This window comes from Agrococcus sp. AC640b (assembly GCF_979255995.1).
Map to the genome: position 1 here is coordinate 1 of NZ_CEEDMM010000004.1, position 96,472 is coordinate 96,472.

Sequence of the window (96,472 nt, forward strand, 5' to 3'; positions counted from 1 at the left end):
CACGGGGATGACGCCCCACCCGTACGAGACGACGGCGCTGAGCTCGCGGATGGCCTCGGCCTCGGGCTCTGGCACGCTGACGAAGTGGAACGGCGCCGGACCGCGCCACTCGAACACGTCGCCCTCGATCGTCACGTCCACGCCGACCTCCTCGTCACGCGGCATCCTCGCACGCGCGGCCGACGCGGCTCGCTCAGTCGGCGAGCGCCGCCTCGATGCCCTCCTCGATGTCCTCGACCCGCTGCAGGTCGAGCATCTGGCCGTCGATGTAGATCGTCGGCGTGCTCTGCACGCCGAGCGCGACACCCGCGTCGTAGTCGAGCTGCACGCGGTCGCCCGTCGCCTCATCGACGATCGCGGCGTCGTACGCGTCCATGTCGAGCCCCAGGTCCTCTGCGAACGTGCGGAACGTCGCGGCGGCGTCCTCGGTGCCCGCCCAGTCGGTGTGGGTGTCGAAGAGCCGCTGGTACATGGCCTCGAACTGCCCCTGCTCGGCGGCAGCCTCGGCTGCGAGCGCTGCCGGGAACGCGTTCTGGTGCGATGCGAGCGGGAAGTAGCGCACCGCGAAGGTCACCTCGCCGTCGTACTGCTCGCGCAGCTCCTCCATCGTCGGGTACACGAGGGAGCACGAGGGGCACTCGAAGTCGAGGAACTCGACGACGACGGGCGCGCCCTCCCCCGCGTCGGAGAGGATGTGCGTCGTGTCGTCGAGCGTGTCCGCGGCGGTGATCTCGCCCTGATCGGTCGGCGCGGCGGCCTGCTCCCACGGTCGCGTCGCGAACAGCACCGCCGCGACCACGATCACGAGGGCTGCGGCGACGATGCCGAGGATGTTCCAGGTCTTTGCGGTCATGCGGCGGCCTCTGCGGTCGTCGGGGCACGGGACCAGCCGAGCCTACGGTCCGCTCCTATGGGACGTCGATGCCCGCCCAGCCATCCATCCACAGGCTCGATCGACGTGTCGGCGCCGGCTCGTAGGGTCGAGGCATGCACGGCATCGTCCCTCCGTTCCTGCTCGAGCGTCTCGGCGAGCATCCGAGCGCCACCGTCGCGCGCTGCGCGCAGCGGACCCTCACGCTCGACGAGGCGGTGCGAGCGTCGCGGCGTTCGGCGCGCGCCGGCGCCCCCGCGTCCGAGGCCCGATCCCTCGTGGCCGACGCCGATCCGGCACCGCGACGCACGATCGCCGACGCGCAGCGCACCATGCGGCTGCCAGGCACGACCGTGCGCAACGAGGGCGATGCGGCCACGGGCGACGTCGCCGTCGACGAGGCGTACGACGGGCTCGGCATCACCTGGACGCTGCTGCACGAGGCCTTCGGGCGTGACTCGCTCGACGGCGCCGGCATGCCGCTGCTCGCGACGGTGCACTACGGCGAGGCGTACGACAACGCGTTCTGGAACGGCGAGCGCATGGTGTTCGGCGACGGCGACGGCGAGGTGTTCCTCGGGTTCACCGGGGCCGTCGACGTCATCGGCCACGAGCTCGCGCACGGGCTCGTGCAGGCCACGACCGATCTGGTCTACCAGGGCCAGTCCGGCGCGCTCAACGAGTCGGTCGCCGACGTCGTCGGCTCGCTCGCGAAGCAGCACGCGCTCGGCCAGCGTGCCGACGAGGCCGACTGGCTGGTGGGCGCAGGCCTGTTCGCACCCGGCGTCGACGGCGTCGCGCTGCGGTCGCTGCGGGCGCCTGGCACCGCGTACGACGACGACGTGCTCGGCAAGGATCCGCAGCCGGCGACCATGGCCGACTACGTCGACACCACGAGCGACAACGGCGGCGTGCACATCAACTCCGGCATCCCGAATCACGCCTTCTACCTCGCGGCGACCGCGATCGGAGGGCGGGCCTGGGAGGGTGCGGGGCTCGTGTGGCTCGACGTGCTCACGAACGGCTCGATCGGCGTGCGCGCCGACTTCGCCGAGTTCGCCGCCGCCACGATGGCCGCCGCCGAGTCGCGCTTCGGCGCCGACTCGGCCGAGCGCGCCGCGATCGTCGATGCGTGGGACGCGGTGGGCGTCACGCGCGAGGGATCCGCGACGGCGCCCGCTGCCGACGGCGCGCCCGGCACGGTGCGCGTCGAGCGCTCCGGCGGCATGCTGGGGCGCGAGCGCATCGGCGTGCTGCCCGAGTCGGCGCTGCCGAGCCGCGACCAGCGCGCCCTCGAGTCGCTCATCGACTCCGGCGAGCTCGCCGGCCTGGCAGCCGACGACGACGATCGCCTCCGCGACGCCTACGTCTGGCGCGTGCGGGTCGAGACGCGCATCGACGTCACGGTCGTCGAGCCGGCGCTGCCCGACGAGGTGCTCGTGCTGCTGCACCGCATCCTCGAGCTCGGCGAGCGCCGCTGACCGCGGCCGACGTCGGCGTCGCGGAGGTCAGACGACGGCGGCGAGGGCCTCGATGACCGAGCGGATCGCCGGCACCCGGTCGGCGCCGGGGCGGTGGCGGATGCTGAGCGCACGCCCGGATCCGTCGGCGAGCGGCTTGGCGACGACGTCGGCACGCTGATGCGCTGCGACGCCCATTGCGGGCAGCAGCGCCACGGCGCCCGTGCAGGCGACGAACGACTGGGCGGCGACGAGGTCGTCGGTGGAGTGCTGGATGTCGGGCGAGAAGCCCGCTCGGGCCGCGAGCGCCTCGAGATGCGTGCGGCAGCGCGGGCAGCCGGCGACCCAACGATCCCCCGCGAGGTCGGCGAGCGCGATCGACTCCGCATCGGCGAGCGCATGCCCCTCCGGGACGACGACGAGGCTCGGGTCGTCGCCGAGGGCGACGCGATCGAGCCCCACCTGATCGGTCGTCTCGGCGTACTCGAACACGACGGCGAGATCGACGTCGTTCGCCGAGACGGCCTCGAGCGCCTCTGGCGGCTCGGCCTCCACGACGCGCACCTGCACCTGCGGCGCGTCGCGCAGCAGGCGCGCGATGGCGCGCGGCACGAGATCGGCCATCGCCGAGGGGAAGGCGGCGAGGGTCACGGTGCCGCCGCCTGCGACGAGCTCGGCGAGCTCGGCCTCCGCCTGCCGCAACGAGGCCTCGATCGCGTCGGCGCGTGCGAGCAGCCGCTGGCCGGCCTCGGTGAGCGTGACGCCCGTCGGGCCACGCAGCAGCAGTGCCGTGCCGAGCTCCCCCTCGAGCGTTCGCAGATGCTGGCTCACCGCGGGCTGCGTCCATCCGAGCGTGCGCGCGCCACCCGAGACGGACCCCGCGCGTGCGACGGCGCGGAAGATGAGCACGCGGCGGGGGTCGATGTCCATGCCATAACCATACGTGATGGATGACCCAGGAGAGAGAAGGCTAGCCACTGGCTAGGTGGGCCTGGTGCGATGGAGGCATGGAGACCATCGGCCTCATCGGCGGCATGAGCTGGCACTCGACGCTCGACTACTACCGTGCCATCAACGAACGCGTCGCGGAAGCGCTCGGCGGGCATCACGGCGCGCGCATCCTGCTCTCGAGCGTCGACTTCGCCGACGTGCGCGACCAGCAGGTCCGCGAGGACTGGGACGTCGCGGGTGCCTTCCTGGCCACCGAGGCCCGCCGTCTGGAGGCCGCGGGCGCCGACCGCATCGCGATCTGCACGAACCTCATGCACAAGGTCGCGCCGGCGGTCGAGGCCGCGATCGAGGTGCCGCTGCTGCACATCGGCGACGCGGTCGCGACGAGCGCGCAGCGGCTCGGAGCCCGTCGCGTCGGCGTGCTCGGCACCGACTGGGTCATGCGCGAGCCGTTCTACCGCGACCGCCTCGCGCTGCACGGCATCGAGACGAGCGTGCCCGGTGCGCGCGAGCGGGGCGTGATCGACGGCATCATCTGGAGCGAGCTCACCCGCGGCGTCGTGCGCGACGCGTCACGCGAGGCCTACCTCGCGATCGCGGCGAGCCTCGTCGACGACGGGGCCGAGGCGATCGTGCTCGCGTGCACCGAGATCCAGCTCCTCGTGGGCCCTGACGACCTCGACGTGCCCGTCGTCGACTCGATGGCCGCGCACGCGCAGGCCCTCGCGGAGGCGGCGCTGCACGCCGTCGCAGCGTGAGGGCGAGCCTCGCATCCCGCACCCCGTGCGGACGCGTCCCTGCGTGTCGCTGGGCGCCGCGCCTAGAGTGACGGCATGAGCGACACCGTCGAGATCGTCGACGCCCAGGACCGGGGCCGATTCGAGCTGCACGTCGACGGCACGCTCGCGAGCTTCGTCGACTACGCCGACCGCGACGGCACGCGCTCGTTCCCCCACACCCAGACGTATCCCGAGTTCGGCAGTCGCGGCTACGGCACGCTCGTGGTGCGCGCCGCGCTCGACGAGGCCGTCGCCGCCGGACGCACCGTCGTGCCGTCGTGCCCGTTCGTCCGCGCCATCGTGCAGCAGCACCCGCAGGAGTACGGCGCGCTGCTGGACTGAGACGCCGTCCGTCACGCACGCAGCACGCCCTCGCGCAGCACGGGCCTGCCGCCGCCCTCGAGGCGCTCGGCCATCGCGCGTCGCAGCGCCGAGTCGCGCGGGAGCGTGGATGCCTGCGGTGCAGGCGGTCGCATGCCGAACACGAACCACAGCACGTCCTCGGTGCCGTCGGCGTCGCTGGCCGTCGCCGCCCACCGCGCCGCGAACGCTGCCAGGCGCGACCCCGGCAGCGCGTCGACGAGCCACGGGTCGAGCATCCACGACCGGCAGTGCACGATCGCGGTCGCACGTTCGGGGAACGCCGCCTCGCCCACGGCGGCCGAAGCCGCGAGCGTCGCGTCGACGTCGGACGGCGCGAGCGCGGCGCCGGAGGGGATGTGCAGCGACCGCACCCAGCCGAGCCGCCGGTGGCGGACGTGCGCGACCTGCAGCGCGCCGTGCTGCAGCAGCGCCCCCGACCACACCATCGCCAGCCAGTCCTCCGTGTCGAGCCCCGGCCGCCCCGTGGCGGCGCGGTGCACGCGCAGCTGCCGACCGAGGTCGCCGACGCCCGACGCCGCCGTGCGCGCATCGAGGCCGCGGCCGCGCAGCCACGCAGCGACGTCGGCGGCCGTCGCGACGAGCGCCAGCGTCGCGAGGGTGCCTGCGGGAGCATCCGGGTCGTCGTCGAGCGACGCGAACGGCGACGCAGGCTGCTCGTCGGTGCCACCGATGCCGGCCAGCAGTCGCGTCGCGGCTGCCGCGACGCGCGCTGCTGCGTCGTCGTCGGCCTCGAGCCTGACGATCGCACGCTCGATCTCCTCGCGATCGTCGGGATCGAGCCCGAGCGCGTCGAGCGGTGCCGCCGCGAGCCGTCGCCGCAGCGTCGTCGCGTCCAGCGGCGTCGCTCCGGCCGTCACGACTCGTCGAACCCGCGTTCGACGAGCCCGGCGATCGCCTCGACCGCCTCGCGCGCCTGGGCACCCGACGCGGCGATCGTCACGGTGTCGCCACGGTCGAGCCCGAGCGCGAGCACGCGCAGCATGCTGCGGGCATCCACGCCGTTCACACGTACCTGGGCGTCGAACGTCGCGGCGAGCTGCACGAGATCCGCGGCAGGGCGTGCATGGAGGCCGGAGGCGTTCACGAGCGACAGCGTGCGCGTCGGGCCATCGCCGACCCCCTCGTCTGGCGCATCGGCCGCCGCGACGTCGCCACGCGCGGACTCGGCGGCCGCGAGCACCGCGTCGAGCGGATCGCCCGACTGCGCGGCGACCGCGGCGGCCACGGCGCCCTCGACGATCGGGGCGTCGGCGATCCGCACGCCCGCACGAGCGTCGGCCTCGAGCAGGTCGAGCGCCGTCTCGGCCGTGAGCACCGCGGAGCCCAGGTCGCACAGCACGACGACGCCGTCGCCCGCGTCCGCCTCGGCGAGACCGGCGACCACGAGGTCGAAGCTCGTGCCGATGCCGCCGTCGTCGGTGCCGCCTGCCGCGACGATCGCGACGTCCGCCGCCATCTGCCCCGCGAGCTCGACCACCCCCTCGGCGATGCGCGCCGAGTGCGACACGACGAGGATGCCGACGCTCACGCGTCCGCCGCCGCGCGCAGGATGAGCGCAGTCGACTCGCTGCCGGGGTCGCGATGCCCGATGGCCCGCTCGCCGAGGTACGACGCGCGCCCCTTCCTCGCCACGAGCGGCTCCGTCGCGACGGCGCCGGCCTCGGCGGCATCCGCTGCGGCTGCGAGCGCGGAGGTCGCGTCGCCGGCAGCCGCCGCCGCGTCGACAGCGGGGGTCCATGCATCGACCATCGTCTTGTCGCCGACGGAGGCCTTGCCACGGGTGACGATGCCGTCGCGCGCAGCCCGCAGCACGTCGACGAGCACGTCGTCGAGGGTCGTGGCGTCGCCAGCCGCCAACGACGCCTTGAGGAACGCGGTGCCGAACAGCGGCCCGCTCGCCCCGCCGACCGTGGAGATGAGGGTCGTCGCGACGAGCTTGAGGATCGCGCCCGGCGTCGCGTCGGCGTCGAGATCGGCGAGCCGCGCGCGCACGGCCGTGAAGCCGCGGTCGAGGTTCTCGCCGTGGTCGCCGTCGCCGATGTCGCGATCGAGGTGCGTGAGCTCGGCCTTGCGCTCGGCGATGCGGTCGGCGACGAGCCCGATCCACCTGCGCGTCCAGTCGGCGTCGAGCGTCATCAGCGACCCCAGCGCAGCGCGGGCGTCTGCACCGGCGCGTCCCACAGCTCGGTGAGCGCGTCGTCGAGGCGCAGCACCGAGATCGACGCGCCCTGCATCTCGAGGCTCGTCACGTAGCTGCCCACGAGCGTGCGCGACACCGTGATGCCCTTCGACGCCAGCACCTCGGCGGCGCGACGGAACACGACGTACAGCTCGATGAGGGGCGTGCCGCCCATGCCGTTCACGAACAGCAGGGCACGATCGCCGGACGCGAACGGCAGGTCCTCGAGGATCGGCTCGAGCAGACGGTCGACGATCGCGTCGGCGGGCTCGAGCGCGATGCGCTCGCGACCGGGCTCGCCGTGGATGCCGATGCCGATCTCGATCTCGTCTGGGCCGAGCTCGAACGACGCCTCCCCCGCGTGCGGCACCGTGCACGGTGCGAGCGCCATGCCCATCGTGCGCACCTGCGCGTTGACCGTGCGTGCGACGGCGGCGACCTCCGCGAGCGAGTCGCCGCGCTCGGCGGCCGCACCCGCGATCTTCTCCACGAGCAGCGTGCCGGCGACGCCACGCCGACCGGCCGTGTAGAGCGAGTCCTTGACGGCGACATCGTCGTCGACGATCACCGACTCGATCTCGATGCCCTCGGCGAGCGCGAGCTCGGCGGCGGTCTCGAAGTTCAGCACGTCGCCGGTGTAGTTCTTCACGATGTGCAGCACGCCCTTGCCTGCGTCGACCGCCTTCGTCGCCGCGAGGATCGGATCGGGCGTCGGCGAGGTGAACACGGGGCCAGGCACGGCCGCGTCGAGCATGCCGTGGCCGACGAAGCCGCCGTGCAGCGGCTCGTGGCCGGAGCCGCCGCCCGACACGAGCGCGACCTTGCCGGCGACGGGTGCGTCGCCGCGGACGATGACGTACGGCGGGTCCTGGATCACGCGGAGCTCGGGGTGCGCGGCGGCGATGCCTGCGACCGCCTCCTCCACGACCTTCGACGGATCGTTGATGAGCTTCTTCATGGTCTCCCACTTCGATCGGGGGTGCGACGTCGCTGCCAACCTACGCCCCGGCGCTCCGGTGCGGCAGGGCGCCGGGCGACGTGCCGTCACCCGTGCCGCGATGCACGACGTGTCGGGGCTGTCGGCGTCCATTGCCCAGGCATAGGCTGACGCTGCCCCTCGTGGAGGAGGGGCCGGGCGCAGCCCGTCTGATGCGGAGAGCAGGGTCGAAGTTGGACAATCTCGGTTTGGTGTTCCTGTCGGAGACCGTGGGGACGGCGCTGCTGCTCCTCCTCGGCACCGGCGTCGTCGCGAACGTCGTCCTGGCGAAGACCAAGGGCTTCGGGGGCGGCTTCCTCATGATCAACTTCGGCTGGGGCCTCGCGGTGTTCGCGGGCGTGCTCGTCTCCGGCTACTCCGGCGCGCAGCTCAACCCCGCCGTCACCGTCGGGCTCATCGCGAACGGCGTCGTGCAGGGCGACGAGGTCCCGTGGGCCGCATACGCGATCTCGCTCGTCGGCCAGCTGGTGGGCGCCTTCATCGGCGCCGTGCTCGCCTGGCTCGCCTACAAGCAGCACTTCGACGCCGAGGAGGACCCTGCAGCGAAGCTCGGCACCTTCGCGACCGGCCCCGGCATCCGCTCGTACGGCTGGAACCTCGTCACCGAGATCATCGCGACGTTCGTGCTCGTGTTCGTCATCCTGTCGTTCGGCCTCAACGGAGCCGACGAGGCGCTCACGGGTCCGCTCAGCGCGCTCGCGGTCGCCTTCACGGTCGTCGCGATCGGCGCGTCGCTCGGTGGTCCGACCGGCTACGCCATCAACCCCGCCCGCGACCTCGGCCCCCGAATCGCGCACGCCGTCCTGCCCATCGCGGGCAAGGGCGACAGCGACTGGGCCTACGCGTGGGTGCCGGTCGTCGGCCCGCTCATCGGTGGTGCGCTCGCAGGCGCGCTGGCGCCGGTGCTGCTGGCCAGCGGCCTCGCCTGAGCGTCACGGCGCCCACCTCGACCCGTGCGATGGAGGGGGGTCGTCCCCCTCCGTCGACACCCCATGGGCCGCGCACAGCGGCCTCCCCTAGCCTCTGACCACCACCCACCACGAAGGAGTGACAATGGCTGACGACTACGTCATCGCGATCGATCAGGGCACGACCTCGACGCGCGCCATCCTGTTCGACCACGCCGGGAGCATCGTCTCCACCGGCCAGCTCGAGCACGAGCAGATCTTCCCCCAGGCCGGATGGGTCGAGCACGACCCGAAGGAGATCTGGAACAACACGCGCGAGGTGATCGGTCAGGCGCTGTCGAAGGCCAACGTCACCCGCCACAACGTGAAGGCCATCGGCATCACGAACCAGCGCGAGACCGCGGTGGTGTGGAACAAGACCACGGGCGAGCCCGTCTACAACGCGATCGTCTGGCAGGACACCCGCACGCAGAAGATCGTCGACCGTCTCGCAGACGGCGACGTCGAGCGCTACAAGGCCAAGGTCGGACTGCCGCTGGCGACGTACTTCTCCGGCACGAAGATCGTCTGGATCCTCGAGAACGTCGAGGGTGCTCGCGAGGCCGCCGAGGCCGGCGACCTGCTGTTCGGCACCACCGACTCGTGGGTGCTGTGGAACCTGACCGGCGGCGTCGACGGCGGCGTGCACGCCACCGACGTCACGAACGCGTCGCGCACGCTGTTCATGGACCTCGAGACGCTCTCGTGGGACGAGTCGATCCTCGCCGACTTCGGCGTGCCCGCCTCGATGCTCCCGGAGATCAAGTCGTCGTCCGGCGAGTTCGGCATCGCGAGCGACGCGAGCCTCCTGCGCGAGACGCCCATCACGGGCATCCTCGGCGACCAGCAGGCGGCGACCTTCGGCCAGGCGGCGTTCGACAAGGGCGAGGCGAAGAACACCTACGGCACGGGCAACTTCCTCATCTTCAACACCGGCGAGGAGATCGTCCACTCGAAGAACGGGCTGCTCACCACCGTCGGCTACAAGATCGGCGACGAGCCCACGCACTACGCGCTCGAGGGGTCGATCGCCGTGACGGGATCGCTCATCCAGTGGCTGCGCGACAACCTGGGCCTCATCGCCGACGCACCGAGCGTCGAGACGCTGGCGAAGACCGTCGAGGACAACGGCGGCGCGTACTTCGTGCCCGCCTTCTCGGGTCTGTTCGCGCCGTACTGGCGTCCGGATGCGCGCGGTGCGCTCGTGGGCCTCACCCGCTACGTGAACAAGGGCCACATCGCCCGCGCAGCGCTCGAGGCCACGGCGTTCCAGACGACGGAGGTCGTCGACGCGGTCAACGCCGACTCGGGCGTCGACCTCACCGAGCTCAAGGTCGACGGAGGCATGATCGCGAACGACACGCTCATGCAGTTCCAGGCCGACCTGCTGCAGGTGCCGGTCATCCGTCCCGTGGTCGCCGAGACCACGGCGCTGGGCGCCGCCTACGCAGCGGGTCTCGCGGTCGGGTTCTGGGGCAGCCTCGACGAGCTGCGCGAGAACTGGCAGGAGGACTCCCGGTGGGAGCCCAACCTCGACCAGGCCGAGCGCGACCGCACCTACCGCAACTGGAAGAAGGCCGTGCAGAAGACCCTCGACTGGGTCGACGACGACGTGCGCTGATCGCGCGATCGCATCGCACGCGAAGGGGGCCGGCATCGCCGGCCCCCTTCGTGCGTCACGACCAGGTCGGGTCGAGCAGCCAGATGGCGATCGTCGTGATGGCGACCCAGCAGATCGTGAGCTTCGCGTAGGCGACGGCGAGCAGCGCCGTCGCGAACCAGTCCTCGTCGGGGTCGAGTCGGGACTCGGGGGTCGGCTGCTTCGCCAGATGCAGGAGCACGATGGCGACCGGGTCGAGCATGCACGCGGTGAGGATGCCCGCGAATCGGATGCGCTCGCGCTCGCTGCGCACCGGCACCGACGCGTCCGGCGCCTCCATCGGCAGGAGCACGCGCGCCCAGCCGTCGATCCACCAGGCGAAGATGACGAGCGCGACGGCGACGCCGACGATCACGAGGCTCGCGATCGCATCGTCGTCGACGGTGAACAGCGCCGCCTGGCCGCCGTCTGCGCCTTCGAAGCGCTCGCGCACGAGCGGCAGCACCCTGCCGAAGAACGCGAGCCCCGCGAGGCATCCGCCCATGAGCGCCGTCAGGATCGTCACCGGATGGCGCATGCGCAGCAGCAGCATGACCGCGACCCACGTGATGAATCCCGCGAACTCGACGGCCGAGATCGCCCCGATGCGCTGCCTGCCGAAGACGTCGGTCGAGACCATGAGCACGCCGGCGACGGCGACCACCGCGTGCAGCGAGAGCGCCCATCCGGCGAGCAGGCGCGCGTCGCGCGAGGCAGGGGCGAGCAGCACGACCACGGCCATGAGCGCGATGCCGAGCAGCCGCAGCGACAGCAGCGCCTCGAAGGCGGGCGGCTGCTCGAGCAGCAGGGTGATGCCGTAGGCGACGAGCACGGCACCGGCGGTGAGGGTCGTGACGATGAGCGAGCGCGTGCCGTGGTCGCCCCATCGCACCGGCACCCGGCGCCACGGCTCGACGGTGTCGCGCGACCCGAGCCGCGCGTCGACGGTGCGGTCCTCGAGCAGCGTCGCCATCGGGCCGGCGCCGAGCGCCTGCTCGGCGACGCGCCGCTCCACCTCAGTCTCCCGTCGTGCGCGACGCCGCGACGCGCCAGCGCTCGAGCGTCGCTACGGCAGCGCCGGAGTCGATGGCGCTCGCGGCCACCACGAGCGTCTCGCGCAGGCGGTCGCGCAGCGGCCGGTCGCTCTGCCGCGGATCGCCGTGCACGCGCCACGCGGCGAGCGCCGCAGCCGCGTTCAGCAGCACGATGTCGCGCACGGGCCCCTGCTCCCCCGCGACGGTCCGCCGCACCGTCTCGGCGTTCGCGACGGCGTCGCCACCCACGAGATCCGACATCGACGCGAGCGTGATGCCCAGCTCGCGAGGGTCGACGTCGTGCTCGACGACGTCGCCGCGCACGACCTCCCACAGCTCCGAGTGACCGGTGGTGGTGAGCTCGTCGAGGCCGTCCTCGCCGCGGAAGACGAACGCGGTGCCGCCGCGGGTGGCGAACACGCCGACGAAGTTCTGGATGCGCGAGCGATCCGCGACGCCGCACGCGGTCACCTCGGGACGCGCCGGGTGCACGAGCGGGCCGAGCTGGTTGAAGACCGTCGACACGCCGAGGGCCGCACGCACGGGTCCGGCGTGTCGGAATCCGGGGTGGAATCGCATGGCCCACGCGAACGAGATGCCCGCCTCGTCGAGGATCGCCCGCACCGTCGCGGGATCCTCGTCCTCGGGGATGACGCCGAGCTCGGTGAGCACGTCCGACGCGCCCGAGAGCGACGACACCGCGCGATTGCCGTGCTTGAGCACCGGCACGCCGGCCGCGGCGCACACGATGCTCGCCATCGTCGAGACGTTGACGGTGCCGTGCCGGTCGCCGCCGGTCCCCACGATGTCGAGCACGAGCGACGAGCCCGGCAGCGCGACGGCGTGCTCGAGGATCGCGTCGCGGAAGCCGACGAGCTCGTCGACCGACTCGCGCTTCGCGCGCAGCGCCGCGAGGAACGCGCCGAGCTGCGCGGGCTCCGCTCCCCCGGACACGACCTCGCCCATGGCCCACGCCGCCTGTCCGATCGTGAGATCCTCAGGGGTCAGCAGCGTCTCGAGCACGCCGGGCCAGGACTTGGGCTCCATGGGCACAGCCTATCGACGCCACGCCTCGCAACCGCTGCCGAGAGTACGCTCCGAATCGCCTAGGATGGACCTGTGACCAGCACCTCCCTCTCCCACCCTGGGGCGACGCAGCTCGTGCGTCGGCCCAACACCGTCGCGGTCGGGACCATCGTGTGGCTGGGCAGCGAGGTCATGTTCTTCGCCGGCCTGTTCGCGATCTACTTCACGCTCCGCTCGACGACCGGCGACATGTTCGCGACCGAGTCCTCGCTGCTGAACGTGCCCTTCGCGACGGTCAACACGACGATCCTCGTGCTCTCCTCGGTGACCTGCCAGTTCGGCGTGTTCGCCGCCGAGCGTCTGCAGAAGGGCCGCACGGGCTCGCTGTGGAACGTGAAGGCCTGGGGCATGGTCGAGTGGTTCTTCCTCACCTACGCCATGGGCGCGGTGTTCATCATCCTGCAGGTGTTCGAGTACGCCGTGCTGGTGCATGAGAACGTCACGCTGGCGACGAGCGCATACGGCTCCGCCTTCTACATCACGACCGGCTTCCACGGCCTGCACGTCACGGGTGGCCTCATCGCCTTCCTGTTCGTGATCGGGCGCGCATACGCGGTGAAGCACTTCGGTCACAAGGAGGCGACCACCGCCATCGTCGTGTCGTACTACTGGCACTTCGTCGACGTGGTCTGGATCGCTCTGTACCTCATCATCTACTGGCTCCGCTAGAAGGGCGCTTCTCTTGGCACACCGCAGCAAGAAGGCCGGCAGGCGACACCCGCTCGCGAGCCTCGGCCTCCTCGTGCTCGGCCTCGTCGCAGCAGGCGGCGTCTCGACGGTCGTCGGGCAGGTCGCATCGGCAGACGCATCGTCGCAGCAGGCGACGCAGCTCACGGTCGACGACGGCGAGCAGCTCTTCCAGGCGAACTGCGCCTCATGCCACGGCGTCAACGCCGAGGGCACGTCCGAGGGCCCGACCCTCATCGGCGTCGGCGCAGCATCGGTCGACTTCCAGGTCATGACCGGCCGCATGCCGCTCGCGTTCTCCGGTCCGCAGGGCGAGGCGCGCGCGCCGCAGTTCTCGCAGGAGCAGTCCGACGCGATGGGCGAGTACATCGCCGAGCTCGCGCCCGGTCCCGACGTGCCCACCGAGGAGATGCTCGACACGGCGGACGCCGACGTCGCAGCCGGTGGCGAGATCTTCCGCATCAACTGCGCGATGTGCCACAACGTGGCCGGCGCAGGCGGCGCGCTCACGGAGGGCAAGTTCGCCCCCGACCTGCACGACATCGACGCCGCGCACATCTACGAGGCCATGCTCACGGGCCCGCAGAACATGCCGGTGTTCAACGACGACAACATCTCTCCCGAGGAGAAGGCAGACATCATCGCCTACCTCCACTTCCTCGACGAGAACCCGAGCGTCGGCGGCTTCGACCTGGGCTCGCTCGGCCCCGTGTCCGAGGGTCTGTTCATCTGGATCTTCGGTCTCGGCGGCATCGTGGCGATCACGGTCTGGCTGACGGCGAAGCCCAACTGATGACGGAGGACCAGAAGATGCAGGAGGTCGAGGTCGACCGCGAGGCCGCGCTCCAGCGCGCCAGCGAGTTCGAGAACCCCGGTCTGCCCCCGCACAGGAAGCGTCAGACCGATCTGCACCCGGAGAAGGAGAAGCGCGCAGAGCGCGTCGTCTTCGCCTGGTTCGTCCTGTCGGCCCTGGGCTCGATCCTCGCGGTCGTGGCGTACATCGTCGTGCCGATCACGCCGGGCGATCTCGAGACCACGAGGTTCAACAACCTCTTCCTGGGCCTCGGCATCGCGCTGGCGCTGCTGGCCATCGGCATCGGTGCCGTGCACTGGTCGAAGCAGCTCATGAGCGACGAGGAGCACGTCGAGCTCCGCCACGGCACGCGCGGCACCGAGAAGACGCGCGCGAAGGCCGTCGAGGTCTTCACGCTCGGCGACCAGGAGTCCGGCTTCTCGCGTCGCTCGCTCATCCGCAACTCGCTCATCGGCGCCATCGCCGTCGTGCCGCTGCCCGCGGTCGTGCTGTTCCGCGACCTCGCTCCTGCCGACCAGGTGCCCACCGACGTCTTCGCGCACACGATGTGGGAGGCCGGCACGCGCCTGTGCCTCGACCCCACCGGCACGCCCATCCGGGCAGAGGACGTCTCATACGGCTCCGCCTTCCACGTCATGCCGGAGGGCATCGACGAGGCGGAGCACCCGCTGGACGAGAAGGCGCTCGCAGCCGTGCTGCTCATGCGCCTCCCCGCCGATCAGCTCAACGAGCACCCGGACCGCGCAGGCTGGTCGTACGACGGCATCGTCGCGTACTCCAAGATCTGCACGCACGTCGGATGCCCCGTCGCGCTGTACGAGCAGCAGACGCATCACCTGCTGTGCCCCTGCCACCAGTCCACCTTCGATGTGAAGAATCACTGCAAGGTCATCTTCGGCCCGGCCAAGCGCCCCCTGCCGCAGCTGCCCATCGAGGTCGACGCCGATGGCTACCTCGTCGCCAAGAGCGACTTCACGGAGCCCGTGGGCCCCTCGTACTTCGAGCGTCTCCATGACGTCAACGAGGACGAGTACGTCCACGTCGCCGGTACCACCGAGGACCGCGCATGACCACCACCGAAGCACCGCAGGCACCGCAGTCGGCCCAGTCGCCGCAGCAGCGGCGCACCGTCACCTCCTGGGCGGCGAACTACCTCGACGAGCGCACGAGCATCTCGGGGGTCACGGCCTACCTCGGCCGCAAGATCTTCCCCGACCACTGGTCGTTCATGCTCGGCGAGGTCGCCCTCTACTCGTTCGTCGTGATCCTGCTCTCGGGCACGTTCCTGACGTTCTTCTTCGATCCGTCGATGGGGCACACGACGTACGAGGGCTCGTACGTGCCCCTCAAGGGCATCGAGATGTCGATCGCCTACGCGTCGTCGCTCGACATCTCGTTCGACATCCGCGGCGGCCTCCTCATGCGCCAGGTCCACCACTGGGCTGCGCTGCTGTTCGTCGCGTCCATCGGCCTGCACATGCTGCGCGTGTTCTTCACGGGCGCGTTCCGCAAGCCGCGCGAGCTGAACTGGGTCATCGGCTTCCTGCTCTTCATCCTCGCGATGGCAGAGGGCTTCACGGGCTACTCGCTCCCCGACGACCTGCTCTCGGGCAACGGCCTCGCGATCATCAACGGCATGATCAAGGGCATCCCGCTCGTGGGCGGCTGGATCTCGTACCTGCTGTTCGGCGGCATGTTCCCGGGCGTCGTCGTGATCCCCAGGCTCTTCGTGCTGCACATCATGCTGCTGCCCGCGTTGCTCATCGTGCTGCTCGGCCTGCACATGGTGCTGCTCGTGCTCAACAAGCACACGCAGTTCTCGGGCCCCGGCAAGACGAACGACAACGTCGTGGGCGTGCCGATCATGCCCGTGTTCGCTGCGAAGGCAGGCGGCTTCTTCTTCCTCGTCTTCGGCGTCATCATGGCGATCGCGGCGACGTTCACGATCAACCCGATCTGGAACTACGGCCCCTACGACCCATCCCCCGTCTCGGCAGGCACCCAGCCCGACTGGTACATCGGCTTCGCCGACGGTGCGCTGCGCCTCATGCCCGGCTGGGAGTCGGAGCTGTTCGGGTTGACGTTCTCGTGGAACGTGCTCATCCCGATGGCGGTGCTCGGCCTGTTCATCGTGCTCGTGATGTTCTATCCGTTCATCGAGGCGTGGGTCACGCAGGACACGCGTGAGCACCACCTGCTCGACCGTCCGCGCAACGCTCCCACGCGTACCGCGATCGGTGCCGCAGGCGTCGTCTTCTACGCCGTGCTGTGGGCGGGTGCCTCGTCGGACCTCATCGCCACGCACTTCCGGCTCAACGTGTTCCAGGTGACGTGGGTGCTGCAGGCGCTCCTGATCCTCGGACCGGTCATCGCGTTCTGGACCACGAAGCGCGTCGCGCTCGGCCTGCAGAAGAAGGATCGCGAGATCCTGCTGCACGGCTTCGAGTCCGGCCGCATCGTGCGACGCCCCGGCGGCGAGTACGTCGAGGTGCACCAGAGCCTCGACGAGTACGAGTCGTGGAAGCTCAAGGCGTTCGAGTCGCCGGAGCCCGCCAAGGTGCGGCCCGACGCTCGCGGACGCATCACGACCGGCACGCATGTGCGCGCGGCCATCTCGCGCTGGTTCTTCGAGGACCGCATCGAGCCGGTCACGAAGGGCGAGCTCGAGCGCTCGTCGCACCACTGATCCGCATGCTGGGCTTCGGGCTCCACACCTTCGGCGACGTCCTGGGTGCGGAGCCCGACGCGCATCCGCGCACCATCCGCGAGGTCGTCGCCGAGGGCGTGCTCGCCGACGCGAGCGGCGTCGACTTCCTCGGCCTCGGCGAGCACCACCGCGGCGACTTCTCGCTCACGGCACCCGAGGTCGTGCTCGGCGCCCTCGCGAGCGTCACGCAGCGCATCCGCCTCGGCACGGCCGTCACGGTGCTCTCGTCTGCCGACCCCGTGCGCGTGTTCGAGCAGTTCGCCACGATCGACGCCCTCTCGAACGGACGCGCGGAGCTCATCGTCGGTCGCGGGTCGTTCGTGGAGTCGTTCCCGCTGTTCGGCTTCCGCCTCGAGGACTACGAGACGCTCTTCGAGGAGCGGCTCGACCTGCTCGCCGCGCTCGTGGCCGAGCAGCCCGTGACGTGGAGCGGCACCCTGCGCTCGTCGCTGACGGAGCAGGAGGTGTGGCCACGCTCCCAGGCGTCCGTCACGGGCTCCCGCGTGCCCGTGTGGGTCGGCGTCGGAGGCACGCCGCAGTCGGTCGTGCGGGCTGCGCGGCACGGCTTCGACCTCATGCTCGCCGTCATCGGCGGCAGCCCGAGGGCATTCGCACCGTTCTCGGGGCTCTACCGCGAGGCGATGGCACGATTCGGGCACGACGGCGGTCGCGTGGGTCTGCACTCCCCCGGTCTCGTCGCCGAGAGCGACGCGGAGGCGCGTGCGCTGCTGCGTCCGCACTGGATCGTGCAGCGCAACCGCATCGGGGCCGAGCGGGGCTGGGGTCCTGCGACGACGCGCGAGTTCGACGACGCCGCGAGCGACGACGGCGCGCTGTTCGTCGGCTCGCCGGAGACGGTCGCGGCGAAGATCGTGCGTGCCGTGCGCGATCTGGGCCTCGACCGATTCGACCTGAAGTACGCCTCCGGCACCCCGCACGATGCGAACCTGCGCACGATCGAGCTGTTCGGCACCGAGGTCATCCCCCGCGTGCGAGCCGCGCTCGACGCCGGCTGAGGCCTCGAGCGACGATCCCTATGCGGGGAGCGTGGCGCCGCAGTCGCGGCAGCGATCCGCAGCCGGGACGACCATGAAGCACGAGGTGCACGTGACCTCCTTCATGGCAGGGCTCGGCGTCGCCCGCGGTGCCCGCACCGCGCTGCGATCGCGTGCTGGCCTCCGCTCGCGCGTCGCAGGCCGTGCGACGGTGCGCGGCGTGCGCTGCGGCTGACCGCCGTCTGCTGGCAGCGTCGCACCGAACGCGCGGTAGCACTCGAGGCGATCCTGCGCCGCCTGCTGCTCGCGGGCCTGCACGGAGCCACCCGGCGCCGCGCCGACGTGGTCGCCGACCGACAGGTCGGCCTGCACGCACAGCGACGCCAGGCGCGGCTCGGTGCGTGCCTCGGCGTCCGCGGCGACGCGTCCCAGCACGGTCCCCATCCACTCGGCCGCCGGCTGGCGTGTGGTGATGCCCGTGTCGGCCTGGATGCGACGGCTCAGGTCGTCCTGGGTGATCCACGCCCCGTACTCCTGCGCGGTCTCGAGCAGCGCGGCGCGAGCCGCCGGCCACCACTGCCTGATCGCGTCGGCCTGCGAGACGTACTTGCCGTTGGCGAGGTCGGGCATGCGGGGGTTCCTCCTGGGTTGTGCTCCATCCGCCAGGCTACGTCACGAAGGGCGCCCTCGCGCTCCGGCCAGTCGCACGCTCCGGTCAGTCGCGCGCTCCAGCCAGTCGCACGCTCCGGTCAGTCGCGGGCGCCTGCGAAGGGCTCCAGCGCATCGCGCAGCGCGGCGAGCGAGGCGGCATCCATGCCCGTGGCCGCCATGACCTGCTCCGGCACGCGCAGCGCCTGCGTGCGCAACGCGACGCCGGCCTCGGTGAGCCCGATGTCGAGGACGCGCTCGTCGACGACGCTGCGCACACGGCTCACGAGCCCCTGCGCCTCGAGTCTGCGCACGAGCGGCGACAGCGTCGCGGGCTCGAGCGCGACCGCGGTCGCGAGGTCGCGCAGCGAGCGAGGCGCGCGCTCCCAGAGGGCGAGCAGCACGAGGTACTGCGGATGGGTGAGGCCGAGGGGCTCGAGGATCGGCCGGTAGATGCCGACGACGTTCCGCGCTGCCGTCACGATCGCGAAGCACACCTGCTCGTCGAGGCGCAGGAGGTCGTCGGATGCGGTCATGCGCCCATGCTAGCCGAATGATGAGTACACTGATGATCATGGCACGAAGGGAACCGCTCGGCGCACGCATCCGCGCAGCGGGCGGACTCTACCGGTGGGCGAACGCGAACCTCATCCGAGTCGCAGGGCCGCCGCAGCTCGGCCCCTGGGGCGAGCAGCGCGAAGGCGTCGCGACCGCGCGCGGCTGCCCGGAGTGCGGTGCCGCCTGGGATGCGCACGACGTCGACCGCTCGCTCGGTCGCTCGGTGCTGCACTGCCCAGCACCCTGATGCACAGCGCCCGCCGCTGCTAGCGTCGATCGGGTGCTCGGACCCCGCGACCGCCTGCCGGCCATCCCCCAGCGCATCCTCGTCGCCGGGCTCTCCGGCTCGGGCAAGACGTCGCTCGCGCGTCGGCTCGCAGCGATCCTCGCCATCGAGCACACCGAGATCGACGCACTGCATCACGGCGCCGGCTGGCAGCCGCGCCCCGAGTTCCTCGACGACGTCGACGCGCTCGTCGCACGCGCATCGTGGATCGCGGAGTGGCAGTACGGCTCGGCGCGCGAGCGCCTCGCCGACGGTGCCGACGCGCTCGTCTGGCTCGACATGCCGTACGCGGTGTCGATGACGCGGCTCGTCGTCCGCACGCTCCGCAGACGCCTCCGCAAGGAGGTGCTGTGGAACGGCAACGTCGAGCCGCCGCTGGCGACGTTCGTCACCGACCGCGACCACGTGGTGCGCTACGCATGGCGAGGTCGCGCGAAGTACCGCACCATCGTCCCCGAGCTCGAGCGGACCCATCCGCACCTCACGGTCGTGCGCCTGCGCTCGCAGGCCGACGTCGAACGCTGGCTCGCCGGCCTCCCCAGGCACGACGACCCGCCCCGCGCACGCACGCGCGACGCCTGACCCCTGCGACGAGCGGATGCGCCCGCAGACGACGAAGCCCCGGCCGTCGCCGGCCGGGGCATCGCGTGCAGCGCGTCAGCGCGCGAAGTTGCCGCGGTAGTACTCGAAGACCCAGCCGACGAGCATGATGACGACGAGCGCGGCACCGATCGGCAGCAGGAAGACCGAGATCGCAAGGCCCATGAACGTGAGCGCGAGCGACGCCGCGAGGAAGATCGGCCACCACGACCACGGCGAGAAGTGCCCGATCTCGGGGTCGCCGTCGTCGATGAGCGCCGACGCGTCGTCCTCGGGCAGCTGTCCGCCCGACGTGCGGTGCACCAGGCCCATGTACGCGGCGATGAACGCCGCGAGGATGGCGCACAGGCCCATACCCACGGAGCCGACCCACTCGACCTCGCCCGCGTACTCCAGCATGTGCCAGATCGTGTAGCCGGTTGCGCAGATGAGGAAGAAGACCGCGAGGATCCAGAGGATCGCGATGTTGGCGCGCATCGGCTACTTCACCTTGCCTTCGGAGATGTCGAGCACGGGGCGCTCGGGAGCGTCCTTGAACGGGCCGACGCCCACCTGCGGGCCCACCTCGGGGTGGTGCAGGTCGAATGCGGGCGACTCGCTGCGGATGCGCGGGATCGACGTGAAGTTGTGTCGCGGCGGCGGGCAGCTCGTGGCCCACTCGAGCGAGCGACCGGAGCCCCACGGGTCGTCGACCGTGACCTTCTCGCCGTGCCTCGCCGTGATGTACACGTTCCACAGGAACGGCACCATCGAGAACGCCAGGATGAACGCGCCCACCGTCGAGAGCTGGTTCATCCAGGTGAACCCGTCCTCCGGCAGGTAGCTGTAGTAGCGACGCGGCATGCCCACGACGCCCAGCCAGTGCTGCACGAGGAACGTCATGTGGAAGCCGATGAAGAGGAACCAGAAGTGCACGTGGCCGAGACGCTCGTTGAGCATCTTTCCCGTCCACTTCGGCCACCAGAAGTAGAAGCCGGCGAACATCGCGAACACGACCGTGCCGAAGACGACGTAGTGGAAGTGCGCGACGACGAAGTAGCCGTCGGAGAGGTGGAAGTCGAGCGGCGGCGACGCGAGGATGACGCCGGTGAGGCCACCGAAGACGAACGTCACGAGGAAGCCGAGCGACCACACCATGGGCGTGTCCCACGTGATCGATCCGCGCCACATCGTGCCGATCCAGTTGAAGATCTTCACGCCCGTCGGCACGGCGATGAGCATCGTCATCAACGCGAACCATGGCAGCAGCACCGAGCCCGTGACGTACATGTGGTGCGCCCACACCGCCACCGACAGGGCAGCGATCGCGATCGTCGCGTAGACGAGCGTCTTGTACCCGAAGATCGGCTTGCGCGAGAAGACCGGCAGGACCTCGGAGATGATGCCGAAGAACGGCAGCGCGATGATGTACACCTCTGGGTGCCCGAAGAACCAGAACAGGTGCTGCCACAGCAGCACGCCGCCGTTCGATGGGTCGTAGATGTGCGCGCCGAAGAGTCGATCGGCGCTCATGCCGAAGAACGCCGCCGCGAGCACCGGGAAGGCGATGATCACGAGGATCGACGTGATGAGCACGTTCCACGTGAAGATCGGCATGCGGAACATCGTCATGCCGGGCGCGCGCATCGTCATGATCGTCGTGATGAAGTTCACGCCACCGAGGATCGTGCCGAAGCCCGACAACGCCAATCCAAGGAACCAGAGATTCGCTCCGACGCCTGGCGAGAAGGTCTCGTCGCTCAATGGTGCATAGGCCGTCCAGCCGAACGACGCGGCGCCCTGCGGCGTGAGGAAGCCGGCGACCGCCATGAGCGAGCCGAACGAGTACAGCCAGTACGCGAAGGCGTTGAGACGCGGGAAGGCGACGTCGGGCGAGCCGATCTGGATCGGCATGAGCACGTTGGCGAAGCCCGCGAACAGCGGCGTCGCGAACATGAGCAGCATGATCGTGCCGTGCATCGTGAAGAGCTGGTTGTACTGCTCCTTCGTGGGCACGATCTCGAGGCCGGGCTCGAAGAGCTGCGCACGGATGAGGAGCGCCATCACGCCGCCGACGGCGAAGTAGATGAACGACGTGATCAGGTACATGTACCCGATGGTCTTGGCGTCGGTAGAGGTGATCCACTTCACCAGGACGTTGCCCTTGCGCTCGAAGCCCTCGGAGCCGGTGCGCTGCTCCTGTGCGGTCGCGGTGGCCATCACTCGCCTTCCTGATCGGCCGGAGCCTCTGGGGTGCCGTCGGACTCGTCGCTGCCCTGGTTGGCGGGGTTCGTCACCGGGTTCAGTCCATCGCCGAACTGCTCGATCTCGTCGCCGGTGAGCACGTTGCCCTCGGTCTCGAGGCTCTCGAGGTACGCGTCGTACTCGGCCTGCGAGACCACCTCGACCTGGAAGAGCATGAGGGAGTGGTACTCGCCGCAGAGCTCGGCGCACTTGCCCGTGAACACGCCCTCGACGTCGCCGGTCTCGAAGTAGAACGCATTGGTCACGCCCGGGAGCGTGTCCTTCTTGTAGAGGAAGTCGACGATCCAGAACGAGTGCGCGACGTCGCGCGACTCGAGCTCGATCTCGACGGTGGAGTTCACCGGCAGGTAGAGCGTCGGCAGCTCCTCGGTGTCGACGCCGCCGCCCTCGATCTCCTGGCCCTGGATGCCCTGGAAGTACACCGACTGCGCGTCGGTCTGGTCGTAGACGAAGTCCCACGCCCAGCGCTTCGCGTAGACGGTGATCGAGACGTCGGGGTCGTCGATCGGCTCCTCGATCGCCGCCTGGTCACGCGCCGTGAAGGCGAAGAAGCCCACGACGAGGATGACGGGGACGACCGTGAAGAAGACCTCGATCGGCATGTTGTAGCGCAGCTGCACCGGGAAGCCCGTCTGGCCCTTTCGGCGACGGTAGGCGATGCCCGCCCACAGCATGAGCCCCCACGTGATGACGCCCACCGCGAGGAGGACGATCCACGACGTCACCCACAGGCCGACGATGCGGTCGACGTGGTTCGTGACACCGGGCGTGGAGGGGAGCCAGCCCTGGAGCTGCTCCTGGGTGCATCCCGCCAGAGCGAGCGTCAGCACGCCGATCATGGGGATCGCGAGCCACCGAGACGTGCGACGAGTGCGCAAGAGTGCTTCCTTACGTATGCCTGCTGTGCGGTCCAATCCTAGTACGCGCCCAGCAGACGCTGAGGACCAGCCGATGGGTGTTGCGCGGAGCCACCTGCAGATGCATGCCCTGGGCCGGGCGTGTCGGACGGCGCTGGCACGACGAAAGGGCCCCGGCGCTGTCGCACCGGGGCCGTTCGTCGATCGTGCTGCCTAGTGGAAGCTGTCGCCGCATGCGCAGGAGCCCTGCGCGTTGGGGTTGTCGAGCGTGAAGCCCTGCTTCTGGATCGAGTCCTCGAAGTCGATGGTCGCGCCATCGAGGTACGGCACGCTCATGCGGTCGACGATGACCTCGACGCCGTCGTAGTCGCGGACGGCGTCGCCGTCGAGGTACCGCTCGTCGAAGTAGAGCTGGTAGATGAGGCCAGAGCAGCCGCCCGGCTGCACGGCGACGCGCAGGCGCAGGTCGGTGCGGCCCTCCTGATCGAGGAGGCGGCGGACCTTGTCGGCTGCGGCGTCGGTGAGCGCGACGCCGTGCTCGTCCTCGGTCGCCTGCTCGGCTGCGGTGGTGGTGTCGGTCATGATGCTCCCCTCGACGAAGGTCAACGCGTCGCGTCGCTCGGTCATTCCGCCGCCACGATCATCGCACCGGGCGGGCGTTCGCGCGAGCGAGCAGCGCCGCCTCGGCGAGGATCGCCTTGCGCAGCACGCCCAGGTGCTGCGACTCGTTCGGGCTGTGCGCCATCGTCTCCGGGTCCTCGACGCCCGTCACGAGGATCTGCGCGTTCGGGAACTGCGCCACGAGCTGGGCGATGAACGGGATCGAGCCGCCGATGCCCTGCAGCACCGGCTCGGCACCCCACGCATCCGCCATCGCACCCTGCGCCTCGCCCGCGGCCCAGCCGTCGACGTCGACGAGCACCGGCTCGCCGAGGTCGACGTCGGAGATGTCGAGATGCGCCCCGAACGCCGCGTGCGACTCGAGGTGCGTGCGCAGCGCGTCGAACGCCGACTGCGCGCTCTGACCGGGCGCGATGCGGGCCGAGACGCGCACGGCCACCTCGGGCAGCAGCGTGTTCGACGCATCGGCGACGCTCGGCGCGTCGATGCCCGTGACGGTGATGGACGGCTGGAACCAGCTGCGCGAGAGCAGGCTGCCCGCGCCGAGCAGCCGCACGCCCTCGAGGAGCGCCGCCTCCTCGCGCAGCTGCGCCTCGTCGCGCTCGGGCGTGGGCGCATCATGGCTCGTGAGCCCCTCGACCGCGACGGAGCCGTCTGCCGCCCACAGCGTGTCGAGGGTGCGGATGGCCGCGAGCATCGCGTCGGGCACCGCACCGCCGTACATGCCCGAGTGGCTCGCGTGCTCGAGCGTGCGCACCGCGAGCCGGAACGTGACGTTGCCGCGCAGCGCGACGGTGAGCGAGGGCACGTCGGTCGACCAGTTGTCGCTGTCGGCGACGACGATGACGTCGGCGGCGAGCGTGTCGGCGTGCGTCTGTAGGAAGCGGCCGAACGAGCGGGAGCCGAACTCCTCCTCGCCCTCGACGAACAGCACGAGCCCGAGGTCGGGGTCGGGGTGCGTCTCGGCGAACGCCCGCAGCGCTGCGACGTGCGTCATGACGCCCGCCTTGTCGTCGGAGGCGCCGCGACCGTACAGCCGCTCCCCCACCTCGGTCGGCTCGAACGGCGGCGTGCGCCACAGCGCCTCGTCGCCCCACGGCTGCACGTCGTGGTGCGCGTAGAGCAGCACGGTCGGCGCACCACCGCGCGCCTCGCGCCTGGCGAGCACCGCCGGCTGCCCCTGACGGCCCTGCTCGTCGTCGACCTGCTCGATCGCGACGTCGTCGAAGAGCCCCGTGCCTGCGACGAGCTCGCGCACGGCCTCGGCGCTCGCGCGCACGTGGGCCCTGTCGTACGCGGCCCAGGAGACGCTCGGGATGCGCACGAGGTCCTTGAGGTCGCCGACGGCGCGGTCGAATCCGCCGTCGACGGCGCGACGGAGCTGGTCGAGATCTGCGGAGGTCATGCTCCCGATCCTACGGACGGCGTGCGACGGTAGACTGGAGCCTCACGAATCGACGCAAGGAACGCAGTGGCCCTCTTCTCGAAGCCCAAGGACGTCATCGCGCAGCCCGAGGTCGTCAAGCCTGGCGGCAAGGGCGTCGCCACCCCGAAGCGCAGCCAGCAGGTGGCGCGCAACGCGCGCCCGCTCGTGCCCACCGACCGCAAGGCGGCCAAGCGCGAGTCGCGCGAGCAGATGGCCGCGAAGCGCGAGGAGCAGCGACTCGGGTTCGAGCGAGGCGACGAGCGCTACCTGCCGGTGCGCGACCGCGGCCCCGTGCGCAAGTTCGTCCGCGACTACGTCGACGCGCGCCTCAACGTCGCGATGCTCATGATCCCAGCGATGATCGTCGTCATCGTCCTCACGTTCTTCGACAGCATGGACGTGCGCCTCATCGCCAACGTCGTGCTGTGGGCGTTCATCGCCGTCGCGGTGCTCGACTGCGTGCTGCTCGGCTTCCTGCTGCGCCGCCGCATCACGGCGAAGTTCGGCCCCGGCAACACCAAGGGCATCACGTGGTACGCCTCGATGCGTGCAGCGCAGCTGCCCTTCATGCGCATGCCGAAGCCGCAGACGAAGCTGTTCCGCTTCCCCGAGTGACGCCCCGGGCGTCCGGCCGCAGCCTGCGGCGCGGATGCGCCCGTGCCCGGCTCAGGCGGTCGCGACGACCCTGCCACCCGCGATGACCATGCGCCGCTCGGGCAGCCGCACGAGCGCGTCCATCGCATGCTCGGCGTCGACGAGCACGACGTCGGCGCGTGCGCCGACGACGAGGTCGTGCACGTCGCGCCCCACCGCCCATGCGCCGTCGCTCGTCGCGAGCCGCACGACCTGCTCGAGGTCCTCGTCGCGCACGAGGCTCGACGCACGGGCGTACTGCCTGGCGATGCCGAGCGTGTCGCCGTCGCCGTAGGGGCTCCACAGGTCGCGGATGCCGTCGGTGCCCAGGCCGAGCCGCACGCCCGCGTCGGCGAGCTCGCGCATCGGCAGCTGCGGCAGCCGCAGCGGGGCAACGCTCGTCATGCCCACGCCCGCCTCGCCCATCCGCTGCAGCAGCGCCGCGCGCCGATCGGGCGGGAGCTGCGCGATGGCGAAGCCGTGCGCGATGACGACGCGACCGTGCAGTCCCAGCCGGTCGACCCGGTCGAGCACGAGCTCGATCTGGAACGCGCCGAGCTCGGCGGGGTCGTGGAGGTGGATGTCGACGCCGACGCCCGTCTCGGCGGCGATGCCGAGGATCGCGTCGACCTGGCCGACCGGGTCGCGGTCGATGGAGGCGGGGTCGAGCCCGCCCACGTGCACGGCGCCGGCGTCGACGGCGTCGCGCAGCAGCCGCTCGACGCCGGGCCTGCGCAGCACGCCATCCTGCGGGAAGGCGACGATCTGCACCTCGAGCGCCCCGCCGTACGCGGCGGCCGCCTCCTGCACAGCCTCGATGCCCGCGAGGCCGATCCCGAGGTCGACGTCGACGTGCGTGCGGATCGCCGTCGTGCCGTGGCGCACGAGCTCGCGCAGCACGGCGGCGGTGATCGACGTCGACGGGATGCCGAGCTCGCCGCGCCTGGCTCGCTCGTGGCGGATGCGGCCGTCGGTGCCGCCCTCTCCCCCGTACGACTGCCACGGCAGGCCCCACCACGACTTGTCGACGTGCGCGTGCGCGTTGACGATGCCCGGCAGGGCGCACAGGCCCTCGCCGTCGACGACGATGCCCTCGTGCCTCGGCGCCTGCCCGTGCGGATGGATCGCGGCGATCGTCGTGCCCTCGACGTCGAGGTCGACGGCGTCGCCGCCCCACGGGCGCACGTTCGCGAGCCTCGTGATCGGCGTCGTCTCGATGGCATCCATGCGCTCGCTCCTCGCTCGTGTCGATGCGGCCGGCGGACCCAGGGGTCGGCGCCGACCGCGCGACGAGTCTAGGAGCGACCCGGCGAGCGACGAGCGCGTCGAGCGCCCTGCGCGTCGGCGGCGCGCACGTCAAGGGGATGGGGCGCGACCCGACGCGGCACCTAGCGTCGGAGCATGGCAATCCTGCGCTCGTCCGCCCGCTCCCGTCGCGTCGCCGTCGTCGCAGGAGGCTCCCGCGGCCTCGGCCTGCTCGTGGCGCTCGACCTGGCCCGCCGCGGCTGGAGCGTGTCGGTGTCCGCGCGCGGCGAGGAGGGCGTCGAGCACGCGCTGCGCAGGCTCGAGCGCGCCTCGCGCGGTCGAGCCGCCATGCACGGCGGCGTCGCCGACGTGGCCGACGCCGCATCCGTGGAGGCGTGGATCGCCGCGGTCGAGCGCGACCTCGGACCCGTCGATGCCGCGTTCGCCGTCGCCGGCGTCATCGACGTCGGCCCCGCCGAGACGATGCGCGTCGAGGACTTCGACCTCGCGATCGACGTGATGCTGCGCGGCCCCATCCACCTCGCATGGGCGGTGCTGCCCGGCATGCGCAGCCGCAGGCGCGGACGCATCGGCGTCGTCACGAGCATCGGCGGCAGCGTCGCCGTGCCGCACCTGCTGCCCTACACCGCTGCGAAGGCGGGGGCGATCGGCTTCACGGAGGGCCTCGCCGCCGAGCTCGCGGGCACGGGGCTGACGGCCACGACGATCGTGCCAGGGCTCATGCGCACCGGCTCGCACGAGGTCGCGCGCTTCCGTGGCCAGCCGTCGCACGAGGCGGCATGGTTCGGGGCGGGCGCGTCCGTGCCGATCGTGTCGACGTCGGCCGAGCGTGCGGCGAGGCAGATGGTCGACGGCGTGCTCGCGGGCCGCACGCACGTGCGGCTGCCGTGGTGGACGCACGTCGCGATGCGCGTCCACGGCCTCGCGCCGTCGACGACGGTGCGCGTCGCGGGCCTCGTCGGCAGGCTGCTGCCCGGCGCGGGACGCGATCCCTCGGGCCCCGTCGAGGGCCGCCTCGTGCAGCGCTCCCCCATCGTCGCCGCCATCACGACGCTCGGCTCGCGCGCCGCGAGCCGCCTGGGCACGCGCGTCGGACGCTGAGCCGCGCGACCCCGCGGATCACGCCGGGCGCAGCTCGGGCTTCAGCACCACCTTGACGCAGCCGTCCTCCTTGCGCTGGAACGTGCGATAGGCGCCCGGCGCCTCCTCGAGCGGCAGGCGATGCGTCGCGAGCTGCTCGAGCCCGAGCACGTCGCCCTCCTCCTCGACGATCGGCAGCAGCGCGTCGACCCACCTGCGCACGTCGCACTGCCCCATCCGCACCGCGATGCCCTTGTCGAACATGACGCGCAACGGCATCGGGTCGGCGGCTCCGCCGTACACGCCCGAGATCGACAGCGTGCCGCCTCGGCGGACGGCGTCGATCGCCGTCATGAGCGCGGCGAGGCGGTCGATGCCGCCGTGCTCGATCGCGCTCTGCGCCACGGGCTTCGGCAGCCTGCTGGCGAGGCTGATGGCCGCAGAGGCGACGGGGTTGCCGTGCGCCTCCATGCCGACCGCCTCGACGACCGCGTCGGGACCGCGGCCGTCGCTCGCGTCGCGCATCGCCTGCACGGCGTCGTCGACGTCGACCGCCTGCGCACCCCACTCCTCGGCGAGCGCGCGCCGCTCCGGCTGCGGGTCGGAGCCGACGACGCGGATGCCGCGGCGCACCGCGAGGCGCACGACGAGCTGGCCGACGGGGCCGAGGCCGACGACGCCGAGCGTGCCGCCGTCTGGCACGTCGGCGTACTCGAGCGCCTGGTAGGCGGTGGGCAGGATGTCCGACAGGTACAGGTAGCGCTCGTCGGGGTGCTCGGAGCCGACGACGATGGGGCCGACGTCGGCGAACGGGACGCGCAGGCGCTCCGCCTGGCCGCCGGGCACCGCGCCGTACATCGAGGTGTAGCCGAAGAGCGATGCGCCGGTGCCCGTGTCGCGGTTCTGCGTCGTCTCGCACTGCGAGAAGCGCTGCCGCTCGCACATCCAGCACGCGCCGCACGCGATGACGAACGGCACGACGACGCGGTCGCCGACCTTGAGGCGCGTGACCTCGGCCCCGACCTCCTCGACGACGCCCATCGTCTCGTGACCGAGCACGTCGCCGCGCGTGAGGTACGGCGCCAGCACGCGGTACAGGTGCAGGTCGGAGCCGCAGATCGCGGTGGACGTGACGCGGATGATCGCGTCGGTGGGCAGCTGGATGACGGGATCCGGGACCTCGTCGACTCGGACGTCCTCGATGCCGTGCCAGGTGAGTGCTCGCATGCGATCGACGCTACGGATCGCCACGCGCGCCCACGACCGGGTGGACAGCGGGCGGGCTCGCGTGCAGGATGCCGCCGCGCGTCAGCGTCGCCGTGCGAGCAGGCCGCCGAGCACGGCGTGCGCGAACGGGAGGATCGCGACGATCATGAGCGCCGTGCCGAGGCCGACGCCATCGCCCTGCAGCACCGCGCCACCGACGAGCAGGCCCACGAAGAGCACGGCCGACACGACCCGCGCCTGGGCGCGCTCCAGCCGCTCGATCCTGCGCTCGACGCGCGGCACGCCGACCTGCAGCCTGCCTCCCTCGACGCGCGAGATGACCTCGTCGAGGCGACGTGGCAGCGCGGCGGCGATGCGGGCCGTCTCGATCGCCTGACGACCCACGTCCTGCACGACGTTGCCGCGCTCGTCGCGCAGCAGCTGCGACGCGTACGGCTCGACCGCATCCCACAGGTTGAACGCGGGATCGAGCGACGAGCACACGCCGGAGGTGAGCGACATGGCCCGGATGACGAGCAGCATGTCCTCGGGCAGCTGGAACGGCAGCGTGCGCAGCAGCTCCTGGAACTCGAGCGCGAAGTCGCGGAACTCGCGCGGATCGACCTCGCGCAGCTCGGCGAAGCCCATGCCCCCGAAGCGCGCGAACGCCTGCGTCATGGCCCGTTCGAGCTCTGCCGTGTCTGCAGAGGGCAGCAGCACGCCCACGTCGCGGATGCCTGCGACGAGGCCGGATCCGTCGCGCGATGCCGCGGCGATGAGCATGCGCCGCAGGCCGCGCCGCGTCGTGGGCGGGACGGCGCCCATCATGCCGAAGTCGATGAACGTCAGCCGCCACGTCGGCCTGCCGTCGACGTCGACGCCGCCGAGGGGCGTCACGAACACGTTCCCGGGATGCGGGTCGGCGTGGAACCATCCGTGCGTGAACAGCTGCTCGAACATCGTCGTCGCGAATCGGTGCGCGACGAGGCTCGGATCGATGCCCGCCGCACGCAGCGCATCGTGATCGGTGATCTTGATGGCCGTGACGTCCTCGAGGGTGAGGACGCGGCGCGTCGTGCGCTCCCAGACGACCTCGGGTGCGCCGACCCCGTCGTCGTCGGCGAAGATCGCGGCGAAGCGCTCGGCCGACTGCGCCTCGTGGAGGTAGTCGATCTCCTCCTCGCTCGTGCGCGCGAACTCCTCCACGAGCGCCGGCATGTCGGCGCGGTCAGAGATGAGGCGGAAGCGGCTGAGCCAGCCGCCGACGCGGCGCAGCGCGGCGAGGTCGGTCGCGACGATGTCTGCGATGCCTGGGCGCTGCACCTTCATGACGGCGTCGCGGATGCCCGTCTCGGCCGCGTCGGTCTCGGTCAGCGTCGCTCGATGCGCCTGCCCGAGCGACGCTGCCGCGATGGGCGCGTCGGCGACGGACGCGTACGCCGTCGCCAACGACATCCCCAGCTCGTCCTCGGCCGCTCGCCGGATCGCAGGCGTCGGGACGGCAGGGACCTCGTCCTGCAGACCCTCGAGCTCCTTCGTGATCTCAGGAGGCAGCACGTCGAGGCGCGACGACATGAACTGGCCGACCTTGATCATGAGGCCGCCGAGCTCGACGGCGAAGTCGTGGAAGGAACGCGCGAAGCGCGTCATGCGACGCGGCCGGCTGCGCGCGGCGAGGCGCGCGAGGCCGATGCGGGGCATGGCGATCTCGAACCACCACGTCACCGCGAGGTGACGGGCGGCGAAGCGCAGGATGCGGCGGTACCGGGCGCGCGAGAAGGTGCCCTCGGACATCGCACCTCCCCGCGTCCCGGCAGGCCGGGGCGTCGTGCTCAGACCCGTGCTCAGTCGCGAGCGAGGATCGAGTAGAGCCTACGGCGCGCGTCGTCGAGGATGGCGACGGCCTCCTGCACCTGCTCCGACGTGCCCGTGCGGCCGACCTGCGCGGCAGCCTGCGCGAGCTCGAAGCCCGCCTTCGGCAGCGCCGAGAAGCCAGGCGTCTCGCGCTCGTGCGACGCAGCCCACGGCGTGCCCTGCTCTGCTGCTGCGGCAGCCGTCACGCGGCCCTCGTCGGTGAGGGCGTAGGTCTTGCGACCACCGGCCTCCTCCGCGACGATGAGGCCCTCGTCGGCGAGCAGCTGCAGCGTCGGGTACACCGAGCCGGGGCTCGGACGCCACGCGCCGCCCGAGCGCGCCTCGATCTCGTTGATGAGCTGGTAGCCGTGCTTCGGCCCCTCGGCCAGCAGCGTGAGCACCGCGGTGCGCACGTCGCCGCGGCCCATGCGCGAGCCGGGCGCCTTGCGGTCGAACTGGCTGCGAAGGTGCTCCATCGCCTCCCACATGCCGCCGCCGTGGCGGCCCATGCGGAAGTCGCGGCCGAAGTCGCGGCCGCCGAACTGCTCCTGGAACGAGTCGGTCATGATGCTCCTCTTCCCGGCGATGCGCGTCGAGACGTCCCCCCACGCGACTGTCGCCGATGCATCGACGATATATCGTTGAGGCGTGGCAGGCCAGGGCTGTTCGCTGCGGGCGAGGGGCTGCGACGACTCCGCGAGTATCGTGCGAGCCATGGCGGAGCACAGGATCTACGGGGTGCCGTTCGCGAGCATCCACCCGCACTACGTCACGAAGGTCGAGCGCAAGGGACGCACGGTCGACGAGCTGCACGAGGTGCTCACGTGGCTCACCGGCTACGACGAGGCCGGTCTCGCCGAGACGCTCGCCGACGAGCGCTCCCTGCGCGACTTCTTCGACCGCGCGCCCGCGATCCACCCGGCCGCATCGCAGATCACGGGCGTCATCTGCGGCATCCGCGTCGAGGACATCGAGGATCCGCTCATGCAGCGCATCCGATGGATGGACAAGCTCGTCGACGAGCTCGCGAAGGGCAAGGCGATGGAGAAGGTGCTGCGCACGGCGCACACTTCCTGACGGCGGGCACGCCACCCGGACGTCGCCTGCCGGGCACCCGCCGACTCCCGCGTCCCTACGACTCAGGGTCATGCATGAACTCGCGCAGCTCCTGCGGGCATCGGCACGCGGCGGCGATCCTCGCCGCCCACGCCTCGGCGGCTGCGCGGTCCGGCAGGTCGACGACGGTGTATCCGCCCTCGATGCGAGCCGTCTGCGGATACGTGCCCGGCGTCACCGCGCCGTCTGCAGCCACGCGCACGGGCGGCACGGACTCGTCGATGCCGCCGCCGAACACGTACGCGCCCGCCGCCTTCGCGTCGCGGATCACCTGATGCGACTCCTCGACGACGCGATCCCACTCGCCGTCGGGCACGACCATCGCACCGGAGGGGAACGAGATCAGATACTTCGGCATCGCACGGCTCCATCGTCGGCTGGCGTGCGCAACACCGTACGCCTATGCGTCAATGGAGTCATGTCGACCCGCATCCTCCATGTCGTGGCGAACGCCGACGACGCAGCCCGCGCAGCAGCGACCCCTCCCGCAGCTGCGGCCGCATGGCCGACGTCGCTCGTCGCCGCCTGGCGCGTGCTCGAGGCGGCCGGGTTCGAGCAGCTGCTCGTGAGCCCAGCGGGCGGTGCGGTCGTCGCCGACGCGTCCGACGACGACGTCGAGGCCTGGGTGGCCGATCCGATGCGCGCCGCGCTGCTCGCGCACACCGCCGCACCGGCGCAGATCGATGCCGGCGACTTCGACGCCGTCGTCTGCGTCGCGAGCGACCCCGGCGCCGCAGCGGCCACGCTGCACGCGAGCCCGGGGCTCGAGCGCATCGTGCGCAGCGTCGCGAGCCACGGCGGCGTCATCGCCGCCATCGGACACGTCGACTGCGCGCTCGCCGACTCCGCCGACGCCGCACGCGCCGTGACCGGCGCCGACGCCCGCGTCGTCACGGGCGCGCTCGCCGACGCCGACCACCGCGCCGCCGCATCCGCCGCATCCGCAGCCGGCGCGATCGCCGAGCGCGTCGCGACGCTGCTCGCCTGAGCCCGAGCGAGGGCCGGCGCCAGCAGCCTCGTCAGTCGACGGCGCCCTCCCGCCCCAGTCCACCGGCGAGCAGGTCGCGCACGAGCTCGACCAGCAGGGCGGTGCGCGGAGCGATCTCGGCGACGAGCGCATGCTCGTGGTCGGCGTGCGCTCCACCGCCGACGGCGCCGAGCCCGTCGAGCGTCGGCACGCCGGCGCCCGCCGTGAAGTTGCCGTCGGAGGCGCCTCCGACGGCGATCGCATCCGGCACCGCCATGCCGATCCGCTCTGCGACCGCGCTCGCGCACGCCAGCACCGGCGCTGCCGAACGGCGCTCGAGCGGCGGACGGTTGATGCCGCCGGCGATCGCGATCGTCGTGCCCGTCACCGACGCGAGCGCATGCATGGCGTCGTCGACGCGGCGCTGCTCGCCGACGGTCGTCGCACGCACGTCGACCAGGCACGATGCGGACGCCGCGACGGTGTTCGACGTCGTGCCGCCGCGGGCGACCGTCGGGGTCACCGTCGTGCCCAGCCGCGCGTCGCCGAGCATCGCGATCGCGACGATCTGGTGTCCGAGCTCGACGGTCGCGTTGAGCCCGCGCTCCGGCTCGAGGCCGGCGTGCGCGGCGCGTCCCGTGAGCTCGACCCGGTAGCGCGACACGCCCTTCCGCTCGACCTTCCACGCGCCGCCGTCGCCGCTCGCCTCGAGCACGAGCGCGGCGATCGATCCTCGCGCCTCGTCCTCGATGAGCGCGCGCGACGTCGGCGATCCGAGCTCCTCGTCGCCGGTCACGAGCAGCGTCACGGCGGCGCCTGGCTGCAGCTCGAGCTCGGCGGCGGCGTGGACGGCCATCACGAGGCCCACGAGCATGTCGAAGCATCCGGGGCCGCGGACGACGCCGTCGACGTTCGACCAGGGATGCGTCTCGAGCGAGCCGAGCGGCCAGACGGTGTCGTGGTGCGCGAGCAGCAGCACGCGCGGCGCATCCGCATCCTGCGCACCCAGCCGCCATCGCAGATGGGTGACGCCGTCGACGACGACGTGCTCTGCGGCGACGCCCAGGCGCGCGAGGCCGACGGCGGCGACGACGTCGGCGGACCGCGCGACCGCTGCGTGGTCCGACGACGGCGACTCGGTGCGCACGAGCAGCTCGAGGTCGTCGAGCATCGCAGGCAGCCGGCGCGAGGCGGCCAGCATCGAGGGATGCTGCGCCGTCACCGCAGCGCTCCGCGCAGCCCTCTGCCGGGGTAGGCGTCGACCACGATGTCGCCATCGTGCACGACGAGCTCGCCGCGCACGAGCAGATGCTCGACGCCGATCGAGGGTCGCGTCGAGTCGAGGTACGTCGCCTGGTCGGTGATGCGCTCGGGATCGATGACGACGACGTCGGCATCCGCGCCGACGCCGAGGTGCCCCTTGCGTCCGAACGCGGGCGCGACGGTGTCGAGGACGCGCGCGGGCAGGAGGCTGCATCTGCGGAACGCCTCGAGCCACGTCCACAGCCCGCGCTCGCGCACCATGGTCCGCAGCGACCGCGCGAAGGTGCCCGCGGTTCGCGGATGCGTCATGCCGCCCTCTGGCAGCGGCCACGCGCGCGACTCCGTCGAGCCGTCGGGCCACGTGACGTGCATCGCGTCGGAGGCGACGATCGAGTCGGGGAACGCGAGCGACTGCTCCAGCAGCTCCCGATCGATGGGGTCGCGCTCGTCGAGGTACTCGACGATGCACGCCGCACCCGCGTCGGTGGCGCGCACATGACGCAGGTGCGCCTCGTCGCGGATGCGCTCGCCCGTCGCGACCAGCACGAGGTTCGAGGGCGTCAGGCCCCACACCGCGAGCCGCTCGGGCGCGAGGAACGCCGCACCGATGCCCGTGCTCCCCGCGCCGTACGGGTACGCCTCGACCGTGATCGACGCGCCGCCGACGCGGGCGTCGTCGATCGTCTGCAGCGTGCGCTCGATGTGGCGTCGCGACGTGCTGTTCACGTGGCAGTGGTGCACCTGGCCACCCAGGTCCATCGCCGCCTGCGCCGCCTCGAGCGTGCCGTCGATGGGCGTCGACGGGTCGGCCTCGACGATCTCGCGCACGTGCGTGAACGTCGGAGCGCCCGCTCGTGCGGCGAGCTCGGTGACCGCTCGGTACTCGGCAGGATCCGTGCGCGGGGCGTAGCCCTGCAGGATGCCGATGCCGAGGGCGCCGTCGGCGAGCTCCGACTCGAGCCTGCCGAGCCACGCTCGCAGCTGCGTCGGCGACGAGTCGGCCTGCCACGCAGGGTCCGAGAGCATCGACAGCCCCAGGTCCGCGTCGGCGACGCGGCCGGAGAGCACCTCTGCACGTGCGGCGCCCCACGACGCGGAGAACCCGAAGTTGATGGGCCTGCCCTCCTCGAGGGCTCGCGCGTACGCGCGCTCGACGGGCAGCAGCCCCGCCTCGAGCTCGAGCGCGGTCGTCACCCCGTCCATCGCCTGCAGGCGCTGGCCGGCGATCGAGTTGACGTGGCTGTGCAGGTCGACGAAGCCGGGCCCGACGATCCTGCCCGTCACGTCGATGACGCGTGCGTCGGCGTGGGCGAGATCGGGGCCGACCGCGACGATGGCGCCGTCGTCGATCAGCACGTCGGCGATGCCGTCGAACCCGGTCCCCGGGTCGACGACCCGGCCGCCGCGCAGCAGCAGCGCGCTCACGCCGCCACCTCCTCGGCGTCGGTCCCGACCTCGGAGGCGGGCTCCGTGCGCGGCAGGCAGCGGATGCCGACGTAGGCGGCGGATGCGCCGTCGACCGTCGTGAACGCCACCACGCCCCACGGGGTGAGCGCATCCGGCCTCACGACGAAGCGGCTCGGATCCGCCGTCGGCAGCATCGGCATCGACTCGGGCCGCTCGCCGGGTGCGATGCCGAGGCGAGACTCGATCGTGGCGATGAGCCTGCCGTCGCCGTCGCGGCCGACCGTGAGGGTCGTGGAGGCGTCGCGGTAGGTGCCCAGCCACGCGTCGTCGACGACGGCGTCGGCGCTCGGCGCCGCAGGCCCGGCAGGCGACGGCGGCGCGGTCCCGGCGAACGCATCCGCGAACGCCCGGTACACCTCGGCGGCAGCGGATGCCGCGACGCCACCGTTGCAGAAGACGACGAAGACGAGGCCGTCGTCCGGCAGCACCTGGAACCAGGCGTTGTTGCCGATCGTCGTCCCGCCGTGCCAGTGCATGCGGTGCCCACCCCAGTCGTCGAGCATCCACCCGAGGCCCCAGCGCGGCGCGATCGCCGCGGCTGCCGCGTCGAGCTCCCAGTGCGGCGTCGTCATGGCGTCGACCGTCTCCTCGCGCAGGAGCCGCTCGCCGCTGGGTGCGACGCCGCCGCGCACGAACGCGCCGCCGACCGTCAGCAGGTCGTCGACGCTGCTCGTGATGAGACCCGCGGGGCCCATGGAGCGGGTGATCGACGTGACGGGGCTCGGCGCCCACGTCGTCGCACCTGGCGGGCGCACGTGTCCGAGCTGGTGGCGATGGCCGAGGACCTCCTCAGGCATCGTGAGGAACGTCGAGAGTCCGAGCGGCTCGGTGACGCGCGCGCGCAGCGACGCATCCCACGTGCGGCCGTCGAGGACCTCGACGATGCGACCGGCGACGACGAAGCCGGAGTTGCAGTACGACCACCCCGTCGACGGCGCGAAGAGCGCCTCTGCCGACTCGAGGGTGGCGACGTAGCGCTCGAGGCAGTCGTCGCCACGGCCCGTGTCGGTGAAGAGGTCGCCGTCGATGCCCGACGTGTGGGTGAGCAGGTGCTCGATCGTGATCTCGGCTGCGTGCGGCGACGCGAGCGCGAAGTCGTCGAGCACGTCGACGACCTTCGTGCCGAGCTCGATGCGCCCCTCCTCGACGAGCTGCATGATCATCGTCGCCGTGACGACCTTCGTGATCGAGCCGACCTGGCAGACGGTGTCGCGGTCGGATGCGACGCGCGTGCGGAGGTTCGTGAGCCCCGTCGCCGTGACGAGCCGCTGCTCGAGCCCCGTCTCGGGGTCGATGCGCAGCACGCCGGCGACGATGCCGGGCACGTGATGGCGTCTGGCGACGTCGGCGAGCAACCCGTCCCACGGTGCCGGGTCGAACGCGGTGGGGCTGAGGTGGGCTGTCATGTGCTGCTCTTCCGTCTCGGTGGTGTCGACCGGGCGCGGGCCGAGGCGTCGGCCTGCTGCTCGGATGGTCTCAGATGGTGCCGTCGTGCTCGAGGGCGGGGCGAGGCGCCTGGCGCCCCGCCCCGCGTGCACTCGCTACTCGACGAGGAGGAAGGTCGACACGAGGTCGAACCCGCCCTCGACGGTCGGCTGGACGCCGCTGGAGTACATGACGTCCGGCCGCATCGCGAACGGCACGTAGTCGGCGGAGGCGTACATCTCGGACTCCGCCTCCTCCCACGTCGCGCACGCCTCCGTGCCGGTGAACGCCGCCGCCTCCTCGACGAGGGCGTCGAACTCGGGGTTCTGGATCGCGGCGTAGTTGTTGCCGGTCGGCGGCGCGTCGCCGGAGACGAACGACGCGAGCACGTTCGGCACCGAGTAGTTCGAGGCGAGCCAGATGACGTCGAACTCCGACGCCGCCCCCTCGGCCCTGACCTCCTCGATGAAGACGCCGTACTCCGAGCCGTGCTGCTCGACGCCGACGCCGATCTCGCTCCACTGCTGCGCGATGAGCTCGGCGGTCGCCGACGTCTCCGGCCAGCGCGTGTTCCACGCGAAGTCGAGGATGAGCTGCTCGCCGTCGCGTGCGCGGATGCCGTCGGCGCCCATGACCCAGCCGGCCTCGTCGAGGGCGGCCTCTGCCGCCTCCACGTCGGTCGTCGGCAGGTTCGACGCCGCGTCGTACTGGCAGATCTGCGGCGGCAGCACGGCGAGGCTCGGGGCGCGCTCGCCGGTGTCGGACGTCTGCACCCGCATGAGGGCGTCGAGGTCGAGCGCCTGCGTGAGCGCGATGCGCACGGCCTCGTCGGCGGTGGGCTGCCCCTCCGCCTGGCTGTACGCGAAGCCGCCGGTGACGAGCGACGTCTCGATGAGCGCGTCGGCGGTCGCTGCGACACGCGGCTCGTCTGGACCCTGCACCGCTGCGAGGTTCAGCTCGCCGGACAGCAGCAGGTTCGCCCGCGTGCTGGGGTTCTCGATGATCTGGATCTCGACGGTCGCAGGCACGCCGGGCGTCGTGCCGTCTGGCGCACCATCGGGGCCCCACGCGTAGTCGTCCTTGCGCTCGAACGTGTAGTGGTCGCCCTGCACGGCCTCCACGAGGCGGTACATGCCGGTGCCGTTCGTCGCCGACACGACGCTCTCGGGGTCGTCGAGCGCGCCCTGGCAGTAGATGGGGTGGATCCCCAGCTGCGGCAGGAGGAACGAGTTCGGCGTCGTCGTGGTGAGCGTGACCGTGCGAGCGGCCTCGTCGTGCTCGACGACGGCGTCGGCGGGCACGACGAGGCCGACGAAGCTGGAGCCGTTGGCCGGATCGAGGATCCACCGGTAGTTGTTGGCGACGGTCTCGGCGGTGAGCGTCGAGCCGTCCTCGCACATGACGCCCTCGCGGATGGTGAACTCCAACGACGTCGGGGTCTCCTCCCACGACTCGGCGAGCCAACCCTGCGCCTCGCCTGCGTCGTCGAAGAACACGGGAGCCTCGTACGCCCACGGGTACACGTACGAGAGGGTCGCGCTCGAGTTCACGTGCCGCAGGAGGTTGCCTGGGTCCTCGTTGATGGCGAAGGTGAGGGTGCCGTCGACCACGGGCTCGCCGGCGCCCTGGGCGTCGCCGGAGCCACCGCCTCCGCAACCGGTCAGGACGAGGGCGACGGCCGTGCAGGCGGCGACGCCGAGCAGCTTCTTCTTCATGGGAGCCCTCCGGGCGTTCGGGTGCAGGGAACGAGATGCTGTGCTGGCACTCTCCCGCTCCGGCCTCGCGGCGGCATCGTCGGAACGCACCGAAGCCGCGCGCCGACCTCGTGGGAAGCGACAGCCGTGCGCGTGCGGCGCGCGCAGCATCAGGCTGCGCGCAGCTCGGCCACGGCAGCAGCCGCGATCTCGCCGATCGCCGCATCCATGCGGGGCTGGTTGGCCGCAGCGGCAGGCAGGCGCAGGAACACCGCGACGGCGTACCTGCCGCCGTCGACGAGGTGCTCGACGACGCCGACCTCGTTGCGGACCATCGGCAGCGTGCCCGTCTTGCCGCTCACGCGCACGGCATCGTCCGGGAATCCGGACCGCAGCCGATGCGACCAGACCTGCATGCCGAGGATGCGGCGCGCCTCCGCGCACGCGTCGGGGTCGATGCCGTCGTCGGTCCAGAGCCTTCGCAGGAGCCGCGTCGCCTCACGCGGCGTCGTGCGGTTCGTGCGCACGGGATCGAGGGCTCGCGTGCGCAGCAGCGCCTCCTCGTCGCCGACGCCGACGTGCTTCGCGTCGACGCCCATGCGCGCCAGGTCGTCCCGAAGCCCGCCGAGCAGATGCGCGCAGTCGCCCTCGAGCACCGTGCCGGGCAGCGCGAGCGCGTGCAGGGTGGCGGCGATGCGGTCGAGGCCCACCACGTCGATGACGACGTCGGTCGCCCGGTTGTCGGACACCGTCATCATCGAGGCGCACAGGTCGCGGAACGACATCGACACGGGATCCGAGCACACGGCGATGCCCGTCGGTCCGGCCACGCGGAAGTCGTCGACGGCGAGGTCGATGCGTCTGCGCGGATCGATCTCGCCCGTCGCCATCTGCACGCACGCCTCGACGAGCACGGGCACCTTGCACACGCTCGCCGACACGACCGGTGCGCCGCTGCGGACCCCGACCTCGCGGTCGCCGTCGATGTCGGTCGCATGCACGAAGGCCGTCAGCCCCGTGCCCGTCTCGAGGTCGTCGACCGTCCGTCGCAGCGTCATGCGGCCAGCATCCGCAGCCCTGAGCGGCAGCGCATCGGCCGTGACGACGACGATCGACGCGCGGGTTCGTCGCGACGCACAGCGCACCTCGCATCGCAGCGCGTCCTTGTCGCTTCGGACAAGCGGAGGCTGCGGGGATGATCCGCCTGCATGATGCCGCGCCGTCGTCGAGGCGCGAACCTGGCACGAGATCAGACGAGGAGGCCTGCCGTGGCCTCCCACCCGAGGGGGACATGTGATGGAAGCGCAGGCCGCGTCGGCGCTCGCGATGCCGACGATCGCGGCGCGCGCGCTCGCCGACGAGGCGTGCGCCGCCGCGGGCATCACGATGCTCGACGCCGCCGACCCTGCAGCGGCGCAGCGCGCCGCCGGGGTGCTGGATGCGGTGTGGAGCAGGCAGGGCACGCAGATCCTCGAGCCGGCGATGCTCGTCGCGATCGCGCACGCAGGCAACCTCGTGACGGTGGCGATGGAGGGCGACCGACCCGTCGGTGCCGCCGCAGGGTTCTGCGGCCCTCCAGGCACCGCGTTCCACTCCCACATCGTCGGGCTCGTCGAGTCGGCGACCGGCAGGGGGATCGGCCGGGCCATCAAGCTCTACCAGCGCGCCTGGTGCCTCGAGCACGGCATCGCGACGATGGCGTGGACGTACGATCCGCTCGTCGCACGCAACGCGTCGTTCAACATCCGCGGGCTCGGCGCGCGCGCGGTGTCGTATCACCCGGAGTTCTACGGCGTCATGACCGACGTCGTCAACGCCGGCCAGCCCTCGGACCGCATGCTGGTGCGCTGGGATCTCGCCGCCGAGCCACCCAAGCGGGGCGCGCATGCGCAGCTCGTCGTCGACGGCGCGCACGTCGTCGTCGACGACCTGGGCGGCGCCCCGTCGCACGTGTCGATGCCGCCCGCCGACGCCTCGGTCGCGCTCGTGCACGTGCCGCGCGACGTGGAGGCGATCCGACGCAGCGACCCGCAGCGCGCGCTCGCCTGGCGCGAGCGCACCCGAGCCGCGCTGTCCGCCCTCCTCGCCGACGACTGGGTCGTTCGAGGCTTCACCAGATCGTGCCAGTACGTGCTCCACCGCGAAGGGACCCCATGAGACTCCTCGGACTGCGACTCCACCATGTCGAGATGCCGCTCGTGGCACCGTTCACGACGTCGTTCATGACGCAGACGCACAAGCGCTGCTTCCTCGTCGAGGCACGCCTCGAGACCGCGTCGGGCGAGACCGTGACGGGCTGGGGCGAGAACGTCGCGCTCGACCGACCGTTCTACTCCCCCGAGCACGTCGACGGCGCAGCGGAGGTCGTGGAGCGGTGGATCGCGCCGCTGCTGTTCGCCGTGGAGGATCTCACCGCCGAGACCGTCGCGCATCATCTGCGCCGGATCGTCGGGCATCCGATGGCGAAGGCGTCGGTCGAGATGGCGATCCTCGACGCGCAGCTGCGCGCGGAGGGCCGGTCGTTCGCGTCGTACCTCGGCGCGGTGCGATCGACGGTGCCGTCGGGGGTGTCGGTCGGCATCCAGGACTCGGTGGCGGCGACGCTGGGCGTCATCGGCGGCTACGTCGAGGAGGGCTACGCACGCATCAAGCTGAAGATCCGGCCGGGCGCCGACATCGAGCACGTCGCGGCCGTGCGCCGCGAGTTCGGCGGCGACCTGCCGTTCCAGGTCGACGCGAACGCCGCCTACACCCTCGTCGACGCCGCGCACCTGCGACGCCTCGACGAGCACGGCCTGCTGCTCATCGAGCAGCCGCTCGGCGAGGCCGACATCCGGCAGCACGCCGAGCTCGCGCGCCTCATGACGACGCCCATGTGCCTCGACGAGTCGATCGACTCGGCCGAGGCCGCCGTCGACGCGATCGTGCTGGGCGCCGCCGCCGTCGTCAACGTCAAGCCGGGCCGCGTCGGCGGCTACCTGGAGGCGCGGCGCATCCACGACATCGCCAGCGCGCACGGCATCGCCGTCTGGTGCGGCGGCATGCTCGAGACGGGCATCGGCCGCGCGGCGAACGCGGCGCTCGCAGCGCTGCCCGGCTTCACCCTGCCTGGCGACATCTCGGGCTCCGACCGCTTCTACGCCGAGGACGTCGTCACCGAGCCGCTGCGCATGCACGACGGCGTCGTCGACGTGCCGACCGGCCCCGGATTCGGGGTCGAGATCGACGCCGAGCGGCTCGAGCGCTTCCGCACGCGCCTCGTGGAGGTGGCACCGTGACCCGCACGCCCACCCTCGACGACCTCGGCGCGTTCGTCGAGCCCGGCAGCCCCGTGCTCACGCCGGACGGCACGCGCATCGTGCACGTCGTGTCGCGCATCGACGACTCTGGCGCTGCCACGTCGCAGCTGCACGTCCTCACCCTCGGCGACGACGCGGATGCCATGCCGGCCTCCGTGGCGCTCACGAGCGGCGAGGTCGACGCCGACCCCGCGGTCTCCCCAGACGGCCGCACCGTCGCGTTCGTGCGCAAGGACGGCGGCGACGCCGCCATCCACGTCGTGCCGCTCGACGGCGGCGAGCCGACGCGCCTCACGTCCGGTCTGCGCGTCGTGGGCGCGCCCGCCTTCTCGCCGGACGGGACGACGCTCGCGTTCGTCGCGCTCGTCGACGACCACGCCACGACCCCCGCAGCGCCCCTCGTCGTCGACGGCGACCCCTCGTTCAAGGCCGACGGGCTCGGATGGGTCGGCACGGCACGCATGCACGTGCACGTCGTGCCCGTCGCGGGCGGAGACGCCGTGCGCCTCACCTCCGAGGGGCACTGCACCGAGCCTGCATGGTCGCCGGACGGTGCGACGATCGCGTTCGCGCACGCGGGGATCGAGCTCGAGGACGCACCGCTGGCGCGGCGCGTCGGGCTCGTCGACGTCGCGCTGCCGCGCGACTCCGTGCGGTTCCCGTTCGCGGCCACCGCCGTGGGTGGACCCCTCACGTGGACGCCGGATGCAGCGTCGATCGTCGCGATCGGCGACCTCGAGACCCGCGTGGGCCACGCGAGGCTCGTGCGCCTCGACGTAGCGGACGGTGCCGCGACCGTGCTCGCCGCCGACCTCGACCGCAACGTCATGGGCGGGGGCCCCGGCTACCCCGGCGGCGCGCCCGCCTTCGGCCCCGGCGGCGAGCTCGTCTTCTGCGTGCGCGAGGGCGGGCAGACGGTCGTGCGCTCGCTCGACCTCGCCACCGATGCGGTGCAGCAGCATGCCGTCGGCGATGGCGCCGTCGTGAGCGGCATGTCGATCGCGGGCGAGCGCGCCGTCATCCGCGTGTCCGACCCCGCGGCGCCCGCCGAGCTCGCGCTGCTCGACCTCGCAGACCCCACCTCCTCCCCCGTCCGGCTCACGGACCATCTGGGCGACGCGCTGCCGGGGGTCGCGTTCTGCGAGCCACGCCCGGTGCGGTTCGCGATCTCCGACGGCACGACGGTGCACGGCTGGCTGCTGCGCGCGCCGGGCGTCGAGGGTGCGGCGCCGACGCTGCTCGACATCCACGGCGGCCCGCACAACGCGTGGACGGGCACCGCCGACACGGCCCACCTCTACCACCAGGTGCTCGCCGCGCAGGGGTGGAACGTGCTGACGCTCAACCCGCGAGGCTCCGACGGGTACGGCGAGGCGTTCCTCACGGCGGCGGTCGGCGGATGGGGCGAGCGCGACGAGCAGGACTTCCTCGAGCCGCTCGACCGACTCGTCGCCGATGGGCTCGCCGATGCCGATCGCCTCGCGGTGACCGGCTACAGCTACGGCGGCTTCATGACGTGCTGGCTGACGACGACGACCGACCGCTTCCGCGCCGCGGTGCCGGGCGGGCTCGTCTGCGAGCACCACACGCAGGGAGCCTCGAGCGACCTCGGCGGGCTGCTGCGCGACCTCGAGATCGGCGGCGCCGCCAATGCGGAGCGCCTGTCGCCGACGAGTCGCGTCGACCGCGTCACGACGCCCTCGCTCATCCTGCACGGCGCCGACGACCAGCGCTGCCCGGTCGGGCAGGCGGAGCTCTGGTACGCCCGGCTGCGCGACCACGGCGTCGAGACGCAGATGGTGCTGTATCCGGGCGGGTCGCACCTGTTCATCCTCACCGGCCCGCTCGCGCATCGACGCGACTACAACCAGCGGGTCGTCGACTGGGTCGTGGAGCGCACCGCGGCGCGCTGACCGATCAGAGCGTCGGCACGGCCGCGACGAGCTCGCGCGTGTACTCTGCCGTGGGCGACTCGATGACCTGCAGCGTCTCCCCCACCTCCACGAGCGCACCGTGCCGCATGACCGCGACGCGGTCGCACACGGCGCGCACGACGGCGAGGTTGTGGCTGATGAACAGCACCGAGAACCCGAGCTCGCGCTGCAGGTCGCGCAGCAGGTTCAGCACCGACCCCTGCACCGAGACGTCGAGCGCCGAGGTGATCTCGTCGGCGAGCACGACCGAGGGGCGCGCTGCGATGGCCCGAGCGACCGCGACGCGCTGCCGCTGACCGCCGGAGAGCTCCGTCGGCATGCGATCGGCCATCGCGTCCGGCAGCGCCACGGCGCGCAGCAGCTCGCCGATCTCGGCGCTGCGCGCTCGGCCGCTGGGCGTGGCCGTGCCCTCGCGTCGCGCGGCCTGCACGAGCGCCTCGTCGATCGACTGCCCGATGGTGCGGCGCGGGTCGAAGCACGACTGCGGGTCTTGGAAGATCATCTGCACGCGGCGACGCTCGCGCGCAGCGGCGCCGCGTGCACGGGAGACGACGGTGTCGCCGAGCAGGATGCGCCCGGCAGAGGGCTCCTGCAGGCCCACCGCCGCACGGGCGAGCGTCGACTTGCCGGAGCCGGACTCCCCGACGAGCCCGAGCATCTCCCCTGGGTGCACGGTGAGGTCGATGCCGCGCACGGCGGCGAACGTCGATGCGCCGTGCCCGAACGTCACGGTGACGGCCTCGAACGAAAGCGGCATGCTCATGCGGTCTCCTCCATCGCCGGATCCTGATCGCCGAACGCGTCGACGAGCGCGGGGTCGTCGGCGGCCCGCACGACCTCGACCCCGGCGTCCGCCGTCGTCGCGCCGTCCGTGAAGTCCGCGTCGTCGGGGATCGACGCCATCGGCTCGCCTCGCGGCGTCGACATGGTCGGCACCGTCGCGAGCAGCGCGCGCGTGTACGGATGCGTGGCGAGTCCCGCCTTGAGGTCGGCGGACGAGACGTCCTCCACGAGCCGCCCTCGATACATGACGAGCACGCGGGTGCACAGCGACGTGACGACGGCGATGTCGTGCGAGACGAGCACGATGGCGGTGCCGTGCTCGGCGTTGACGTGCCGCAGCTGCGCGAGGATCTCGGCCTGCACCGTCACGTCGAGCGCCGTGGTCGGCTCGTCGGCGAGGATGAGCGCAGGCGTGCCCATGAGGCCCGTCGCGATCATCGCCCGCTGCCGCATGCCCCCGGAGTACTCGTGCGGGTACTGCCCGTACCGGCGGGCGGCATCGGGGATCCGCACCGCCTCGAGGCGCTCGATCGCCGCGGCTCGCGCCTGCGCACGCGACATGCCCAGGTGCAGGATGCCGGGCTCCGCGACCTGCGAGCCGACGGTGAGCGCCGGGTTCAGCGACGACATCGGATCCTGGAAGACGATCGCGAGCCGTCGGCCGAGGCGATGGTCGACCGACGACGCGCGCGCATCGGTCTCGAGCGTCAGCGGCTCGCCGTCGAACGTCGCCGACGTCGCGCCGACCTGCAGCGGCGCGTCGAGCAGCCCCGCGAGGGCCATGAGCGTCACGCTCTTGCCGGATCCCGACTCCCCCACGACCCCGACGATCTCGCCGCGGGCGACGTCGAACGAGATGCCGTGCACGAGCGGCTGCCAACGTCCGTCGGCGCCGGGCGCGGCGACGCGCAGGTCGCGCACCGACAGCACGGCCTCGTCGTCGACCGGGCGCGTCGACGCGGGGCTCGCGGGCGGCGACGACCGGCGCAGTCGCCTCGACAGACGCCTGCGCGTCGTCGGCGTCAGCGCCTGGCCGAGCACCTCGCCCAGGAGCACGAACGTGAGGCCCGCGAGGATGATCGCCGCTCCTGGCACGAGCGCTGCCGCCGGCGTGACGAAGATGCGCGTCACGCCCTCGTTGAGCATGCGCCCCCAGTCGTACTCGGGCACCTGGATGCCGAGGCCGAGGAACGACAGCCCCGCGAAGGCCAGCAGCGCCGTGCCCGCCGTGATCGCGGCGTTCACGAGCAGCGGGTCGCGCACGTTCGGCAGCACGTGGCGCAGCACGGTGCGCCAGTCGGGCACGCCGAGCACGCGCGCGGCCGAGACGAAGTCGCGGCCCCAGACGGAGGCTGCGAGGTTGTGGGTGAGCCTGCCGTAGCTCGGCACCATCGCGATGGCGATCGCGAGGGTCGCGGCGGTGCCGCTCTGCCCGAGGATCACCGAGAACGCGATCGCGAGCAGCAGGCTCGGGAAGGCGACGCCGATGTTGATCGCTGCGACGACGAGCCGCCCGATGCGACCGCCGATCATGAGCGGCAGCAGCCCCACGAGCACGCCGCCGACGACGCCGGCGAGCGTGGCGGTGAGCGCCATGATCACCGACAGCCTGGTCGCGACGAGCGTTCGCAGCAGGATGTCGCGGCCGCTGCCGTCGGTGCCGAACACGTGCTCGGCGCTCGGTGGGCGCGAGATCTGCTCCGTGTCGGTGACGGCGGCGGCCTCGCCCCACAGCACGGGGGCGAGGATCGTGAGGAACGCGAGCCCGAGGCACGCGACGATCGCGAGGACGCCGACCGGGGAGGCGAGCGTCGCGAGCAGGCGACGGGTGGTCCGCGTCATGCTGCATCCAATGCCGTGCGCGGGTCGATGACGATGAGCACGACGTCGACCAGGAGGTTGATGAGGAGCACCGCGGCGCCGTAGAAGAGGATGATCGCCTGCACGAGCGGGAAGTCCTGGCCCTGGATCGACGAGACGATCGTCGAGCCCAGGCCCGGCCAGGCGAAGATGTTCTCGACCAGCACCGTGCCCGCGATCATGCCGCCCAGCAGCAGACCGGAGATCGTGAGCGTCGACGTCAGCAGGTTCGGCAGCACGTGCCTGCGGTAGAGCCGCGCCGCGGACATGCGCCGGGAGCGTGCCGTGCGCACGTAGTCCTGCTCGAGCACCGTGAGCGTCTCGGCGCGCACGATGCGCGTGAGCGCAGCCGTCGGGCCGAGCGCGAGCGCGATGACGGGCAGCACGTACGACGCGGCATCCGTGCGACCCGCGACGGGCAGCCACTGCACGTTGACCGCGAAGAGGTAGACGAGCACGATGCCGGCCAGGAACTCCGGGATGACGGCGACGACGGCGGAGACCGACGTGAAGCCCGCCTCGGTGCCCGGGCGGCGCTGGCCGCGCGTGAGCGCCCCGAACGCGAGGCCGGTGGGGATCGCGACGACGAGCACGACGGCGACCGCGAGGAACGCGAGCTCGAGCGTCGCGGGCGCGCGTGTCAGGAGCACGTCGACGACGGGCGTGCGCGAGGTGAACGAGTCGCCGAGGTCGCCGGTGACGATGCCGAGCCAGAACCGCAGGTACTGCACGATGATCGGCTGGTCGAGCCCCAGCTCGGCGCGACGCGCCTCCACGGCCTCCGGCGATGCGAGCTCGCCTGCCGACGCACGCGCCGGGTCGCCGGGGATGAGCTGCACGAGCAGGAACGCGAGCGTGACGAGCACCACGAGCGACACCGCGAAGTACATGGCGCGACGCCCCAGGTACCGCAGCCAGGGGTTGCCGCGGCGCTGCTGCGCCGCGAGGGCCAGGACGGTGGTCGTGGTCGCCAAACCTCACCTTGCCTCTCCTGCAGGGACGGTGTGCTCCCGAGCCTGGCGGGCGGGTGGCCCGCAGGCATCGTGGGATCGACCAGAGAGACGGCGACGCGGTTGTGCGATCGAATCGACGCCCGTCGCCGGTCAGGTGCGGCGCACGAGCTCCGGCACGATCCGCAGCTGCAGCTGCGCCGCGAAGCGGGCGTCGGCGTCGCCGAGGTCCATCTCGCCCACCTCGGCCAGCCTGCGCAGCCGGTAGCGGAAGGTGTTGGGGTGGATGTGGAGGCGCTCGGCCGCCGTCGACACGTCGCCCATGCAGTCGAGCCAGACGCGCAGGGTCTCGACGAACTCGCTGTCGTGCTCGCGGTCGTGCACGAGCAGGCGTGCGACGGGACCGGTCGCCCACTCGCCGCCGACGGCGAAGCGGTCGCGCAGCTCGAGCAGCAGCGACTCGACGTGCACGTCGCTGAACAGCGCCACGCGCGCGGTCGACGTCGGCTGCTGCAGCACGCGCAGCGCCCGCTCGGCGCCGTCGCGGGAGGGCACGAGGCCGACGGCGCCGGGCGTGACCCTGCCGATGCCGATCGCGAGGCCCGTGGCCTCGCCGATGCGTGCGAGGAAGTCGCCCGCGAGCCGCGCGGCCTGCGCCTCGCCGTGCTGGGGCGAGCGGACGGGCACGAGGCCGAAGATCGTGCCGTCGATGAGCGCGGCGCACGCCTTCGGGTGCACGGCCGCCAGGTGCACGACGATCGCGTCGGCGATGCGCTGGCGCCTGGCCTCCCTGCCGCTGGCCTCGTCGAGGCTCTCGTCGGCGCCGCCGACGAAGCCGGCCGCGAACACGGCGACGTGCTCGTCGGCGATGCCGAGGCGCTCGAGCGCGTACATCGACCCTTCGCGCCCCTCGAGGGCGGTGCTGAGCAGGTCGGCGCGCATGCGGTGCGTCACGTCGGCGCCCGCGCGGATCCTGAGCATGTGGAGCGCGACGACCTTCGCGGCGTCGCGCATCGCGCTGGCGCGCTCGGGGCTCAGCGGCTCGCTGATGGCTGCCCAGATGGATCCGAGGATCTCGTCGCCTGCGCGAACGGCCATCGCGGCACGGGTCTTCAGCTCCTCGCCGTCGACGGCGAGGTCGATGGAGGCGGGACCGTCTGAGGAGTAGAGCGTCTTGAAGAAGCCGGCCTCGGCGAGCAGGCGCGCGTAGCGCTCCGGCACCTGTCGCTCGAGGATCGTGGCGACGCGCGAGGCGTCCGCCTCCGCCTGCCTGCTCGAGAAGGCGATGACGCGCGAGTTGCGGTCCTCGATCGTGATGGGCGCGTCGAGCATCGACGAGATGGCGTTCGCGAGCGTGAAGAGGTCGCCGCTGGGCAGCCCGCCGATCGTGCCGTCGGCTGCGGAGGCGTCCGGCACGGCCAGCAGCGCGCCCACCATGGTGCTCAGCTGCGCCCACGACGCGCCGCGCGTGAGCCCCAGCAGCGCGATCCCCTCGTCGCGGGCGACGGCGGCTGTGGCGTCGTCGACCGCGACGGGCTCGCGCAGCACGATGGCGCTCGCTCGCTGCGCACCCGCGAGGCCGAGCACCGCGCGCAGCTGCTCGCCGTCGGCGAGGCCGACGCCGAGCACGACGGCGCCGTGCGGGACCGCCTGCGTGTCGAGCGGGTCGTACACGAGCACGCCGCCGATGCGGCGCGACGGATCCGGCAGCGGCGCGAGCGGCGACAGGAACGTCGAGCCGAGGTCGTCGAGCATGCGCTCGATCGTGGGGCGCGGCCATGCGGCGGACGCCCGCTCGTCGAGCCCGTGCACGTCGGTCACGCTCCTGCCCGCGTGCGATGCGGAGGTGGCTGGCAGCATCTGCTCACGCTAGCGGCTCGCCGCGGCGTGCGTGCTCCGCGCGAACCGGCCGAAGACGACGGAAGCCCCGCCGTGCGGCGGGGCTTCTCGCGTGATGGAGCAGTGCTCCTTCGGTGGATCTGGGGAGACTCGAACTCCCGACCCCCTGCATGCCATGCAGGTGCGCTACCAGCTGCGCCACAGACCCTCATCGTCGCCGAAGCGACTCGACAAGCCTACACCACCGTCGACCCCCGACCGAACCATGCGGCTCCCAGCAGCGGTGCCGTGTCGCCGAGCGATGCGCGCTCCAGGCGACCCTCCCACCCGCCGAGGCCCGAGCGCACCGCGGGCTCGACGAGATCCCACGAGCGCGACATCGACCCGCCGATCACGAGCACCTCCGCACCGAAGCGCTCGAGCCACGGGCGGATGACCTCGCCGACGGCGGCGAAGCCGGACGCGAGCACGTCGGCCGCGCCGCGCTCGCCGTCGCGCGCGGCGATCGCGAGGTCGTGCACGTCGCGGTCGAGCCCCGTCGCGACGAGTCCCGCCGCCATGAGGGCTCGACGCGAGACGACGTCCTCGACGGGCAGGCCGCGCACCGACTCGAAGTGGATCTCGCCGTCGAGCGGCACCGACTCCCCCGCCGTCACCGGCGATCCGTCGGCGACGAACGCGCTGCCGAGTCCCGTGCCGAGCGTCAGCAGCACTGCGCGCGTCGAGCCCTCCGCTGCGCCCGCGAACCACTCGCCGAGCCCGTACGCGTCGGCGTCGTTCACGAAGCGCACGTCGGCGCCGAGCGCCTCGCGCAGCGCAGCGCCCACGTCGACGCCGTCGAGGCTGTCGAACTTGCCGACGTCGCGGAAGCGGCCGATGCCCGTGTCGTAGTCGAACGGCCCAGGCATCGCCACCACCCAGCCGCCCTCGACGGGGCCGAGCAGTCGTGCCGTCTCGATCCACCCGGCAAGGATGTGCTCGGCCGAGCCCTGCGCGTCCGGATGCCCGCGATGCTCGGCGAGCACGCCGTGCGAGACGAGGTCGACGAGCGCAGCGGTCACGTGCGTGCCGCCGATCTCGAGGACCGGCACGGTCTGCTGCTGCATGCGGATGCTCCCTCGTCGATCAGCCGGATCGATCGTAGACCGGCGCGGGCGGCGCTCCCTGACGGGCGCGCGGGTCAGCGCTGCCTGCGCACCTCGTCCTCGGCAGCGGGGTCGGGGCGCTCGTCGTCGCGCAGCCCGCCGCCGTCGGCGCCGTCGCCCAGGCCGAGCACGTCGACGACGACGAGCTCGCCCGTCGCGTCGGCAGCTGCCTCCTCCTCGACCTCCTCGAGCTCCTCCGGCGAGGGCACGACGAGCGCGGCGATCACCGTCGTGATCGGGATGGCCAGCACGAGGCCGATCGACCCGACGAGCGTGCGCACGACCTCCTCGGCGATCTGCCCCGTCGTCCATCCGACGTTCCCGGGTGCGTCGGTGAGCACCATGATCATGAGCACCGGCAGCGCGGCGCCGACGTAGGCGAACGCGATCGTGTACACGGTCGAGGCGATGTGGTCGCGGCCGATGCGCATCGCACGTCCGAAGAGCTCGCGCCGGGATGCCAGCGGCGATGCGGCGCGCAGCTCCCACACGGCCGACGCCTGCGTGATCGTGACGTCGTTCAGCACACCCATGCCCGCGAGCACGAGCCCGCACAGGAACACCTGCTGCAGGTCGAGGTCGGCGCGGATGAGCAGCAGCCGGGCATCCTCGGTCGCCGTGCCCGTCATGCTCGTGCCCTGCGTCGCGAACCAGCCGATGACGGCCGTGAAGGCGAGGCCGATGAGCGTGCCGAGCAACGCGGTCGACGTCCTCGCGGTGAACCCGTGCGCGACGTACAGCACGATGAACATGACGACGGCGCTCGTCACGAGCGCCACCGGCAGTCCCGGCTGCCCCGTGAGCAGCGCAGGCAGCGTGAACAGCAGGATCATGGCGCCGGCGCCCACGAGGCCGACGATCGCCGCGAGGCCACGCCATCTCGCGACGAGCGCGACGACGAGCACGTACAGCGCTGCGAGGATCCACAGCGGGATCTCGCGGGCGAAGTCGATGAAGACGTACGGGCTGCCGTAGATGGCCGCCTCGGGGATGTAGAGCACGCGCAGCTGGTCGCCGGGGCCGATCGACTCGATGACCTCTGGCGGCACCGTGACGGTGATGTCCTCGCCGTCGAGCGTGGCCGTGACGATCTGCGACGCCGCATCGGGCACGCCCGTCGACTCGACCTGCAGCACCTCGGCGCCCTCCGCTGCGAACGGGAGCGACTCGGGCATCTCGTCGGCATGCGGCCAGAGGATGGCCATGCCGATGAGCGCGACGAGCAGCATGGGCCCCAGCAGCGCCGCGAGCACGAGGCGCGTGCGCGGCGTCGCGGGCGCGGCGGGTCCGTGGGCGTGCCCGTGCGCGTGATCCTCGGGATGCGCAGCGGCGCGCTGCCTGCCCAGCACGCGGTCGCGCAGCCGCTCGCGCCTGCGCACCTCGGCGTCGAGCACGGGGTCGACGTCGTGCGCGTCGTCCTCGTCGTGCCTCGGCCCGTGCTGCAGCCCGCCGTGCCGTCCCATGCGTCCCCCGCTCATCGCGGGCGACGATACCGGGGCGGCCGCCCCACGCAGGCGAGGCGCGTCGCCGTGCGGCGACGCGCCTCGATCGCGAGGGGGTCCGGCCTCAGCCGAACGACTTCTCGAAGCCCAGCGACCTGGCGATGATCGCCAGCTGCACCTCGGTCGAGCCCTCGCCGAGGGTGAGGATGCGCGAGTCGCGGTAGTGGCGTGCGACGACGTTCTCGTTCATGAAGCCGGCACCGCCCCAGATCTGCGTCGCGTCGGCGGCGTTCGCCATCGCGGCCTCCGAGCCGATGAGCTTCGCCAGCGACGCCTCCTTCGTGAACGGCAGGCCTGCGTCGATGCGACGGGCGGCGTCGTGCATGACGGCGCGCGCGCCGGCGACGCGCGCCTGCATGCGTGCGATCGTGAAGGCGATGTGCTGGTTGTCGCCGATGGGACGGTCGAACACGACGCGGCGCTTGGCGTGCGCGATGGCCTGCTCGAGGCATCCCTGCGCGGCTCCGACGCACAGCGCGGCGAACGCCACGCGGCCCTCGTCGAGCACCGAGAGGAAGTTCGCGAACCCGCGCCCCCGCTCGCCGAGCAGGTTGCCCTCTGGCACCTTCACGCCGTCGAACACGAGCGGGTGCGTGTCGGAGGTGTGCCAGCCGACCTTGTCGTAGGCGGGCAGCGCCGTGAAGCCCTCGATCGGCACGGGCACGATGATCGTCGACAGCTCGGGGCCGCGGGTGCCGTCGCGCTTCTCGACCTCGCCGGTGACGGCCGTGACGGTCACGACGTTCGTGATGGGCGTGCCGGAGTTCGTGATGTACTGCTTCGTCCCGTCGATCGTCCACCAGCCGTCGGCGAGCGTCGCGGTCGTCTTCGTGGCGCCGGCGTCGGAGCCCGCGCCCGCCTCGGTGAGGCCGAAGGCGGCGAGGCCCTCGCCCCGAGCGAGGCTCGGCAGGTAGGTGCGGCGCTGCTCCTCGGTGCCGAAGCGGTAGATGGGCATGGCTCCGAGACCGAGGCCCGCCTCGAGCGTGACGGCGATCGACTGGTCGACGCGCGCGAGCTGCTCGACGGCGACGCACAGGTGCAGGTACGACTTGCCCTGTCCGCCGTACTCGGTCGGCAGCGGCAGGCCGAACAGTCCCATGTCGCCCATCTGGCGGATGATCTCGATGGGCAGGCGACGCTGCGTGTCGTACTCGTAGCTCGCGGGCGCGATCGTCTCGTCTGCGAACGTGCGCACCTGCGCGGCAAGGCGCTGGAGCTCGGGCTCGAGCATCTCGGTGCCGTCGACGGGCAGCTCGCTCGTCGTCGCCTGGTGGTCGATGGCGGTCATGATTCCTCCTCGTGTGCTCGTGGCACGTCGATGGGGTCGCCCTGCCGGATGGGCGGGGTGGTCTGGGTGGCGTCGGGGGCGGCGGCGCCGCGGGCCTGCACGCTGCGCGCGTGCCGCAGGATCGGCTCGTCGACCATGGCGCCCTCGAATCGGAAGGCTCCTGGCTGCTCGGCTGCGGCGGCGAGCACGCGCTGCGCCCACGCGAGCTGCTCGGTCGTGGGCGCGAAGGCGTCGCGGATGGGGGCGACGTGCGCGGGATGGATGGCCGCCTTCGCCGCGAATCCGGAGGCGGCTGCGTCGAGCGCCTCGTCGCGACACCCGTCGACGTCGGCGATGTCGGTGCGGATCGCGTCGATCGCGGCGCGGCCGTGGGCGGCGGCGGCGAGCAGCACGTGGCTGCGCGCATGCATCGCGACCGCGCGGTAGGCGCCGGTCGCGTCGCGGCTCGAGGTGCCGCCGATGGAGGCCACGAGGTCCTCGGCGCCCCACATGAGGGCGACGACGCGCTCGTGCGCGGCGATCTCGACGGCGTGCACGACGCCGGCGGCGGTCTCGCACAGCGCGACGACGTCTAGGCCTGCGAACGCGTCGAGGTCGGCCGCCGACTCCGTCTTGGCGAGCATGACGGTCGTGATGCCCGCACGGCGCACGGCGTCGAGGTCGGCGTCGAGCATGCCCTCGGCGACGGCGTTGACGCGCACGATCGTGCGCGCCGGATCGAGCGTCGCCGATGCGATCGCCTCGCGAGCCGCTGCCTTCGCCGCGGGTGCGACGGCATCCTCGAGGTCGAGGATCACGGCGTCCGCACGGTCGGCGGCCTTGCCGAACCGGTCGGGCCGGTCGCCTGGGCAGAAGAGCAGCGCAGGCCCCATCGCGAAGGTCACTGCTGCTCCTGCGCGTCGTCGCCCGCATGGGCGTCCGCGTCCGGGCGTCCCTGCATGAGCACGCTGCGCGTCGCGACGGCCACGACCTCGCCGTGCTGGTTGCGCCCCGTGTGCTCGAGCGTCACGATGCCCTGGCCCGGCCGCGACGACGAGGGCCGAGCGTCGACGACGCGCGTCTCGGCGTAGAGCGTGTCGCCGTGCCGCACGGGCGCGGGGAAGCGGATCTCGCCGAAGCCGAGGTTCGCCACGATCGTGCCCTGCGTGAGCTGCGCCACCGAGAGCCCCACGAGCGTCGAGAGCGTGTGCATCGAGTTCACGAGCCGCTCGCCGAACTCGGTGCCCGAGGCCCATGCGGCGTCGAGGTGCAGCGACTGCGTGTTCATCGTGAGCGTCGTGAACAGCACGTTGTCGGCCTCGGTCATCGTGCGACCCGGTCGGTGCTCGTAGATCGTGCCCGGCTCGTACTCGTCGAACCACAGCCCTCGCTGCCGGATGCGGCGCTCGGTCATCGCTCCCCCTCTGCCTCTGCTGCTGCGCGCGCCGCGTCGGCGGGCTCGGCGGCGACCTCGACGGCCGCGACCTCCTGCCCGCGCCGCACCGTGTCGCCGACGGCGACGTGGATGCGGGCGGCCCCCGTCGTCGGCGCGCGCAGCACGTGCTCCATCTTCATGGCCTCGACGCTCACGAGCGCCTGCCCCTCCTCGACGACGTCGCCGTCTGCGGCGTGCACCGCCACGACCGTGCCGGGCATGGGCGAGGCGAGCGTGGGCGACGCGGACGCGCCGGCGCGGGCGCGCACCGCGGGGCGGGCGTGCTCGACGAGCCAGTCGCCGCTCGACAGCGCGAGCCACACGTCGCCGTCGGCGGTGACGTGCGTGGCGCGCGGCCGTTCGAGCTCGATGATCGTGGCGTACGACCTGGCACGCTCGACGCGCATCTGGACGGGCAGCGCGGGCGCGTGCCCGCCGATGAACCCGAAGTCCCCCGCGCGGCCATCGCCGCCCGGCAGCAGCGTCACGGTCGCGATGCCGTCACCGTCGGCGAGGCGCACCGACGCGCCGCGGGCGCCGCCGACGCGCCAGCCGTCGCGGCCCCATGCGCGCTCGCCCCGCGGTGCACGGTCGAGCAGCACGAGCGCCGCCTGGGCGAGCACGCCGGCCGGCACGGGCCGTGCGACGAGCCGCTCGGCCTCGCGGTCGATGAGTCCCGTGTCGAGGTCGCCCGCGACGACGGCGGGCTCTGCGAGCAGCGCGCGCAGGAACGGCACGTTCGTCGTCACGCCCAGCACGTGCGTGGCCGCGAGCGCCTCGTCGAGCCTCGCGATGGCCTGCTCGCGAGTCGCGGCGTGCGCGATGACCTTCGCGAGCATGGGGTCGTAGCTCGACGAGACCACCGAGCCGCGCTCGACGCCCGCATCCACGCGCACGCCGGCCGGCCAGGTGAGCGCGACGATCTCGCCACCCGTCGGCAGGAAGCCAGCCGCTGGGTCCTCCGCGTACACACGCGCCTCGATCGCGTGGCCCGACAGACGCACCTGCTCCTGCGCGATGCCCAGCGGCTCGCCGGCTGCCACGCGCAGCTGCTGCTCGACGAGGTCGACGCCCGTCACGGCCTCCGTCACGGGGTGCTCGACCTGCAGCCGCGTGTTCATCTCCATGAAGAACGGCTCGTCCGGCCGGTCGGCCGAGACGATGAACTCGACGGTGCCTGCACCGACGTAGCCGACCGAGCGCGCCGTCTCGCACGCCGCCGTGCCGATCGCGGCGCGCTGCTCGTCGGTGAGGAGGGCGCTGGGCGCCTCCTCGATCACCTTCTGGTGCCTGCGCTGCAAGGAGCACTCGCGCTCGCCGAGGTGGATGACGCGGCCGTGCGCGTCGGCGAGCACCTGCACCTCGATGTGGCGAGGGTTCGCGACGAACCGCTCGACGAAGAGCGTGTCGTCGCCGAACGCCGCCGCAGCCTCGCGGCGCGCCTGCTGCAGCGCGGCAGGCAGATCGGCGGGATCGTCCACGCGGTGCATGCCCTTGCCGCCACCACCCGCGGAGGGCTTCACGAGCACGGGGTAGCCGATGCGCTCGGCGCCCGCGACGAGCGCGTCGTCGTCGAGACCGGGCTCGGCGATGCCGGGCACGGTGGCGACGCCGCGCGCCTCGACGGCGGCGCGGGCGCGGATCTTGTCGCCCATCGTGTCGATGGCGGCGGGGCCGGGGCCGACGAACACGATGCCCGCGTCGGCGCACGCGCGGGCGAAGGCGGCGGACTCGGCGAGGAAGCCGTAGCCGGGGTGGATGGCGTCGGCGCCGGTCGCGACGGCGGCGGCGACGACGCGGTCGATCGCGAGGTACGACTGCCTCGCGTCGGCGGGGCCGAGGCGCACGGCCTCGCCCGCGGCGCGCACGTGGGGTGCGTCGACGTCGGCGTCGGAGTACACGGCGACGGAGGCGATCCCGAGCCGGTCGAGCGTGCGCACGATGCGCACGGCGATCTCGCCGCGATTGGCGATGAGGACCTTCTGCAGCACGGCCATCACATCCTGAAGACGCCGTAGCGCACGTCGGGCATCGGCGCACGGCCGACGACGTCGAGGGCGAGACCGAGCACGCGGCGCGTGTCGGCGGGATCGATGACGCCGTCGTCCCACAGACGCGCGGTGGAGTAGAACGGGGATCCCTGCTGCTCGTACTGCGCGCGGACGGGCGCCTCGAACGCGTCCTGCTCCGCCGCCGTCCACGTGCCGCCCGCCGCCTCGATCTGGTCGCGCTTGACCGTCGAGAGCACCGACGCCGCCTGCGGACCACCCATGACCGACACGCGTGCGGTGGGCCACAGCCACAGGAACCTCGGCGAGTAGGCACGGCCGCACATCGAGTACGTGCCCGCCCCGAACGAGCCGCCGATCACGACCGTGAGCTTCGGCACGCGCGCGCACGAGACGGCCGTGACCATCTTCGCGCCGTGCTTGGCGATGCCGCCGCGCTCGTACTCGCTGCCGACCATGAAGCCGGCGATGTTCTGCAGGAACACGAGGGGGATGCCGCGCTGGTCGCACAGCTCGATGAAGTGCGCGCCCTTCTGCGCCGACTCCGAGAACAGCACGCCCGCGTTCGCGACGATGCCGACCGGGTGGCCCCAGATGCGTGCGAAGCCCGTGACGAGCGTCGTGCCGAAGCCAGCCTTGAACTCGTGGAACGCGGAGTCGTCGACGACCCTCGCGATGACCTCGCGCACGTCGTAGGGCGTCTGCAGGTCCGGCGGCACCGCGGCGGCGAGCGTCGCGGGGTCGACGGCGGGCTCGGAGGCGGCGAGCACCTCCCACGGCGGGGCGGGGCTCGGCGGCAGCGTCGCGACGATGTCGCGCACGATGCGCAGGCCGTGCTCGTCGTCGTCGGCGAGGTGGTCGGCGACGCCCGAGACCGTCGTGTGCAGCTCGCCGCCGCCGAGGTCCTCGGCCGAGACGACCTCGCCGGTCGCGGCCTTCACGAGCGGCGGTCCGCCGAGGAAGATCGTGCCCTGCTGCGCCACGATGACCGTCTCGTCGCTCATGGCGGGCACGTACGCGCCGCCAGCGGTCGACGAGCCCATGACGCATGCGATCTGCGCGATGCCGGCCGCGCTCATGCGCGACTGGTTGTAGAAGATGCGGCCGAAGTGCTCGCGGTCGGGGAAGACCTCGTCCTGCATCGGCAGGTAGGCGCCGCCCGAGTCGACGAGGTAGACGCACGGCAGGCGGTTCTCGGCCGCGATCTCCTGCGCCCGCAGATGCTTCTTGACCGTCATCGGGAAGTAGGTGCCGCCCTTCACCGTCGCATCGTTCGCGACGATCATGACGTGACGGCCCGAGACGAGGCCGATGCCTGCGATGACGCCGGCCGCCGGCGCCTCGTCGTCGTACATGCCGGTCGCGGCCAGCGGTGCGACCTCGAGGAACGGGCTGCCGGCGTCGAGCAGCCGCTCGACGCGGTCGCGGGGCAGCAGCTTGCCGCGGGCGACGTGGCGCTCGCGCGAGCGCTCGGGGCCGCCGAGCGCCGCGTGCTCGAGCCGATCGCGCAGGTCGGCGACGAGCCCGCGCATGGCATCGGCGCGCGCCGTGCCCTCAGGCGAGGCAGCGTCGACGGTCGTCGTGAGCCGTTCCACGTCAGTGCCCTCCCATCGTCAGCGCCTCGCCAGCGCGAGGCCGGGGTGCTCGAGCAGCGCGCCGACGTCGGCGATGAACGCGCTCGCCTCCTTGCCGTCGAGCACGCGGTGGTCGAACGAGACCGTGATCTGCATGACGTCGCGCAGCGCGATCTCGCCCCGGTGCTCCCACGGCGTGCGGCGCACGGTGCCGAGCGCGAGGATCACCGACTCGCCCGGGTTGAGGATGGGCACGCCGCCGTCGACGCCGAAGACGCCGACGTTCGACACCGTGAGGGTCGACGACGTGAGCTCGGCGGGCGTCAGCTCGCCCGCGCGGGCACGCTCGGCCTGCGTGCGGATGGCGCCGGCGAGCTCGGTCGCATCGAGCCGGTCGGCGTCGTCGACGCTCGCCACGACCAGGCCGCGGTCGGTGGCCACGGCGACGCCGAGGTTGACGGCGCCGTGCACCTCGATCTCGTTCGCGTCGGCGTGGAAGGTGCTGTTGACCTCTGGCGTGCGTGCGGCGGCGAGCAGGATGGCGCGGCACGCCATCGACAGGAACGTCGGCGACGCCTCGCCGCGTGCCCGCCCCTTGAGCAGCTCGACGAGCTCGCGCGTCTCGGTCACGTCGACCTGCAGGAACACGGCGGCGTGCGGTGCGGTGAACGCCGAGGCCGTCATGGCCTTCGCCGTGTGCTTGCGCAGGCCCGTGACGCGCTCGCGCCGTGACGTGCGCGTCGGCGTCGCGGCCTGGGCCTGCGCCGCAGGCGCCGAGCCGATGCGGTCGAGGTCGGCACGCGTGACGACGCCGTCCTCCCCCGTCGGCTCGATCGCGGTGAGGTCGATGCCGCGCTGACGAGCGAGGGCTCGCACGGGCGGGTACGCCTTGGCCGGGCGGCGCTCGTCGCGCACGAACGGCGTGGGCTCGAACGTGCGGCGACGGCGCGTGGCCCTCGCGCCCGTGCCGAGCTTCACCGAGCCGACGAGCACGCTCACGCGCTCCTCGACGGGCTTCGTGTCTGCGGGCTTCCTGTCCTCGACGGGCTCCGCGGGTGCCGGCTGCGCGTCGGGCTCCCGTGCCTCGGTGGGCTCCGCCGCGGCTGGCTCCATCGCCGCGTCGGCACGCGGTGCGTCGCCGCCGGCGGGCTCTGCACCCTCGACGTCGTAGTCGATGAGCGGTGCGCCGACGGCGATCGTCTCCCCTTCGCCCGCGTGCAGGCGGCGCACGACGCCCGCGTAGGGGCTCGGCAGGTCGACGACGGCCTTCGCCGTCTCGACCTCCGCGAGGATCTGGTTCAGCTCGACCTCGTCGCCCTCGGCGACGAGCCAGCGCACGATCTCGGACTCCGTGAGTCCCTCGCCGAGGTCCGGCAGCCTGAAGGTGGTCATCGGGTGCCTCCCGTGGTCGTCGCGACCGAGCGCGAGCTGCGGCGACCGAGCGTGCGGTCGACGGCGTCGAGGATGCGGTCGACGCTCGGCAGGTACGCCTCCTCGAAGGCGCTCGGCGGATACGGGGTGTCGTAGGCGGTGACGCGCTCGGGTGCCGCCTGCAGCGACGCGAACGCCCGCTCGACGACGCTCGCGACGAGCTCCGACGACACCGACGCCTCCTTGGGCGCCTCGTGCGCGACCACGAGGCGGCCGGTGCGCTCCACGCTCGCCACGACGGCGTCGACGTCGAGCGGCGAGATGGAGCGCAGGTCGATGACCTCGATCTCGATGCCCTCGTCGGACGCCGCGACGGCGGCGTCGAGCGCCGTCTTCACGACGGGACCGTAGGTCGCGAGCGTGACGTCGCGACCGTGCACGAGCACCTCGGCCGAGTCGAGGTCGCGCACGATCGTGCGATCCACGTCGCCCTTCGACCAGTAGCGGGACTTCGGCTCGAAGAACAGCACGGGGTCGTCGCTCGCGATCGCGGCGCGCAGGGTCGAGTACGCCTCCTGCGGCGTCGACGCCGTCACGACCCGCAGGCCCGCAGTGTGCGCGAAGTACGACTCGGGGCTCTCGGAGTGGTGCTCGACCGAGCCGATGTCGCCGCCGTAGGGCACGCGGATCGTGAGCGGCATCCGCACGCGCCCCTTCGTGCGGTAGTGCAGCTTGGCGACCTGCGCGACGATCTGGTCGAAGCCCGGGTAGATGAAGCCGTCGAACTGGATCTCGACGACCGGCCGGTAGCCGCGGTAGGCCATGCCGATCGCGGTGCCGATGATCGCCGACTCCGCCAGCGGCGAGTCGATGACGCGCTTCGGCCCGAACGTGGCCTGCAGGCCGTCGGTCACGCGGAAGACGCCGCCGAGCGCACCGATGTCCTCACCCATGAGGAAGACGCGGTCGTCGGCCTCGAGGGCGTCGTGCATCGCGGCACCGAGGGCCTTGCCGAGCTGCATCTGCGTCGGCTGCTGCTCCGGCGCCTGCTCCTGAGGCGCCTGCTGCTGCTCCGGCTGCTGCTCGAGGACGGGCTGCTGCTGGCTCACGCGTGCTCCTCGCCCTCGACGCTCGCGACGAACGCGTCGTGCTCGGCGAGCTGTCGCGTCAGGCGCTTCGTGGGCGCCGTGTAGACGTGGTCGAAGAGCGCGCGCGGGTCGGGCACGTCGACGGCGGTGACGGCGGCGCGCAGCTCCTTCGCGACGGCGTCGCAGCGGATCTTCGCCTCCTCGCGGATGCGCTCGATGGGGGCGCCGAGCGCCTCGAGGTGCCGCTCGAGCCGCACGATCGGATCCTTCGCGCGCCACGCGGCGACCTCGTCCTCGTCGCGGTAGCGCTTGGGGTCGTCGGTGGAGGTGTGCGGGCCCATGCGGTAGGTCATGGCCTCGATGAACGTGGGGCCGCCGCCCGAGCGCGCGCGCTCGACGGCGATGCGCGTGGCGGCGAGCATCGCGAGCACGTCGTTGCCGTCGACGCGCAGCGCGGGGATGCCGAAGCCCGTGGGGCGCAGCGCGAGCGGGAAGCCCGACTGCACCGCGACGGGCTCGGAGATCGCGTACTGGTTGTTCTGGCAGACGAAGATCACGGGCGCCTGGAACGCGCTGGCGAACACCATCGCCTCGTTGACGTCGCCCTCGCTCGTCGCGCCGTCGCCGAAGTAGGCGACGGCGACGTCGTCGGAGCCGTCGAGCGTCGAGGCCATCGCGTAGCCGGTCGCGTGCAGCGACTGCGCGCCGATGATGATCTGCGGCGTCGCGAGGTGGTGCTCCATCGGATCCCAGCCCGACTGCTGCACGCCCTTCCACACCCGCATCGCCTCGCCCTGGTCGACGCCGCGCAGGTACGCGAGCCCGTGCTCGCGGTACGAGCCGAAGACGAAGTCGGTGTCGCGCAGCGCGCGCCCCGAGCCGATCTGCGCAGCCTCCTGCCCCTGCGACGGCGGCCACAGCAGCAGCTCGCCCTGGCGCGTGAGCGCGAACGCCTCGGCGTCGATGCGGCGCAGGATCGACAGGTCGACGTAGAGATCGGTGAGCGCATGCTCGTCGACGTCGCCCAGGTGGGCGTCGAGCAGCTCGCTCGCGTGGCGGGATCCGTCCGGGTGCAGCACGCTCAGCGGCTCGTCGAGCCCTGCTGCGAGCGCCGGCACGGGCGCGGGTACGGTCAGCGACATGGGCGGAACCTCCTCGTTCACGCACCTCGTGGGTGCATCCCCGGTGCGAGGGCCCCTGTCGAGACCCTGCGCATGCCACGCTAACGACGTCGAGCAGATCGAGCAATCCCGACGCGCCCGATTGCGCAGAATGCTTCCCGCATGCATGCGAGAGGCATAGGATGCGGTGCATGCGCGTCGTCGATGACACCGATCGCAAGATCCTGCTCGCCATGACCGAGCACCCGCGCTCGACGATCGTCGCGATCGCCGAGCGGCTGGGCCTCGCTCGCAACACCGTGCAGGCACGCGTGCAGGCGCTCGAGGGCTCCGAGGCGCTGCAGGGCTTCGATCGCAGGCTGCACGCCGAGGCGCTCGGCTACCCGCTGACGGTGTTCATGGCGACGCACGTCGACCAGCCGAAGATCGACCTCGTCGTCGCGCAGCTGCAGCAGATCCCCGAGGTCGTGCAGGCGCACGGCATCGCGGGCCAGGCCGACATGCTCGTGCGCTGCGTCTGCAAGGACGCCGAGGATCTGTACCGCGTGAACAAGCTCGTGCTGCAGTGCGACGGCGTCGTGCGCACCGAGACGTGGCTGTCGATGGGCGAGCTCATCCCCTTCCGTCTCGCGCCCGTGCTCGAGCGCGACCTCGGCGCGTAGCCGGCGCGCCGCCGAGCGTCCAGCCGCCTCGGCCTAGCGTGGAGGCGAACGAGGAGGCAGGCATGACCTGGCAGGACGCAGGACGCGTGCGGCGCGCGCCGCACGGGAGCGCGCATCCCGGCTGGGCATGGGGCATCGTCCTCGTGCCTGCAGGCGTGGGCCTCGCAGCGGGAGGCATCGCACTGGCCACGGCGCTGGAGGGCGGCGCGGGCACGGCGATCGGCGTCGCGCTCGTGGCGTGGGGCGCGACGCTCGCCATGCCCTTCGTCGTCATCGCCTGGTATGCGGCGCAGGCGGCGTGGAAGGCGCCGCGCGAGCGCGCCGGCGCCGCGTTCTCCGCGCCGTCGCACGCGCTGCGTCGCATCGGGTTCCGCATCGGCTGGAGCCGCGGCGCACGCGGCCTCATGTTCCGCCCTGCCGGCTACGACGGGCGCGACCTGCCCATGCTCGTCGTCGGCCGCGTCGTGCACGTGCTCGGCATCGTCGTGCTCGTGGTCGCCGGGCTCGGCGCGGCGCTGTCGAACCTCGGGTCGCGCTGACGCTGGACGCGCGTACGCTCGGCCACATGGCCACTGCACCGCAGCCGACCATCGCCCTCGAGCGCCGCTTCGCCAGCGCCCTGCCGGAGATGGCGATCCCCTGGCGCGCCGCGGAGCCTCCCGACCCGCGGCTGCTCGTGCTCAACGAGCCGCTCGCGGCGGAGCTCGGTCTCGATCCGCAGGAGCTGCGCACGCCGAGCGGCGTGCGACTGCTCACGGGCGCGCTGGTGCCGGAGGGCGCCGAGCCCGTCGCGCAGGTCCACGCAGGCCACCAGTTCGGCCACTACTCGCCGCGCCTGGGCGACGGACGCGCCCTGCTGCTCGGCGAGCTGCGCGCTCCAGACGGGCGACTCATCGACCTCCACCTCAAGGGCTCGGGGCGCACGCCGACGGCACGGGCGGGCGACGGCTTCGCGGCGGTCGGCCCGATGCTGCGCGAGCACCTCGTCAGCGAGGCGATGCACGCGCTCGGCATCCCCACGACGCGCTCGCTCGCCGTCGTCGCCACGGGCGCGGAGGTGCGTCGCGAGACGACGCTGCCCGGCGCCGTGCTCGCTCGGACCGCGAGCAGCCACCTGCGCGTCGGCAGCGTCCAGCACGCCAGCGCCTCCGGCGACCGGGCCCTGCTGCGTCGCCTCGTCGATCACGCGGTCGACCGGCATCATCCCGACCTGGTCGACGCGGAGGTCCCGAGCCTGGCGCTGCTGCAGCGCGTGATCGCCGCGCAGGCCGAGCTCGTGGCGCAGTGGATGCTCGTCGGCTTCGTGCACGGCGTGATGAACACCGACAACATGACGCTCTCGGGCGAGACCATCGACTACGGCCCGTGCGCCTTCCTCGACGCCTTCGACGCCCACGCGGTCTACAGCTCGATCGACGTCGACGGCCGCTACGCCTACGGCAACCAGCCGGGCATCGCCGCCTGGAACCTCGCCCGACTCGCCGAGGCCCTCCTGCCCGTGCTCGACGACGACCCGGGCGCAGCGCTCGCGCTCGCGCAGTCGGCGCTCGACGACTTCGGGCCGCAGCACGCGAGCGCCTGGACCGCAGGCATGCTCGCGAAGCTCGGCCTCCGCGAGCACCAGGATGCGCAGGCGGCGTCCGCGCTCGTCGGCGAGCTCGTCGACATGCTGCAGACGACGCGCGCCGACCACACGTCGTGCTTCCGAGCGCTCACCGACGCCGCGCGCGGCGACGACGCGAGGATGCACGCGCTGCTGGGCGCGGCGCCGGGGTTCGACGCCTGGGCTCGGCGGTGGATGGCGCTGCGTCCGGATGCCGAGGCGATGGCCGCGACGAATCCCGTCGTGATCCCTCGCAACCATCTCGTGGAGGAGGCGCTCGACGCCGCGACCGACGGCGACCTCGCGCCGTTCGAGCGGCTGCTGGATGCGGTGACGATGCCGTACGCCGAGCGTGCGGGCTTCGAGCGGTACGCCGAGCCTGCACCCGAGACCTTCGGCGCCTACCGGACCTTCTGCGGCACCTGACCTCGCCGCCAGTGCATCCACACGGCGAGCATCGATGTCCCGTCTGTCGCGCGAAGGCCGGGAGTGCATACACTGGGGCGCGACGGTGGCCGATGGGGGATGCGATGCGGGCGAGCGAGCGAGTGACGCGCACGCTGCGCGACGACATCCAGTCCGGGGCCCTCGCACCCGGCACCGTGCTCGGCGAGGTGGAGCAGGCCGCGAGGCTCGGCGTGAGCAGGACGCCGCTGCGCGAGGCGCTCGATCGACTCGAGGCCGAGGGGCTCGTCGTGCAGCGCAGCGCTCGCGTCACGGTCGTCGCCGACGTGTCGCTCGCGCAGATCCGCGACCTCTTCGCCGTGCGGCGCGCACTGGAGGAGTCCGCCGCGAGGCTCGCGGCGTCGCGCGGCGACGCCGACCGCTCCGCGTTCGCGGTCCTCGCGGCCACCTTCGAGCGCGCGGACGCGACCGCCGACGTCGCCGCCTACTACGCGCGCGTCGCCGAGCTCGACGCCGCGATCGAGGCCGCCGTCGCCAACGACTTCCTCGCACGAGCGCTGCAGCCCGTGCGCGCCCACCTCGGCAGGGTGCGCAGGCTCGCGAGCGACCGGCCCGAGCGACTGCGCGCCTCCGCAGCCGAGCATGCGCTCATCGCCCGTGCCATCGCCGTCGGCGACGGCGACCTCGCCGCCCACGCCACGCACGTGCACCTCCACCACGCCCTCGCGAGCGTCGAGCTCGCCCTGGCCCCAGCATCCCCCGACGCCCGTGACGCGTCCGACGACCCCGCCGACGAGAGGACCCCATGACCGAGCTCCACCACCTTCGCGCCCACCGCAGCGCCGAGCCCCTGCCGCGCGAGCAGCAGCTGGCATGGCGCATCGCCGAGGTCGCGACCGACCCCGTCGCGATCGACGCCGACGTGACCGAGATGATCGTGAACCGCGTGCTCGACAACGCCTCCGTCGCGATCGCGAGCCTCACGCGCGCCCCCGTGACCGCCGCGCGCGAGCAGGCGCAGCGGCACCCGTCCGCACCCGGTGCGTCGGTCTTCGGCATCGACGACCGCGTGAGCCCCGAGTGGGCGGCGTGGGCCAACGGCGTCGCGGTGCGCGAGCTCGACTTCCACGACACGTTCCTCGCCGCCGACTACTCGCACCCCGGCGACAACATCCCGCCCATCCTCGCCGTCGCCCAGCACGTCGGCGCCGACGGCGCAGCGCTCGTGCGCGGCATCGCGACCGGCTACGAGATCCAGGTCGACCTCGTGCGCGCGATCTGCCTCCACGAGCACAAGATCGACCACGTCGCGCACCTGGGCCCCTCGGCCGCTGCCGGCATCGGCACGCTGCTCGGCCTCGACGCCGCGACGATCTTCCAGGCCGTCGGCCAGGCGCTCCACACGACGACCGCGACGCGGCAGTCCCGCAAGGGCGAGATCTCGACGTGGAAGGCGCACGCGCCCGCCTTCGCAGGCAAGATGGCCGTCGAGGCCGTCGACCGCGCCATGCGCGGCCAGACGAGCCCCACGCCCATCTACGAGGGCGAGGACGGCGTCATCGCCTGGCTGCTGGGAGGCTGGGAGGCGCGCTACGAGGTGCCGCTGCCCGCGCTCAGCGAGCCGAAGCGGGCGATCCTCGACACGTACACGAAGGAGCACTCGGCCGAGTACCAGGCGCAGGCGTGGATCGACCTCGCCCGTCGCCTCGGCACCGAGCGCCCCGAGCTGCGCGAGGCGGCGAACGTCGACTCGATCGTGCTGCACACGAGCCACCACACGCACTTCGTGATCGGCTCGGGCGCCAACGACCCGCAGAAGTACGACCCGACGGCGTCGCGCGAGACGCTCGACCACTCGATCCCGTACATCGTCGCCGTCGCGCTGCAGGACGGCGGCTGGCACCACGTCGACTCGTACGCGCCCGAGCGTGCGGGCCGGCCAGACACCATCGAGCTGTGGCGGAAGGTCACGACGGTCGAGGACGCCGAGTGGACGCGGCGCTACCACGACCCCGACCCCGCGGTGAAGGCGTTCGGCGGCCGCATCGAGATCACGCTGACGACCGGCGAGCGCATCGTCGACGAGATCGCCGTCGCCGACGCGCACCCGGCAGGGGCGCGGCCGTTCGCGAGGGCCCAGTACCTCGAGAAGCTGCACACGCTCGCCGACGGCGTCGTCGACGCAGGCGAGCTGACCCGCTTCATCGGCCTCGCCGAGCGCCTGCCCGAGCTCACGGCCGACGAGGTCCGGCAGCTGACCGTCGCAGCCCCAGCGGGCCTCATCGTGCCCGCGACCACCCGCGGCCTGTTCTGACGCGAAGGGATCCACTCGTGCTCTCCTCCCCCATCGACGCCCGCGCGAAGCGGCAGGCGTTCCGTCTCGGGCTCGCGTCCGGGCGCATCCAACGCTTCCCCGGCGCGTTCACGCCGCTGTCGACCGCGCTCATCGAGGCCAAGGGGTTCGAGGGCGTCTACCTCTCGGGCGCCGTGATGGCGGCGGAGCTCGGCCTGCCCGACATCGGCCTCACGACGCTCACCGAGGTCGCGCAGCGCGCGCACCAGGTCGCACGTCAGACGTCGCTGCCCGTGCTCGTCGACGCCGACACGGGCTTCGGCGAGCCGATGAACGTCGCGCGCACCGTCCACGAGCTCGAGGATGCAGGCGTCGCGGGCCTGCACATCGAGGACCAGGTGAACCCCAAGCGATGCGGGCACCTCGACGGCAAGGAGGTCGTGCCGCTCGCCGTCGCGTCGCAGCGCATCGCCGCCGCGGTCGCCGCGCGCCGCGACCCCGGGCTCGTCATCATGGCCCGCACCGACGTGCGCGGCGTCGAGGGGCTCGGCGCAGCCGCCGACCGCGCGAAGGCGCTCGTCGACGCGGGAGCCGACGCGATCTTCCCGGAGGCCATGGGCTCGCTCGACGAGTTCGCCGCGATCCGAGCCGCCGTCGAGGTGCCGATCCTCGCGAACATGACGGAGTTCGGCAAGAGCCCGCTGTGGACGGCGCAGCAGCTCGAGGACGTCGGGGTGAGCATGGTCATCCATCCCGTGTCGCTGCTGCGCGTCGCCTTCGGCGCCATCGAGCGCGCGCTCGACGCGCTCGTCGACGAGGGGTCGCTGGCGTCGCAGGTGCAGACCATGCAGACTCGGGCGAGGCTCTACGAGCTCAACGACTACGAGGCGTACGCGTCGTTCGACGCGGGCGTGTTCGACTTCGAGGTGCCCGGCGCACCCACCGGCACCACCGACGCGAAGGAGCGGCCATGACCGACCAGGACATCAAGAAGGGCCTCGCGGGCGTCGTCGTCGACACGACGGCGATCTCGAAGGTCAACCCGGACACGAACAGCCTGCTGTACCGCGGCTACCCCGTGCAGGAGCTGGCCGACACGCAGTCGTTCGAGGCCGTCGCGCATCTGCTGTGGCACGGGGAGCTGCCCACCGAGGCCGAGCTCGACGCGCTGCAGCGGCAGGAGCGCGGCGACCGTGCGCTCGATCCGCTCACGCGCGAGCTCATCGACCGCTCGCCGGACACCGCGCACCCCATGGACGTGCTGCGCACCGCGGTGTCGGCGACGGGCGCCGACGACCCCGATGCGAACGACGCATCCCCGGCATCCGACCTCGACAAGTCGGTGCGCCTGCTCGCCAGGATCCCCGCGATGGTCGCGTACGACCAGCGACGCAGGCGCGGCCAGGACATCGTCGCCCCGCGCGACGACCTCGACTACTCGGCGAACTTCCTCTGGATGACGTTCGGCGAGGAGCCCGAGCCGGTCGTCGTCGACGCGTTCCGGCGCTCGATGGTGCTGTACGCCGAGCACTCGTTCAACGCCTCGACGTTCACCGCACGCGTCATCACGTCGACGACGGCCGACCTGTACTCCGCGGTCGTCGGCGCGATCGGTGCGCTGAAGGGCGCGCTGCACGGCGGCGCCAACGAGGCCGTCATGCACCTCTTCGACGAGATCGGCGATGCCTCGAAGGTGTCGGGGTGGCTCGATGCGGCCCTCGCCGAGAAGCGCAAGATCATGGGCTTCGGGCACCGGGTCTACAAGCACGGCGACTCGCGCGTGCCGACGATGCGGGCGGCGCTCGACGCGCTCGTCGAGCACTACGACGCGCACGACATGCTCGCGCTGTACGAGGAGCTCGAGCGCGAGTTCGTCGAGCGCAAGGGCATCCACCCGAACCTCGACTACCCGTCGGGTCCCGCGTACCGCCTCATGGGGTTCGACACCCCCACGTTCACGCCGCTGTTCGTGGCATCGCGCATCACCGGCTGGACGGCGCACGTCATGGAGCAGGCGGCCGCGAACGCGCTCATCCGCCCGCTGGCGGCCTACGACGGCCCCGACGAGCGGCACGTGCCCGGCGCATGAGCGTCGCCGCCGCACCGCGACGCTAGCCGCGCGGTGCGGCGGTCGGCGGCGCAGGCGGCGCCACGACGGGCGCGGCCGGGACGCCCGCGACGCGCTGCGCCTCGAGCTTGGGGAACGCCTGCGCGAGCGCGCCGAGGCCTGTCAGGCGCGCGTCGGCAGGCGGCGTCGGCGGCGTCCACGCCCGGCCGCGCGCGGCCTGCGCGGCAATGGACCCGCCTGCGCCCGCGAGCACGGGGGGCTCCGGCTCCTGCCGGCTCGGCTGCCGCCACACCGGGATCGCGAGCTCGCCGAGCCCCACCATCGCCAGCGGCAGGCCGAGCAGGATCGCCACGAGCAGCACCTGCCCCCACCACGCGCCACCGGCCGCGGCGTACGCCAGCTGGTTCCAGAGCGTGAGCACGAAGATGGCGTGCACGATCGTGAGCGGCACGGTCATCCACCCGCGCCGACGCGTGAGCAGCGCCACGACGAGCCCGACGCCCGCGACCATCCACGGCAGCGCGAGCACGGCGCCGGCCGTCGCCACCGACGTCGGCCCCGCCTGCGCGCCGTCGCCGAGGCAGTTGCCACGCCTGCACAGGCGCACCTGATACGTCTGCAGCGAGCCCTCCGGGCCTCCGGCGTACGCGACCGCCAGCAGGTGCGCGAGCGAGGTGAGCGTCGGGACGAGCAGCGCGATCGCGACGAGCAGCAGCGCGATGCGCAGGCTCAACGCGGGACGCGGAGGCGTGCTGCGCTTCGCGCGGACGGCACCCATGGCCGGATGCTATCGGAACGCGGTGTCGCTGCCGGTGCGCGCGAGGATCGCACGCGCGCGGCTCGCCATCGCCTCGTCGACCATCGCGCCGTCCGCGAGCGTCGCGACGCCGGCACCGACGCCGTCGAGCGCCGCGAGCGCCGCGCGCGCCCACGCCACCTCCTCGTGAGACGGTGCGAGCGCCTGCCGGATCACCGCGATCTGCGCCGGATGCACCGCCGTGCGACCGCCGAACCCCAGCGCGACGCCCGCGGCCGTGTCGGCGGCGAGCCCATCGAGGTCGCGGATGCCGGGGTAGGCGGCCAGCAGCGGCGCGGGGAGCCCTGCGGCGCGTGCGGCGACGACGAGCAGGATGCGCGCGTGCTGCAGCATCGCGGGGCTCGTCGCGGCGAGATCGGCACGCAGGTCGGCCTCGCCGATCGCGATCGTCGCGACCGCGGGGTGGCTGGCGATCTCGTCGAGCGCCGTCAGGCCCGCGGCATCCTCGACGAGGGCGTGGATCGGCCGCTCGAGCCGGTCGACGACGGCGTCGACGTCGGCCGCGCCGCGCACCTTCGGCAGTCGGACGTCCACGTCGTGGCGTACGAGCATCGCGAGGTCCGCGGCCGAGCCTGCCGTGACGCGCACCTGCAGCCCGGCGCCGCCGTGCTCGGCGAGCCACGCGTCGACCGCGCTGCGCGCCGCATCCTTCGCGCTCGCCGCCACGGCATCCTCGAGGTCGAGGATCACGAGGTCGGCGCCTGCCGCGACGGCCTTCGCGAACCGGTCCGGCCGATCGCCGGGCACGTACAGCGCGACGGTCATACGATGCCCCGCTCGCGCAGCGCCGCGAGCTGCTCGGCCGTGACGCCCACCTCGGCGAGCACCGCCGCGGTGTCGGCACCGTGCCGCCTGCCCGTGTGCCGCACCGCGCCCGGCGTCGCCGACAGGCGGAAGAGCACGTTCTGCATCCTGAGCCTGCCGAGCTCGTCGTCGTCGATCTCGAGGATCGTGCCGAGCGCGTCGTACTGGGGATTCGCGAGCACGCCCGCGACGTCGTCGACGACGCCGATCGCCGCCTCGACCCGCTCGAACGCCGCGACGACGTCGACGAGGTCGCGCGCTGCGATCCAGCCGCCCACGGCGTCGTCGAGCTCGTCGACGTGCGCCGCGCGATCACGGCCGCTCTGGAACCACGGCTGCGCGACGACGTCGGCACGGCCCACGAGCGTCATGACGCGCTCGGCGATCGACTGCGACGACGACGAGACCGCGACCCAGCGGTCGTCGCGCGTGCGGTAGACGTTGCGCGGCGCGTTGTTCACCGAGCGGTTGCCCGTGCGCGGCTGCAGGTAGCCGAGCTGGTCGTATGCGGTGATGCCGCCGCCGAGCAGCATGAGGATGGGCTCGATGATCGCCATGTCGATCACCTGCCCCTCGCCCGTGCGCTCCGCGTGCCGCAGCGCGATCGACGTCGCATACGCGGTCGCGAGGGCCGTCACGCCGTCGGCGAGCCCGAACGGCGGGAGGATGGGCGGCCCGTCCGGCTCGCCCGTGATGGCTGCGAAGCCGCTCATCGCCTCGGCGATCGAGCCGAAGCCCGGCTGGCGCGACATCGGCCCCGTCTGCCCGAACGCCGTGACGCGGGCGATGACGAGGCGAGGGTTCGCGGCGAGCAGCCGATCCGGGCCGATGCCCCATCGCTCGAGCGTGCCCGGCCGGAAGTTCTCGACGAGCACGTCGGCGTCGGTCGCGAGATCGACGAGCAGGTCGCCGCCGTCGACGCTCGACAGGTCGATGGTCGCTGCGCGCTTGTTGCGGCCGAGCGTCTTCCACCACAGGTTCACGCCGTCCTTCGCCTGCCCGTGGCCACGGGCGGCGTCGGGACGCCGCGGATGCTCGATCTTCGTGACGTCGGCGCCGAAGTCGCCGAGGAACGTCGCGGCGAGGGGTCCTGCGAAGAGCGTGGATGCGTCGATGACGCGCACGCCCGCGAGCGGGCCGGTCATGCGTCCTCCGTCGTGTCGAGGTGGGCGTCGTCGTCGAGATCCCACGCGAGGCGGAAGCCGATGGCGTCGCTGCGGTCGAGCCCGGTGCGCAGCCACGACAGCACGCGCTCCGGCGGCTGCTGGCCGCCGTCGGCGTACCAGTCGGATCCGACGACGGCCCGGCCGCTGCCGCCCACGAGCAGCACGCGGCGCGTGACGCCGTCGGTGCGCTCGGTGGCGGTCCACTCCCACGGGCTCGGCGCCGGCCGCGTCAGCGACGCCGCCGCCTCCCGCCACTCGGCATCGGTCGGCAGCCTCGCACCGTGTGCGCGAGCGTAGGCACGCGCCTCGTCGAGGTCGACGCGCGTGGCCGCGACGTGCGGCTCCGCAGAGCCCGGCGCGCCACGCCACGCGGCGAGCTCGCCTGCCGTGACGGGCTCGCGTGCCACGGCGACGGCGCCGAGATGGGCGATGCGCTCGAGGCGCTGCACGTCGTGCAGGCGCGGTGGCAGCGGCTTCCACTCCTCGACGTACGGCGCCTCGCCGTCGAGCCCCGTCTCGCGGCGTCGCCATTCGACGACGTGGCGGCGCGTGCCGGGCGCGATGCGCACGGCGTCGGCGGGAGGCGTCCCGGTCGAGGGCGCGTGCGGCACGAGCGTCGACGCCCTGGCGGGGAAGGCGGCATCCGCGTCGTGCGGATCCGCCGCCGCCGCAGCGACGAGGCCTGCGAGCCACTCGGGCTCCGCGCCATGGACGACGACGACGCCTGCGATGCCGTGGGCGGGGATGCGCACGACGCGATCGACCCGCTCGCCCGCCGTCACGTCCCACGCGGCGACGCCCGCGACGTCCGGCGCGAGGTAGGGGCCCTCGCGGTCGACGGCGTCGCGGTTCACGAACGTCACGAGCGTCACGTCGCCGAGGGCGAAGGTCGAGCCGAACACGCCCTCGGCGGCCGCCTCGGCGCTCGCACCGCCCAGCGGGGTCCACTCCCCCTGCTCGAGCAGCGCGTGGCACGCCCGCTGCACGCGCGCCATGCGCCGCAGCGTCGAGCGGTCGCGGGCGCTCCAGCCCACCCACACGCCGAACACGGCATCCCACACGAGCACGCCGACGCCGTTCATCCAGCTCGACTGCAGCTCCTCCGCGTGGTCGCGGTTCCAGCGCCGCACCGAGTGCAGCATGTGCCGTCGCTCGACGAGGCGCGCGCGCATGACGCCGGGCGCGCGGGAGTCTGCGAACCACTGCGCCCACGACAGCACGTGGTCGCGCAGACGCTCGCTCGGGGCACGCGACTCGCCCTCGAGCGCCAGCGGCCGCCCGCCAGGCACGCGCGAGCCATCCATCCACGCGAGGAAGTCCGCGTCGGCGTGCTTGAGCGTGTCGAGGAAGACGCCGTCGGCGCCGAGCGCGTCTGCCGTGCGCCGCAGCGCCTCGCCGTCGGTGCGCGGCGATCCGTCGTCGGCGCGCTCGCGCCGGGTGCCGACGTCCCACGGGTTGTAGTCGACGAACACGCGCACGCCGCTGGCCTGCAGCTCGGCGACGAGCTCGGCGATGCCGGGCACGTCGCGGTACCAGTCGAACTGGTTGCGGTCGTCGATGCCGATGCACGGGTACGCGTGCCAGAGCACGAGGCCGTCGAGCCCGCCGACGTCGTCGTAGGCGGCGAGCAGCCGTTCGGGCGTGAAGCGGCGGGTGCTCCAGTCGTACAGGCGCTCGTCCCACAGCCAGATCTGCGCGGCGGTGCGGCACCGCGACGCCCATGGCAGCGCGTCGTAGGCCGCGTCGTCGTGGCCGAGGCGACCGCGCGCCTCGGTGGCGAGCGCGGCGATGGCGCCGCGCCACGCCGGCCAGTCGGCAGGGTCGTCTGGCGCCGCGAGGATCTTCGCGACGTCGAACGTCGCCGCGTCGATCGCGCCGTCGGCCGGCACGAGGGTCGGGAGGTCGATGGGCCGCGGCACGAGCGGGTCGAGCGTGTTCGTCGCGGCCTCGTCGGGGTCGAACGCCATCATGCGCGGGCCTGCGCCAGGGCGAGCGTGCGCTCGGCGAGCGCATCGAAGGCGACGCCGTCGAAGCCAGCGAGCGTCGTGCGGTAGACGCCTCGGATGGGCTCGGCGAGGCGGGCGGGGATCGCCGCGGTGCCGCGTGCTCCCACGAGCCCGCCGACGCTCGCACCGACCGAGTCGGTGTCCCAGCCTGCGCTGACCGCGAGCCCGACGGCGTGGCCGAGGTCGTCGGCGCCCCGGATCGTGGCGAGCGCGATGACGGCGGCGTTGTGCAGCACATGCACCCAGTGCAGGTCGCCGTAGCGCTCGTGGAGCGCGTCGAGCGCAGCCTCGTCGTCGAGGGCCGACACGGCGAGGTCGCGTCCGAGGCGCACGGCGCCCGCGAGCCGCGACGTCGGCGGCACGCATGCGAGCCCCGTCTCGACCGCCTCGTGCGGCGCCGCGCCCGCGACGGCAGCCGAGGCGGCACCCGCCATGAACGCGGCACCGTGCACGCCGGCCCGACGGTGGGTGAGCCTCGCGTCGACGGTCGCGAGCCGCGCCGCCGTCGCGGGGTCGCCTGCATGCGCCCAGCCGTAGGCGTCCGCCCGGATGAGCGCGCCGATCCAGTCGACGAAGGGGTTGCCGTGCGTCGCGGCATCGGCGGGCTCGACGCCCGCGAGCAGGTTGCGCATCGCGATGCGCTCCGCCGTGAAGATGCGGCCGGCAGGCAGCTGCTCGAGCCACAGGCGTGCGACGTCGTCGACCTCCAGCGCCTCGCCGTGCCGCTCCTGCGCGACGAGCGCGAGCACGGCGAAGTTCAGGTCGTCGTCCTCGGGCATCCCGTCGATGACGCCGTCGAGGCTCGTGGGGCGCGACCGCCGGTTCCACGGCCACGCGGCCGCGACGTCGTCCGGCAGCCCGGCCTCGGTGAAGTAGTCGCGCACGGGCCAGCGGCCCGTCGCCTCCGCGATCGCGCGGATGCCCTCGCGCGGGATCTTCTCGACGGGCTTGCCCACGAGGCAGCCGATGGCACGCCCGAGCCACGCGCCGCGCAGGCGGTCGGCGAGGCCTGGCCGCACCGCGAGCGGCTCGGGCGCGAGCGCCATGGCGTCCCACGCGTCGGGCTCGGCCTCCACGAGCGTCTGCGGGCGGGGCCTGGCGCACGCGTCGTCCGTCACGCGCGCGGCGACCGCCCGCAGCGCCTCGGATGCGCGCTGGGGCGTCGCCCCGCTCGCCGGCGGCCGCAGCGAGCCGCCCGCCTCGACGAGCGCGGCCTCGAGATCGTCGACGTCGACGCCGTCGAGCCGTGCCGCGGCGAGCGCGTGCGCGGCGAGATCCTCGGGCTGGGTCCAGCTCAGCCGCAGCATCAGCGCGCGATCCCGAGCCGCTCCGCGACGCTGCGGCGGGCCGCGAGGCGAGCCTCGTCGGCGGCGAGCACCTCGCGGGCGACGTCCGCGATGACGGAGCCCGGGGCGCGCAGGTCGAGGCGCGACGCGGCACCGACCTCGTCGATCCACTCCGCGGGCACGGCGGCCTCGCCGCCCAGGGCACCGGCGACCGACCCTGCCATGACGGCGATCGAGTCGGAGTCGCGGCCGTAGTTCACGGCCCCCAGCACGGCCTCCCGGAAGTCGCCGCGGCACGCCACGAGCATGCCGAACGCGATAGGCAGCTCCTCGATGGCCTTCGTGCGGCTCGGCAGGCGCGCGTCGAGCGCCGGCTGCCGGTACGCGTCGCCGACGGTGTCGAACGGCGCGACGGCCTCGCGCAGCACCGCGAGCCCGTCGCCGCGCCATCCGTCGAGACGCTCGGCCGCCTCGACGACGGCCTCGATCGCACGGCGCGTGCCGTCCTTCGCGAGGGCGAGCGACGCGTCGACGACGCCGGCGACCGTCGCACCGGGCGCCGCTGCCGCGGCGACCGCCGCCGCGAAGACGCCCGCCGCCTCGCGGCCGTAGCTCGACTGATGCGCGCCGGCCACGTCGATCGCCTCGGCGTACGCGCCCGCAGGGTCGCCGGCGTTGACGAGCCCGATCGGTGCGACGTACATCGTCGCGCCGCAGTTCACGACGTTGCCGACGCCGGCCTCGCGCGGATCGACGTGCCCGTAGTGCAGCCGCGTCACGAGCCACTTCTCCGCGAGGAACACGCGCTGCAACGGCAGCGCCTCGGCCTCGAGCTCCGGGATCCATCGCACCTCGCCGATCATGCGCGGCACGAGGTGCTCCGCGACGTCGTGGGCGGTGAGGTGCCTGCGCACCTCGGCGTAGACGTCGACGAGCAGCCCCGTCATGAGGGTGTCGTCGGTGACGTGCCCGTCGCCCTTGTGGTACGGCGCGATCGGCCTCGCCGTGCGCCAGTCGGCGTGGAACGGGGGCACGATGCCCTCGATCGTGCCGCCGTAGCGCTGCTGGATGACCTCGGGTGGATTGCCCTCCGCCGCCCCGCCGAGGGCGTCGCCCACCGCCGAGCCTGCGAGCGCGCCCGTCGCCGCGTCCTCGATCGAACCTGCCACTGCTGCTCCTGTCCGTGCTGTCCCGTGCGGCGTGCGTGCCGCGCGTGTCGTTCGTGCCGCCTCGAGCGGCGGGGCGGATGCGCCGGTCGGCGGGGCGCCGACCGGCGCATCCGGCCGTGTCAGCCCACCTGCTCCCATCCGTCGGCGAGCTGCTGCTGCAGCTCCTCGAGCGTGATGGCGTCGGCGAGGTACTCCTGGAACAGCGGCGTCGCGTACTGGTCCTTCCACTGCGGGTAGCCGGAGGCGAGCTGGAACGGCGCGGCCTCGAGCGTGTCGCCGGAGGCGAGCATCTCGGTCCAGCCCGTCTGCCCCTCCGTCGCGCTGGCGAGGTCGGCGCGGGCCGGCTCGCTCGCGGGGATGAGGCAGTCGCCCTCTCCGATCGCCGCGAGGTTCTCGGGCTGCATGAAGAAGTCGATGAACGCAGCCGCGCGATCCGGGTGCTCCGACTCCGCGGGCACCGACAGCGTCTGCGGGCTCGTGCCCTGCACGCCGCCCGCCGTGCCGGCCAGCGGCGGCAGCACCGTCCACTCGAAGCCCTCCGGGGCGCTGTCTGCGATCTGCTGCGCGAGGTACGAGCCGCCTACGTACATGCCGTACTGGCCGCCGAGGAAGCCGGGCAGCACGTCGCCGCCGGACTGCGTGAGCGTGACGGGGTCGAGCGAGGCGTCGTCGTAGGCCATGGCGTGGACGGCCTCCGGCACGGCCAGCTCGCCCTCGCCGACGTCGATCGTCGCGGAGCCGTCGTCGGCGACGTCGAAGTAGGTGCCGTCGAAGCCGAGCGCCAGGTTCATGAACGCCGCCGTCGGCTGCCGCAGGCCCCACCCGACGCCGAAGCGACCGTCTGCCGTGAGCGCTTGCGCGTCCTCGCGCAGCGTCTCCCACGAGAGCTCGTCGCCCGTGGGCACCTCGACGCCCGCCTCGGCGAACATCGCCGTGTTCGCGAACACGACGTACGACTGCATGACCGTGGGGGCTGCGAAGACCTCGTCGCCGATCGTCACGGAGTCCCACAGCCCGTCGGCGACGGCGTCGACGACGTCGTCGGACAGGTAGGGGCTCAGGTCGGCGAGGTAGCCGTCCTGCGCGAAGCCCGTCATGTCGCTGGCCTCGTTGTGGATGATGTCGGGCGCCTCGCCGCCTTGGAACTGCGTGACGAGCTGGTCGTGCACGTTGTCCCACGACCCCTGGACCACGTCGACCTGGGTCTCGGGGTGCTCGGCGTTCCAGGCGTCGACGATGTCCTGCGTCGCCTGGATCGTCGCGTCCTGGAACGCGAGCGACTGGAACGTGAGCGTGACCTCCTCGTCGGGGTCGCTCGTGGCGGCCTCGCCGCCGCCGCCTCCGAAGGCGCAGCCGGTGAGCAGCACGGCGCAGGCTCCGATGCCTGCCACCGCACGAATGGATCGGTGCATGGGGTTCCCTCCCTGATGGATCGTCATCCCTTGACGGCGCCCGAGAGCAGGCCCGACGTGAGGCGACGTTGGATGATGGCGAAGAAGACGAGCGATGGGATGCAGGCGAGCAGGCTGCCTGCCGCGAGCTGGCCGAGCGCGACCTGGCCCTCGGAGCCGACGAAGAGCGCGAGCCGCTGCGGCAGCGTCTGCAGCGCCTCGTCCTTGATGAGCACGAGCGCGAAGAAGAACTCGTTCCACGAGCCGATGAAGGCGAACAGCGCCGTCGCCACGAGTCCGGGACCCAGCAGCGGCAGGATGATCGACACGAGCACCCGCACCCTCGAGGCGCCGTCCATCGCGCCGGCCTCCTCGAGCTCGCCGGGGATCGCCGCGACGTAGCCGCGCAGCATCCACAGCGCGAACGGCAGCGACCAGACGACGTAGACGACGACGAGGCCCGCGAGCGAGTTGTTGAGCCCGAGCGGTCGCAGCATGAGGAACAGCGGGATGATGATGAGGATGAACGGGAAGACCTGGCTCAGCAGGATCCACCCGGTCGCGAGGCCGCGCAGGCGGGTCTTGAACCGTGCGAGCGCGTAGGCGGCTGGCATCGAGACCACGACGACGATGAGCGTCGTCGCCAGCGCGACGACGAGGCTGTTGAGCGCCGCCTGCCCGAGCCCGGCGCGCTCGACGGCGCCGACGAAGTTGTCGAGGTTCCACTGCGCGGGCAGCAGCTGCGGATCGGGCGACTGCAGCTCCTGCTGCGTCTTGAACGCCGCGGTCACGAGGAACAGCAGCGGGAAGCCCAGGAACGCCACGAAGAGGAGGAGGGCCACGTACTGGAGCACGCGCCACACCCGGCGGCTCATGCGGTCCTCGCCTTCGCCTGGGCGCGGAGGTAGACGAAGAGGAACACGGCGATCACGAGCACGATGACGTTGCCCATGGCGCTCGCGAGCCCGAAGTTGCCGTAGCGGAACGCCTCGTTGTAGGCGAACAGCATCGGCAGCATCGTGCCGTAGGCCCCTGCGGTGAGCACGTACACGAGCGCGAACGAGTTGAAGTTGTTGATGAAGTCGAGCGTCGTGATGGCGACGATCACGGGACGCAGGCCCGGGATCGTGATGTTCCAGAACCGCTGCCACGTGCTGGCGCCGTCGATCTGCGCCGCCTCGTGCAGCTGGTCGTCGATGCCCTGCAGGCCGGCGAGCAGCGTGATGGTCGTCTGCGGCATGCCCGCCCAGACCCCGACGACGATGACGGCGGGCAGCGCCCACTGGGCGGTGCCGAGCCAGTTCGTGTCGTCGGGCAGGCCGAGGGCGCCGAGCCCGCCGTTGATCGCGCCGTAGGTGGGGTGCAGCATGAAGCGCCACATGATCGCGATGATCACGGGCGGCATCGCCCACGGGATCAGCGCGATCGTGCGGGCGATGCCCTGACCCCAGAGGTTGGCGTTCAGCAGCAGCGCGAGGCACAGCGACGCGACGAACTGCAGGATCGTCACCGAGAAGGCCCAGATGAGCCCGATGCCGAACGACTGCCAGAAGAGGTCGTAGTCGAGCAGACGCGCGTAGTTGTCGAGCCCCGTGAACGACGTCACGGCGCCCAGCCCCGACTGCGAGTCGGTGAAGCCCAGCAGGATGCCCTGCACGAGCGGGTAGACGCTGAAGGCGAGGATCGGGATCATCGCGGGCACGAACAGGAGGTATGCGCTCCAGTCCTGGCGTCCGCGACGACCTCGGCGCTGCGGCGTGGGAGGCGTCGGTGCCTCCTGCCGTGCGGCGACGACGGTCATGGGGTCTCCTTCGTGGTCGACTCGCGCACGACGAGGCGCGGTGCCACGGCCACGCTGCCGGCTGGCGCATCGCCCTCGATGCGGCGCAGCAGCGTGCGCGCGGCGATGCGTGCACGGTCGTGAGCGCCGAGGTCGACGCTCGTGAGGCTGGGGACGGACAGCTCGGCGGGCTCGGTGTCGTCGAGCCCCGCCAGCAGCAGGTCGTGGGGCACGCGCAGCCCGATCGTGGCGCACTCGCGCAGGGTCGCGAGGGCCATGGCGTCGTTGGCGCCGACGATGGCATCTGGCACGCCGCGGGCGAGCAGCGCACGCGCGGCGGGCCGAGCGGCGGCGTGGGTGAAGTCGGTCGCGACCTCGACGAGCGTCGGGTCGATGTCGTGCAGCGTGCACGCGGCGACGAAGCCGTCGAGGCGCGTGCGACCGGGGGTGGTGTCGACGGGGCCGTCGAGCAGCGCGATGCGCGTGGCGCCGCGCTCGACGAGGTGCTGCACGAGCAGCGCCATGCCCGCGCGCGAGTCGGCCCGCACGCTGTCGATCCCCTCCGCATCGACGAGGCCGAGCACGACGACCGGCACCGCGGCACGGCGCACGGCCTGCACGATGCGATCCGTGACGCGCAGCACGACGACGATGGCGCCGTCGACGAGGCCGGCGCTCAGCTCGTCGACGGCGTCGGTGGGCTCTGCGGGCACCTGCTGCATGAGCAGGCGGATGCCGTGCGCATCGAGCTCGGACTGCAGCGTGCTCATCATGCGCGCGTACACGGGGTTCGCCGCATCCGGCACGAGCATGGCCACCTGGCCGGTGCGGCCCGACTGCAGCCCTCGCGCCATGTGGTTCGGGCGATAGCCGAGGTCGTCGGCCGCCTGCTGGACGCGCGCGATCGTCGAGGTCGAGGCGATGCCGCCGTTGAGCGCCCTCGACGCGCTCGCGATCGACACGCCGGCGCGGGCCGCGACGGCGGCGAGCGTGGATCCCTCGGTCATCCTCCGCGCTCCTTCGCACGTTGGAAACGTTTACAGTGCGACGGTAGCCGACGACCGCACCGCGTGGCAAGCGATGCGGGGAACGCCCGGCTCAGTCCTCGGTGACGAGGGCGAGCGGGATCGTCGGGCAGTCGCGCCAGAGCCGCTCGAGCTGGTAGTACTGCCGCTCCTCCTCGTGGAAGACATGCACCACGAGGTCGCCGAGGTCGATGAGCACCCAGCGCCCATCGGCGCGGCCCTCGCGGCGCAGCGGCTTCGCGCCGAGCTCGAGCAGGTCGTCCTCGATCGCTCGTGCGATGGCCGAGACCTGCCGCTCGGACGAGCCGGTGGCGAGCAGGAAGGCGTCCGTGAGCGGCAGGCGCTCCGAGACGTCGAGCCCGACGAGATCGGTGGCCATGACCCCGTCTGCCGCGGCCGCTGCGGCCTGGACGAGCTCGATGGAACGGTCTGTTGCTGTCAAGGGATTCAGATCCAACCGACGATGAAGGCGAAGACGGTGACGCCGATGGCGGCGATGCCGATGCCGCCGCCCACGCCGACCACGATGGGCAGCGCGTTGCGGGTGCGACGCTGCGGTGCGATGCGCACGCGGGCGTTCGCGTAGGACGACACGGCGCGGCTCGCGCGCACGGGCTGCGTCTCGGGGCTGCGGACCTCGCCGCCGTCGTCGCCCGCGTCGAGCTCGGCCGTGTCGATCGTGCCGCGGCTGCGACCGGACGATGCGAAGCCGTCAGGCAGGTCGATCGACCCGGTCACGATGACGCCGTCGGCCGTCTCGACCGTGATGGGCTCGTTGAGGCCCGACGTCGGCAGCACGAGGGCGTTGGCCGTGATGGTGGACGTGCCGGTGCCCACGCTCGACGCGCTGATGGCGCTCGTGTCCTCGCGCAGGTCGGCGATGTGGTGCCGAGAGGTGTCCTCGACGACGTTGACGACCACGGGAAGGCGGCCCGTGGCACGCGAGGGCCCTGCCTGCACCTCGATCTCGTCGTCGGCATCGAGCTCGCGACGATCCTCGAGCTGCGCGGGCGTGGACTCCGCGATGCGACGCGACGAGACGGGTGCGTCGGCGACGACGACCTCGTCGATCTCGAGCCGGTCGAGCTCCGCGTCGTCGACGGTGTCGAGGTCGTCGACCTCGATGCGCGCGATCGGCTCGCCGCTCGGACGCACGGGCGCGTCGCGATCGGGCTGCAGGTCGGCGAGCACGTCGGCGATCGACTCGGGCGTGCGGTGCTCGGACTCGGGTCCGGCAGCGGCGTCCTCGGGCGTGTCGGCGGACGCAGGCACGGAGGTGGGCTCGGCATCGGCGGCGGGCTCGCTCGGGACGGCGGGCTCGGTCGGGATGCCGCGGCGTCCGAAGAAGCGGCCGAGCCCCGTCGGCTGCGGCTGGGGCGTCTGGCGCTCGTCGCCGTCGACGACGGGTGCCGACTGCGGCCGCACGTCGGCGATGAGCTCGGAGACGTCGATGGCCTGCGTCTCGGCCGGCTCGACCGTGGCCGGGCGCGCGGGCTCGGGGGCACTCGCCACGACGGGCGGCGCCGACGCCACGGACGCATCCTCAGCGGGCTCCTCGGCGGCGGGCTCCTCGGCGGCGGGCTCGTCGGCGACGGGCTCATCGGCGGCGACGGGCTCATCGGCGGCGATGGGCTCATCGGCGGCACGCTCGTGCTCGGCCGGATCCTCGACCACGGGCGCTGGCGCGTCCGCCTCCTGCGCGTCGGCGGACCGACCCTCGATGGGCGCATCGACGGCCGGCGTCTGTCCCGTCGCCTCGGCAAGGGCGCGCTCGCGCTCCTTGCGTTCGCGTCGCGTCAGCGGCGGTCCGTCGTAGTCGGTCATGCGTCGATCATCCTGTACAGAGCGTGTTTGGTGATGTATTGAACCACCCCATCCGGGACGAGATACCACACCGGGTAGCCGGCTCCCACACGGGCTCGGCAGTCGGTGGACGAGATGGCGAGCGCGGGAACCTCCAACGAGGATACCCGGTCGCGGGGGTATCCCAGCACCGAGAGCTGATGTCCGGGCCGCGACACCGCGACGAAGTGCGCGAGATCCCAGATGCCCTCGACGTCCTTCCACTCCACGATCGACTGGAACGCGTCGGCGCCCGTGATGAAGAAGAGGTCGGCGTCCGGATGCAGCGCGCGCATGTCGCGCAGCGTGTCGACCGTGTAGGTCGGACCCTCGCGGTCGATGTCGACGCGCGACACCGTGAATCGCGGGTTCGAGGCGGTCGCGATGACCGTCATGAGGTAGCGGTGCTCGGCCGGGCTCGCGTCGACCTTCATGTAGGGCGTGCCCGTCGGCACGAACACGACCTCGTCGAGCTCGAAGTGCTGCGCGACCTCGCTCGCTGCCGAGAGGTGGCCGTGATGGATGGGGTCGAAGGTGCCGCCCATGATGCCGAGGCGGCGGCGGCGAGGAGCCACGAGCGCGCGGTCCCTGTCCGACTAGTGGTGGCCGGAGGTGTTCTGCGTGCTCTGGTCGAACTTGTGGCTGTGCCGGTTCGCCACGTCGCGGTACGAGTGCGTCACCACGCCCAGGATGATGAAGACCGCCGCGGCGATGCCGCCGACGATGTACGGCATGATGCCGGGATCGCTGTGGTGCTCGGTCGCCGCGAGGAGGAGGTCCATGCCCTCGATCCTACCCGCGTCGAGCCTCGTCAGGCGCGCACCTGGCCCGTGCCGCGCACGAGCCACTTCGTGCTCGTGAGCTCTGGCAGGCCCATGGGCCCGCGCGCGTGGGCCTTCTGCGTCGAGATGCCGACCTCGGCGCCGAAGCCGAACTGCCCGCCGTCGGTGAACCGCGTCGAGGCGTTGACCATGACGACCGCCGAGTCGACCTCGGCGAGGAACCGCTCGGCGGCGGCGGCATCCTCGGTGAGGATCACGTCGGTGTGGTGGGTGCCGAAGCGCTCGATGTGGTCGATCGCCGCATCGAGGTCGTCGACGACGCGCACGGCGACGTCCATCGACAGGTGCTCGGTCGCCCAGCCGTCCTGGCCGAGCGGCGCCGCGCCCTCGACGTCGCCGTCCGCGTGCACCGTGACGCCGGCTGCGCGCATCGCCTCGACGACGACGGGCACGGCCGTGCCCGCGATCGCCCGATGCACGAGCACGGTCTCGAGCGAGTTGCATACGCTCGTGCGCTGCGTCTTCGCGTTCAGCAGCAGCGGGATGGCGGCGTCGAGGTCGGCGGCGGCGTCGACGAACGCGTGCACGACGCCCGCGCCGGTCTCGATGACGGGCACCTGCGACTCGCGCACGACGGTCTCGATGAGCGACGCGCTGCCGCGCGGCACGAGCAGGTCGACGAGTCCACGCGCTCGCATGAGCGCCGTCGCACCCTCGCGGCCGAGCGGGTCGATCGTCTGCACCGACTCGACGGGGAGGCCCGCAGACGCGATCGCCCGCTGCATCGTGTCGACCAGCACGGCGTTCGTTCGCTCGGCGGCGGAGCCACCACGCAGCACGATGGCGTTGCCGCTGCCGAGCGCGATGCACGCGAGGTCGACCGTGACGTTGGGGCGTGCCTCGTAGATCGCGCCGACGACCCCGAAGGGCACGCGCACCTCGGTGAGCTCGAGGCCGTTGTCGAGCGTGCGCGATCGCGTGACCTCGCCGACGGGATCCGGCAGCGTCGCGAGCTCGCGAGCGGAGGCGGCGAGCGCGGCGACGCGGGCGTCGTCGAGCGCGAGCCGGTCGAGGAGGCCGTCGGCGAGCGTGCCGCGACCGCGCATGAGGTCCTCGGCGTTCGCGGCGACGATCGCGTCGGCGGCGGCGTCGATCGCGTCGGAGATCGCCTCGATCGCGGCACGGCGCCCGGCGGTGCCCGCCACGGCCAGCACCCTCGAGGCGCGTCGGGAGGCGTGCAGCAGCGTCTCGAGGTCGGTCACGGCACGATCCTACGTCGCGTCGCGCATCGCATCCGCCGCCTCGGGACGGGGACGCGGGTCAGTCACCGAGCCAGCGACCGAGCACCGCGACGTCCTGCCGCGCATACCCGAGGTGCTCGTACAGGCCGATCGCGGGGTTGCCGTCGCGCACCATGAGCTGCACCTTGCGGACGCCCTGCGCCGCGAGCCACGCCTCCCCCGCCGCGACGACCTCGCGTGCGAGGCCGCTGCCGCGATGCTCGTCCGCGACGGCGACGTAGTACAGCCAGCCGCGGTGCCCGTCGTGGCCGACGAGCGCCGTGGCTGCGAGCGCGCCGTCGGCGTCGACGCCGAGGATCGTGCTCGACGGGCCGGCGAGGGCGAGGGCGACGTCGCCGTGCGGCGGATTCCACGGGCGCGTGAGGCCCGCCGACTCCCACAGCGCGACGATCGCATCGGCATCGTCGGATCCGAGCGCGCGCACCCGCCCGGCCACGATCAGGCCGACCGCACCGCGTCGAGGCGCCTGGCCTCGAAGACCGTGCCGTGATCGTCGCCGGCGAGGGCGTCTGCGAACAGGCTCGTCGCCGTGAGCAGCACCTCGACGCCCGCGTCGGCAGCGAGGCGCGCAGCCTCGACCTTCGTGCCCGCTCCCCCGGTGCCCACCGCGCTCTGCGAGACGCCGAGGGTCACGCCCGCGAGACCGTCGCCGTGCGGCACGCGCGCGATGCGCGCAGCGCCCGGCGTGCCCGGAGGGGCCGTGTAGAGCGCGTCGACGTCGCTCAGCAGCACGAGGCGATCGGCGCGCACGAGCCTGGCGACGAGCGCCGCGAGCTGGTCGTTGTCGCCGAAGTTGATCTCGTGCGTCGCGACGGTGTCGTTCTCGTTCACGATCGGCAGCATCCCGAGGCCCAGCAGGCGCTCGAGCGCGTTGAACGCGTTGAGGCGGTGCTGCTCGACGCCCATGTCGCTCGCCGACAGCAGCACCTGCGCCGCGATGATCTCGAACCGGTTGAGGCTGCGCTGGTACCGGTTCATCAGCACGTTCTGCCCGATCGCGGCCGCCGCCTGCGTCGTGGGGAGGTCGGCCGGTCGCTGCTCGAGCCCCAGGAACGGCAGGCCCGTGGCGATCGCGCCCGACGAGACGAGGATGACGTCGGCGCGCGCACGCAGCGCCGCGATGTCGTCGACGAGCATCTCGATCTGCCCGCGGTTGTCGCCCGAGATCGACGACGATCCGACCTTGACGACGATGCGCTCCGGCACCGCCGCGTGCGCGTGCGCGTCAGTCACGCGCCTCGTCCTCGTCGCGATCCTTGACCACCTCGAAGCCCTCGTCGTCGACCCACAGGCCCGCCTTGCGCTCGCGGGCGAGCTCGTCGCGCGCCGCCTGCTTCGCGTCCATGCGCTCCTTGTAGCCCGCGCGCCGCTCGGCGGTCGACTGGCGACCGGGTCCGTAGAGGCGCAGGTCGGTGCCGCGGTCGCCGAGCTCGGCCATCGACGTCATGGTCGGCTCCCAGTCGAACACCATGCCGTCGCCGGGGCCGATGACGACCATCGAGCCCGGCACGGCACCCGCCTTCACGAGCGCATCCTCGATGCCGAGCCGCGCGAGGCGGTCGGCGAGGTAGCCGACGGCCTCGTCGTTGCGGAAGTCGGTCTGCTGGATCCAGCGCTCGGGCTTCGCGCCGCGGATGCGGTACAGCGAGCCGTGCGTGCCGCCCTCGACCGTGATGGTGAAGCCCGCGTCGTCGATCGCGCGGGGTCGCAGCACGATGCGCTCGGGCTCGGGGTCGGCGGCCCGACGGGCGCGGTCGGCCTCGACGAGCTCGGCGAGCGCGAACGACAGCTCCCGCAGGCCCGTGCGTGCCACGGTCGAGATCTCGAGCACGCGGTAGCCGCGCGCCTCGAGGTCGGCGCGCACGAAGTCGGCGAGCTCCGCCGCCTCGGGCACGTCGACCTTGTTGAGGGCGACGAGCTGCGGGCGCTCGAGCAGCGGCGTCTGCCCCTCGGGCACCGGGTACGCGGCGAGCTCGCCCAGGATGACGTCGAGGTCGGTGAGCGGATCGCGGCCGGGCTCGAGCGTCGCGCAGTCGACGACGTGCAGCAGCGCGCTGCAGCGCTCGACGTGGCGCAGGAACTCGAGGCCGAGGCCCTTGCCCTCGCTCGCGCCCTCGATGAGGCCGGGCACGTCGGCGATCGTGTAGCGCGTCTGGCCCGCCTCGACGACGCCCAGGTTGGGGTGCAGCGTCGTGAACGGGTAGTCGGCGATCTTCGGGCGTGCGGCGCTCAGCGCTGCGACGAGGCTCGACTTGCCGGCGCTCGGGAATCCGACGAGCGCGACGTCGGCGACGACCTTGAGCTCGAGCAGCACGTCGTGCTCCTGGCCCTCGGTGCCCAGCAGCGCGAAGCCGGGAGCCTTGCGCTTCGAGGACGCCAGCCGTGCGTTGCCGAGGCCTCCCTGGCCGCCCTCGGCGATGACGAGCCGCATGCCTGGGTGGGTGAGGTCGGCGAGCGGCTGCCCGTCCGCATCGCTGACGACCGTGCCCAGCGGCACGGGCAGGATGCGGTCCTGGCCCGTGAAGCCCGTGCGGTGGTCGCCCATGCCGGGGCCGCCGTTGTCGCTCGAGCGGTGCGGCCGGCGGTGGTACTCGAGGAGGGTCGTGACCTGCGGGTCGGCGACGAGCACGATGTCGCCGCCGTTGCCCCCGTCGCCGCCGTCGGGACCGGCGAGCGGCTTGAACTTCTCGCGGCGCACCGAGACGCAGCCGTGGCCGCCGTGGCCTGCCGACAGGTGCAGCGTGACGCGGTCGACGAACGTGGCCATCGGGTCCTCCTGGGATGCAGCGAGGGGGCGGGCATCAGCCCGCCCCCTCGCGTGTGTGCTTCGTGTGCCTGGTCGGCGAGGACCTAGGCCGCGACCTCGACCACGTTGACGACCTTGCGGCCGCCCTTCTTGCCGAACTCGACCGAGCCGGGCTGCAGCGCGAACAGCGTGTCGTCGCCGCCGCGTCCGACGCCGGCGCCGGGGTGGAAGTGGGTGCCGCGCTGGCGGACGAGGATCTCGCCTGCCTTGACGACCTGGCCGCCGAAGCGCTTCACGCCGAGGTACTGCGCGTTCGAGTCACGGCCGTTGCGGGTGGACGATGCGCCCTTCTTATGTGCCATGGTGCACTCCTACTTGATCGAGGTGACCTTGAGGCGCGTGAGCTCCTGACGGTGCCCCTGGCGCTTGCGGTAGCCGGTCTTGTTCTTGAACTTCTGGATGACGATCTTCGGGCCGCGCAGGTCGCTCACGACCTCGGCCTTCACCGTCACCTTGGCGAGGCCCTTGGCGTCGGCCGTGACCTTGTCGCCGTCCACGAGCAGCACGGGAGCGAGCTCGACCGTGCCATCCTCGGACGCCGCGATGCGGTCGACGACGAGCACCGAGCCCACCTCGACCTTCTCCTGACGCCCGCCGGCGCGCACAACTGCGTAGACCACGTGAAACCCTCACTGCATTTGGATGGAAGCCTCTGGCACGCGCGAACGGATCGCGTAGGCGCCAACGGACGACGATACAGGGTGCCACGGCACCCGGTCAAACGGCGACACGCGCCGCGAGCCCATCGCGTCCGACCTCCAGTCTAGGGTCTGACGCATGGGCGGCATGGCAACGACGCTCCGGACGATCTCCGTCGAGGAGGCCAGGCGCATCGCGGTGCGTGCGCAGCTGCTCGACGCGCGGCCGGCGAGCGACCTGCTGACGGTCGTCGAGCAGCTGGGGGCGAACGTGACCGACATCGTGATGCCGTCCGCGGAGCACGTCGCGTGGACGCGCCTGGGGACCGGGCTCGCGTTCGCCGACGTGCGGCGTGCCGTCGAGGTCGAGCAGCGTCTCTTCGAGCACCTCGGGCAGCCGACGCCGCTCGAGCCGATGGCGATCGCGCTGCGCCCCACCTCGCTGCTGCCGGAGCTGCTGCCTGCCATGGGCGTGTGGGCAGCCGAGCATCCTCGCGTCGCCGAGTGGATCGACGACAACGCGGGATTCCGCGACCGCGTGCTCGCGCTGCTGCACGACGACGGCCCGCTTCCGCAAGGGCAGGTGCCCGACACGGCCGAGTGTCCGTGGGACTCGAGCGGCTGGAACGCGAATCGCAACGTCGCGATGCTGCTCGAGTTCCTGCAGTGCTCCGGCGTCGTGGCAGTCGTCGAGCGGTCGGGCGCCGAGCGCGTGTGGGATCTCGCGGAGCGCGTGCTGCCGCCCGCCGAGGCCCTGCCCGCCGACGAGGCCGAGACCCGCAGGCACGAGCGGGTGCTGGGCTCGCTGGGCATCGCGAGGCCGCGCGCCGTCGGCGGCGTCGGCGAGGCGGTGCGGATCGAGGGCGTCCGCGGGCAGTGGCGCCTCGCGCCGCACGCGTCGGCGGAGGGCTTCGCCGGCCGCGTCGCCGTGCTCTCGCCGCTCGATCGCCTCATCTTCGACAGGCGGCGCATGCGCGACCTGTTCGCGTTCGACTACGCCCTCGAGCAGTACACGCCCGCCGCCAGGCGGCGCTGGGGCGCCTTCGCCCTGCCCGTGCTCGACGGCGACGCGCTCGTGGCGAAGGTCGACGCGCGGCGCGACCGCGACGTGCGCGTGCTGCGGGTCGCCGCCATCCACTGGGACGTCGACGCCGACGCGCGCCTTCGCGACGCCGTGGCCGACGAGCTCGCGGCCATGGCGGCCTTCCTCGACTGCGGGCTCGCGCTGCCATGACGCGCGAGCCGACGGCACCTCTCCCCCGTCGGCGAACGCGACGCGCGCCACCGGCCCCGGCGCGGTAGCGTCGCGCCATGGCGATCCTCGTCGACGAGCCCAGGTGGCCGAAGCACGGCACGACGTGGGCGCATCTCGTGAGCGATGCCTCGCTCGACGAGCTGCACGCGTTCGCCAGACGCGCGGGGCTGCCGACGCGCGGCTTCGACCGCGACCACTACGACGTGCCCGCCGAGCGAATCGACGAGCTCGTGGCGCTCGGCGCCGAGGCCGTGCCCGGCCGCGAGCTCGTCCGCAGGCTGCTCGCGAGCGGCTTGCGCGTGCGGCCCCGCGACCGCTGAGGTCGCGGGGCGCGCCGGCTATCGCTCGTCGGCGTCGGGCTTCGCGGTCACGATGCCGCCGCTGGACGCCCGCCGGCTGCGGCGTGCAGCCTTGCCGGTGCCAGGCTGCGGCGCCGCGAGGGCGTCGAGCGCCCCGGACAGGAGCCCTTCGACGTCGCCGCTGCGCCCACCGCGGGCGGGCTCGTCGCGCACGGCGGCGACCGGGATGTCGAGGATCGTCACCGGGGCATCGTCTGCTGCTCGGGCGTCGGGCGTGCGACCCCGCCCCGCGGCACGGCGCCTGGAGGGCGCCCTCGACTCCGCCTGCGGCTCGGCGGCCGGCTGGGCGTCGGCCGACTGCGCGTCGGCAGGCTGGGACTCCACGGGCTGAGCGTCGACGGGCTCCGCATCGCGCTGCTGCGCGCCGCGGCTGCTCGCTCGGCGACTGCGCCGCGGCTCGCGCGCCGGACGCTGCTGCTGCTCGGGCTCCTGCTGCTCGGGCACCTGCTGCTCGGGCACCTGCTGCTCCTGACGCTGCGGCTCGGCCTCCCGCTCCGGCGCCTCGTGCGCGACGTCGTCGTCGTGCGGCTGCACGCCCTTCGTCGCGGCAGCCATCTGCGACAGGCCCTTGCGAGCGTCGTCGGTGATCGCGTGCGTGCCCTGCTGCTGCGAGTGCTGCTGGCTGCCCGCCGCGACGCCCTGCTGCTGCGACTCCTGGCGCCTGCCACCACGGCGGCGTCCGCCGCCATCGCCACCGCCTGCGCCACGCGACTTCGACACGGGCTCGTGGTGCACGAGCAGTCCGCGGCCCGCGCACGCCTCGCACGTCTCGGAGTAGGCCTCGAGGAGTCCGAGACCGAGGCGCTTGCGCGTCATCTGGATGAGGCCGAGGCTCGTGACCTCCGCCACCTGGTGCTTCGTGCGGTCTCGCGAGAGGCACTCGATGAGCCTGCGCTGCACGAGGTCGCGGTTCGACTCGAGGACCATGTCGATGAAGTCGATGACGACGATGCCGCCGATGTCGCGCAGCCGCAGCTGGCGCACGACTTCCTCCGCCGCCTCGAGGTTGTTCTTCGTGACGGTCTCCTCGAGGTTGCCGCCCTGGCCGACGAACCGACCCGTGTTGACGTCGATGACCGTCATCGCCTCGGTGCGGTCGATCACGAGCGAGCCGCCGGAGGGCAGCCACACCTTGCGGTCGAGCGCCTTGTCGATCTGCTCCGACACCCGGAAGTGCTCGAACGGGTCGACGTCGAGCTCGAACTCCTCGATGCGCTCGAGCAGGTCGGGCGCGATGGCGCCGAGGTACTCGCGGATCGTGGCGAGCGCCTCGTCGCCCTGGATGACCATGCGCTCGAAGTCCTCGTTGAAGACGTCGCGGACGATCTTGACGAGCAGGTCGGGCTCCGCGTGCAGTCGGGCGGGCGCGTTGCCCTTCGCCGTCTGGTCCTGGATGGACTGCCACTGGCGCTTGAGGCGCTCGACGTCGCGCGTGAGCTGATCCTGCGTCGCGCCCTCTGCGGCGGTGCGCACGATGACGCCCATGTCGTCTGGCAGCACCTCCTTGAGGATCTTCTTCAGCCGCGCGCGCTCGGTGTCCGGCAGCTTGCGCGAGATGCCGTTCATGGATCCGCCGGGCACCGAGACGAGGTAGCGGCCAGGCAGCGAGATCTGGCTCGTCAGCCGTGCGCCCTTGTGGCCGATCGGATCCTTCGTGACCTGCACGAGCACGGTGTCGCCGGGCTTGAGCGCCAGCTCGATCTTGCGCGGCTGGTTCTCGAGCCCCGCTGCATCCCAGTCGATCTCGCCGGAGTACAGCACGGCGTTGCGGCCGCGACCGATGTCGACGAACGCGGCCTCCATGCTCGGCAGCACGTTCTGCACCTTGCCGAGGTACACGTTGCCGATGAGGCTCGTCTCGGTCGACTTCGCGACGTAGTGCTCGACGAGGATGCCGTCCTCGAGCACCGCGAGCTGCACGCGGTCGTGCCGCGACCGCACCACCATCGTGCGCTCGACGGACTCGCGGCGTGCGAGGAACTCGCTCTCGGTGACGACGGCGCGGCGACGGCCCGCGTCGCGACCCTCGCGGCGGCGCTGCTTCTTCGCCTCGAGGCGCGTCGAGCCCTGCACCTTCTGCGGCTCGGTGATGAGCGGGCGGTCGGCCTGCCGGTCGCCCTGGCGATCGGATGCACGCTCCTCGCGGCTGCGGCCACGACGTCGCCTGCGGTTCGAGCGAGGCTCGTCGTCGTCCTCGGCGTCGTCGCCGTCATCGTCGCGCTGCTGCGCGCGCTGCTGCGACGGCAGCGGCGGCAGCGGCGCGAGCGCGGCGACGTCGGGCGCGAAGAACTGGACGGCGAACGGCAGCGCATCGGCTGGCCGCTCGGGCAGCCGCAGCTCCGCGGGACCCTCGAGCCCGGGCTCGTGGCCGGGCTCGGCGTCCGCGGGCTCGTCGAGCGCCGGTGCCGACTGCGGCTCCTGCTCGGCCGACGCCTGCTCGGTGCCCTCCTGCGCGGTGCCCGCCCGCTCGGTGCCCGCCTGCTCGGCGCTCACGTCCTCGGTGGTCGTACGCTGGTCGCCGATCTGCTCGGCGTCGGTCTCGTGCTGGTTCGCGTCTGTCGTCGCGTCGTGTGCATCCACCATCGCTGGCGTACTCCTCAGACACCGGCATGACCGGTGCAATCCTCGTGCGGCGGGCTGCGCCCGTCGCGAATCCCTGTGGGCTCGTGCGGTCTCGCACGGCACTTGCGTCTCTTCGGAGCTGGCGATCCGACGACCCCTCGCGGAGCCGGCCCGGTATGCCCGGTCAAATCTGCGGCGCTGCTCGCACCGGCACCCACGATACCCCACGGTCCCCGCTGCGGCCGTGAGCGATCGTCACGCGGCTGCGGCACCCTCGTGCATAGCGCCGCATGCTTGGATGTGCGGCGGAGAGGTGCACATGGCCCAGAAGCAGACCGCGACCCCGAAGCCGGCCGGCAGGCAGCCGGCCTCCGAGGTCGAGCCCGCGAGCGGCTCCGCCGTGGGCTTCGCGCCGCCGCTGTGGCTCGCGATCGTCCTGACCGTCACCGGCGCGGCCGGCCTGCTCGCTGCCTTCACCCTCGCGGTCGAGCGCGTCCACCTGCTCGAGGATCCCGAGGCGACCCTCGGCTGCGACATCAGCCCGCTCGTGACGTGCTCCGGCGTGATGTCCGAGCCGCAGGCGCGGGTGTTCCTCGACATCCCCAACCCGTTCTTCGGCATCGTGTGCTTCACGATCGTGGTCGTCATGGGCGTCCTCGCCCTCTCGCGCGTGCGCCTGCCCCGCTGGGTGTGGACGGGCTTCACGATCGGCGTCGTGCTGGGCCTCGTCTTCGCGCTGTGGCTCTGGCAGCAGAGCGTGTTCGTGCTCGGCGTCGTGTGCCCGTGGTGCTTCCTCGTCTACATGACGATGTCGGCGCTCACGCCCACGCTCACCGTCTGGGCGCTCGGCTCGGGCGCCGTGCCCGCCCCCGCAGCCCTTCGCGGCTTCCTCGCCCGCTGGGGCGAGTGGTCGTGGGTGCTGAGCCTCGTGCTCGCGATCGTCATCGTGCTCGCCATCGTGCTGCGGCTGCCCGACATCCCCCGCTTCCTCATCCTCGGCTACTAGCCCGCGGTCACGGCGCGGCGCGCGTGACGCGTCAGCGGGCAGGCAGGTCGTACGCCTGCAGCCGCTCGAGCACGTCGCGGGCGAGTCGCATGAACTCGGCCGTCGCCGGCGAGATGGCACCGCTCCTGCGCGTGATGAACGCATAGTGCTCCTCGACCGGAGGGTCGAGCGGCGCCCAGTGCAAGCCGCGCTCCGTGATGACCGACCTGCCCACGTGATACGACACGAGCGAGTCGCCGACGCCGGCGGCCGCGAGCTCGAGCGCATGGGTCTGGAACTCGACCTCGACGATGGGTCGCAGCGCGACCCCGGCCGCCTGGGCGCGCTCGAGCAGCGACGCCCGCAGCGGGTCGTCGAAGGACCACCGCGCCTCGGAGAGGATGAGCGGCCGCGACGCGAGCGCTGCGATGCCGATGGGGACGCCCGCGTGCTCGGGATCGCCCGAGACGTAGACGACCTGGTCGACGAAGAAGCTGCGGGTGAGCCGGAGCTCGCGATCGTCGATCGGCAGCTGCACGAGGCCGGCCTCGAGCCTGCCGTCTCGCACCGCATCCGCCACCTCGGCCGAGTTGAGGCCCGTGACCTGGATGCGCACGGCGGGGTGCAGGGCGTGGAACTCGCGGATCACGTCCGTGAGCAGGTAGAGGTGCGCCGAGTTGAACGTGCCGAACGAGACCGTGCCCGACTCGATCGAGCGCACCTGCCTGCCGACCTCCGCGATCTCGCCGACGTCGGCGAGCGCACGCTCCGTCAGCGGCAGCAGCTGCTTTCCCGCGTCGGTGAGCAGCAGTCCACGTGTCGTCCGGGTGAACAGCCGCACCTCGAGCGTCTGCTCGAGCACGCCGATCTGCTCGGAGACGCTCGGCTGCGCGACGCGGTGCTCGGATGCCGCAGCCGCGAAGGTGCCCAGGCGCGCGGCGGTGACGAAGTACTCGAGCTGACGCACGGTCGGCAGCGGCATCCACGACCCCCTCGCGGTGGTCCAAGGCTGAACCTGTGTTGAGCATAGCGAAGTGAGGATTGCCCTGGGTCTGTCGCTCGTGGCGTACTGAAGGCACACCACCACACCACGGAACGGAGCGCTCGGATGCAGACGGAGCAGGCGGCTCGCACGCAGCACACGGGGGTGGCGCTCGTGACGGGTGCCGCGAGCGGCATGGGGCTGGCCACGGCCCTCGTCTTCCTCGAGGAGGGGTGGCACGTCATCGGCCTCGACATCGTCGACGGCGTCGTGCCCGACGACGTCGCCGACCGATTCACGTCGGTCGTCTCCGACGTCCGCAGCCGGGACTCCGTGCGTGCGGCGCTCGCCGCCGGCCTCGGCGGCCGCAGCATCGACGTGGTCGCGAACGTCGCAGGCGTCTACCCGCCGACGACGCTCGACACCTACGACGAGGCGACCTACCGGCGCGTGTTCGACATCAACGTGCTCGGCGTCGTCAACGTGATCGCAGAGGCGAGGCCCCACATGGGCGAGGGCAGCTCGATCGTGAACTTCGCGTCGGTCGACGGCTTCCACGTCTCCCCCGGACAGCTGCTCTACGGCGCATCGAAGGCGGCCGTGCTCATGCTCACGAAGTCGCTCGCGCTCGAGCTCGCCCCGGCGGGCATCCGCGTCAACGGCATCGCTCCCGGCTGGGTCGCGACCCCCGGCAACGCGGCCACCGGACGCATGGAGCTCGCGGCGTCCTCGATCCCGCTGGGCCGGGTCGCGCATCCCGACGAGATCGCACGCTGGGTCTGGATCCTCTCGCAGCGCGCGACCGCCGGATTCCTCACCGGGGAGACCATCGTGCTCTCCGGTGGCGACGTGATGCGGTGACGCCGATGCTCGCACCCACGCTCCCGACCGCCGTCGTCACGGGCGCAGCGCGAGGCCAGGGCGCCGCGCACGTCGAGCTGCTCGCCCGCGAGGGCTGGGCCGTCGTCGCGACCGACGTGCTCGACGTCGAGGGCGAAGCGCTCGCGCTCGCCCTGCGCGACCAGGGGCTCGACGTGCGCTACGCGCACCTCGACGTCGGCGACGAGGCGTCGTGGGCACGCCTCGTCGTCGGCTGCTCGGCTCGCGGCGAGCGCGTCCGCGGGCTCGTCAGCAACGCGGGCATCCTGCGCCACGCATCGATCGGCGACACCACCGTCGCCGACTGGGAGCTGCAGGAGCGCGTCAACGCGCGCGGCGCCTTCCTCGGCATCCGGGCCCTCGCGCCCCTCATGACGTACGCGGGCGGCGGCTCGATCGTCGCCGTCTCGTCGACGGCGGCGCTCGTCGGATCGGCAGGCTACGCCGGCTACGCGGCGAGCAAGGCCGCGCTGCTGGGGCTCGCGCGCGTCGCCGCCGTCGAGCTCGCGCCCGCCATCCGCGTCAACGCCATCTGCCCAGGCGGCGTCGCCACCGCCATGAACGCCGACGAGCCCACGGGCGGCACCTCCACCGCCGCACCGGCCGGCAGGCGTGCGCAGCCGAGCGAGATCTCGCCGTTGGTGGCCTACCTGCTCTCCGACGCGTCCGCGTTCGTCACGGGATCCGTCCTCACGATCGACGGCGGCCTCACTGCCGTCTGACCCGCGCGCCCTCCCAGCCATCCGTCCCGCACCGACCCACCCCTTCCCGCACCCACCACCGCACGACAAGGAGCCACCATGGCCATCACCACCAGGACGGCGCTGCGCGTCGCAGCCGTCGCAACCGTCGCCGCCTTCGGCCTCGCAGGCTGCTCGACCAGCGCAGCACCCACGACCGTCGCCGACGACTGCGCGCCCGAGCACGACGGCCTCACGACGTACACCGACGGCACGCTCACCGTCGGCGTGCCCGAGAACCTGCCGTACACCGCGACCGACGGCTCCGGTGCGACGGGGCTCGAGATCGGCGTCATCGAGCTGCTCGCCGCCGCCGAGTGCCTCGACGTCGCCTACGTGCCCATCACGTACGCGAACGGCATCCCCATGATCAGCGAGCAGCAGCGCACCGACATCATCTCGGGCGGCTGGTACGTCACCGAGGCGCGCGCCGAGCAGGTCGGGTTCACGACGCCCACGTTCTACGACTCGATGGGCATCATCTCGGCGGACGGCGCCACGACCGTCGCCGACCTCGAGACGATCGGCACCGTCGGCTCCGGCGCTGGCTTCTCGTGGGAGGCGGACATGTCCGCGATCCTCGGCGGCAACCTCGTGAGCTACCCCGGCACCATCGAGATGCGCCAGGACCTCGAGAACGGCCGCATCCAGGCCGCGCTCGACGGCTACGCCGTCGCGACCGTCGCCTACGCCGACACCGACTTCGTCGTCGAGGTCGCCGAGGTCGACGACCGCGTCGCGATCACGACCGACATGCCGATGATCGCCTTCCCCATCGCGCAGGAGAACACCGACCTCTCCGACGCGTTCAGCGCCCTCATCGACGGCTACCGCGAGGACGGCACCCTCGCCGACCTGCTGGCCGACTACGACCTGCCCGCCGACCTGCTCGTGCCGGCCGACGCCGCCGCGACCTCCCTGCGATGACGGTCGTCGCCGCGACGACCC

93 protein-coding genes and 1 tRNA gene are annotated in these 96,472 nt (G+C 72.5%); 32 read left to right on the forward strand and 62 right to left on the reverse strand.

The genetic code is table 11. The features are described from left to right. Nucleotides 1-193: 193 nt before the first annotated feature. Entirely contained in the window at nucleotides 194-853 is a 660-nt protein-coding gene (locus ACZ6H8_RS02330; RefSeq protein WP_464144008.1) for a DsbA family protein, read from the reverse strand. Between the two features lie 134 nt (nucleotides 854-987). Between ACZ6H8_RS02330 and ACZ6H8_RS02335 the strand changes: the two genes are divergently transcribed. Then, a complete protein-coding gene (locus tag ACZ6H8_RS02335; RefSeq protein ID WP_464144011.1) occupies nucleotides 988-2,352 on the forward strand; it encodes a protealysin inhibitor emfourin in 1,365 nt (454 codons plus the stop codon). Between the two features lie 27 nt (nucleotides 2,353-2,379). On the opposite strand, the gene ACZ6H8_RS02340 is transcribed toward ACZ6H8_RS02335, so the two are convergent. After that, nucleotides 2,380-3,261, reverse strand: a complete 882-nt coding sequence (locus ACZ6H8_RS02340) for a LysR substrate-binding domain-containing protein (RefSeq protein ID WP_464144014.1) — start codon at nucleotides 3,259-3,261, stop codon at nucleotides 2,380-2,382. A gap of 77 nt (nucleotides 3,262-3,338) precedes the next feature. On the opposite strand from ACZ6H8_RS02340, the gene ACZ6H8_RS02345 reads away from it, so the two are divergent. Together ACZ6H8_RS02345 and ACZ6H8_RS02350 are read left to right on the forward strand one after the other, a co-directional pair. Beyond that, nucleotides 3,339-4,040, forward strand: coding sequence for an aspartate/glutamate racemase family protein (locus ACZ6H8_RS02345; RefSeq protein ID WP_464144016.1), 702 nt, complete (start codon nucleotides 3,339-3,341; stop codon nucleotides 4,038-4,040). Between the two features lie 75 nt (nucleotides 4,041-4,115). Then, a complete protein-coding gene (locus ACZ6H8_RS02350) occupies nucleotides 4,116-4,403 on the forward strand; it encodes a GNAT family N-acetyltransferase (RefSeq protein ID WP_464144020.1) in 288 nt (95 codons plus the stop codon). A gap of 11 nt (nucleotides 4,404-4,414) precedes the next feature. Here ACZ6H8_RS02350 and ACZ6H8_RS02355 read toward each other — a convergent pair whose 3' ends face one another. The 4 genes from ACZ6H8_RS02355 to dhaK are packed head-to-tail and all read right to left on the reverse strand — an operon-like array spanning nucleotide 4,415 to nucleotide 7,582. Continuing rightward, nucleotides 4,415-5,302 (reverse strand): acyltransferase domain-containing protein, encoded by an 888-nt coding sequence (locus ACZ6H8_RS02355; RefSeq protein WP_464144023.1) that lies wholly within the window; start codon nucleotides 5,300-5,302, stop codon nucleotides 4,415-4,417. Beyond that, entirely contained in the window at nucleotides 5,299-5,973 is a 675-nt protein-coding gene (gene dhaM / locus ACZ6H8_RS02360) for a dihydroxyacetone kinase phosphoryl donor subunit DhaM (protein ID WP_464144025.1), read from the reverse strand. Before dhaM ends, ACZ6H8_RS02355 begins: the two co-directional genes overlap by 4 nt. After that, entirely contained in the window at nucleotides 5,970-6,581 is a 612-nt protein-coding gene (gene dhaL, locus ACZ6H8_RS02365) for a dihydroxyacetone kinase subunit DhaL (protein ID WP_464144027.1), read from the reverse strand. Before dhaL ends, dhaM begins: the two co-directional genes overlap by 4 nt. Then, a complete protein-coding gene (gene dhaK / locus ACZ6H8_RS02370; protein WP_464144029.1) occupies nucleotides 6,581-7,582 on the reverse strand; it encodes a dihydroxyacetone kinase subunit DhaK in 1,002 nt (333 codons plus the stop codon). The genes dhaL and dhaK overlap by 1 nt, the downstream gene beginning before the upstream one ends. Nucleotides 7,583-7,773: 191 nt before the next feature. Between dhaK and ACZ6H8_RS02375 the strand changes: the two genes are divergently transcribed. Both ACZ6H8_RS02375 and glpK read left to right on the forward strand, forming a co-directional pair. Further along, nucleotides 7,774-8,550 carry an MIP/aquaporin family protein gene (locus ACZ6H8_RS02375; protein ID WP_464144032.1) on the forward strand — a complete coding sequence of 259 codons (777 nt, stop codon included), beginning with the start codon at nucleotides 7,774-7,776 and terminating at the stop codon, nucleotides 8,548-8,550. A gap of 124 nt (nucleotides 8,551-8,674) precedes the next feature. Further along, complete coding sequence (glpK, locus tag ACZ6H8_RS02380) at nucleotides 8,675-10,189, forward strand: glycerol kinase GlpK (RefSeq protein ID WP_464144034.1); 1,515 nt, start codon at nucleotides 8,675-8,677, stop codon at nucleotides 10,187-10,189. A gap of 55 nt (nucleotides 10,190-10,244) precedes the next feature. Here glpK and ACZ6H8_RS02385 read toward each other — a convergent pair whose 3' ends face one another. Both ACZ6H8_RS02385 and trpD read right to left on the reverse strand, forming a co-directional pair. Further along, nucleotides 10,245-11,222 carry a hypothetical protein gene (locus tag ACZ6H8_RS02385; RefSeq protein WP_464144035.1) on the reverse strand — a complete coding sequence of 326 codons (978 nt, stop codon included), beginning with the start codon at nucleotides 11,220-11,222 and terminating at the stop codon, nucleotides 10,245-10,247. A gap of 1 nt (nucleotide 11,223) precedes the next feature. Beyond that, nucleotides 11,224-12,288: an anthranilate phosphoribosyltransferase gene (gene trpD / locus ACZ6H8_RS02390; protein ID WP_464144037.1), complete on the reverse strand. Its 1,065-nt coding sequence runs from the start codon at nucleotides 12,286-12,288 to the stop codon at nucleotides 11,224-11,226. A gap of 72 nt (nucleotides 12,289-12,360) precedes the next feature. Here trpD and ctaE point away from each other — a divergent pair, with 72 nt between their 5' ends. Genes ctaE through ACZ6H8_RS02415 form a run of 5 tightly spaced genes read left to right on the forward strand, consistent with a single transcriptional unit; the run spans nucleotide 12,361 to nucleotide 17,551 of the window. Continuing rightward, the gene (gene ctaE / locus ACZ6H8_RS02395; protein WP_464144039.1) at nucleotides 12,361-12,996 is read left to right on the forward strand and encodes an aa3-type cytochrome oxidase subunit III; all 636 of its coding nucleotides are present in this window, start codon (nucleotides 12,361-12,363) and stop codon (nucleotides 12,994-12,996) included. A gap of 13 nt (nucleotides 12,997-13,009) precedes the next feature. After that, a complete protein-coding gene (gene qcrC, locus ACZ6H8_RS02400; protein ID WP_464144041.1) occupies nucleotides 13,010-13,807 on the forward strand; it encodes a cytochrome bc1 complex diheme cytochrome c subunit in 798 nt (265 codons plus the stop codon). 17 nt (nucleotides 13,808-13,824) lie between these two features. Next, nucleotides 13,825-14,898 carry a cytochrome bc1 complex Rieske iron-sulfur subunit gene (qcrA, locus tag ACZ6H8_RS02405; protein ID WP_464144281.1) on the forward strand — a complete coding sequence of 358 codons (1,074 nt, stop codon included), beginning with the start codon at nucleotides 13,825-13,827 and terminating at the stop codon, nucleotides 14,896-14,898. Beyond that, on the forward strand, nucleotides 14,895-16,514 hold the full coding sequence (gene qcrB, locus ACZ6H8_RS02410; protein ID WP_464144043.1) for a cytochrome bc1 complex cytochrome b subunit: 1,620 nt from the start codon (nucleotides 14,895-14,897) through the stop codon (nucleotides 16,512-16,514). Before qcrA ends, qcrB begins: the two co-directional genes overlap by 4 nt. Before the next feature lie 5 nt (nucleotides 16,515-16,519). Then, a complete protein-coding gene (locus ACZ6H8_RS02415; protein WP_464144045.1) occupies nucleotides 16,520-17,551 on the forward strand; it encodes an LLM class flavin-dependent oxidoreductase in 1,032 nt (343 codons plus the stop codon). A gap of 18 nt (nucleotides 17,552-17,569) precedes the next feature. Here ACZ6H8_RS02415 and ACZ6H8_RS02420 read toward each other — a convergent pair whose 3' ends face one another. Both ACZ6H8_RS02420 and ACZ6H8_RS02425 read right to left on the reverse strand, forming a co-directional pair. Then, nucleotides 17,570-18,160: a hypothetical protein gene (locus ACZ6H8_RS02420; protein WP_464144047.1), complete on the reverse strand. Its 591-nt coding sequence runs from the start codon at nucleotides 18,158-18,160 to the stop codon at nucleotides 17,570-17,572. A gap of 119 nt (nucleotides 18,161-18,279) precedes the next feature. Continuing rightward, a complete protein-coding gene (locus ACZ6H8_RS02425) occupies nucleotides 18,280-18,714 on the reverse strand; it encodes a MarR family winged helix-turn-helix transcriptional regulator (protein WP_464144050.1) in 435 nt (144 codons plus the stop codon). Nucleotides 18,715-18,752: 38 nt separating this feature from the next. Here ACZ6H8_RS02425 and ACZ6H8_RS02430 point away from each other — a divergent pair, with 38 nt between their 5' ends. Then, nucleotides 18,753-18,983: a hypothetical protein gene (locus ACZ6H8_RS02430; RefSeq protein WP_464144051.1), complete on the forward strand. Its 231-nt coding sequence runs from the start codon at nucleotides 18,753-18,755 to the stop codon at nucleotides 18,981-18,983. Nucleotides 18,984-19,016: 33 nt separating this feature from the next. Further along, nucleotides 19,017-19,604: a P-loop NTPase family protein gene (locus ACZ6H8_RS02435; protein ID WP_464144053.1), complete on the forward strand. Its 588-nt coding sequence runs from the start codon at nucleotides 19,017-19,019 to the stop codon at nucleotides 19,602-19,604. A gap of 75 nt (nucleotides 19,605-19,679) precedes the next feature. Here the strand turns inward: ACZ6H8_RS02435 and ctaF are convergent, their stop codons facing one another. The 5 genes from ctaF to ACZ6H8_RS02460 all read right to left on the reverse strand — a co-directional run bounded on the left by ctaF (nucleotide 19,680) and on the right by ACZ6H8_RS02460 (nucleotide 24,749). After that, entirely contained in the window at nucleotides 19,680-20,099 is a 420-nt protein-coding gene (ctaF, locus tag ACZ6H8_RS02440) for an aa3-type cytochrome oxidase subunit IV (protein WP_464144054.1), read from the reverse strand. A gap of 3 nt (nucleotides 20,100-20,102) precedes the next feature. Further along, nucleotides 20,103-21,821 (reverse strand): aa3-type cytochrome oxidase subunit I, encoded by a 1,719-nt coding sequence (ctaD, locus tag ACZ6H8_RS02445; protein ID WP_464144056.1) that lies wholly within the window; start codon nucleotides 21,819-21,821, stop codon nucleotides 20,103-20,105. Continuing rightward, nucleotides 21,821-22,744 (reverse strand): aa3-type cytochrome oxidase subunit II, encoded by a 924-nt coding sequence (gene ctaC, locus ACZ6H8_RS02450; protein ID WP_464144058.1) that lies wholly within the window; start codon nucleotides 22,742-22,744, stop codon nucleotides 21,821-21,823. The genes ctaD and ctaC overlap by 1 nt, the downstream gene beginning before the upstream one ends. Before the next feature lie 192 nt (nucleotides 22,745-22,936). Continuing rightward, the gene (locus ACZ6H8_RS02455) at nucleotides 22,937-23,305 is read right to left on the reverse strand and encodes a HesB/IscA family protein (protein ID WP_464144061.1); all 369 of its coding nucleotides are present in this window, start codon (nucleotides 23,303-23,305) and stop codon (nucleotides 22,937-22,939) included. Nucleotides 23,306-23,363: 58 nt separating this feature from the next. Further along, nucleotides 23,364-24,749 (reverse strand): M20/M25/M40 family metallo-hydrolase, encoded by a 1,386-nt coding sequence (locus ACZ6H8_RS02460; RefSeq protein WP_464144062.1) that lies wholly within the window; start codon nucleotides 24,747-24,749, stop codon nucleotides 23,364-23,366. 66 nt (nucleotides 24,750-24,815) lie between these two features. On the opposite strand from ACZ6H8_RS02460, the gene ACZ6H8_RS02465 reads away from it, so the two are divergent. Further along, on the forward strand, nucleotides 24,816-25,385 hold the full coding sequence (locus tag ACZ6H8_RS02465; protein ID WP_464144063.1) for a DUF3043 domain-containing protein: 570 nt from the start codon (nucleotides 24,816-24,818) through the stop codon (nucleotides 25,383-25,385). Nucleotides 25,386-25,436: 51 nt separating this feature from the next. Here the strand turns inward: ACZ6H8_RS02465 and ACZ6H8_RS02470 are convergent, their stop codons facing one another. Continuing rightward, nucleotides 25,437-26,630: an amidohydrolase family protein gene (locus ACZ6H8_RS02470; RefSeq protein WP_464144065.1), complete on the reverse strand. Its 1,194-nt coding sequence runs from the start codon at nucleotides 26,628-26,630 to the stop codon at nucleotides 25,437-25,439. Between the two features lie 174 nt (nucleotides 26,631-26,804). Between ACZ6H8_RS02470 and ACZ6H8_RS02475 the strand changes: the two genes are divergently transcribed. Beyond that, nucleotides 26,805-27,770, forward strand: coding sequence for an SDR family NAD(P)-dependent oxidoreductase (locus ACZ6H8_RS02475; protein ID WP_464144067.1), 966 nt, complete (start codon nucleotides 26,805-26,807; stop codon nucleotides 27,768-27,770). Nucleotides 27,771-27,788: 18 nt separating this feature from the next. On the opposite strand, the gene ACZ6H8_RS02480 is transcribed toward ACZ6H8_RS02475, so the two are convergent. The 3 genes from ACZ6H8_RS02480 to ACZ6H8_RS02490 form a co-directional block, all read right to left on the reverse strand. Next, the gene (locus ACZ6H8_RS02480; protein ID WP_464144070.1) at nucleotides 27,789-28,976 is read right to left on the reverse strand and encodes an alcohol dehydrogenase catalytic domain-containing protein; all 1,188 of its coding nucleotides are present in this window, start codon (nucleotides 28,974-28,976) and stop codon (nucleotides 27,789-27,791) included. An 81-nt stretch (nucleotides 28,977-29,057) separates the two neighbouring features. Next, nucleotides 29,058-30,749, reverse strand: coding sequence for an ABC1 kinase family protein (locus ACZ6H8_RS02485; protein ID WP_464144072.1), 1,692 nt, complete (start codon nucleotides 30,747-30,749; stop codon nucleotides 29,058-29,060). Nucleotides 30,750-30,799: 50 nt separating this feature from the next. Beyond that, a complete protein-coding gene (locus tag ACZ6H8_RS02490; RefSeq protein WP_464144074.1) occupies nucleotides 30,800-31,375 on the reverse strand; it encodes a PadR family transcriptional regulator in 576 nt (191 codons plus the stop codon). Between the two features lie 148 nt (nucleotides 31,376-31,523). Between ACZ6H8_RS02490 and ACZ6H8_RS02495 the strand changes: the two genes are divergently transcribed. Next, the gene (locus ACZ6H8_RS02495; RefSeq protein WP_464144076.1) at nucleotides 31,524-31,886 is read left to right on the forward strand and encodes a DUF2200 domain-containing protein; all 363 of its coding nucleotides are present in this window, start codon (nucleotides 31,524-31,526) and stop codon (nucleotides 31,884-31,886) included. 55 nt (nucleotides 31,887-31,941) lie between these two features. Here ACZ6H8_RS02495 and ACZ6H8_RS02500 read toward each other — a convergent pair whose 3' ends face one another. Beyond that, nucleotides 31,942-32,283, reverse strand: a complete 342-nt coding sequence (locus ACZ6H8_RS02500; RefSeq protein ID WP_464144079.1) for a YciI family protein — start codon at nucleotides 32,281-32,283, stop codon at nucleotides 31,942-31,944. A 60-nt stretch (nucleotides 32,284-32,343) separates the two neighbouring features. Between ACZ6H8_RS02500 and ACZ6H8_RS02505 the strand changes: the two genes are divergently transcribed. After that, entirely contained in the window at nucleotides 32,344-32,913 is a 570-nt protein-coding gene (locus tag ACZ6H8_RS02505; protein WP_464144080.1) for a type 1 glutamine amidotransferase family protein, read from the forward strand. 31 nt (nucleotides 32,914-32,944) lie between these two features. Here the strand turns inward: ACZ6H8_RS02505 and ACZ6H8_RS02510 are convergent, their stop codons facing one another. From ACZ6H8_RS02510 to ACZ6H8_RS02530, 5 genes are all read right to left on the reverse strand, one after another. Next, nucleotides 32,945-34,093 (reverse strand): M20 family metallopeptidase, encoded by a 1,149-nt coding sequence (locus tag ACZ6H8_RS02510; RefSeq protein WP_464144082.1) that lies wholly within the window; start codon nucleotides 34,091-34,093, stop codon nucleotides 32,945-32,947. Between the two features lie 17 nt (nucleotides 34,094-34,110). Next, a complete protein-coding gene (locus tag ACZ6H8_RS02515) occupies nucleotides 34,111-35,580 on the reverse strand; it encodes an amidohydrolase family protein (RefSeq protein ID WP_464144084.1) in 1,470 nt (489 codons plus the stop codon). Next, a complete protein-coding gene (locus ACZ6H8_RS02520; RefSeq protein WP_464144087.1) occupies nucleotides 35,577-37,028 on the reverse strand; it encodes a serine hydrolase domain-containing protein in 1,452 nt (483 codons plus the stop codon). The genes ACZ6H8_RS02515 and ACZ6H8_RS02520 overlap by 4 nt, the downstream gene beginning before the upstream one ends. Nucleotides 37,029-37,163: 135 nt before the next feature. Then, complete coding sequence (locus tag ACZ6H8_RS02525; RefSeq protein WP_464144090.1) at nucleotides 37,164-38,762, reverse strand: ABC transporter substrate-binding protein; 1,599 nt, start codon at nucleotides 38,760-38,762, stop codon at nucleotides 37,164-37,166. A 149-nt stretch (nucleotides 38,763-38,911) separates the two neighbouring features. Then, on the reverse strand, nucleotides 38,912-39,799 hold the full coding sequence (locus ACZ6H8_RS02530; protein ID WP_464144091.1) for a serine hydrolase: 888 nt from the start codon (nucleotides 39,797-39,799) through the stop codon (nucleotides 38,912-38,914). Between the two features lie 238 nt (nucleotides 39,800-40,037). On the opposite strand from ACZ6H8_RS02530, the gene ACZ6H8_RS02535 reads away from it, so the two are divergent. The 3 genes from ACZ6H8_RS02535 to ACZ6H8_RS02545 are packed head-to-tail and all read left to right on the forward strand — an operon-like array spanning nucleotide 40,038 to nucleotide 43,953. Further along, entirely contained in the window at nucleotides 40,038-40,898 is an 861-nt protein-coding gene (locus ACZ6H8_RS02535) for a hypothetical protein (RefSeq protein WP_464144095.1), read from the forward strand. Continuing rightward, nucleotides 40,895-42,019: an o-succinylbenzoate synthase gene (gene menC / locus ACZ6H8_RS02540; protein WP_464144098.1), complete on the forward strand. Its 1,125-nt coding sequence runs from the start codon at nucleotides 40,895-40,897 to the stop codon at nucleotides 42,017-42,019. The genes ACZ6H8_RS02535 and menC overlap by 4 nt, the downstream gene beginning before the upstream one ends. After that, nucleotides 42,016-43,953, forward strand: a complete 1,938-nt coding sequence (locus ACZ6H8_RS02545) for a S9 family peptidase (RefSeq protein WP_464144101.1) — start codon at nucleotides 42,016-42,018, stop codon at nucleotides 43,951-43,953. Before menC ends, ACZ6H8_RS02545 begins: the two co-directional genes overlap by 4 nt. Nucleotides 43,954-43,957: 4 nt before the next feature. Here the strand turns inward: ACZ6H8_RS02545 and ACZ6H8_RS02550 are convergent, their stop codons facing one another. The 15 genes from ACZ6H8_RS02550 to ACZ6H8_RS02620 form a co-directional block, all read right to left on the reverse strand. After that, nucleotides 43,958-44,737: an ABC transporter ATP-binding protein gene (locus ACZ6H8_RS02550; protein ID WP_464144103.1), complete on the reverse strand. Its 780-nt coding sequence runs from the start codon at nucleotides 44,735-44,737 to the stop codon at nucleotides 43,958-43,960. Beyond that, nucleotides 44,734-46,599, reverse strand: a complete 1,866-nt coding sequence (locus tag ACZ6H8_RS02555) for a dipeptide/oligopeptide/nickel ABC transporter permease/ATP-binding protein (RefSeq protein WP_464144105.1) — start codon at nucleotides 46,597-46,599, stop codon at nucleotides 44,734-44,736. The genes ACZ6H8_RS02550 and ACZ6H8_RS02555 overlap by 4 nt, the downstream gene beginning before the upstream one ends. Next, on the reverse strand, nucleotides 46,596-47,591 hold the full coding sequence (locus tag ACZ6H8_RS02560; protein WP_464144107.1) for an ABC transporter permease: 996 nt from the start codon (nucleotides 47,589-47,591) through the stop codon (nucleotides 46,596-46,598). The genes ACZ6H8_RS02555 and ACZ6H8_RS02560 overlap by 4 nt, the downstream gene beginning before the upstream one ends. A 129-nt stretch (nucleotides 47,592-47,720) precedes the next feature. Next, nucleotides 47,721-49,427, reverse strand: a complete 1,707-nt coding sequence (locus ACZ6H8_RS02565) for a PucR family transcriptional regulator (RefSeq protein ID WP_464144109.1) — start codon at nucleotides 49,425-49,427, stop codon at nucleotides 47,721-47,723. A gap of 114 nt (nucleotides 49,428-49,541) precedes the next feature. Next, nucleotides 49,542-49,614: transfer RNA gene (locus tag ACZ6H8_RS02570), tRNA-Ala, on the reverse strand. Nucleotides 49,615-49,642: 28 nt separating this feature from the next. Next, nucleotides 49,643-50,512: an ROK family protein gene (locus ACZ6H8_RS02575; RefSeq protein WP_464144111.1), complete on the reverse strand. Its 870-nt coding sequence runs from the start codon at nucleotides 50,510-50,512 to the stop codon at nucleotides 49,643-49,645. A gap of 74 nt (nucleotides 50,513-50,586) precedes the next feature. Further along, nucleotides 50,587-52,029: a YibE/F family protein gene (locus ACZ6H8_RS02580; protein ID WP_464144114.1), complete on the reverse strand. Its 1,443-nt coding sequence runs from the start codon at nucleotides 52,027-52,029 to the stop codon at nucleotides 50,587-50,589. An 88-nt stretch (nucleotides 52,030-52,117) separates the two neighbouring features. After that, nucleotides 52,118-53,341, reverse strand: coding sequence for an acyl-CoA dehydrogenase family protein (locus ACZ6H8_RS02585; protein ID WP_464144118.1), 1,224 nt, complete (start codon nucleotides 53,339-53,341; stop codon nucleotides 52,118-52,120). After that, a complete protein-coding gene (locus tag ACZ6H8_RS02590) occupies nucleotides 53,338-54,225 on the reverse strand; it encodes an HpcH/HpaI aldolase/citrate lyase family protein (RefSeq protein ID WP_464144122.1) in 888 nt (295 codons plus the stop codon). Before ACZ6H8_RS02590 ends, ACZ6H8_RS02585 begins: the two co-directional genes overlap by 4 nt. After that, nucleotides 54,222-54,734: a MaoC family dehydratase gene (locus ACZ6H8_RS02595; protein ID WP_464144126.1), complete on the reverse strand. Its 513-nt coding sequence runs from the start codon at nucleotides 54,732-54,734 to the stop codon at nucleotides 54,222-54,224. Before ACZ6H8_RS02595 ends, ACZ6H8_RS02590 begins: the two co-directional genes overlap by 4 nt. Continuing rightward, nucleotides 54,731-56,752 (reverse strand): acetyl/propionyl/methylcrotonyl-CoA carboxylase subunit alpha, encoded by a 2,022-nt coding sequence (locus tag ACZ6H8_RS02600; RefSeq protein WP_464144128.1) that lies wholly within the window; start codon nucleotides 56,750-56,752, stop codon nucleotides 54,731-54,733. Before ACZ6H8_RS02600 ends, ACZ6H8_RS02595 begins: the two co-directional genes overlap by 4 nt. After that, nucleotides 56,752-58,359: a carboxyl transferase domain-containing protein gene (locus tag ACZ6H8_RS02605; RefSeq protein ID WP_464144129.1), complete on the reverse strand. Its 1,608-nt coding sequence runs from the start codon at nucleotides 58,357-58,359 to the stop codon at nucleotides 56,752-56,754. Before ACZ6H8_RS02605 ends, ACZ6H8_RS02600 begins: the two co-directional genes overlap by 1 nt. Nucleotides 58,360-58,377: 18 nt before the next feature. Continuing rightward, nucleotides 58,378-59,730, reverse strand: a complete 1,353-nt coding sequence (locus ACZ6H8_RS02610; protein WP_464144130.1) for a dihydrolipoamide acetyltransferase family protein — start codon at nucleotides 59,728-59,730, stop codon at nucleotides 58,378-58,380. Beyond that, the gene (locus ACZ6H8_RS02615; RefSeq protein ID WP_464144283.1) at nucleotides 59,727-60,731 is read right to left on the reverse strand and encodes an alpha-ketoacid dehydrogenase subunit beta; all 1,005 of its coding nucleotides are present in this window, start codon (nucleotides 60,729-60,731) and stop codon (nucleotides 59,727-59,729) included. Before ACZ6H8_RS02615 ends, ACZ6H8_RS02610 begins: the two co-directional genes overlap by 4 nt. Before the next feature lie 83 nt (nucleotides 60,732-60,814). After that, nucleotides 60,815-61,939 (reverse strand): thiamine pyrophosphate-dependent dehydrogenase E1 component subunit alpha, encoded by a 1,125-nt coding sequence (locus ACZ6H8_RS02620; protein WP_464144133.1) that lies wholly within the window; start codon nucleotides 61,937-61,939, stop codon nucleotides 60,815-60,817. Between the two features lie 170 nt (nucleotides 61,940-62,109). Here ACZ6H8_RS02620 and ACZ6H8_RS02625 point away from each other — a divergent pair, with 170 nt between their 5' ends. The 7 genes from ACZ6H8_RS02625 (at nucleotide 62,110) to ACZ6H8_RS02655 (ending at nucleotide 68,970) form a co-directional block, all read left to right on the forward strand. Beyond that, nucleotides 62,110-62,580 carry an Lrp/AsnC family transcriptional regulator gene (locus tag ACZ6H8_RS02625; protein WP_464144135.1) on the forward strand — a complete coding sequence of 157 codons (471 nt, stop codon included), beginning with the start codon at nucleotides 62,110-62,112 and terminating at the stop codon, nucleotides 62,578-62,580. A 62-nt stretch (nucleotides 62,581-62,642) separates the two neighbouring features. After that, a complete protein-coding gene (locus ACZ6H8_RS02630) occupies nucleotides 62,643-63,119 on the forward strand; it encodes a hypothetical protein (protein ID WP_464144137.1) in 477 nt (158 codons plus the stop codon). Nucleotides 63,120-63,145: 26 nt separating this feature from the next. Continuing rightward, on the forward strand, nucleotides 63,146-64,609 hold the full coding sequence (locus ACZ6H8_RS02635) for a protein adenylyltransferase SelO (protein ID WP_464144139.1): 1,464 nt from the start codon (nucleotides 63,146-63,148) through the stop codon (nucleotides 64,607-64,609). A gap of 104 nt (nucleotides 64,610-64,713) precedes the next feature. Then, the gene (locus ACZ6H8_RS02640; protein ID WP_464144140.1) at nucleotides 64,714-65,397 is read left to right on the forward strand and encodes a GntR family transcriptional regulator; all 684 of its coding nucleotides are present in this window, start codon (nucleotides 64,714-64,716) and stop codon (nucleotides 65,395-65,397) included. Next, nucleotides 65,394-66,902 carry an MmgE/PrpD family protein gene (locus ACZ6H8_RS02645; protein ID WP_464144143.1) on the forward strand — a complete coding sequence of 503 codons (1,509 nt, stop codon included), beginning with the start codon at nucleotides 65,394-65,396 and terminating at the stop codon, nucleotides 66,900-66,902. Before ACZ6H8_RS02640 ends, ACZ6H8_RS02645 begins: the two co-directional genes overlap by 4 nt. A gap of 17 nt (nucleotides 66,903-66,919) precedes the next feature. After that, the gene (prpB, locus tag ACZ6H8_RS02650) at nucleotides 66,920-67,855 is read left to right on the forward strand and encodes a methylisocitrate lyase (RefSeq protein ID WP_464144145.1); all 936 of its coding nucleotides are present in this window, start codon (nucleotides 66,920-66,922) and stop codon (nucleotides 67,853-67,855) included. After that, entirely contained in the window at nucleotides 67,852-68,970 is a 1,119-nt protein-coding gene (locus tag ACZ6H8_RS02655) for a bifunctional 2-methylcitrate synthase/citrate synthase (protein ID WP_464144147.1), read from the forward strand. The genes prpB and ACZ6H8_RS02655 overlap by 4 nt, the downstream gene beginning before the upstream one ends. Nucleotides 68,971-68,992: 22 nt before the next feature. Here ACZ6H8_RS02655 and ACZ6H8_RS02660 read toward each other — a convergent pair whose 3' ends face one another. The 20 genes from ACZ6H8_RS02660 to rplU all read right to left on the reverse strand — a co-directional run bounded on the left by ACZ6H8_RS02660 (nucleotide 68,993) and on the right by rplU (nucleotide 87,744). Next, nucleotides 68,993-69,727 (reverse strand): hypothetical protein, encoded by a 735-nt coding sequence (locus ACZ6H8_RS02660; RefSeq protein WP_464144149.1) that lies wholly within the window; start codon nucleotides 69,725-69,727, stop codon nucleotides 68,993-68,995. A gap of 9 nt (nucleotides 69,728-69,736) precedes the next feature. Continuing rightward, nucleotides 69,737-70,531, reverse strand: a complete 795-nt coding sequence (locus ACZ6H8_RS02665) for an HpcH/HpaI aldolase/citrate lyase family protein (protein WP_464144153.1) — start codon at nucleotides 70,529-70,531, stop codon at nucleotides 69,737-69,739. Continuing rightward, nucleotides 70,528-71,715, reverse strand: coding sequence for a CaiB/BaiF CoA transferase family protein (locus ACZ6H8_RS02670; protein WP_464144155.1), 1,188 nt, complete (start codon nucleotides 71,713-71,715; stop codon nucleotides 70,528-70,530). Before ACZ6H8_RS02670 ends, ACZ6H8_RS02665 begins: the two co-directional genes overlap by 4 nt. Continuing rightward, nucleotides 71,712-73,706, reverse strand: coding sequence for an SUMF1/EgtB/PvdO family nonheme iron enzyme (locus ACZ6H8_RS02675; RefSeq protein ID WP_464144156.1), 1,995 nt, complete (start codon nucleotides 73,704-73,706; stop codon nucleotides 71,712-71,714). Before ACZ6H8_RS02675 ends, ACZ6H8_RS02670 begins: the two co-directional genes overlap by 4 nt. Continuing rightward, on the reverse strand, nucleotides 73,703-75,049 hold the full coding sequence (locus tag ACZ6H8_RS02680; RefSeq protein ID WP_464144158.1) for an ADP-ribosylglycohydrolase family protein: 1,347 nt from the start codon (nucleotides 75,047-75,049) through the stop codon (nucleotides 73,703-73,705). Before ACZ6H8_RS02680 ends, ACZ6H8_RS02675 begins: the two co-directional genes overlap by 4 nt. Beyond that, entirely contained in the window at nucleotides 75,049-76,197 is a 1,149-nt protein-coding gene (locus tag ACZ6H8_RS02685; RefSeq protein ID WP_464144159.1) for an ADP-ribosylglycohydrolase family protein, read from the reverse strand. The genes ACZ6H8_RS02680 and ACZ6H8_RS02685 overlap by 1 nt, the downstream gene beginning before the upstream one ends. Before the next feature lie 119 nt (nucleotides 76,198-76,316). Next, entirely contained in the window at nucleotides 76,317-77,588 is a 1,272-nt protein-coding gene (locus ACZ6H8_RS02690) for an ABC transporter substrate-binding protein (RefSeq protein WP_464144161.1), read from the reverse strand. A gap of 44 nt (nucleotides 77,589-77,632) precedes the next feature. Continuing rightward, nucleotides 77,633-78,463, reverse strand: coding sequence for a carbohydrate ABC transporter permease (locus ACZ6H8_RS02695; protein WP_464144162.1), 831 nt, complete (start codon nucleotides 78,461-78,463; stop codon nucleotides 77,633-77,635). Beyond that, the gene (locus ACZ6H8_RS02700; protein WP_464144164.1) at nucleotides 78,460-79,389 is read right to left on the reverse strand and encodes a carbohydrate ABC transporter permease; all 930 of its coding nucleotides are present in this window, start codon (nucleotides 79,387-79,389) and stop codon (nucleotides 78,460-78,462) included. The genes ACZ6H8_RS02695 and ACZ6H8_RS02700 overlap by 4 nt, the downstream gene beginning before the upstream one ends. Beyond that, a complete protein-coding gene (locus ACZ6H8_RS02705; RefSeq protein ID WP_464144166.1) occupies nucleotides 79,386-80,375 on the reverse strand; it encodes a LacI family DNA-binding transcriptional regulator in 990 nt (329 codons plus the stop codon). The genes ACZ6H8_RS02700 and ACZ6H8_RS02705 overlap by 4 nt, the downstream gene beginning before the upstream one ends. A gap of 91 nt (nucleotides 80,376-80,466) precedes the next feature. Beyond that, nucleotides 80,467-80,835: a ribosome silencing factor gene (gene rsfS, locus ACZ6H8_RS02710; protein WP_464144168.1), complete on the reverse strand. Its 369-nt coding sequence runs from the start codon at nucleotides 80,833-80,835 to the stop codon at nucleotides 80,467-80,469. Nucleotides 80,836-80,840: 5 nt separating this feature from the next. After that, the gene (locus tag ACZ6H8_RS02715) at nucleotides 80,841-82,217 is read right to left on the reverse strand and encodes a hypothetical protein (RefSeq protein WP_464144169.1); all 1,377 of its coding nucleotides are present in this window, start codon (nucleotides 82,215-82,217) and stop codon (nucleotides 80,841-80,843) included. Beyond that, nucleotides 82,214-82,810: a nicotinate-nucleotide adenylyltransferase gene (gene nadD, locus ACZ6H8_RS02720; RefSeq protein WP_464144170.1), complete on the reverse strand. Its 597-nt coding sequence runs from the start codon at nucleotides 82,808-82,810 to the stop codon at nucleotides 82,214-82,216. Before nadD ends, ACZ6H8_RS02715 begins: the two co-directional genes overlap by 4 nt. Before the next feature lie 21 nt (nucleotides 82,811-82,831). Continuing rightward, entirely contained in the window at nucleotides 82,832-83,017 is a 186-nt protein-coding gene (locus ACZ6H8_RS02725; RefSeq protein WP_464144172.1) for a hypothetical protein, read from the reverse strand. A gap of 29 nt (nucleotides 83,018-83,046) precedes the next feature. Then, entirely contained in the window at nucleotides 83,047-84,279 is a 1,233-nt protein-coding gene (locus ACZ6H8_RS02730) for a glutamate-5-semialdehyde dehydrogenase (protein ID WP_464144174.1), read from the reverse strand. A gap of 58 nt (nucleotides 84,280-84,337) precedes the next feature. Beyond that, nucleotides 84,338-84,742, reverse strand: coding sequence for a GNAT family acetyltransferase (locus ACZ6H8_RS02735; protein ID WP_464144177.1), 405 nt, complete (start codon nucleotides 84,740-84,742; stop codon nucleotides 84,338-84,340). Nucleotides 84,743-84,756: 14 nt separating this feature from the next. Continuing rightward, nucleotides 84,757-85,551, reverse strand: coding sequence for a glutamate 5-kinase (proB, locus tag ACZ6H8_RS02740; RefSeq protein WP_464144179.1), 795 nt, complete (start codon nucleotides 85,549-85,551; stop codon nucleotides 84,757-84,759). After that, the gene (gene obgE / locus ACZ6H8_RS02745; RefSeq protein ID WP_464144181.1) at nucleotides 85,544-87,085 is read right to left on the reverse strand and encodes a GTPase ObgE; all 1,542 of its coding nucleotides are present in this window, start codon (nucleotides 87,083-87,085) and stop codon (nucleotides 85,544-85,546) included. Before obgE ends, proB begins: the two co-directional genes overlap by 8 nt. Before the next feature lie 83 nt (nucleotides 87,086-87,168). Beyond that, nucleotides 87,169-87,426: a 50S ribosomal protein L27 gene (gene rpmA, locus ACZ6H8_RS02750; RefSeq protein ID WP_464144185.1), complete on the reverse strand. Its 258-nt coding sequence runs from the start codon at nucleotides 87,424-87,426 to the stop codon at nucleotides 87,169-87,171. Nucleotides 87,427-87,435: 9 nt separating this feature from the next. Beyond that, nucleotides 87,436-87,744, reverse strand: a complete 309-nt coding sequence (gene rplU, locus ACZ6H8_RS02755; protein ID WP_464144186.1) for a 50S ribosomal protein L21 — start codon at nucleotides 87,742-87,744, stop codon at nucleotides 87,436-87,438. A gap of 157 nt (nucleotides 87,745-87,901) precedes the next feature. Here rplU and ACZ6H8_RS02760 point away from each other — a divergent pair, with 157 nt between their 5' ends. Continuing rightward, nucleotides 87,902-88,996 carry a DNA glycosylase AlkZ-like family protein gene (locus ACZ6H8_RS02760; protein ID WP_464144188.1) on the forward strand — a complete coding sequence of 365 codons (1,095 nt, stop codon included), beginning with the start codon at nucleotides 87,902-87,904 and terminating at the stop codon, nucleotides 88,994-88,996. A 77-nt stretch (nucleotides 88,997-89,073) separates the two neighbouring features. Continuing rightward, entirely contained in the window at nucleotides 89,074-89,337 is a 264-nt protein-coding gene (locus tag ACZ6H8_RS02765) for a DUF4031 domain-containing protein (protein ID WP_464144190.1), read from the forward strand. A gap of 18 nt (nucleotides 89,338-89,355) precedes the next feature. Here ACZ6H8_RS02765 and ACZ6H8_RS02770 read toward each other — a convergent pair whose 3' ends face one another. Continuing rightward, a complete protein-coding gene (locus ACZ6H8_RS02770) occupies nucleotides 89,356-91,959 on the reverse strand; it encodes an Rne/Rng family ribonuclease (protein WP_464144192.1) in 2,604 nt (867 codons plus the stop codon). Between the two features lie 298 nt (nucleotides 91,960-92,257). Here ACZ6H8_RS02770 and ACZ6H8_RS02775 point away from each other — a divergent pair, with 298 nt between their 5' ends. After that, a complete protein-coding gene (locus ACZ6H8_RS02775; protein ID WP_464144194.1) occupies nucleotides 92,258-92,944 on the forward strand; it encodes a vitamin K epoxide reductase family protein in 687 nt (228 codons plus the stop codon). Between the two features lie 31 nt (nucleotides 92,945-92,975). Here ACZ6H8_RS02775 and ACZ6H8_RS02780 read toward each other — a convergent pair whose 3' ends face one another. After that, nucleotides 92,976-93,905 carry a LysR family transcriptional regulator gene (locus ACZ6H8_RS02780; protein ID WP_464144195.1) on the reverse strand — a complete coding sequence of 310 codons (930 nt, stop codon included), beginning with the start codon at nucleotides 93,903-93,905 and terminating at the stop codon, nucleotides 92,976-92,978. A gap of 126 nt (nucleotides 93,906-94,031) precedes the next feature. Here ACZ6H8_RS02780 and ACZ6H8_RS02785 point away from each other — a divergent pair, with 126 nt between their 5' ends. The 3 genes from ACZ6H8_RS02785 to ACZ6H8_RS02795 all read left to right on the forward strand — a co-directional run bounded on the left by ACZ6H8_RS02785 (nucleotide 94,032) and on the right by ACZ6H8_RS02795 (nucleotide 96,451). Next, nucleotides 94,032-94,766, forward strand: coding sequence for an SDR family NAD(P)-dependent oxidoreductase (locus ACZ6H8_RS02785; RefSeq protein WP_464144197.1), 735 nt, complete (start codon nucleotides 94,032-94,034; stop codon nucleotides 94,764-94,766). A gap of 5 nt (nucleotides 94,767-94,771) precedes the next feature. Next, nucleotides 94,772-95,506 carry an SDR family NAD(P)-dependent oxidoreductase gene (locus ACZ6H8_RS02790; protein WP_464144198.1) on the forward strand — a complete coding sequence of 245 codons (735 nt, stop codon included), beginning with the start codon at nucleotides 94,772-94,774 and terminating at the stop codon, nucleotides 95,504-95,506. A gap of 78 nt (nucleotides 95,507-95,584) precedes the next feature. Continuing rightward, nucleotides 95,585-96,451 carry a substrate-binding periplasmic protein gene (locus ACZ6H8_RS02795; RefSeq protein WP_464144199.1) on the forward strand — a complete coding sequence of 289 codons (867 nt, stop codon included), beginning with the start codon at nucleotides 95,585-95,587 and terminating at the stop codon, nucleotides 96,449-96,451. Nucleotides 96,452-96,472: the final 21 nt, after the last annotated feature.

Excerpts from the sequence above, each read along its gene's own strand:
- ACZ6H8_RS02460 (WP_464144062.1), bottom strand. The coding sequence starts at position 24,749 with ATGACCTCCGCAGATCTCGACCAGCTCCGTCGCGCCGTCGACGGCGGA.
- ACZ6H8_RS02780 (WP_464144195.1), bottom strand. The coding sequence starts at position 93,905 with ATGCCGCTGCCGACCGTGCGTCAGCTCGAGTACTTCGTCACCGCCGCG.
- trpD (WP_464144037.1), bottom strand. The coding sequence starts at position 12,288 with ATGGAGCCCAAGTCCTGGCCCGGCGTGCTCGAGACGCTGCTGACCCCT.
- ACZ6H8_RS02490 (WP_464144074.1), bottom strand. The coding sequence starts at position 31,375 with ATGACCGACTCGTTCCAGGAGCAGTTCGGCGGCCGCGACTTCGGCCGC.
- ACZ6H8_RS02625 (WP_464144135.1), top strand. The coding sequence starts at position 62,110 with ATGCGCGTCGTCGATGACACCGATCGCAAGATCCTGCTCGCCATGACC.
- ACZ6H8_RS02350 (WP_464144020.1), top strand. The coding sequence starts at position 4,116 with ATGAGCGACACCGTCGAGATCGTCGACGCCCAGGACCGGGGCCGATTC.
- ACZ6H8_RS02520 (WP_464144087.1), bottom strand. The coding sequence starts at position 37,028 with ATGACAGCCCACCTCAGCCCCACCGCGTTCGACCCGGCACCGTGGGAC.
- menC (WP_464144098.1), top strand. The coding sequence starts at position 40,895 with ATGAGACTCCTCGGACTGCGACTCCACCATGTCGAGATGCCGCTCGTG.
- ACZ6H8_RS02760 (WP_464144188.1), top strand. The coding sequence starts at position 87,902 with ATGGGCGGCATGGCAACGACGCTCCGGACGATCTCCGTCGAGGAGGCC.
- ACZ6H8_RS02335 (WP_464144011.1), top strand. The coding sequence starts at position 988 with ATGCACGGCATCGTCCCTCCGTTCCTGCTCGAGCGTCTCGGCGAGCAT.
- ACZ6H8_RS02610 (WP_464144130.1), bottom strand. The coding sequence starts at position 59,730 with ATGACCACCTTCAGGCTGCCGGACCTCGGCGAGGGACTCACGGAGTCC.
- ACZ6H8_RS02535 (WP_464144095.1), top strand. The coding sequence starts at position 40,038 with ATGGAAGCGCAGGCCGCGTCGGCGCTCGCGATGCCGACGATCGCGGCG.
- ACZ6H8_RS02550 (WP_464144103.1), bottom strand. The coding sequence starts at position 44,737 with ATGAGCATGCCGCTTTCGTTCGAGGCCGTCACCGTGACGTTCGGGCAC.
- ACZ6H8_RS02525 (WP_464144090.1), bottom strand. The coding sequence starts at position 38,762 with ATGAAGAAGAAGCTGCTCGGCGTCGCCGCCTGCACGGCCGTCGCCCTC.
- ACZ6H8_RS02765 (WP_464144190.1), top strand. The coding sequence starts at position 89,074 with ATGGCGATCCTCGTCGACGAGCCCAGGTGGCCGAAGCACGGCACGACG.
- ACZ6H8_RS02620 (WP_464144133.1), bottom strand. The coding sequence starts at position 61,939 with ATGTCGCTGACCGTACCCGCGCCCGTGCCGGCGCTCGCAGCAGGGCTC.
- ACZ6H8_RS02615 (WP_464144283.1), bottom strand. The coding sequence starts at position 60,731 with ATGCAGCTCGGCAAGGCCCTCGGTGCCGCGATGCACGACGCCCTCGAG.
- ACZ6H8_RS02770 (WP_464144192.1), bottom strand. The coding sequence starts at position 91,959 with ATGGTGGATGCACACGACGCGACGACAGACGCGAACCAGCACGAGACC.
- ACZ6H8_RS02790 (WP_464144198.1), top strand. The coding sequence starts at position 94,772 with ATGCTCGCACCCACGCTCCCGACCGCCGTCGTCACGGGCGCAGCGCGA.
- ACZ6H8_RS02415 (WP_464144045.1), top strand. The coding sequence starts at position 16,520 with ATGCTGGGCTTCGGGCTCCACACCTTCGGCGACGTCCTGGGTGCGGAG.
- ACZ6H8_RS02480 (WP_464144070.1), bottom strand. The coding sequence starts at position 28,976 with ATGCGAGCACTCACCTGGCACGGCATCGAGGACGTCCGAGTCGACGAG.
- ACZ6H8_RS02705 (WP_464144166.1), bottom strand. The coding sequence starts at position 80,375 with ATGACCGAGGGATCCACGCTCGCCGCCGTCGCGGCCCGCGCCGGCGTG.
- ctaD (WP_464144056.1), bottom strand. The coding sequence starts at position 21,821 with ATGGCCACCGCGACCGCACAGGAGCAGCGCACCGGCTCCGAGGGCTTC.
- ACZ6H8_RS02775 (WP_464144194.1), top strand. The coding sequence starts at position 92,258 with ATGGCCCAGAAGCAGACCGCGACCCCGAAGCCGGCCGGCAGGCAGCCG.
- ACZ6H8_RS02505 (WP_464144080.1), top strand. The coding sequence starts at position 32,344 with ATGTCGACCCGCATCCTCCATGTCGTGGCGAACGCCGACGACGCAGCC.
- ACZ6H8_RS02600 (WP_464144128.1), bottom strand. The coding sequence starts at position 56,752 with ATGGCCGTGCTGCAGAAGGTCCTCATCGCCAATCGCGGCGAGATCGCC.
- ACZ6H8_RS02430 (WP_464144051.1), top strand. The coding sequence starts at position 18,753 with ATGGCACGAAGGGAACCGCTCGGCGCACGCATCCGCGCAGCGGGCGGA.
- ACZ6H8_RS02500 (WP_464144079.1), bottom strand. The coding sequence starts at position 32,283 with ATGCCGAAGTATCTGATCTCGTTCCCCTCCGGTGCGATGGTCGTGCCC.
- ACZ6H8_RS02345 (WP_464144016.1), top strand. The coding sequence starts at position 3,339 with ATGGAGACCATCGGCCTCATCGGCGGCATGAGCTGGCACTCGACGCTC.
- ACZ6H8_RS02670 (WP_464144155.1), bottom strand. The coding sequence starts at position 71,715 with ATGACCGGCCCGCTCGCGGGCGTGCGCGTCATCGACGCATCCACGCTC.
- ACZ6H8_RS02330 (WP_464144008.1), bottom strand. The coding sequence starts at position 853 with ATGACCGCAAAGACCTGGAACATCCTCGGCATCGTCGCCGCAGCCCTC.
- ACZ6H8_RS02635 (WP_464144139.1), top strand. The coding sequence starts at position 63,146 with ATGGCCACTGCACCGCAGCCGACCATCGCCCTCGAGCGCCGCTTCGCC.
- ACZ6H8_RS02640 (WP_464144140.1), top strand. The coding sequence starts at position 64,714 with ATGCGGGCGAGCGAGCGAGTGACGCGCACGCTGCGCGACGACATCCAG.
- ACZ6H8_RS02665 (WP_464144153.1), bottom strand. The coding sequence starts at position 70,531 with ATGACCGTCGCGCTGTACGTGCCCGGCGATCGGCCGGACCGGTTCGCG.
- ACZ6H8_RS02675 (WP_464144156.1), bottom strand. The coding sequence starts at position 73,706 with ATGATGGCGTTCGACCCCGACGAGGCCGCGACGAACACGCTCGACCCG.
- obgE (WP_464144181.1), bottom strand. The coding sequence starts at position 87,085 with ATGGCCACGTTCGTCGACCGCGTCACGCTGCACCTGTCGGCAGGCCAC.
- ACZ6H8_RS02425 (WP_464144050.1), bottom strand. The coding sequence starts at position 18,714 with ATGACCGCATCCGACGACCTCCTGCGCCTCGACGAGCAGGTGTGCTTC.
- ACZ6H8_RS02495 (WP_464144076.1), top strand. The coding sequence starts at position 31,524 with ATGGCGGAGCACAGGATCTACGGGGTGCCGTTCGCGAGCATCCACCCG.
- ACZ6H8_RS02715 (WP_464144169.1), bottom strand. The coding sequence starts at position 82,217 with ATGACCGACTACGACGGACCGCCGCTGACGCGACGCGAACGCAAGGAG.
- qcrB (WP_464144043.1), top strand. The coding sequence starts at position 14,895 with ATGACCACCACCGAAGCACCGCAGGCACCGCAGTCGGCCCAGTCGCCG.
- ACZ6H8_RS02575 (WP_464144111.1), bottom strand. The coding sequence starts at position 50,512 with ATGCAGCAGCAGACCGTGCCGGTCCTCGAGATCGGCGGCACGCACGTG.
- ACZ6H8_RS02420 (WP_464144047.1), bottom strand. The coding sequence starts at position 18,160 with ATGCCCGACCTCGCCAACGGCAAGTACGTCTCGCAGGCCGACGCGATC.
- ACZ6H8_RS02645 (WP_464144143.1), top strand. The coding sequence starts at position 65,394 with ATGACCGAGCTCCACCACCTTCGCGCCCACCGCAGCGCCGAGCCCCTG.
- ACZ6H8_RS02340 (WP_464144014.1), bottom strand. The coding sequence starts at position 3,261 with ATGGACATCGACCCCCGCCGCGTGCTCATCTTCCGCGCCGTCGCACGC.
- ACZ6H8_RS02475 (WP_464144067.1), top strand. The coding sequence starts at position 26,805 with ATGGCAATCCTGCGCTCGTCCGCCCGCTCCCGTCGCGTCGCCGTCGTC.
- ACZ6H8_RS02680 (WP_464144158.1), bottom strand. The coding sequence starts at position 75,049 with ATGCTGCGGCTGAGCTGGACCCAGCCCGAGGATCTCGCCGCGCACGCG.
- ACZ6H8_RS02580 (WP_464144114.1), bottom strand. The coding sequence starts at position 52,029 with ATGAGCGGGGGACGCATGGGACGGCACGGCGGGCTGCAGCACGGGCCG.
- ACZ6H8_RS02375 (WP_464144032.1), top strand. The coding sequence starts at position 7,774 with ATGCGGAGAGCAGGGTCGAAGTTGGACAATCTCGGTTTGGTGTTCCTG.
- ACZ6H8_RS02585 (WP_464144118.1), bottom strand. The coding sequence starts at position 53,341 with ATGACCGCCATCGACCACCAGGCGACGACGAGCGAGCTGCCCGTCGAC.
- ctaF (WP_464144054.1), bottom strand. The coding sequence starts at position 20,099 with ATGCGCGCCAACATCGCGATCCTCTGGATCCTCGCGGTCTTCTTCCTC.
- dhaK (WP_464144029.1), bottom strand. The coding sequence starts at position 7,582 with ATGAAGAAGCTCATCAACGATCCGTCGAAGGTCGTGGAGGAGGCGGTC.
- ACZ6H8_RS02655 (WP_464144147.1), top strand. The coding sequence starts at position 67,852 with ATGACCGACCAGGACATCAAGAAGGGCCTCGCGGGCGTCGTCGTCGAC.
- ACZ6H8_RS02530 (WP_464144091.1), bottom strand. The coding sequence starts at position 39,799 with ATGACGCTGCGACGGACGGTCGACGACCTCGAGACGGGCACGGGGCTG.
- ACZ6H8_RS02470 (WP_464144065.1), bottom strand. The coding sequence starts at position 26,630 with ATGGATGCCATCGAGACGACGCCGATCACGAGGCTCGCGAACGTGCGC.
- ACZ6H8_RS02595 (WP_464144126.1), bottom strand. The coding sequence starts at position 54,734 with ATGACCGAGCGCCGCATCCGGCAGCGAGGGCTGTGGTTCGACGAGTAC.
- ACZ6H8_RS02660 (WP_464144149.1), bottom strand. The coding sequence starts at position 69,727 with ATGGGTGCCGTCCGCGCGAAGCGCAGCACGCCTCCGCGTCCCGCGTTG.
- ACZ6H8_RS02725 (WP_464144172.1), bottom strand. The coding sequence starts at position 83,017 with ATGGACCTCCTCCTCGCGGCGACCGAGCACCACAGCGATCCCGGCATC.
- dhaL (WP_464144027.1), bottom strand. The coding sequence starts at position 6,581 with ATGACGCTCGACGCCGACTGGACGCGCAGGTGGATCGGGCTCGTCGCC.
- ACZ6H8_RS02700 (WP_464144164.1), bottom strand. The coding sequence starts at position 79,389 with ATGACCGTCGTCGCCGCACGGCAGGAGGCACCGACGCCTCCCACGCCG.
- ACZ6H8_RS02630 (WP_464144137.1), top strand. The coding sequence starts at position 62,643 with ATGACCTGGCAGGACGCAGGACGCGTGCGGCGCGCGCCGCACGGGAGC.
- ACZ6H8_RS02555 (WP_464144105.1), bottom strand. The coding sequence starts at position 46,599 with ATGACGCGGACCACCCGTCGCCTGCTCGCGACGCTCGCCTCCCCGGTC.
- qcrA (WP_464144281.1), top strand. The coding sequence starts at position 13,825 with ATGCAGGAGGTCGAGGTCGACCGCGAGGCCGCGCTCCAGCGCGCCAGC.
- ACZ6H8_RS02485 (WP_464144072.1), bottom strand. The coding sequence starts at position 30,749 with ATGTCCGAGGGCACCTTCTCGCGCGCCCGGTACCGCCGCATCCTGCGC.
- ACZ6H8_RS02695 (WP_464144162.1), bottom strand. The coding sequence starts at position 78,463 with ATGAGCCGCCGGGTGTGGCGCGTGCTCCAGTACGTGGCCCTCCTCCTC.
- rpmA (WP_464144185.1), bottom strand. The coding sequence starts at position 87,426 with ATGGCACATAAGAAGGGCGCATCGTCCACCCGCAACGGCCGTGACTCG.
- glpK (WP_464144034.1), top strand. The coding sequence starts at position 8,675 with ATGGCTGACGACTACGTCATCGCGATCGATCAGGGCACGACCTCGACG.
- ACZ6H8_RS02455 (WP_464144061.1), bottom strand. The coding sequence starts at position 23,305 with ATGACCGACACCACCACCGCAGCCGAGCAGGCGACCGAGGACGAGCAC.
- ACZ6H8_RS02565 (WP_464144109.1), bottom strand. The coding sequence starts at position 49,427 with ATGCTGCCAGCCACCTCCGCATCGCACGCGGGCAGGAGCGTGACCGAC.
- ACZ6H8_RS02795 (WP_464144199.1), top strand. The coding sequence starts at position 95,585 with ATGGCCATCACCACCAGGACGGCGCTGCGCGTCGCAGCCGTCGCAACC.
- ACZ6H8_RS02510 (WP_464144082.1), bottom strand. The coding sequence starts at position 34,093 with ATGCTGGCCGCCTCGCGCCGGCTGCCTGCGATGCTCGACGACCTCGAG.
- ACZ6H8_RS02785 (WP_464144197.1), top strand. The coding sequence starts at position 94,032 with ATGCAGACGGAGCAGGCGGCTCGCACGCAGCACACGGGGGTGGCGCTC.